The 115,343-nt window shown below is 49.2% G+C and carries 81 protein-coding genes (2 of these 81 cut by a window edge); 55 read left to right on the top strand and 26 right to left on the bottom strand.

Annotated elements, in window-relative coordinates; genetic code table 11:
* From ACAN54_RS24050 to ACAN54_RS24075, 6 genes are all read left to right on the top strand, one after another.
* A protein-coding gene (locus ACAN54_RS24050; RefSeq protein ID WP_379161407.1) for an alpha-glucuronidase family glycosyl hydrolase crosses the window boundary here: on the top strand, positions 1–64 show its end. It extends 2,009 nt beyond the left edge of the window; only the last 64 of its 2,073 coding nucleotides appear in the window; the start codon falls outside the window, past its left edge; its stop codon occupies positions 62–64.
* A 145-nt stretch (positions 65–209) separates the two neighbouring features.
* The gene (locus tag ACAN54_RS24055; RefSeq protein ID WP_379161408.1) at positions 210–1,169 is read left to right on the top strand and encodes a carbohydrate ABC transporter permease; all 960 of its coding nucleotides are present in this window, start codon (positions 210–212) and stop codon (positions 1,167–1,169) included.
* Positions 1,169–2,014 (top strand): carbohydrate ABC transporter permease, encoded by an 846-nt coding sequence (locus ACAN54_RS24060; RefSeq protein WP_379161411.1) that lies wholly within the window; start codon positions 1,169–1,171, stop codon positions 2,012–2,014. Before ACAN54_RS24055 ends, ACAN54_RS24060 begins: the two co-directional genes overlap by 1 nt.
* A gap of 104 nt (positions 2,015–2,118) precedes the next feature.
* Positions 2,119–3,855, top strand: coding sequence for a sensor histidine kinase (locus ACAN54_RS24065; RefSeq protein WP_379161413.1), 1,737 nt, complete (start codon positions 2,119–2,121; stop codon positions 3,853–3,855).
* Between the two features lie 47 nt (positions 3,856–3,902).
* The gene (locus tag ACAN54_RS24070; protein ID WP_379161415.1) at positions 3,903–5,522 is read left to right on the top strand and encodes a response regulator transcription factor; all 1,620 of its coding nucleotides are present in this window, start codon (positions 3,903–3,905) and stop codon (positions 5,520–5,522) included.
* A gap of 43 nt (positions 5,523–5,565) precedes the next feature.
* Positions 5,566–6,645: a Gfo/Idh/MocA family protein gene (locus ACAN54_RS24075; protein ID WP_379161417.1), complete on the top strand. Its 1,080-nt coding sequence runs from the start codon at positions 5,566–5,568 to the stop codon at positions 6,643–6,645.
* Between the two features lie 42 nt (positions 6,646–6,687).
* On the opposite strand, the gene ACAN54_RS24080 is transcribed toward ACAN54_RS24075, so the two are convergent.
* Positions 6,688–7,545, bottom strand: coding sequence for an AraC family transcriptional regulator (locus ACAN54_RS24080; protein ID WP_379161419.1), 858 nt, complete (start codon positions 7,543–7,545; stop codon positions 6,688–6,690).
* A 148-nt stretch (positions 7,546–7,693) separates the two neighbouring features.
* Between ACAN54_RS24080 and ACAN54_RS24085 the strand changes: the two genes are divergently transcribed.
* Positions 7,694–9,670 carry a hypothetical protein gene (locus ACAN54_RS24085; protein WP_379161421.1) on the top strand — a complete coding sequence of 659 codons (1,977 nt, stop codon included), beginning with the start codon at positions 7,694–7,696 and terminating at the stop codon, positions 9,668–9,670.
* Positions 9,671–9,742: 72 nt separating this feature from the next.
* On the opposite strand, the gene ACAN54_RS24090 is transcribed toward ACAN54_RS24085, so the two are convergent.
* Positions 9,743–10,630, bottom strand: coding sequence for an AraC family transcriptional regulator (locus tag ACAN54_RS24090; protein WP_379161423.1), 888 nt, complete (start codon positions 10,628–10,630; stop codon positions 9,743–9,745).
* 238 nt (positions 10,631–10,868) lie between these two features.
* Here ACAN54_RS24090 and xynC point away from each other — a divergent pair, with 238 nt between their 5' ends.
* From xynC to ACAN54_RS24150, 12 genes are all read left to right on the top strand, one after another.
* Positions 10,869–12,551, top strand: coding sequence for a glucuronoarabinoxylan endo-1,4-beta-xylanase XynC (gene xynC / locus ACAN54_RS24095; RefSeq protein ID WP_379161425.1), 1,683 nt, complete (start codon positions 10,869–10,871; stop codon positions 12,549–12,551).
* A 230-nt stretch (positions 12,552–12,781) separates the two neighbouring features.
* Complete coding sequence (locus ACAN54_RS24100; protein WP_379161427.1) at positions 12,782–13,750, top strand: LacI family DNA-binding transcriptional regulator; 969 nt, start codon at positions 12,782–12,784, stop codon at positions 13,748–13,750.
* A 189-nt stretch (positions 13,751–13,939) separates the two neighbouring features.
* Complete coding sequence (locus ACAN54_RS24105; protein WP_379161429.1) at positions 13,940–14,857, top strand: ABC transporter permease; 918 nt, start codon at positions 13,940–13,942, stop codon at positions 14,855–14,857.
* A gap of 13 nt (positions 14,858–14,870) precedes the next feature.
* Entirely contained in the window at positions 14,871–15,767 is an 897-nt protein-coding gene (locus ACAN54_RS24110; RefSeq protein ID WP_379161431.1) for a carbohydrate ABC transporter permease, read from the top strand.
* 115 nt (positions 15,768–15,882) lie between these two features.
* Positions 15,883–17,508, top strand: a complete 1,626-nt coding sequence (locus ACAN54_RS24115) for an ABC transporter substrate-binding protein (protein WP_379161433.1) — start codon at positions 15,883–15,885, stop codon at positions 17,506–17,508.
* Between the two features lie 28 nt (positions 17,509–17,536).
* Positions 17,537–19,981 carry a PfkB family carbohydrate kinase gene (locus ACAN54_RS24120; RefSeq protein WP_379161435.1) on the top strand — a complete coding sequence of 815 codons (2,445 nt, stop codon included), beginning with the start codon at positions 17,537–17,539 and terminating at the stop codon, positions 19,979–19,981.
* 20 nt (positions 19,982–20,001) lie between these two features.
* A complete protein-coding gene (locus ACAN54_RS24125) occupies positions 20,002–22,281 on the top strand; it encodes a GH32 C-terminal domain-containing protein (RefSeq protein ID WP_379161437.1) in 2,280 nt (759 codons plus the stop codon).
* A 197-nt stretch (positions 22,282–22,478) separates the two neighbouring features.
* The gene (locus ACAN54_RS24130; RefSeq protein WP_379161439.1) at positions 22,479–28,154 is read left to right on the top strand and encodes a GH32 C-terminal domain-containing protein; all 5,676 of its coding nucleotides are present in this window, start codon (positions 22,479–22,481) and stop codon (positions 28,152–28,154) included.
* Between the two features lie 200 nt (positions 28,155–28,354).
* Positions 28,355–30,562: an MMPL family transporter gene (locus ACAN54_RS24135; RefSeq protein ID WP_379161442.1), complete on the top strand. Its 2,208-nt coding sequence runs from the start codon at positions 28,355–28,357 to the stop codon at positions 30,560–30,562.
* A 95-nt stretch (positions 30,563–30,657) separates the two neighbouring features.
* Positions 30,658–31,509 carry a glycosyltransferase family 2 protein gene (locus ACAN54_RS24140; protein ID WP_379161444.1) on the top strand — a complete coding sequence of 284 codons (852 nt, stop codon included), beginning with the start codon at positions 30,658–30,660 and terminating at the stop codon, positions 31,507–31,509.
* A 229-nt stretch (positions 31,510–31,738) separates the two neighbouring features.
* Positions 31,739–32,671, top strand: a complete 933-nt coding sequence (locus ACAN54_RS24145; RefSeq protein WP_379161446.1) for a sensor histidine kinase — start codon at positions 31,739–31,741, stop codon at positions 32,669–32,671.
* Positions 32,671–33,321, top strand: coding sequence for a response regulator (locus tag ACAN54_RS24150; RefSeq protein ID WP_379161622.1), 651 nt, complete (start codon positions 32,671–32,673; stop codon positions 33,319–33,321). The genes ACAN54_RS24145 and ACAN54_RS24150 overlap by 1 nt, the downstream gene beginning before the upstream one ends.
* Positions 33,322–33,437: 116 nt before the next feature.
* Here the strand turns inward: ACAN54_RS24150 and ACAN54_RS24155 are convergent, their stop codons facing one another.
* From ACAN54_RS24155 to ACAN54_RS24175, 5 genes are all read right to left on the bottom strand, one after another.
* Complete coding sequence (locus ACAN54_RS24155) at positions 33,438–35,855, bottom strand: MMPL family transporter (protein ID WP_379161448.1); 2,418 nt, start codon at positions 35,853–35,855, stop codon at positions 33,438–33,440.
* A 28-nt stretch (positions 35,856–35,883) separates the two neighbouring features.
* Positions 35,884–36,501 carry a TetR/AcrR family transcriptional regulator gene (locus ACAN54_RS24160; protein WP_379161450.1) on the bottom strand — a complete coding sequence of 206 codons (618 nt, stop codon included), beginning with the start codon at positions 36,499–36,501 and terminating at the stop codon, positions 35,884–35,886.
* Positions 36,502–36,671: 170 nt separating this feature from the next.
* Positions 36,672–37,343 (bottom strand): LutC/YkgG family protein, encoded by a 672-nt coding sequence (locus ACAN54_RS24165; RefSeq protein ID WP_379161452.1) that lies wholly within the window; start codon positions 37,341–37,343, stop codon positions 36,672–36,674.
* Entirely contained in the window at positions 37,340–38,767 is a 1,428-nt protein-coding gene (locus ACAN54_RS24170) for a LutB/LldF family L-lactate oxidation iron-sulfur protein (RefSeq protein ID WP_379161454.1), read from the bottom strand. Before ACAN54_RS24170 ends, ACAN54_RS24165 begins: the two co-directional genes overlap by 4 nt.
* Positions 38,764–39,513 carry a (Fe-S)-binding protein gene (locus tag ACAN54_RS24175; RefSeq protein WP_379161456.1) on the bottom strand — a complete coding sequence of 250 codons (750 nt, stop codon included), beginning with the start codon at positions 39,511–39,513 and terminating at the stop codon, positions 38,764–38,766. The genes ACAN54_RS24170 and ACAN54_RS24175 overlap by 4 nt, the downstream gene beginning before the upstream one ends.
* A 170-nt stretch (positions 39,514–39,683) precedes the next feature.
* On the opposite strand from ACAN54_RS24175, the gene aldA reads away from it, so the two are divergent.
* Positions 39,684–41,129 (top strand): aldehyde dehydrogenase, encoded by a 1,446-nt coding sequence (gene aldA / locus ACAN54_RS24180; protein ID WP_379161458.1) that lies wholly within the window; start codon positions 39,684–39,686, stop codon positions 41,127–41,129.
* A gap of 131 nt (positions 41,130–41,260) precedes the next feature.
* Here aldA and ACAN54_RS24185 read toward each other — a convergent pair whose 3' ends face one another.
* Positions 41,261–42,229: a bile acid:sodium symporter family protein gene (locus tag ACAN54_RS24185; protein WP_379161460.1), complete on the bottom strand. Its 969-nt coding sequence runs from the start codon at positions 42,227–42,229 to the stop codon at positions 41,261–41,263.
* Between the two features lie 96 nt (positions 42,230–42,325).
* Positions 42,326–42,979: a GntR family transcriptional regulator gene (locus tag ACAN54_RS24190; protein ID WP_379161462.1), complete on the bottom strand. Its 654-nt coding sequence runs from the start codon at positions 42,977–42,979 to the stop codon at positions 42,326–42,328.
* A gap of 219 nt (positions 42,980–43,198) precedes the next feature.
* Here ACAN54_RS24190 and uxuA point away from each other — a divergent pair, with 219 nt between their 5' ends.
* The 4 genes from uxuA to ACAN54_RS24210 all read left to right on the top strand — a co-directional run bounded on the left by uxuA (position 43,199) and on the right by ACAN54_RS24210 (position 48,945).
* Positions 43,199–44,275, top strand: coding sequence for a mannonate dehydratase (gene uxuA, locus ACAN54_RS24195; RefSeq protein ID WP_379161464.1), 1,077 nt, complete (start codon positions 43,199–43,201; stop codon positions 44,273–44,275).
* Entirely contained in the window at positions 44,276–45,886 is a 1,611-nt protein-coding gene (locus tag ACAN54_RS24200; protein WP_379161466.1) for a mannitol dehydrogenase family protein, read from the top strand.
* Between the two features lie 16 nt (positions 45,887–45,902).
* Positions 45,903–47,315, top strand: coding sequence for a glucuronate isomerase (gene uxaC / locus ACAN54_RS24205; RefSeq protein ID WP_379161468.1), 1,413 nt, complete (start codon positions 45,903–45,905; stop codon positions 47,313–47,315).
* A gap of 184 nt (positions 47,316–47,499) precedes the next feature.
* The gene (locus ACAN54_RS24210; RefSeq protein ID WP_379161470.1) at positions 47,500–48,945 is read left to right on the top strand and encodes a glycoside hydrolase family 32 protein; all 1,446 of its coding nucleotides are present in this window, start codon (positions 47,500–47,502) and stop codon (positions 48,943–48,945) included.
* Between the two features lie 185 nt (positions 48,946–49,130).
* Here ACAN54_RS24210 and ACAN54_RS24215 read toward each other — a convergent pair whose 3' ends face one another.
* The 5 genes from ACAN54_RS24215 to ACAN54_RS24235 all read right to left on the bottom strand — a co-directional run bounded on the left by ACAN54_RS24215 (position 49,131) and on the right by ACAN54_RS24235 (position 56,296).
* Entirely contained in the window at positions 49,131–50,882 is a 1,752-nt protein-coding gene (locus ACAN54_RS24215; RefSeq protein WP_379161472.1) for an ABC transporter substrate-binding protein, read from the bottom strand.
* A gap of 77 nt (positions 50,883–50,959) precedes the next feature.
* Complete coding sequence (locus ACAN54_RS24220) at positions 50,960–51,862, bottom strand: carbohydrate ABC transporter permease (RefSeq protein WP_379161474.1); 903 nt, start codon at positions 51,860–51,862, stop codon at positions 50,960–50,962.
* Between the two features lie 10 nt (positions 51,863–51,872).
* Positions 51,873–52,829, bottom strand: coding sequence for an ABC transporter permease (locus ACAN54_RS24225; protein WP_379161476.1), 957 nt, complete (start codon positions 52,827–52,829; stop codon positions 51,873–51,875).
* 127 nt (positions 52,830–52,956) lie between these two features.
* Entirely contained in the window at positions 52,957–54,516 is a 1,560-nt protein-coding gene (locus ACAN54_RS24230) for a response regulator (protein WP_379161478.1), read from the bottom strand.
* The gene (locus tag ACAN54_RS24235; RefSeq protein WP_379161480.1) at positions 54,509–56,296 is read right to left on the bottom strand and encodes a sensor histidine kinase; all 1,788 of its coding nucleotides are present in this window, start codon (positions 56,294–56,296) and stop codon (positions 54,509–54,511) included. The genes ACAN54_RS24230 and ACAN54_RS24235 overlap by 8 nt, the downstream gene beginning before the upstream one ends.
* A 147-nt stretch (positions 56,297–56,443) precedes the next feature.
* Between ACAN54_RS24235 and ACAN54_RS24240 the strand changes: the two genes are divergently transcribed.
* Positions 56,444–57,172: an SDR family oxidoreductase gene (locus ACAN54_RS24240; RefSeq protein WP_379161482.1), complete on the top strand. Its 729-nt coding sequence runs from the start codon at positions 56,444–56,446 to the stop codon at positions 57,170–57,172.
* Between the two features lie 144 nt (positions 57,173–57,316).
* Here the strand turns inward: ACAN54_RS24240 and ACAN54_RS24245 are convergent, their stop codons facing one another.
* On the bottom strand, positions 57,317–58,735 hold the full coding sequence (locus tag ACAN54_RS24245) for a glycoside hydrolase family 1 protein (protein WP_379161484.1): 1,419 nt from the start codon (positions 58,733–58,735) through the stop codon (positions 57,317–57,319).
* A 139-nt stretch (positions 58,736–58,874) separates the two neighbouring features.
* Between ACAN54_RS24245 and ACAN54_RS24250 the strand changes: the two genes are divergently transcribed.
* Positions 58,875–59,846 (top strand): LacI family DNA-binding transcriptional regulator, encoded by a 972-nt coding sequence (locus ACAN54_RS24250; RefSeq protein WP_379161486.1) that lies wholly within the window; start codon positions 58,875–58,877, stop codon positions 59,844–59,846.
* A gap of 202 nt (positions 59,847–60,048) precedes the next feature.
* On the opposite strand, the gene ACAN54_RS24255 is transcribed toward ACAN54_RS24250, so the two are convergent.
* From ACAN54_RS24255 to ACAN54_RS24265, 3 genes are all read right to left on the bottom strand, one after another.
* Complete coding sequence (locus ACAN54_RS24255) at positions 60,049–60,879, bottom strand: carbohydrate ABC transporter permease (protein WP_379161488.1); 831 nt, start codon at positions 60,877–60,879, stop codon at positions 60,049–60,051.
* Positions 60,879–61,751, bottom strand: a complete 873-nt coding sequence (locus tag ACAN54_RS24260) for a carbohydrate ABC transporter permease (protein WP_379161490.1) — start codon at positions 61,749–61,751, stop codon at positions 60,879–60,881. Before ACAN54_RS24260 ends, ACAN54_RS24255 begins: the two co-directional genes overlap by 1 nt.
* Positions 61,752–61,823: 72 nt before the next feature.
* Positions 61,824–63,158 carry an ABC transporter substrate-binding protein gene (locus tag ACAN54_RS24265; RefSeq protein WP_379161492.1) on the bottom strand — a complete coding sequence of 445 codons (1,335 nt, stop codon included), beginning with the start codon at positions 63,156–63,158 and terminating at the stop codon, positions 61,824–61,826.
* Between the two features lie 194 nt (positions 63,159–63,352).
* Between ACAN54_RS24265 and ACAN54_RS24270 the strand changes: the two genes are divergently transcribed.
* Positions 63,353–65,137, top strand: a complete 1,785-nt coding sequence (locus ACAN54_RS24270; protein WP_379161494.1) for a sensor histidine kinase — start codon at positions 63,353–63,355, stop codon at positions 65,135–65,137.
* Between the two features lie 15 nt (positions 65,138–65,152).
* Complete coding sequence (locus ACAN54_RS24275) at positions 65,153–66,667, top strand: response regulator (protein WP_379161496.1); 1,515 nt, start codon at positions 65,153–65,155, stop codon at positions 66,665–66,667.
* 150 nt (positions 66,668–66,817) lie between these two features.
* Here ACAN54_RS24275 and ACAN54_RS24280 read toward each other — a convergent pair whose 3' ends face one another.
* Positions 66,818–67,735, bottom strand: a complete 918-nt coding sequence (locus ACAN54_RS24280) for a dihydrodipicolinate synthase family protein (protein WP_379161498.1) — start codon at positions 67,733–67,735, stop codon at positions 66,818–66,820.
* Between the two features lie 99 nt (positions 67,736–67,834).
* On the opposite strand from ACAN54_RS24280, the gene ACAN54_RS24285 reads away from it, so the two are divergent.
* From ACAN54_RS24285 to ACAN54_RS24295, 3 genes are read left to right on the top strand one after another with little or no spacing between them, the layout of a single operon-like run.
* Positions 67,835–68,593, top strand: a complete 759-nt coding sequence (locus ACAN54_RS24285; protein ID WP_379161500.1) for an IclR family transcriptional regulator — start codon at positions 67,835–67,837, stop codon at positions 68,591–68,593.
* A 36-nt stretch (positions 68,594–68,629) separates the two neighbouring features.
* On the top strand, positions 68,630–70,606 hold the full coding sequence (locus tag ACAN54_RS24290; RefSeq protein ID WP_379161502.1) for a YjhG/YagF family D-xylonate dehydratase: 1,977 nt from the start codon (positions 68,630–68,632) through the stop codon (positions 70,604–70,606).
* Positions 70,606–72,195: a glycoside hydrolase family 43 protein gene (locus tag ACAN54_RS24295; protein WP_379161504.1), complete on the top strand. Its 1,590-nt coding sequence runs from the start codon at positions 70,606–70,608 to the stop codon at positions 72,193–72,195. The genes ACAN54_RS24290 and ACAN54_RS24295 overlap by 1 nt, the downstream gene beginning before the upstream one ends.
* A 33-nt stretch (positions 72,196–72,228) precedes the next feature.
* Here the strand turns inward: ACAN54_RS24295 and ACAN54_RS24300 are convergent, their stop codons facing one another.
* Positions 72,229–73,131 (bottom strand): AraC family transcriptional regulator, encoded by a 903-nt coding sequence (locus tag ACAN54_RS24300; RefSeq protein WP_379161506.1) that lies wholly within the window; start codon positions 73,129–73,131, stop codon positions 72,229–72,231.
* 182 nt (positions 73,132–73,313) lie between these two features.
* Here ACAN54_RS24300 and ACAN54_RS24305 point away from each other — a divergent pair, with 182 nt between their 5' ends.
* The 12 genes from ACAN54_RS24305 (at position 73,314) to ACAN54_RS24360 (ending at position 91,172) form a co-directional block, all read left to right on the top strand.
* Positions 73,314–75,545 (top strand): glycoside hydrolase family 52 protein, encoded by a 2,232-nt coding sequence (locus ACAN54_RS24305; RefSeq protein WP_379161508.1) that lies wholly within the window; start codon positions 73,314–73,316, stop codon positions 75,543–75,545.
* Complete coding sequence (locus ACAN54_RS24310) at positions 75,542–77,629, top strand: alpha-glucuronidase family glycosyl hydrolase (RefSeq protein WP_379161510.1); 2,088 nt, start codon at positions 75,542–75,544, stop codon at positions 77,627–77,629. The genes ACAN54_RS24305 and ACAN54_RS24310 overlap by 4 nt, the downstream gene beginning before the upstream one ends.
* A 191-nt stretch (positions 77,630–77,820) precedes the next feature.
* Complete coding sequence (locus ACAN54_RS24315) at positions 77,821–78,615, top strand: Nif3-like dinuclear metal center hexameric protein (protein WP_379161512.1); 795 nt, start codon at positions 77,821–77,823, stop codon at positions 78,613–78,615.
* 195 nt (positions 78,616–78,810) lie between these two features.
* Positions 78,811–81,099 (top strand): AraC family transcriptional regulator, encoded by a 2,289-nt coding sequence (locus ACAN54_RS24320; RefSeq protein WP_379161514.1) that lies wholly within the window; start codon positions 78,811–78,813, stop codon positions 81,097–81,099.
* A gap of 174 nt (positions 81,100–81,273) precedes the next feature.
* Entirely contained in the window at positions 81,274–82,872 is a 1,599-nt protein-coding gene (locus ACAN54_RS24325) for an extracellular solute-binding protein (protein WP_379161516.1), read from the top strand.
* 83 nt (positions 82,873–82,955) lie between these two features.
* Positions 82,956–83,864: an ABC transporter permease gene (locus ACAN54_RS24330; protein WP_379161518.1), complete on the top strand. Its 909-nt coding sequence runs from the start codon at positions 82,956–82,958 to the stop codon at positions 83,862–83,864.
* Positions 83,865–83,876: 12 nt separating this feature from the next.
* Complete coding sequence (locus ACAN54_RS24335) at positions 83,877–84,755, top strand: carbohydrate ABC transporter permease (RefSeq protein ID WP_379161520.1); 879 nt, start codon at positions 83,877–83,879, stop codon at positions 84,753–84,755.
* A gap of 43 nt (positions 84,756–84,798) precedes the next feature.
* Positions 84,799–88,293: a glycoside hydrolase family 2 TIM barrel-domain containing protein gene (locus ACAN54_RS24340; RefSeq protein ID WP_379161522.1), complete on the top strand. Its 3,495-nt coding sequence runs from the start codon at positions 84,799–84,801 to the stop codon at positions 88,291–88,293.
* A 425-nt stretch (positions 88,294–88,718) separates the two neighbouring features.
* The gene (locus ACAN54_RS24345) at positions 88,719–89,189 is read left to right on the top strand and encodes an antitoxin Xre/MbcA/ParS toxin-binding domain-containing protein (RefSeq protein ID WP_379161524.1); all 471 of its coding nucleotides are present in this window, start codon (positions 88,719–88,721) and stop codon (positions 89,187–89,189) included.
* A 273-nt stretch (positions 89,190–89,462) separates the two neighbouring features.
* The gene (locus ACAN54_RS24350) at positions 89,463–89,804 is read left to right on the top strand and encodes a PadR family transcriptional regulator (RefSeq protein WP_379161526.1); all 342 of its coding nucleotides are present in this window, start codon (positions 89,463–89,465) and stop codon (positions 89,802–89,804) included.
* Entirely contained in the window at positions 89,791–90,420 is a 630-nt protein-coding gene (locus ACAN54_RS24355; protein ID WP_379161528.1) for a DUF2812 domain-containing protein, read from the top strand. The genes ACAN54_RS24350 and ACAN54_RS24355 overlap by 14 nt, the downstream gene beginning before the upstream one ends.
* A gap of 146 nt (positions 90,421–90,566) precedes the next feature.
* Positions 90,567–91,172: a pentapeptide repeat-containing protein gene (locus tag ACAN54_RS24360; RefSeq protein WP_379161530.1), complete on the top strand. Its 606-nt coding sequence runs from the start codon at positions 90,567–90,569 to the stop codon at positions 91,170–91,172.
* 71 nt (positions 91,173–91,243) lie between these two features.
* Here ACAN54_RS24360 and ACAN54_RS24365 read toward each other — a convergent pair whose 3' ends face one another.
* The 5 genes from ACAN54_RS24365 to ACAN54_RS24385 all read right to left on the bottom strand — a co-directional run bounded on the left by ACAN54_RS24365 (position 91,244) and on the right by ACAN54_RS24385 (position 95,422).
* Positions 91,244–92,035 (bottom strand): DUF2705 family protein, encoded by a 792-nt coding sequence (locus tag ACAN54_RS24365; RefSeq protein ID WP_379161532.1) that lies wholly within the window; start codon positions 92,033–92,035, stop codon positions 91,244–91,246.
* Positions 92,036–92,050: 15 nt separating this feature from the next.
* Complete coding sequence (locus tag ACAN54_RS24370; RefSeq protein WP_379161534.1) at positions 92,051–92,848, bottom strand: ABC transporter permease; 798 nt, start codon at positions 92,846–92,848, stop codon at positions 92,051–92,053.
* Positions 92,849–92,855: 7 nt separating this feature from the next.
* Positions 92,856–93,740, bottom strand: coding sequence for an ABC transporter ATP-binding protein (locus ACAN54_RS24375; protein ID WP_379161537.1), 885 nt, complete (start codon positions 93,738–93,740; stop codon positions 92,856–92,858).
* A 17-nt stretch (positions 93,741–93,757) separates the two neighbouring features.
* A complete protein-coding gene (locus ACAN54_RS24380) occupies positions 93,758–94,381 on the bottom strand; it encodes a TetR/AcrR family transcriptional regulator (protein WP_379161539.1) in 624 nt (207 codons plus the stop codon).
* Between the two features lie 150 nt (positions 94,382–94,531).
* A complete protein-coding gene (locus ACAN54_RS24385; protein WP_379161541.1) occupies positions 94,532–95,422 on the bottom strand; it encodes an AraC family transcriptional regulator in 891 nt (296 codons plus the stop codon).
* A gap of 185 nt (positions 95,423–95,607) precedes the next feature.
* Here ACAN54_RS24385 and ACAN54_RS24390 point away from each other — a divergent pair, with 185 nt between their 5' ends.
* The 9 genes from ACAN54_RS24390 to ACAN54_RS24430 all read left to right on the top strand — a co-directional run bounded on the left by ACAN54_RS24390 (position 95,608) and on the right by ACAN54_RS24430 (position 107,614).
* Positions 95,608–96,966: an ABC transporter substrate-binding protein gene (locus tag ACAN54_RS24390; protein ID WP_379161543.1), complete on the top strand. Its 1,359-nt coding sequence runs from the start codon at positions 95,608–95,610 to the stop codon at positions 96,964–96,966.
* A 112-nt stretch (positions 96,967–97,078) separates the two neighbouring features.
* Positions 97,079–98,005, top strand: a complete 927-nt coding sequence (locus ACAN54_RS24395; protein WP_379161545.1) for a carbohydrate ABC transporter permease — start codon at positions 97,079–97,081, stop codon at positions 98,003–98,005.
* 3 nt (positions 98,006–98,008) lie between these two features.
* Positions 98,009–98,866, top strand: coding sequence for a carbohydrate ABC transporter permease (locus tag ACAN54_RS24400; protein WP_379161547.1), 858 nt, complete (start codon positions 98,009–98,011; stop codon positions 98,864–98,866).
* 51 nt (positions 98,867–98,917) lie between these two features.
* A complete protein-coding gene (locus ACAN54_RS24405) occupies positions 98,918–100,879 on the top strand; it encodes a glycoside hydrolase family 127 protein (protein ID WP_379161549.1) in 1,962 nt (653 codons plus the stop codon).
* Positions 100,880–101,023: 144 nt separating this feature from the next.
* Positions 101,024–102,412, top strand: a complete 1,389-nt coding sequence (locus tag ACAN54_RS24410) for an ABC transporter substrate-binding protein (RefSeq protein ID WP_379161551.1) — start codon at positions 101,024–101,026, stop codon at positions 102,410–102,412.
* Positions 102,399–103,361 (top strand): carbohydrate ABC transporter permease, encoded by a 963-nt coding sequence (locus tag ACAN54_RS24415; protein ID WP_379161553.1) that lies wholly within the window; start codon positions 102,399–102,401, stop codon positions 103,359–103,361. Before ACAN54_RS24410 ends, ACAN54_RS24415 begins: the two co-directional genes overlap by 14 nt.
* Complete coding sequence (locus ACAN54_RS24420; protein ID WP_379161555.1) at positions 103,358–104,191, top strand: carbohydrate ABC transporter permease; 834 nt, start codon at positions 103,358–103,360, stop codon at positions 104,189–104,191. The genes ACAN54_RS24415 and ACAN54_RS24420 overlap by 4 nt, the downstream gene beginning before the upstream one ends.
* 14 nt (positions 104,192–104,205) lie before the next feature.
* Positions 104,206–105,744, top strand: a complete 1,539-nt coding sequence (locus tag ACAN54_RS24425; protein ID WP_379161557.1) for a response regulator transcription factor — start codon at positions 104,206–104,208, stop codon at positions 105,742–105,744.
* A gap of 22 nt (positions 105,745–105,766) precedes the next feature.
* The gene (locus tag ACAN54_RS24430; protein WP_379161559.1) at positions 105,767–107,614 is read left to right on the top strand and encodes a cache domain-containing sensor histidine kinase; all 1,848 of its coding nucleotides are present in this window, start codon (positions 105,767–105,769) and stop codon (positions 107,612–107,614) included.
* Here the strand turns inward: ACAN54_RS24430 and ACAN54_RS24435 are convergent.
* A complete protein-coding gene (locus tag ACAN54_RS24435; RefSeq protein WP_379161561.1) occupies positions 107,601–108,068 on the bottom strand; it encodes a hypothetical protein in 468 nt (155 codons plus the stop codon). The genes ACAN54_RS24430 and ACAN54_RS24435 overlap by 14 nt on opposite strands.
* Positions 108,069–108,503: 435 nt before the next feature.
* Between ACAN54_RS24435 and ACAN54_RS24440 the strand changes: the two genes are divergently transcribed.
* The 3 genes from ACAN54_RS24440 to ACAN54_RS24450 form a co-directional block, all read left to right on the top strand.
* Positions 108,504–111,920, top strand: coding sequence for a DUF5695 domain-containing protein (locus tag ACAN54_RS24440; protein WP_379161623.1), 3,417 nt, complete (start codon positions 108,504–108,506; stop codon positions 111,918–111,920).
* A 133-nt stretch (positions 111,921–112,053) separates the two neighbouring features.
* Positions 112,054–113,673: a sensor domain-containing diguanylate cyclase gene (locus tag ACAN54_RS24445; RefSeq protein WP_379161563.1), complete on the top strand. Its 1,620-nt coding sequence runs from the start codon at positions 112,054–112,056 to the stop codon at positions 113,671–113,673.
* A 418-nt stretch (positions 113,674–114,091) separates the two neighbouring features.
* Positions 114,092–115,343 carry the 5' portion of an MATE family efflux transporter gene (locus ACAN54_RS24450; RefSeq protein ID WP_379161565.1) on the top strand. The gene runs 137 nt beyond the window's last position, so only the first 1,252 of its 1,389 coding nucleotides appear in the window; it begins with the start codon at positions 114,092–114,094; its stop codon lies beyond the right edge, outside the window.

A 115,343-nucleotide genomic window follows, 5' to 3' on the forward strand; every position in this document is an offset into this window, starting at 1 on the left:
AATCAATACGTACTTTCTCCGGAAAAGCGGGATTGCTGATCAATGGGGGAGAACCATTTATTAATCAACGGAAGCAGGAAGCGGTGAAGGGTACCGCTTCTTTTTTTATCGTTATATTTTGAAAGAATTCGAGCATTCCCCTCCTTTAGCAGGCAATGAACGAATTATATACTTAAAGTATAAAAATTGACCACAAGAGGTGACCACAGATGAACCGTTCCACAGCCACTGTAGCCCAACCTGCTGTAACGACGAGGAAACATTCCTATTTTCGAAGCAGATGGAACGCTCCGCTTGCAGGCTATATGTTTATTTCGCCCTGGCTGATCGGGTTTCTGGCGCTTACGGCGTATCCGTTATTCTTATCCCTGTACTATTCGTTTACCGACTACACTTTAATGCAGCCGATGAAGTGGATCGGGACCCGTAATTATGAGCGCATCTTTACAGCGGACCAAAAATTTATTCAATCCGCCAAGGTAACCTTCACTTATGTGCTAGCCTCCGTGCCTCTAAAGCTTATAGCGGCTCTCATGGTCGCTATGATCCTGAGTAAGGCGGTAAAAGGAATAAGCTTCTACCGCACGGCGATTTATTTTCCTTCACTTATCGGAGGGAGTATTGGGGTCTCGCTGCTCTGGCGCAACATTTTTGGTGTTGACGGAGTCTTTAACAAACTGATTGGCGTCTTTGGCTTTGAAGGGAAGGGCTGGATTACAAGCCCCGACACGGCGCTTGGTACGCTGATTCTGCTGACGGTCTGGCAATTTGGATCCACTATGGTTATTTTTCTGGCAGGCCTGAAGCAGATTCCAAATGATCTGTACGAGGCGTCTTCTGTAGACGGGGCTAACAAGGTAACCCAGTTCTTCAAAATCACACTGCCGATGCTTTCACCGATTCTCTATTTCAACCTGATTATGGCAGTCATCGGTGCTTTTCAAATGTTCACATCCGCGTTTGTAATTACGAACGGAGGTCCGATGAACTCCACCTATGTGTATGCGATGTACTTGTACGAACGCGCATTCAGCCGCTATGAGCTGGGTTATGCTTCGGCACTGGCCTGGATTATGCTGGTCGCCATTATTGCAGCAACCGTTCTGATCTCTTACACCTCAAAGTATTGGGTATTCTATGAAACAGACACCGGAGGGAAAAAACGATAATGACAACCCTAAAATGGAAACCGGCGTTCCGTCATCTGTTCATGATTCTCTTCAGCTTCATTATGGTATACCCGGTCATCTGGTGGGTCGGCGCCTCGTTGAAACACAGCACTGAGCTTGGCTCACCGTCTATCTTTCCGGCTTCTCCGCAATGGAGCAACTTCACCAAAGGCTGGAATTCGGTTCCCGGCCATACCTTTACGGATTTCTATCTCAATACCTTCGGACTTGAATTCGCTGTAATCATCGCAACGCTGCTGTCCTGCACACTCGTTGCTTTTGGCTTCGCGAGATTGGATTTTCCGCTCAAGAACTTCTGGTTCTCCATCCTGATGCTGACCTTAATGATGCCTGGACAAGTGCTGGTCATTCCCCAATATGCGCTTTTTCATCAACTGGGCTGGGTGAATACGTATCTCCCGTTCATTATCCCCCATCTGCTTGCCGGTGGGGCAGGCGGCAGCTTCTTCGTCTTCCTGCTGATTCAGTTTATCCGCGGAGTTCCAAGAGAACTTGACGAATCGGCCAAAATTGACGGATGCTCCTGGTTTGGTATCTTTTGGAGAGTCGTTATGCCGCTTGCCTTCCCCGCAATCGTTACCGTGACGATATTCTGCTTCTTGTGGAATTGGGATGATTTCCTTGGACATCTCCTGTACATTAACACGGTAGACAAGTATACGGTCGGCTTAGCGCTACGCATGATCAATGATTCTCAGTCCGCTCAGGAGTGGGGACAGCTCCTTGCCATGTCACTGGTGTCTATTCTTCCGGCAACCATCGTCTTCATGTTCCTTCAGAAGTATTTCGTAGAAGGGATTGCGACAACGGGAATAAAAGGATAAGATGTAAAAAAAACATCCGTCCGTCAACGGTAAAGCGCCCGAATGCCCTTCGCAGCTTTACCGTTTGCTGTGTCTGAACGGAAGCCTGAAGGAAGGTAGAGCGTTTGATCAATCCTTTTAAAAAATACAGAATCGACCGTCTGTTTTTTCATAGCTTTGCCATAGTCCTTATTGCCGTTATCGTGATTACCGCATGGACGAGCTACAGCAACTCCTCCAAGGCGCTCGTACAGACCACCTCCCATTACCAGCAGCAGCTATTGGATGAGCTGAATAATGAAATTACGACCCGGCTAGATATGATTGAGCAGATTTCACTGTCGAGCTCCCGCGACAGCGAGCTGATTGATTTTCTCCTGAACAGGCAGGATGAATTTGAGAGATACCGCAGCCGTGCAGGTGTTGAAAGCGCGCTCGCGAATTTGACCTATGCGATTCCGCTGATTCAAGGGATTGACCTTTATATGGATAACCCTATCCAAAGTGAACGGCAAAGCTACATCCAGTTCCGGAGCCTGCCGGATCTTAACAAGCAGGTAGGGGCCGGATGTCTGGCGAAGAGTGATTTTTGCTGGTCCAAAGAGTATGATTTTCCCAGCACACAAGGTAAGGTTCCGGTGCTCAGCTTTTACAGGAAAATAATAACTGAGAATGACTATTTAGGTGTCCTTGTCGTCCACATCAAAGCCAACGAGATCCGAAAACTGCTAACCGGCAATTCTGACCGATCTAACCGGATCATGGCGGACAGCGAAGGACAACAAATTATGAAAATAGGTGATACGCTGGACCAGAATAACTGGTCCCAGTGGATTGATCTAAAGAGCAATAATTCGGGCTATGTTCATATCCCTGCCAAAGGCGGATCCCGCGACACACTGCTAGTCTATTCCAGGATGGATAATTCCATCTGGACCCTAATTGAATTCACCTCCTGGAAACAGATCACGGCAAGTAGTCTGAAGCTGGCGGAGTGGATTGGTCTGATCGGTATTGCTGCGGTGCTGCTGGTATTGCTCCTGACCCATTTTTTAAGCAAGCAGTTTACAAAGCCGATCAAGAATCTGGTAACAGCGATGCGAGTGTATTCCGTTGGAGGTAATAATGTCGAACTTCCAGTGGATTATGAGAATGAATTCGGTTATTTATTCTCCGGCTACCGCAAGCAGAACGAACGGATTGAAGAGCTGTATCTCTCGCTTGAACGCCGCTATGAACAGCAGCGGAAAGCTGAAATTGAGGCGCTTCAGGCTAATATTAATCCACATTTTCTTTATAATATGTTGGATCAACTCAACTGGATGGCCATTGAGGCCGGACAGAACGAGCTTAGCCGCATTCTGGAGCTGATGGGCCGAATGTTCCGGATTGGTTTGTCCAACGGAAACAGCTTCATCAAGATAGCAGACGAACTGCTCCATATCGAGTGTTACCTCGAAATTCAGCAGCTGCGCTGGGGGGATGGACTGGAATACCGGATTAAGGTAGCGTCTGAGCTGCAGGAATTGTACATTCCAAAGCTTACACTGCAGCCGTTCGTGGAGAATTCCATCGTGCATGGATTCAACAAGCAACGCAGCGGATATGTATCGATCGAGATGGGGCGGGTAGGGGATGCTCTGCACATTATTATTGAGGATAACGGAGCCGGCCTGAAACAGCCCGATCACAATCCCCACAAACGGCATACAGGCGGCTACGGTATACGCAATGTGAGAGAGAGAGTCGCCGGGTATTTCGGGGAGAGTTATGGTATAACGCTTAGTGAGCGTGAAGAGGGTGGAACAAAGGTGGAAATGATGCTGCCGCTACTGACAGAACCTCCTAGCAAGAAAGACTGATTCTTAACATTCAGATATAAATCAGTGTGTTTAAGGAGGCAGGGGTAATGTGGAAAATTGCAATCATTGATGATGAACGCCAAGTCCTGAAGGGGATGAAACGGGCGATTCCATGGGATGATCTGGGCGCTGAATGGGTGGGAGAGGCTTTGAACGGGGAGGACGGACTGGATATGATCCGCAATGCCCGTCCGGATATTGTGATCACTGATCTTTATATGCCTGTAATGAGCGGTCTGGATATGATGGAACAGCTGAGGCAGGAAGGCTTTCAAGGGAAAATCATTATCTTAAGCGGTTATTCAGATTTTGAGCATGCAAGACAGGCGCTTCGGTTTCACGTGAGTGACTACGTCTCTAAGCCAATCAGTCTGCCAACGCTAAAGTCGATTTTGACCAAAGTCATTCAGGAGCTTGAAGAAGAGGAGGAGAAGCGGGTCAGGCAGTGGGAGCTTGAGTCAAAGATGACGCTGTATGAGCCTTTTGTTGAAAAGGAATGGGTTCGTTCGGCAGCTGTCGGTACCCTGGACCATGCATACAAAGACAGCACACGTCTTCCGCCGTCATACCTTTACTGGCAGGAACGCAAGCATGTTACGGTTGGTATTGAGCTGATCCGTGATGAACGGGCCAGATGTTTATCCGTCTCGGACTGGAACCTGTTCCGGTTTGCAGTAAGCAATATCGCCTGTGAAGTAGCACGGAAGCTGTTCCCGGAGATGGAATACACAGAACTGCACAGTACCCGTTCTTTATTGATTATTCATCCTTGTCCAGAGCAGCTCGAACCGTTAGAGGGCAAACTGGTGGAACTGGGAATCAGACTGAATGACAGTATCGGCGGTTATCTTAAGCTGGTGACACGGATAGGAGTCGGGGGAGTGAAGGATACCTGGACGAAGCTCTCCGACTCGACGGAGGAAGCGTTTCAGGCCATGGACCAAAGGGCATTGCGCGTGGCTTCAGCACATGAAGTATATATGTACCGGGAGAACAGCAGCAGCGAACCGGGAGACGTCGCCCTTTTTCCGGTAAAGTTCTCGTATAAACTGGCGACAGCGATGAAGGCATCGCAGGAAGCTGAAGCCCATCAGCTTGTGCTTGAATATATAACAGATATGAAAAATCAAGAGGGTATGTCACAAGGATACGTACAAATGCTTGGAAGCGAGCTGTGGGGAATTATAACCTACTCGTTATATGAATCCGGATTTGTACTGGATGACCTATTCACCAATGATCAGATTGCCAAGGAAATCAGCAGCCTAATTGTACCAGATCAGCTGGCAAGCTGGCTTATGGACAAAATCAGCAGGATCTGCAGCAGCAGACAATGGAAAGGGAGCAGCAAGCATAGACAGGTTGTCGACTTTATGACCAGTTACATCCATGAGCACTATGCGGAGGAACTGACACTTGCCGAGCTTTCGGATAAGGTATTCATTTCGCGGAACCATTTGTCTATTATTTTCAAAAATATTACCGGTGAGACCTTCAATAATTACCTGACCCGGGTTCGGATCGAGAAGGCAAGGGAGCTGCTTATAGAGCGGAAAATGCTGGTCTATGAAGTGGCGGAACGGGTTGGATATAAGAATATCCCCTACTTTAGTACCCTGTTCAAGAAGATAACCGGCATGAACCCTACAGAACTTATTAAGAACTAGACACTGCGAATCTATGGGACCGGTTGATAAGGGGGGAACAGGCATGACAGTGAGATTTAGTATTATCGGGGGAGCGGGGTTTCGAGCACAGTATTTTCTCCGGATCGCCCGTGCTCTACCGCACCGTTTTCAGATTAGCGGAGTTGTGGTCAGAGACGAAGCCCAGGGAAGAGCTGTAGAAAGGGAGTGGGGAGTACGTTCTTACCGCTCGCTTGATACGATGCTGAAAGACGAAGCTCCGGATTTTGTAGTCGTCTCGGTCAATGGTGCGGCCGGACTGGATTATATGTACCGCTTGGCGGAGCGGGGAATTCCCGTACTGGCTGAGACACCGCCGGCTTCAGATCTGAAGGGGCTTGAGCAGCTTCACCGGGAACTTACCGTACATGGTGCCAGAATTCAAGTCGCTGAGCAGTACCCGTATCACCCAGTCCAGGAGGCGCGTCTGTCACTGATCCGCTCGGGCAGACTCGGGAGAATAACCGAAACGACAGTCTCCGTCTCCCATTTGTACCATGGGGCAGGATTGATCCGCAAAATGCTGGGAATCCGTTTTGAGGAAGCCAGCATACGGGCGATGCGTTTTGAATCCCATTGGGTTAATGGTCCTACACGCAGTGGTCCGCCGAAGGAAGATAAGCTAATTCCGCTGCAAAGGGACATGGCCTGGCTGGATTTCGGAGACCGGCTCGGGATTTATGACTTCACTAAGGACCAACACCGCTCATGGATTCGTTCGAATCATCTCTCCGTGCGCGGAGAGCGGGGAGAGATATTCGATAACCGTGTCTTGATTCAGCAGGAAAATACCGTACCGCTTCAGCTTGAGCTGAAGCGTATCAACAAAGGTGAAGAGGAGAATGCGGAGGGTTATTATCTGCAAGGAATTATATGCGGAGAACATTGGCTGTATGAGAATCCATTCATTCCGGCCAGGCTATTTGACGATGAGATTGCCATTGCTTCGTGCCTGTGCAAAATGGCCGATTATGCAGCCGGGGGACCCGGTTTTTATAGTCTTGAAGATGCCTCTCAAGATACCTATCTGGGAATGATGATCGAGCAGGCGATTCAAAGCGGAGTAACTGTAAGAGCAGAGCAACGATGCTGGGCTAATGAATAGGAGATTAACCTCAATCCCAATCTGTAAAAAAACGCAAGCCTTCTACTCTGGAAGGCTTGCGTTTTTTTTGGCGAACCTGCCGGGTGAGATTCCCACGATTTTGGTGAAACTGCGGATAAAGTTCGCATAGTCGCTGAATCCGGATTGATAGCAGGCTTCAGTGATAGTGAGTCCCTCGCAGAGATAGGATTGGGCGAGTGCGATTCGGCGGTCTACGATATACGAGCGGAGCGTTAATCCAGTGTGTTTCTTGAACTGGCGGCTAATATAAGTACTATTCAAATGGAAAATGCCGGCAAGCTGTTCAAGCGTGAACTTCTGCGCAAGATGTGCCTCGATATAGTCCATAGTTTTACGAACTAGTTCCGGCATAATATCGGTAGGAAGAAAGCTTGTATTTTGAAAAATAGCATTGGTTAGGACTAATAATTGAGCGATACAGCAGTTGGCCTTAATATCTGTTCCATACGCATCAGAAGCAAGTGCCTCCTCCAGCTCACCTGTGAATTGTAGATATTGCTTCAGCTGCGCTTCCTCTAAATGCACGATATTGCCTTTCCCCTTCGGGCGGTAGTCAAAGCACCCCGATAAATGGGTTGCCGGAGTAGAGAGCTGATGCAAATAAGATTTCTGGAGGTTAATTGTAATCCGTTCATATTCCATTTCATCCAGGCTGAAGGAACGGTGCATTTCTTCCGGGTTAATCACAAGCAAATCACCAGGCGCCAGACGGTAACAGCTGTTTTCAATATAAAAATTGACATTCCCGCGAAGAAATAAGTACAGCTCATAAGCTTCGTGCCGGTGATAAAAGGTTCCCATATTATAAGTAGTAGTCCTGTGCAGGTAGAGGAAATCCTTCTGGATGGGATCATAGCGAAGCTCATAAGAGTCGTTCATCTGAGTAACCTCCTGATCTGTTCGCGCAATAAAAATAACGGAATTTGCAATGATTATTCTCTGGAACTACTCTAAAATGTCATTATCCTAGCATGCAGGAATGAACATTGCAAGTGTTTTGTTATAGAGCAGACTGGAGGGTATTGTCATGGAGCTGATTGTAACTGCAAGAAGCAAATATCAAGAAGATATTGAATATACCGGATTAGACAGGCATGGACTAAGTTCTTCTGTAGAGATCACAGGAGGAACCGGCAGCGCGGAGCAGCCATTTCAGGCAGTGGTGCGAATAAGTAATCTAAGCCGCTCAACCTGGTCGGGAGTTATTCATGTGGAGCTGCCTTTTGTCAAAGGTAACCCCCGCTTTTTCCTGCCGGCATTTATGTATGGCCGAAACCGCGGAGAGGCTCCCCAGAATGTTCCGAACGAGTTCCCCAGACTGAGAGAAGGCAATCCTTCACGCCCTTCTTCCCCTTGGTGGATGGTGCGCAGTGACCGCCTGTCTCATCCCGCAGCTCTGGTATATGACAATGGCACTATTTACGGCCTCTGTGCCAGTCCGTATTTCATAAGCAAGGATGGAGTCAAAATCCAGTGGAGACCGGATCTGCAGGGTGAGTTCTACCAGTATGGCGGCTATACCTGCTCGCTTGCTAACGGAACGGTCGGGTATACGCTAGGTTACGAGAATGCTCCGCTTCTATTCATCAAATCCCGTCTGGTTAAAAAGCGGGCTCCCCTTGACGAGAATTGCTTTGAACTGGCGGCTGCCGAGTCGGTGGAGTTCACATTGGATTTGTATGAGTACGAAGCTGACTCTGCGCTGGACATCAATACTGCACTGGAAGACATCTATTACCGTTATCATCAGCATCCAAGACAGGGGAGTGATATCCGGACGGCTGCTGCTGACCTGTCGAAGGCTATCTATCAATATGCGTGGCTGCCCGAAGAACGGAGTTATTCCACGTTTGTCTATGAGGATAAGGAGACAGGGGGGTTCCGGTATAATAAAATTCTTTCGATCAGTTGGACAGACGGTTTGGCTGTAGCCACTCCGGTTCTGATAGCCGCACTGCGTCTTGAGGATGAGCCCATGCGCGAGCAGGCACTTTCCTGCATCGAGAACATCATTGTGAATTCTTTGAATCCTGCTTCCGGACTCCCGTATGAGGCATATCAGGACGGTAAATGGAGTATAACAGGCTGGTGGTTCGACGGGATGCGCACTCCGGGACATTCTGCTTATCTATGCGCACAGGCAATGTTCTATATTATGAAGGCTTACGAATTTGAAAAAAGGATCAAGAATTACTGTCATGAGGACTGGATGGTCTTCGTAAAAAAAGTTCTGCTCGTATTGGAGAAAAGCAAAAACTCGGATGGGGAATACCCGGCCATTCTATCTGAGCGAACCGGTGCCGGGCTTGAATATGATTCCTTCAGCGGAACCTGGTGCATGGCCGCAATGGCATACTACAGCTGGCTCTCCGGGGATAGAACGTATCTCGAGAGCCTGAAGCGCAGCGAGAAGCATTACTATGAAACCTATGTGAGACGGATGGAGTGTTACGGTGCTCCGCTAGATGCGGATAAGGCGGTAGACTCCGAAGGGATTCTGGCATACATCAAGGCTGTCAGATATCTGCACACCCTTACTGGCGATGAACGGTATCTGGATCATATGAGGGATGCGATTGACTATGAGTTCACCTTTAAATTTGCTTACAATTCGCCGATTAAGGTACCGCCGCTAAGTACCATAGGCTGGTCTAGCTGCGGGGGAAGCGTCACCTCTGTCGCCAATCCGCATATTCATCCAATGTCCAGCAATAGTGTGGATGAGCTGTACTACTTCATACAGCAGCGTGAAGATTCCTACGTTCGGCAGCGGATGCTGGATACCGTCGGCTGGGGATGTCAGACCTACAACCGCTTTGATAAGGAGTTCGACTATGGCCTAACAGGCTGGATGTCCGAGAGATTTTGTCATTCTGAGGGGCTGGTAACGGAGACCTACAGCGATGGCTCCCCTGCAAGCACATGGTTCTGTCTCATGCCCTGGGCAAGCAGTAGCATTATAGAAGGTCTGGTTGGCGACTACTGGGAAGCGAACATCGGGTAGCCGCCGGGGAATGTGAATCATACGCATAATGAGGGTGGGACAGAACCGAGCGCGATGAAAAGGTGGCTTGGTTCAGCCCCATCCAGCTTTGATGCGATTCATGTCAAGATGTCTATTGGTTTTATATTTTCCAGGGGATATTCCGGCTACTTTTTTGAAGCTTCGTATAAAATTGGCATAGTCACTGAACCCGGAAAGCTCACAGGCTTCGGCGACAGATTTGCCGGCGGACAGGAGATCCTTAGCCAGGGAAACACGCTGGTCGATAATATAGGAGCGGATCGTAAGTCCGGTATGCTCCCTGAACTGCTGGCTAATATATTTGCCGCTGTAATGAAACTCCTGCTCCAGCTGCTCGGAAGTTATGGCTTCGACCAGATGATTCTTGATATAGGTCATGGTATTGCCGACCAGTTCAGGCATGATATTGTTCGAACTATGCGTGGAAGACTGGTAAAGGGTGTTGATGAACACGAGCAGCTGGGTTACATAGGCTTCCGCCAGAAGATCCTGTCCGTATTCCTCCGAGTCGAGACAGGAGATCAATTGTATCGCGAGCCCGCTGTAATACTTAATCTGATCCGGCGTAAGACGGATCAGATTGTTCTGTCCAAAAGGATGGGATTCGAAGCAGGAAGAAAGATTAGAGCGGCGACTCGAAAGCTTATCCAGGGCTGCTCTCTTAATATTCAATCCTATCCTTTCATACTTCTGTGTATCAAGACAGACACACCGGTGCATTTCGCCGGGACTGATGATTATCAAATCGCCAGGTACCAGTTTATAACAGGATTGTTCAAGATACATATAAGTATTGCCTCTCAAGAACAAATAAATCTCATAAGCATCGTGGCGGTGATAGGGCAAGGCCGGGTTGATTAGTTCCGTATCGGTTGTTCTATGAAAGCAGATCAGCTCTTCTTTAATAGGTGAAAAAATATAGTTGGTATCCTTGTCCATAGCGTCCAATCCTTTTCTTCGTATCGTTCCGGGATTATAGGTATCCGCGCAATATAGTAGTGTCTATCTGCAAGGATTATTAGACGGATACTTATTATAATACAGGAAAAGGAAGCGCTTGCAAGTACTGCAAAAATAAAGACAAGCTTAGTCGCGTTAGAGCACTCGCTTTCGGTCAGACAGGAGGTGGCTAGACCAGGATTTTAGCGGAAAAATACTCTATGAGGAGATGAAAAAGATGATTTCAGGTGTAAAAAAATCACTTTGTACATTATTGGCATGTGTAACCGTGCTGTCGGTAATGCTAGTACCCGCACCTCCTAAAGTATCAGCTGCAAGCGATGTAACCGTTAATTTGTCAGCGGAGAAACAGGTGATTCGAGGGTTTGGGGGAATCAACCTCCCGGCTTGGGCTGGAGATTTGACTGCAGCGCAAAGAGAGACCGCTTTTGGCAATGAATCGAACCAGCTGGGATTCTCTGTCCTGCGAATCTATGTGGACGATAATAGAAATAACTGGTACCGCGAAGTAGATACTGCAAAAGCTGCCGTTGCACACGGAGCCATCGTGTTCGCTTCACCCTGGAATCCTCCAAGTGACATGACGGAGACCTTCAACCACAATGGGGACACATCAGCCAAACGGCTCAGATACGACAAGTACGCTGCGTATGCCCAGCATCTGAATGATTTCGTTACCTATATGAAGAATAATGGAGTGGACTTGTACGCGATATCCGTTCAGAATGAGCCTGATTATGCACATACCTGGACATGGTGGACTCCAGCTGAAATGCTTAAATTCATGAAAGAAAATGCCGGCTCCATTAATTGTCGGGTCATTGCTCCCGAATCCTTCTCTTACCTGAAGAATATGTCAGACCCGATTTTGAATGATTCACAGGCACTTGCCAATATGGATATTCTGGGTACGCACACTTATGGCACTTCGTTCAGCAATTTTCCTTATCCGCTTTTCCAGCAAAAAGGAGCTGGAAAAGAGCTCTGGATGACGGAAGTATACTACCCCAACAGTGACAACAACTCCGCGAACCGCTGGCCGGAGGCGCTGGAGGTTGCTTATCATATGCACAATGCTATGGTAGAGGCGGATTTCCAGGCCTATGTGTGGTGGTACATCCGCAGACAATACGGTCCAATGAATGAGGATGGTACGATCAGTAAACGCGGAGACAGTATGGCTCAATTCTCGAAGTTCATCCGTCCTGGATATGTAAGAGTGGATGCCACCAAGAATCCCAACACTAACGTCTACACCTCCGCATACAAAGGTGACAACAAGATGGTCATTGTTGCCATTAACAAAGGCACCTCATCTGTAAGCCAAAACTTTGTCCTGCAGAATGGGACCGCATCAAGCGTGTCCACATGGATAACGGATGCCAGCAGAAAGGTTGCCTCCGGAGCATCCATTAATGTGTCGAACGGTGCCTTTACAGCACAGCTTCCTGCCCAAAGTGTTACGACATTTGTAGCTGCACTCGGAAGCGGAAGCGGCAGCGGGACAGGCACAGGCACCACTTATGAAGCTGAAACGGGCACAACCTTGACTAATGCCGCAGCTGAAACCACTAATTCAGGGTATAACGGAACCGGATACGTTAACTTTAATGCCTCAACCGATGCAGCGATTCAGTGGAACAACGTCTATTGTGCAGTTGCGGGCACCAAAAATGTTAAATTACGCTATGCACTGGAAACGGGAACAAGAAGCCTGGATGTGTATGTGAACGGTGCCAAAGTGATCAGCAATACCGCCTTTGCTGCAAGCGGAAGCTGGTCGTCCTGGAGCGAAAAAACAATTCAAGTTCCCATGGTTGCAGGAACGAATACTCTAAAATTGGTCACTACCGGTACTGAAGGACCGAATGTGGACAGTATTACTGTGTCGGCCCAGTGAGCTAATTGATTCTGCTCCAAAAACGTTATTTGTAGAAGAAATATTCTGGCTTGTAGATCCGCAGCTTGGATAAGTGCGGATCACAGGCCTTTTTTTTGTCTTCTATAACATTAAATATTAGAATCCGAGTTCTTTTGAATTTTAAGTATTGAAACGTTTCCAAATTAACTATTGAAACGTTTCCACTTTGATGATATTATAATTTTCATAAGAGAGGTCGGGGGTGTTAGATGACTAGCATTAAAGATGTAGCGAGCTTAGCGGGTGTTGCAGTGGGAACCGTGTCCAGAGTCATTAACAATTCCGGCGCGGTAAAACCAAAGACACGCAGAAAAGTAGAGGAAGCCATACAAGAACTGAATTATTTTCCTAATGAAGTCGCCCGGAATTTCAAGATGCAGAGATCCAAGATGGTAGCTTTGTTGCTTCCAAGTATCTGGAATCCGTTCTTTTCTGAATTAGCCTATTACATTGAGGATGAATTGGACCGGGAAGGCTATAAGCTAATGCTATGTAACAGCGGAGGTAAGCCCGAAAAGGAACTATATTATCTGGATATGCTTCGGCAAAATAAAGTGGCTGGTATTGTGGGCATAACTTACAACGATATCGAGAATAATGTAAGCAACGACATTCCGATTGTAAGTATCGATAGACACTTTAACAAGAAAATCACTTGCGTGACCTCAGATAATTATGAGGGAGGGCGTCTGGCGTTAAGAGAACTTGTTAAAGCGGGAGCAAAGAAACCTGCTTTTATGGGGAGCATTACTTCTGTTTTCAGTGAAACCATGAACCGGAGAGAAGGTTTCGTTCATGAGGCAGAAACGCTGGGAGTAGATTATGTAATCTACGAGAAGTCGGACCCCATAGTAGACGACGATGCTTATTTTAACGAGTTTCTGAATGTATATAATGATGTAGATGGCATTTTCGCAATTACCGATATGCTGGCTGCCAATTATATTGAGAGAGCGCGTAAGCAGGGCATTCGTGTTCCAGAGGATGTGAAGGTCATCGGTTACGATGGCATTCAGGATAATCCTTATTTTCATCCTATATTATCAACGATCAGACAGCCTGTTGAAGAAATGGCACGTATGACAATCAAACTACTCTTTAACAAGATTGAAGGCATCACTTTAGATAAACAAGTATATCGCATCCCCGTTATGTTCAAACAAGGTGAGACTACATGATTCCTTTTGGATTGGAAAAACATCAGCTTATATTGAATAACTGATTGTTTTTCTTTTAGGAATTGGAAACGTTTCATAAGAAAATGGTGTTTTATCTAAATTAAATTGGAAACGTTTCAAAATGGCTGATTATTTTACAGGAGAGGGAGTTTAAGAGTGAATTCACGAACCAGCGGAGCGGATCATTCTATGATCAAACCAAATCGCAATAGATGGAGTCGATTCAAAAGGGACTATGAACTGTATCTGTTTTTGCTGCCCATCATTATTCTTTATCTCGTATTTAAGTATTATCCAATGTACGGTGTTCAAATTGCTTTTAAGGACTTTTCACCAAGTCAGGGGATCTGGGGAAGTGAGTGGGTAGGGTTTCAGCACTTTGTGGATTTTTTCAAATCCTATAACTTCTGGACAATCATCACGAACACACTCTCACTCAGTATTCTTTCGTTATTGTTTGGCTTCCCGGCCCCAATCATCATCGCCATAATGCTGAATCAAATGCTGGGTAAATCATACAAGAAATTTGTACAAACAGTGATCTATGCACCGCATTTTATCTCTACTGTTGTACTCGTCGGCATGCTTAATGTTTTTTTGTCTCCAAACAGCGGAATCGTGAATCACGTCATCACCTTGTTCGGCGGCAATCCTATTCTATTTATGGCAGACGCAGGCTGGTTTCGTCCTTTCTACATTTTGTCAGGCATTTGGCAAGAGACGGGATTTGCTACCATTATTTATTTGGCTGCTCTTGCGGGAGTCAATCCCGAACTGCATGAAGCTGCGATTATGGATGGAGCGAGCAAATGGAAACGTGTGTGGTATGTGGATATCCCAAGCATTTTGCCAACGATCGTCATACTGCTGATTCTAGCACTTGGGAACATTATGAGTATCGGTTTTGAAAAGGCATTCCTTATGCAAAGCGATTTGAACTATGCCACCTCCAATATCATCCCGACCTATGTCTATGAAATGGGGATTCAGAAGGCCCAATACAGTTTTTCTACGGCAGTGGGTCTGTTCAATTCACTTATCAATATTATTCTGATTTTTACCGTTAACCGGATCGCCAAAAAGATGACAGAAACCAGTCTGTGGTAGGGAGGAGTTCATTATGAATCAATTTATGAAAAGGAAGAGCAGAGGGGACTTCTGGTTTGACATTATCAACTACGTTCTGTTGACCATAATTATGCTGCTCGTATTATTTCCGCTCTATTTTGTACTGATTGCATCCTTCAGTGATCCCAATTATATCTACTCCGGCGAGGTATGGTTGATTCCGAAAGGCTTCACGTTGGATGGGTATGAGCGTATCTTCAGTGATTCATCCATATGGATCGGGTACGCCAATTCCATTCTATACGCGACTCTGGGAACCTTAATTGGAGTAGCTGTAACTGTATTTGCGGCCTACCCGTTAGCCCGTAAAGATCTGGCAGGGAAATCGGTAATTATGTGGTTTTTGCTGATTACTATGTTTTTTAGCGGAGGGCTGATTCCAACCTACTTGTTGATCAAGGATCTGCATCTGCTGAATACAATGTGGGCACTGGTCATCCCTGGAGCAGGCGGTGTATTCAACGTCATCATTGTAAGAACCTTCTTTCAGTCATCCATACCGGATGAAATGTGGGAAGCGGCGTCGATTGACGGATGTTCCAACACCAGATTCTTCTGGAGCATTGTCTTGCCTTTGTCCAAATCGATCCTCGCGGTAATGGTGCTGTATCATGTAGTCGGCTTCTGGAATGGGTTCTTCGATGCTCTGATCTACCTGAACGATGAGAGCAAATATCCGCTGCAATTGGTGCTGCGCAACATTCTGGTTCAGAATCAGGTCAACTCCGGCATGATGATCGATGTGGAATCCTATGCAGCGAAAATGCGCGTTACCGAACTGATTAAATACGGTGTGATTATGGTATCGAGTCTGCCACTGTTGATTTTGTATCCATTCCTTCAAAAGTATTTTGTGAAAGGCGTGATGATCGGCTCCATCAAGGGGTGATACTGGGATGGTCTTGAAAGGGGGTGGTGTGCAGGATTAGTTGAAGACCTGAGGATAAGCAAAAGAAATATATGATTTGCACTTGTGGAACGAAATAAGGGGAGGTTATGTACTAATGAAATCTTTATTTAAAGGTGCTGGAATTGCAATGCTGGCTGGAGCATTTGCGCTTAGCGGATGTTCTGGAAATGGTAACGAAGCAAATGATCAGGCCGGTAATCAGAATCAAGAAGCGAATTTCAATCAAACCGGCCTTCCGATTGTTAAAAAAGCAGTGACTTTAAGAATGGTATCTCCGAAAGCATCATTGGCACCTGAGTTCTCTGAGTTGGAGATTTTCAAACGTTTGGAAAAGGAAACTAACGTAAAAATTAACTGGGAGAACATTCCTGACACCGATTATGCAGAAAAGAAAAATCTGCTGCTCGCGAGTGGTGATCTGCCTGATGCCTTTTATACAGCCGGATTCACTGATTATGAGTTAATTAACTATGGTAAAGATGGAACCCTTATACCGCTTGAGGATTTAATTGAAAAGTATGCACCAAATTTGAAAGCGCTTCTCAACCGCCGTCCTGATATCAAATCATCGATCACAGCACCGGATGGACACATCTATGGGCTGCCATCCTTTGAAGAGAATAACCTGGGAACCAACCCTTTCTTTCACGTCATCAATAAAAGCTGGCTGGATAAGCTGGGTCTGAAAGTACCTCAAACCCTGGATGAATATACGGAAGCCCTGCTTGCTTTTAAAACAAAGGATCCGAACGGTAATGGAAAGCAGGATGAAATCCCGCTCAGCTTCAGACACATGCAGTGGTGTTCGGATATCGCCGGCCTTTTCGCAGCCTTTGGCCTTCCAGATAACCTGGAGCACAGGGTCGTCCGTGACGGAAAAGTAATTTTTACCGCGGTACAGCCTGAATATAAGGAAGCTCTTAATTATTTCCATGAGAAATGGTATAAGCAGGGTCTGATCGATCCGGAATCCTTCACTCAGGATGATGCTCAGTATCTGGCCAAAGGAAAAACAACGGATGAGACACTGGGATCTTATGTGTGGTGGGAAATCGAAGAAGTTGTCGGAACCGAACGCGCCAAGGATTATGTTCTATTGTCTCCGCTCAAAGGACCGGAAGGAGATCAAACGATTGGACGCGCCAATGGCGGCGGCCCGGGACGCGGATCTTTTGTGATTACTAAAGCGAACAGCAATCCCGAAATCACTATGCGTTGGATCGACCAGCAGTTTGAACCATACATGGCTGCTCAAATCCACTGGGGTCCGCTAGATATCGTATACAAGAAGGACGAAAACGGAAAACTGGTGAATTTGCCACTTCCTGAAGGAACCTCTGCAGGTGAATTCCGTCAACAGGTTGCTCCTGGATCAGGTGCGCCTGGTGTCATTACATTTGATGAATTCGGAAAAATTGTAGATATGGAACCTCGGGCCCAGCAGCGGGCTAAGGATTTGGAGCAATACTACAATCCGTACATGGAAAAAGAAAACTATCCAAGTATTTTCTTTGAGCCAGATGAATTGGACAAAATCAATAAGATTGAGCCGGAACTGATTAAGTATGTAAATACCCAAAGAGGTAGATTCATCGTGGATGGCGGTGCAGATGCGGAATGGGACAACTATTTGAAGACACTGGACAAAATGGGCCTGAAAGAACTAATGGAAATTTATCAAACCGGATTGGACCGTTATAACGCAAATCTGAAAAAATAAATAAATAGACGATAGGTGGGGAGAAACTGTGCTTGATGTTATCGCTATCGGAGAGGTATTAATAGACTTTACTCCAACAGGTCGTACAGCTGGGGGGAATGAGCAATTTGAATGCAATCCAGGAGGAGCTCCGGCTAACGTAGCTGCTGCACTATCCCGTTTAGGAGCCAAGTCAGCGCTCATTAGCAAGGTCGGGGATGATCAATTCGGTTCCTTGCTGCATCATACCCTGCTACACAGCGGTGTTGATGTGTCGGAAGTTTCTTTTACGAATGAAGCGAGTACAACGCTGGCCTTTGTCCATCTGGATGACAAGGGGGACCGGTCGTTCAGCTTCTTCCGGAAGCCAGGAGCAGATACCTTCTTACACTCCAAGGATATCCCGCTTGATCTTATTGCAGCCAGCCGGGTTCTTCATTTTGGCTCATTGTCTATGACTCATGAACCTGCCCGCACGGCAACAAAGACGGCTGTTCTAAAGGCCAAGGAAGCAGGCGTATTGCTCTCATTCGATCCTAACATCCGGTTTGCGTTATGGGGGAGCAAAGAGGAAGCAAAACAGAATATTCTTTGGGGTATGGAGTATGCCAATATACTGAAAGTATCGGAAGAAGAGCTCTCTTTTATTACGGGAACCAGCAATGTGGAAGAAGGCTCGTTAGAGCTTCAGCAACAATTCGGTATCGGGTTAATCGTTGTCACCTTAGCGGAAAAGGGCTGCTATTACCGTGTGGAAGGTCAGGATGGATATGTGCCGGGAGTTCAAGTCAAGGCCATTGACACTACAGGAGCAGGCGATGCTTTTCTGGGGTGCTTGTTATATAAAATCCTTGAAACCGGCAGTTCTTTGAAAGATCTGACCAGCCAGCAAATCAGTAACATGCTGACCTTTGCTAATGTCGGCGGAGCGTTAGTTACAACACGGAAAGGGGCTCTTGGGTCTATGCCGACGACAGATGAGATTAATCAGATGATAGAGTCCAATAAACCGAATCATGCCGATCTTTTCAGACCGGGGTTTCACTTCGCACCACCCTCCAACTGGGCGAATGATCCGAATGGATTAGTCTATTATGAGGGAGCCTATCATCTCTTCTATCAATATCATCCTTATAGCAATAAATGGGGCCCTATGCACTGGGGTCATGCAGTAAGCGAAGATCTGGTGCACTGGAAGCATATGCCTATCGCCTTGTTCCCCGATGAGCATGGAGCCATTTTTTCCGGTTGCTGCGTAGTAGACTGGAATAATAGCAGCGGATTATTCGAAGAATCCCCTGGACTGGTGGCAATTTTTACCCATGCCGATAATCATCCTGAGACGGGGCAGCCACGCCAGCGGCAGAGCTTAGCTTATAGCAGTGATAAGGGCGAGACATGGCATAAGTATGCCGGGAATCCTGTACTTGCTGAGGATGGCCTAATAGATTTCCGGGATCCGAAGGTATTCTGGCATCCACAAAGTGAGTACTGGATTATGGTTATTGTTGCGGGAGATCATGCCCGGTTCTACCGGTCTAAAAATCTGCTAGAGTGGTCACTGACCGGAGAATTCGGCAAGGGAGAAGGTTCGCATGACGGTGTTTGGGAATGCCCTGACCTCTTTGAATTACCAGTGGATGACACCGGCCTTTCCAAGTGGGTACTGATCATAAGTATCGGAGATCATCCAAGCTGTCCGGAAGGATCACGCACACAATATTTCATAGGGGAGTTCGACGGAAATACGTTCATTAATGACTATCCGTCTGATCATATCCTGTGGCTGGATTATGGCAGAGACAACTATGCGGGAGTTACCTGGTCGGATATACCCGAGCAAGACGGACGCCGTGTAATCATCGGGTGGATGAGCAACTGGAAGTATGCTAACGAGACACCTACCGGCTCCTGGAGAGGTGCGATGACTCTGCCTCGCGTCTTGTCACTGACGAATCGTGGCGGGAGCGTAACTTTGTCACAAATGCCTGTGCGGGAGATGGAGCAGCTGCGCAATGAATCAGTGAAGTGGAAAGGGGTTACCGTTACACCTGAGACTCCTTTTATTAAGAAGATGAGCGAAGACCTGCTGGAAATTGAAGCGGATATCGATATCCAGTCTGGTGATGAGGTTCATATTAAGCTGAGTTCCTCTGGGCAGAGTGAAATTGTTATCGGTTATGACCCTGTTCAGCAATGGCTGTTCATCAACCGTTCGAAATCGGGTGTGACTGATTTCCATACTTCATTTGCAAGCAAACACGGTGCCCGGTTGGTATCAGAGACTGGAAAGATCAAGCTGCAAATCTGGTTGGACCGCAATGCGCTTGAAGTATACGCGGATCATGGATTGGTAGTATTGACAGATCAAATCTTCCCTGACGCTCCAATTGAAATAGTTGAAGTAAGCACACCATCAGGGCAAGCGGTACTGGATTCGCTTCAGATCCATACGCTTCAATCCATTCATACTCCGGATGGTGTCCCAGAATAGATATAAGGGAGGAATGATGCATGAGCCCTATCAACGATGATCCGAGACTGATGATGCACTGGGCCTTTGATGAAGGCACTGGTGCAAGCACTCTGGAGAGCATATCCCGAATCCGGGATGATATAGAGTCCGTATTTAATCAAAAGGAGTTTGCCGGACGCTCCGGCCCGCAGTGGAGACAGGGCGTAACGGGAAGCGGACTTCTGTTCGACGGTTACTCGACTTCTATAGCCCATCGGGTAGATGAAGAAGACACGAATGGCGAGCAAAAAACCCTGTCGGCACTAAGCATCGGAGTATGGGTTGCGCCGCGTTCCTATGACTTGGGTCATGAAGGCAAGCTGACTGCCATTGTTAACCGCCACAATATGGAACGCAAGCAAGGTTATATTCTAGGAATGTTCCGGCACGGAGCTTGGTCCTTTCAGGTTGGCCTGGAAGGAGGCACCTGGAAGGAGCTTTGGTCGCCGGACGGGTCTGAACTCCCCAAGAATCAATGGTCTTATATAAATGCTGTATTTGACGGGAATCAAGGTGTAATCAAGCTGTATTTGAATGGCTGTGAAATGGCTTCTAGGCCCGTGCCCCGCGGTTCCCGCATAATTGAAGCGGCGGGCACGGATCTGCTCATTGGCAGGAATAATCACAGTAGTCAATTGGCTGAAGTATTTAGTCTTCAGATGTTCAGCGGTATTATCGATGAGCTGAAGATTTATAACCGGTCCTTAAGTGAGGAGGAAGTGGCTGCATCTTATCAGCATGTGCTGGATGGTGCACATGGAGGCTCCAAGCCTCAAGTGCAATATGACGAGATCAAGCTGGACCGGAGACCTCTGCTATCGGATCGGCACAGACCGCAGTATCATGTCAGCCCACCTGCTCATTGGATGAACGAACCACATGCGCCGGTCTATTTTGACGGGCAGTATCATTTGTTCTATCAGCATAATCCGTTGGGCCCCTTCTTCTATCATATCCATTGGGGTCATTGGGTAAGTAAGGATCTGGTACATTGGCGTGATCTTCCCGTAGCGCTGGCACCTGAAAAGGATCAGCTGGCACCGGACGGAATCTGGTCGGGAAGCGCGACTTATGATGCAGATGGCTTGCCAGTCTTGTTCTTTACGGCGGGCAATGATAGTGCTTCACCCAATCAGAGTGTTGCGCTGGCCCGGAGTACTTATTCCCAGGATGAAGACCCGGATTTAGTTCAGTGGGTCAAACATCCAGAGCCGCTCATTGTACAGAAGAAGGGAATGGGAACATTCGGAGATTTTCGTGATCCTTTTGTGTGGAAGGACGATGATGGCTGGTATGCTCTGGTAGGGTCAGGGATCGAAGGCGCAGGCGGAGCCGCATTGGCCTTTGCCTCCCGGGATATGCTGAACTGGACGTACAAAGGTTCATTCTTTGAGGCGGATATTCAGAAGTACCCTTATCTTGGACCTATCTGGGAGCTTCCAGTGCTTCTACCTCTGGGTACCGACAAACAGGGGCATCATAAACATTTGTTATTGGTCAGTCCAGTGGGAAAGGGAGCCGATGTTGAGGTATTCTATTGGATGGGTCAGCTTGATAAACACAATCTTTCATTTATTCCAGATCAGGAGGAGCCGGAACTGATCGATGTTGGTGATTTCCATTTTACCGGACCGAGCGGAATGGTGGATCCGAAGACTGGCAGAAATATTGTATTCACAATTGCTCAAGGTGACCGGACATCTGAACTTGAATACCAATCAGGGTGGGCTCATAACGGCGGTTTGCCATTAAGCGTGTTTTTAAGGGATGACGGGCGGTTGGGAATAGAACCGATACAGGAGCTTCAGTCGCTACGAGGCACCAAACTGCTATCCCTCCAGAGCAAGTCAATGGCTGAAGCTAATCTACTTCTGGGGGATGTACAAGGTGACATGCTTGAGATTCGGATGGAACTGGAGCCCCGTAATGCTGCACAACTTGGAATCAAAGTCCGCTGTACACCGGATGGAGAAGAAGAAACGCTGCTGTACTATGATTTTGATGAAGCTAAGCTCTTGGTAGACCGGACGAAAACAACACTGCATCCGGGTGAAAAGTGTAGAGGCGTTCAAGGCGGTAAGCTGGAGCTGCTAGCGGAGAATCTGAAGCTTCACATCTATTTGGACCGCTCCATGGTCGAAGCCTATGCCAATGGTTTGAAAAGCCTGACGACCCGTGTATACCCGAGCCGTAAGGATGCCTTGGGGCTAAAGATCTGGGGAGATGGAGAACCCCTTATTAAATCTATTGAAATATGGAATATGCAGTCCATTTGGTAGCAGAAGCGCTAAGGCGCTTCTTACCTTTTGGCTCCAAGAACGACCAGTGAAGATAATTTGCATTCTCCTGATTGGAAGCGCTTTACTTATTTTTTCTCCTTTCATCCTTCTTAACTATTCAGCCTTGTACAAGGAGAGCGTATCGGAAACAGGCATCACTGTTTTCATGAATAAGAAATTATGAAGGAGGCTCTTGAATGAGTATAGTCAAAGGAAGAAGGCCGTGGATCTCCAGAGTGGTTGTAGGGGTTATGGTTCTCCAGCTTGTCGCACCAGGAATCTCGGCGAATGCCAGCTCTGGTACTGAGGCTGGAGGAGTGTCTATTCCAAAGGCGGATATGGGTTTGTCAGCTACGGATGCGGTCTATCAGATTCCCAAGTATGGTGTGGGCTTGTCGGTTACAGATACCGTCTATCAGATTCAGAATCCAGGCTTCGAAACTGGGGATATGTCAGGTTGGACGGTTGTCAGGGGTCAAGCGTTCGGGCAGGACAGTGTATCGGACGAAACCACTTGGTGGGCAGAACAAATCCCTTACAATCAGGAAGGTAATTATCATCTAAACGGCTGGAAGCATGACGAGGCTGCGACCGGAGTGCTACGTTCCAGCACCTTCGAGCTGGGTGGCAGCGGCTGGGTCAGCTTCAAGCTTGGCGGTGCCAAAAATCCGAATAAATCCTATGTGAATATCGTGGAGGCCCATACGGGCCAAGTCCTTGCCCGGTATGGCAATAGTGCCTTCGCTGATGTTAGCTTCCCGAATCCCGATCAGGGCTTGCGGCTTGCCAATATGGAGCAATATAAGGCAGATCTTTCCCAATATTTGGGCAAGAAGCTGTATATAGAGATCGTTGACAATGCAACTTCAGATTGGGGGGTTATGTTTGCGGATGCCTTCTTCATGTACCATGCAGCCGAGCCTGCTGAAGGAATAGTGGCTAAGGATATCAAGCCGGATTTCAAACGCTATCAAATCGAGAATCCCAGCTTTGAAACCGGGGACTTAACAGGCTGGACCATTATAGAAGGCGGAGCGTTTGGTCCGAACAGCGTATCGGACGAAACAACCTATTGGGTTGAACAAATTCCGTATAACCAGGAAGGCACTTATCATTTAAACGGATTGAAGTATAACGAGTCTGCGACTGGCAAGCTTCGATCCAGCACCTTCGAGCTAGGCGGAACAGGCTGGATTACCTTTAGATTAGGCGGAGGCAAGCATATGGATCAAGTATACGTGAGCGTCATCGATGCGGATACAGGAAACCTGATTGCCAGGTACGGTAACACCGAATTTAATGAGTCCGGGTTCCCGGATCCGGCACAAGGATTGAGACTAGCTAATATGGAGCAATACAAAGCCGATCTCTCCAAGTATATCGGTAAGAGGCTTTATGTGGAGCTCGTCGATAATGGGTACTCGGATTGGGGCGTAATCTTTGCGGACGCCTTTCACACCTTCAATGAACTCGTGCCGGAAGAAGGAGTCATGGCAGATAATATTATGCCGAACGAAATCCGGAATCCTAGTTTTGAAACCGGGAATTTAGAGAGCTGGACCGTGGAGGGGAATACTTTTCAGGCTAGCAATGAAGCTCAGGCAGGTAAAGAAGGCAGCTATGATGCCAGGTCCTCTGTAGAGGGACAGGGCTCAATAACCTCCAGTACCTTCACGCTTCAGGGAACCGGAACGATTCATTTTACCGTTGTAGACATTGTCCATCCTGCGGACGCCTTCGTCGCATTATATGATTCCAGCACTAACACATTACTTGAGAAGACCGGGAATGTCAGTGCGAATGAGAAGATTTCATGGAACATGCAGAAGTACTACAATAAGATGCTTTATATCAAGGTTATCGATCAATCGAATCAAGCCAGTATTTCCGTTGACGCTTTTCAAGCGAATAGTACGGGGACTATTTTCTATATGAATCTTGATGAAGGTACAGGAAAAAAGGCGCTTGAGAAGGTAAGCAATCTCGCACATGATGTGAACTATGTGTTTAATAACGCCAGATACATGGCCTCAAAGGACCCTAGATGGACTCCGCGCGGCATTAAAGGCGGCGCTTTGCTGTTCGATGGATACTCGAATGATGTTGAGGTCAATGCAAAGGATACCATTCCTGTAAGTGACGCGTTAACGCTTGAAGCCTGGGTAGCCCCGCGCAGCTACGAATGGGGAGACGGAAATAAGCTGTCTACAATTGTGAGCCAGTCCAATCAGGATAAGGCGGAAGGGTTCGCACTTGGCATGTACCGGCACGGTACTTGGTCGATGCAAGTCGGGATCGGCGGCCAGTGGATTCAGGTGTGGGTAAAGGATCACCCGCTCGAAAAATACAAGTGGAATTACGTGGCTGCTACATTCGACAAAAAGGATGGAAGAATGAAGTTGTACCTGAACGGTGAGGAAGTAGCTTCTGAGGCGACTCCTGTCAACGTTCCGATTACACCATCTACCGAAAATCTGATTATCGGTAAAAATAATCAACCGGTAGAGTTAGCAGGGTTGTTCTCTTACAATATGTTTTCTGGACTCATGGATGAAATTAAGCTGCAAAATAAAGCTCTTACCGATCAGGAGATCCTTGCTGAATATGAGAGTGTGAAGACACTGCACGGCGGTTCGATTCCCGAAATTCCGAATGCTGATATTGATGAGGACCCGAGTGTATTTGACGGGGATCAGCATCGTCCGCAGTACCATGCCATGCCTCCGCAAAACTGGATGAATGAAGCGCATGCGCCGATTTATTATAACGGCAAATACCATTTATTTTATCAGCATAATCCGCAAGGTCCTTATTGGCATCAAATTCACTGGGGCCATTGGGTAAGTGACGATATGGTGCACTGGGAAAATGTAAGACCCGCTCTTGCACCCGAAGCGGGTACCCTTGACCCGGACGGCACATGGTCAGGCAGCGCAGCGTATGATCGAAACGGTAATCCCGTGCTGTTCTATACCGCTGGCAACGACTCCCTGTCACCGAACCAAAGAACAGGGCTGGCAACTCCTGCAGATCTGTCAGACCCTAACTTAGAGAAGTGGGTGAAATATCCAAATCCTGTAACCGAGCAGAATGGAAATGGCATTCATAACGAGTTCCGTGATCCATTCGTATGGTATGACAAGGAGGTGGATAAGTGGTATCAGTTAGTGACTTCGGGTCTTCCAGACTTCAGCAGCGGTACGGCATTGGTGTATGTGTCCGATGATATGTACAACTGGGAGTATAAGGGTCCTTTGTACGTGAGTGACAGAAGCCTTTATCCGGAGCTCGGTACGGTGTGGGAGCTGCCGGTATTGCTGCCGCTAGGTAAGGATAGTGCGGGCAAGCAAAAGTATATTTTTATGATTAATCCGCATGAAAAGCCGGAGCAAGTTCCTCCAGCGAACGATGTACAGAGAGATGTTGAAGTTTTTTACTGGATTGGAGTCTGGGATCGGGATAACCTCAAATTTATACCTGATCAGGCGGCACCCTCCAAAATGGATGTGGGCGATGGCTATTTAACCGCAGAGAGCGGAATGGTTACACCTGACGGAAGAACGGTCGTGTACTCGATGGTGCAGAACGTAAGAACGCCGCAGGCTGAATATCAAGCTGGGTGGGCTCATAATCTGGCATTGCCAGTTTCTCTAAGCTTGGATGAACAGGATGAATTACGCATCGAGCCGATTCAAGAATTGCAGAGCCTCCGGGGTAATAAACTGGTTGACTTCACTGTTAAAAATCTGCAGACTGCCAACCAATTGATACAGGATGTTAAAGGTGACATGCTAGAGATTGTGATGGAGATTGATCCGCAGGAGGCCCAGAAATTCGGTATCAAGGTAAGACGCTCGGATAACGGCCAGGAAGAAACGCTGATCTACTACGACAAGACGAACGGGACCTTCAATGTGGATCGGACCAAGAGCAGCATTGATCCGGATGTGCGCGTGGACGGTATTCAAGGTGGGTACGTGGATCTGGATGGTGAGAACTTGAAGCTTCATATTTTCCTCGACCGCTCGGTTGTCGAAGCCTTTGCCAATAGCAAGAAAAAGCTGACTACCCGCGTCTACGTTGGCAGGTATGATTCCTTGGGTCTCAAGGTCTGGGCCGACAACAATATTATGGTTAAGTCGATGGAAGTATGGAATATGAATGCCCTGACAGGTGAACCGGCTGCTCCGGTAGATGTGCCTGACAACTGGGACAACTCCATATATACCGATATTTCGGATCTGCCTAACCATGATTTTGCCACAGGTGATTTAACTGGATGGATTACGGAAGGTGACGCTTTTCAGAATGTACATGTGACGAATGCCCAGTTTTTCTGGGATACAATCTACTTTAATCCGTCGCATAAAATTCCTGGTGGCTATCACTTATGGGGCTTCAACGAGCAAGCTGGCGGTGACAGCTTAACGGGAACGCTAAAATCTCAGAACTTTGTCCTTGGCGGGAATGGCACAATCAACTTCCTGGTCAGCGGCGGGCGTGATATCGATAAGCTGTATGTTGCGCTGGTCCGGGCATCGGACGGCAAAGAACTATTTAAAGAGACCGCTACGAACTATGAGGAATATCAACGGAAGATCTGGGATGCATCGCAGTATATCGGACAGGAACTCTATATTAAGGTGGTTGACCAATCCACAGGCGGTTTTGGACATATTAACGTCGATGATTTCAATGTACCGGTTAAGGTACAGAGTCCAACTAACCCAACAAGTCCAACAAGTTCAACAAATCCAACCAGCCCTCCGGATATTAAAGTAATCCCTGCAAGCAAACCAAACAATCAGAACAGCCTGTCATTCGAAATGGCAAAGGGAGAACGGCAGGTTAACTTCCCGGTGATCTTGGCGGCAAACGACGGCAAAAATGCACTGAAGGTTAAAAATGCAGATGCGGAGATTGAAGTTCCTGCAGAGGTATTAAAGGAATTACAGGCGCTGGTTACGGACAGCGAACTCAAACAGTCGACCATTTCTTTTGAAATGGATGCATTCTCTTCAGAGGCAAGCAAAGAGCTGCTTGCACGAGCCGGGAACAAGAATCATGCGGTCATCTCAGCAATAGGAGAGGTCTATGACTTTAAATTGTCTATAGTGAAGGCCGACGGCACAATGCTTAAGCTTGAGAAATTCACTAAACCAGTCACCATCAAATGGAATACAAATAAGACTTCCAACCCTGATCTGACTGGTATCTATAACATCGCCGATGACGGTAATCTGGAGTATATGGGTGGAACCTTTTCAAACGGTAAATGGACAGTGAATGTGAATCATTTCAGTACCTTTGCCGTCCTTACTTATGACAGAGCGTTTGAAGATGTTAATGCATTGTATTGGGCTCATGACGTGATTAAACGGATGGCTGCGAAGCAGATTGTCTTAGGTGTAAGTGAAACGGCCTTCGCACCGAAGCAAAATGTGAGCAGAGCGGAGTTTGCTTCTTTGATCACCCGTGCACTTGGAATAAAGACTTCACAGTCAGTTGCATTTAAGGATGTTGATCCTACTAAAGGGTATGACTCTTCCATTGCCGCTACATTTGAAGCAGGAATCGTAACCGGAAGAAGCATAAATACATTTGCACCGGAGGAGAGCATAAGCCGTGAAGAAATGGCAGCCATGGTGTACAAAGCTTATTTGTTTCATACAGGACAAAAAGCTATCCCTAATCGCGTGAGTAGCTTTAAGGATGCCGATACGATCAGCGGCTGGGCTGTAGATGCGGTCGCTGCTGCACAGGAGCTTGGCTTAACCAATGGTCGAGGAAATCAATTATTCATGCCGCATGACAAAGTAAACCGCGCAGAGAGTGCACAAGTCATCGCGCTATTGCTTGATAAAGTCAATTAATAACATGTTCTACTGTAAAACAAAGGGCTATCTCAGGCAGCCATTTCATGGCTATCGGGATAGCCCCCTTTTTTTGGGGGTCTGAAGGGCTGCCCGAAAGGGCAATGACGGCTCGCCCCTTTGGACGATGGCAGAAGGTTTCCCGGTCTATAAGATAAAGACATAGAGAAGACTTATAGCAAAGAGGAGACGATACTGAGATGGCAAAATTTTTATACCGGCTTGGATTTTGGTCCGCGAAGAACAGGATTAAAGTCCTCCTAGGAAGCATTACTCTTTTGGTGGCAGCGGCTATTGTGGCATTGTCGATGGGAATCAACTTTGGTGAGGAGACCAGCATTCCCGGACTTGCCTCACAAAAAACACTGGAAGTTATGGAAAAAGAGTTTCCTAACCCGCAGGGTGACCTGGGTAAGACCCAATTGGTGCTGAAGGCTCCGGAGAATGATACGTTATCCTCTGAAGCAGCACAGCTGCTCATTGCCGCCAAGCTCAAAGAAGTGGCAGCAGATCAGGAGGTCGCTTCGGTGGTTGGTCCGTATGATAACCATTCCTTGAATGCGGACAACACGATCGGATATGCCACAATCACGTACAAAGTGCCGGGTGCAGATGTCACTGAAGATTCGAAAGATTCGATTACCGGGATTGCAGAAAGTCTGAGGGATGCGGGCTGGCAAGCTGAGCTGATTGGAGATGGCTACGTAAAAATGGCAACCAGCAGTCCGACCGAAGCGCTTGGGGTATTGGTGGCACTGGTGATCCTAGCGGTAGCTCTTGGTTCTATCCTTACCGGTGTTCTGCCGATTCTAACAGCGGCTTTGGGACTTGGCTCTGGCATTATGCTGATTATTATTGGAACGAGTCTGTTCGATATTCCTTCGTTTGCATTATCGCTGGCCGGCATGCTTGGTCTCGCCGTAGGTATTGATTATGCACTATTCATTATCGCCAGATACCGCCAGCAGCTTGCAGAAGGATATGAAAGACGGGAAGCGATTGCCATTGCGAACGGAACAGCCGGAAGTGCAGTGGTGTTTGCGGGAGTAACGGTTATTATCGCACTAGTAGGATTTTCTTTCGTCGGCGTACCCTTCCTTAGCGCCATGGGTATGGCAGGTGCGGTTACTGTATTCACCGCAATATTGATGACGATATTCGTGGTGCCGGCGATTCTGGATTTGCTGGGAGGCAAGATTAAAGCACCGGTTAAGCGTTCCATCGGCACAGGGAGCAAGCAGAAGCCTGCAAGCCGCGGGAATTTGTGGGGAAGATTTGTTACCGGCCAGCCTTTAGTGGCTGTAGTGCTTGGGGTAGCGCTGCTGGCAACCCTTGCTCTACCGTTCTTTCATATGGAGACGGGCCTTGGTAGTGATGGACACAAATCGCCGGATCAAACCGAACGCCGGGCTTACGATCTTCTGTCTGAAGCTTACGGTGAGGGGTACCACGGCCCCTTAGTTATTCTGGCTGAAACGGATGGCGGCAAATCGGCCGCGGCAAACCTCAATAAAGTGATTGAAGAAGTGCAAACTTATCCCAATGTCGTTATGGTAAACCCGGCGGTCACTGGACCTTCAGGAAAAGTGTCGCTGATCACCGTTATGCCGGCTACAGGACCTAATGATTCGGAAACTGTAGATCTTGTCCATCTCATTCGTGATAAGGCGCCGGGAATAGAGCAGCAGGACCATGTGAAGATTGGTGTAACTGGCAGTACGGCGGTCAATATCGATATTACCCAGAAATTGAACCAGGCTTTACCTAAGTTTTGTCTGATCATTGTTGGTCTGGCTTTTGTACTTCTGATGCTGGTGTTCCGCTCGATTCTGGTTCCGGTCAAAGCAGTGCTCGGATTCATCCTGTCGCTTGGCGCTACTTTAGGGTTTGTCACCTATGTTGTTCAGGATGGCCACTTCCAGAATCTGTTCCACTTTTATGCGAAGGCGCCGGTGTTTAATTTCCTGCCGATCATTGTAGTTGGTGTTCTGTTCGGACTGGCTATGGACTACGAAGTTTTCCTGGTCAGCCGGATGCGTGAAGAATTCAAGAAGAGCGGAGATGCTAAAAAGTCTGTTCTTGCCGGTATCCGCCACAGCGGCGGAGTTGTAACGGCAGCAGGACTGATCATGGTCGCTGTTTTTACCGGATTTATTCTGGCAGAGGAACCTATGGTTAAGGTCATGGGGCTGGCGCTCGCCTTCGGTGTTCTCTTTGACGCTTTTATCGTCCGGATGCTTGTTGTTCCTGGAGTGATGACCTTGCTCGGCAAATCAGCCTGGTATTTTCCAAAGTGGCTGGACCGCCTGCTGCCGAATCTTGATGTGGAAGGTGAGGGAGTGATGGAGGAAGTGGAGAAGAAGCGGCTGGCTGCAGCGGACGAAACCAGAATCAGGCTTCTTGGCTAAAACATAAAGAGAGCAGCACGCGAAAGAGTTCTTTCGCGTGCTTTAGTTGATGCCGGAAGTCCTCCTATCCTATAGGATAGAGGAGATGATAAGCGATGGTTCAATTCATTCCGGGAAGGTGGCCCACGATGATCCGTCTTTCAGTCGTCATACCTGTATATAACGAAGAGGGTAATATATATGACCTTTATTTAAGCATTACGGATGCACTGAAGGGGACAATTGAAAGTTATGAAATACTGCTGGTGAATGATGGAAGTAAGGACCGCAGTTCAATACTGCTGAATGAGATTGCCCTGATGGATCCGGTTGTAAGAGTTATTCATTTCAAAAAAAGTTACGGGCAAACGGCTGCCATTTCAGCCGGCTTAAAAAGCTCCAAAGGCGAGTTAATCGCCCTGATGGATGCAGATCTGCAGACAGATCCCCGGGATATCTTCAGGCTGATGCCGTTTATCGGAAAAGTTGATTTTATTAACGGAAGACGTATGGAACGTAAAGAAAACAGACTTAAGATCATGCCTATGCGGCTCGGGAATGGAATCCGCAATTGGATCACAGGAGAAGAGCTGTATGATACAGGCTGCCCCATGAAACTCTTCACCCGGGAAGTGGCTGACAGCTTTCATTTATACAATGGAATGCACTATTTTTTGCCGACACTGGCTAAGATGAATGGATTCTCAGTTGTTGAAGTCACGGTAACCCATCAAAAAAGAAAACATGGCGTCTCTAAATACAGGATTCTGAAGGGGATCTGCACAAGGTTCATGGATGCTGTGGTAATTGGCTGGCTCAAAAAGAGAGGGATTCTATACCATACAGATACAGCGACAGGGGTAGGCAGAGCGACAGTAGAATTGTATGCTAAGGAAGCTGCCAAGGAATTAAGTACAGATAAGGGGAAGGACATTGAACGAAAAAAACAACGCACTGCAGAGCATTAGTGAATTATTCGCTTCGAGGTTGCCGACTATCATCTGGGTGTCAATTGTATATGCGGTAACGGTCATATTGCAATTTCTGGAGGAGCCTTTGATTTTTGAGGGAGCTGTATTTACAGGTTTATTCACAGTTCATGTATTATTACACTGGAATTCTTACAGAGTCACTCACAAAAAATTTTGGCTATATTTTTCCGTTCAAGCTGCTTTAATCTATTTGTGCGCGATATTAATGAGGGATGGTTACCAGGCGGTATTAATCGGACTGCTACCTGTCCTGATCGCTCAAAGCCTTATTTTTTCTTTCCGGGTGAAGAGGATGGTGTTCGTCTCCCTTATCAGTATTGTGGTGTTTTTTGATTCCGCTTTGACTGTTGGAGATACCGACGAGCTTATCTTATTTCTTCCTATATTTATTCTGATGCTGATTATTGTGCTTGCTTATGCCATACTGTTTTTCAAGCAGGTTCAAGAGCGGCTTAGAATACAGAGCTTTCTGGAGGATCTGAGAGAAGCCCATGAGAAGGTGGAAGAGTTAACCCTTGCGAATGAACGCCAGCGTATGGCCCGGGATTTGCATGATACACTGGCACAAGGGGTTGCAGGACTCATTATGCGGCTCGAAGCCGCAGATGCCCATATGTCACAGAATCATGCGGAGCGGGCGCAGGAAATTATCAGGCAGTCGATGCAGCAGGCGCGCCAAACGTTGGCTGAAGCGCGAAGAGCGATTGACAATCTGCGGATGAAATCAGCACCAGAGATTGATTTCAAGGAGGCAATTGATGATGAAATCGAACATTTTAATGACGCCACCGGGATTCTTGTAACCACGGAATATCATCTGAACAAGCGGTTGTCCAGATTGCTGATGGAACACAGCCTGCATATCGTCAAGGAATGTCTGACCAATATTGCCCGCCATGCAAAGGCAGATAAAGTATGGGTTGCGGTTTCCGCACATAACGACAAGCTAATTATTGAGATAAGGGATAATGGTATTGGATTTAAAACCGATGATATTGGCAAGGATGCTGGACATTATGGGTTGCTGGGAATGAAAGAAAGGGTTAGGCTCATTGGTGGAGAGATTTACGTGAGCAGTAACTCAGAAGGAACTGCTATTAAGCTGGAGACACCGTTCATAAAAGGAGAACTTACATGATTTCATATAAGATTCTGATTGTAGACGATCACTTTGTTGTCCGGGAAGGATTAAAGCTGATTCTGGAGACAAGTGATCAGTTTCAAGTGATTGGTGAAGCTGAAAACGGTGCAGAGGCTCTACGATTGATAGAGGAGCTGGATCCAGATGTGATCCTGATGGATCTGAACATGCCAGTCATGGGCGGGCTGGAAACGATGAAGGAGTTAAGGAACCAAGGATGCCCGATTCCGGTGATTATACTCACGACTTATAACGAGGACGAATTAATGATTAGCGGTCTGGCTATGGGGGCAAAAGGATATCTATTAAAAGATACCAGCCGTGAGAATCTTTTCAGAAATATAGAGTCTGCAGTACATGGAGAAACCTTGCTTTCGGCAGATATTATGGAACGGGTGATTGCAGTCAAGACTCAGCCAAAAGATCCAATCATTCCTCAACATGACGCCACTGGCTTGACCAGCAAAGAAATACTCATCTTGAAATCTGTAGCCCAGGGGTTGAAAAGCAAAGGTATTGCCATGGATATGGGGATCTCCGAGCGTACAGTGAAAGCACATTTAACGACGATCTACAATAAACTTGGAGTGGATTCACGTTCTCAGGCGGTTGCCGTTGCGCTTGAGCGGGGAATTTTGGGAATGTAGTATCGGTTAGAGAATGTGGATTAGCGGCTGGTAATAAAAAAGAGCAGCGCCTGCGGATTATATGCAGGCGCTGCTCTTCAAGCATTCGTACGGGACGGCCTTCGTGCCGTCCTTTTTTATTTACTGCTTCCGCTCTCAGCGTGAAGCTTGGCGATCAGCTTATCGCCCTCGACATCAAGGTTCGGAAGCAGACGGTCCAGCCACTGTGGAAGCCACCAGGCCTTGTCGCCGAAGACCGCCATTACGGCGGGAACCAGCGTCATGCGGATGAGGAAGGCATCAATCAGGATGCCGAAGGCTAGAGCAAAGCCAATCTGCTTGATCATTGCGTCAGGCGCGAAGATAAAGCCGGCGAAGACGGATACCATGATTACGCCCGCAGCAAGCACAACGCGGCTGGCGAGGTCATAGCCGTGAACGACACTCTCATTGCCATGGCGACCATGAACGTAAGCCTCGCGCATGGAGCTGACCAGGAATACCTGATAATCCATTGCCAGACCATACAGAATACCTGTGACCAGAATCGGCATAAAGCTGAGCAGTGGTCCACCCGTGTCAAACCCGAACAGGGAATGCAGCCATCCCCACTGGTAGACGGCAGTAGTCAGGCCGAAGGTAGCGAGGACACTGAGAATAAAGCCGACCGTCGCTTTGATCGGAACGATGACCGACCGGAACACGAGCAGCAGAATGATCAGGGACAGGATCACGATGATGCCGATATACAGTGGGAAAGCATCGGATAGCTTGGAAGACATATCGATGTTGATGGCAGTAAAGCCGGTCACGCCGAGCGTTACATCATTCCCGGAGGCCAGGCTGGAAGCGGGATCACGCAGATCCTGGACCAGATCTCTTGTCTCTGTATCTGTCGGGCCGGTTTTGGGGATCAGACTGATAATGGCAATATTGCCGGTCGCGTTGACGCCCATTGGGGACACCAGCGTAACGTTATCATGCATTTGCAGCTCCTGAATCAGCTTGCCCAGCGTCTGCATTGAAATTTTATCGGTCGGGTTCTTTGGTTCAGCGACTAGGAGCAGCGGTCCGTTGAAGCCTTCGCCGAAGCCTTTGGAGATAATGTCATAGCTTTGGCGAGCCGGGGTGTCCAGGTTGGCCGAGGCGCCGGACGGAATGCCCAGCTCCATTTTGGTTACCGGAATTGCCGCCGTTCCAAGAACCAGAATCACCAGAATAATGATGACCCAGCGGTATTTCACTGTTGCATTTGCCCAGCGGTGCGAGAATCCGTGGCGGTCTTTATGGCCGGCAGCCGTGCTTTTTGCACGGGCTTTGGCAGTGCAGATCCTTTCACCAACCAGACCTAGTAATGCAGGCAGCAGGGTTAGCGCCAGCAGGACGTTGATCAGTACACTGGCAGCCGCAACGAGAGCCATGGTCGACAAGAAACCGATACCGATGACCAGCATGCCGCACAGGGCGATGATAACAGTCAGACCGGCGAAGAATACGGCACTGCCGGCGGTACCGAGTGCGCGGCTTGCCGCTTCACCCGCGCTAAGCTTCTCATCGAGAATGAGCCGCCGCTGCCGGTTAACGATGAAGAGCGAGTAGTCAATACCGACCGCCAGACCGATCATAATCGCTAGCACCGGTGTAATATCATTCATCTGGATCACACTGGAGAGGGCAAAAGCACCGCCGACACTGATTCCGACGCCGAGGAGTGCGGTAATCAGCGGCAGACCGGCTGCAACGACAGAGCCCAGCGTCATGAATAGTACAACCGCAGCGACGACTACACCAACTGCTTCAGTCGAGCCGATAGCAGGTATACTCTTCAGTGAATCGCTCGGAATGGCTGTGATACCGGAGCCTGCCTGCTCGACTTCAGTCACAGTGTTGATGATGTTATCCGGTACGGATGAGGGCAGCGAGGTCTGCTGAACGGTGAATTGGAACTGGAACAGCGCGATGCTGCCGTCAGCGGAAAGCATCACACCGGGAACCGGAGCACCGTTAGCCATTAGCGGGCCGTAAGGCGCAGCCTGAGCAGCCCCGGCGGATTGCCCTGCCGCGCCAGTCTGTCCCGCCGCGGCTGCTTGGCCAGCTGTAGCCGCCGGATCTGCCGCTGCAGACTGTCCATCTGCGGTCGATTGTCCCGCCGCGGCTGCTTGGCCAGCTGCAGCTGACGAATCCGTAGCCCCAGCCTGGGCAGCCGCAGCAGCTTGGGCAGCCAGTTCTACGGGGTTAATGATGTAGTCCATGCTGTAGACATCATGGATAGCTTTCTGGAGCAGCGCTGCCCGTTCCGGCGTGTCTAGACGTTCTCCGGCCGGAGCGGTAAAGGCGACACTTGCCTGGCCTCCGGCAGCGGCGGGAAGCTCTTTAGCCAGCATATCCAGCACTTTTTGCGATTCAGTGCCTTCAATTTTCATTTCGGAGCTGGATTGTATGCCATTAATGCCTAACAAAGTGCCAACAACACCAAGAATGACGATCCAGGCTGCGAGGAACACCCACGGCTTGGAATAAGCCGATTTACCCAATCGGTATAGAAATGTGGACATGTGATGGTTTCTCCTTTTTTTCTCTGTTTTAAAAGCCGTTGCGTAAATAAGCAAACATAGAATTCAAATACTGATCGAACGGCATGGCACCGGAGCTCTCATCTCCAGCTTCGCCCGGCAGCATCACATTCATCCGTCCGTCCAGAATCGGCACGAACGCTCCGTAGACCGCACCGGCAAGCAGATGGGTATATCCGTCGGCATAGCGCCCGTGTGAGAAACGCTCGAGCACTTCCTGGGCAGCGATCTGCAAGCGGCGGAATACGCTGAGGATATACGGCTCAAGCGACGGATATTGATTCGCAAGGGAGACGAACTGCCGGAGTTTTTGCAGGAATTCGGAGGTGAATTGCAGCTTGAGCAGACTGTATAGTGCATCCAGCGGCGTTGCATCCGGAGGCAGGCCTGCGAACAGCATGTTCTGATCCTCTTTTGAGGCGTTGCCCATAAAATACTCCGCTACGGCTTCCTCTTTACACGAGAAATAATTGGCAAAGGTCCGCCGTGAGTATCCGGCCTGCCGGACTATGTCATCGACAATGAAGCCGTCCATACCTTGCGCAAGCGCAAGTTCGAAGGCGGCTTCAGCCAAGGCATAGGCGGTGGCTTCCTTTTTTTTGTCCCGCAGTGTGGGGTTAGGGTTCAAGTTCCATGCGGCCTCCTTTTGTGAGATAGATAAACAGACTATGCTCTGTTCAATATATATTATTATTGCACAATGGGCAAAAATGCACAATGAGCAACAAAAAAGCAGCTCCATCTTTAATGAGGATGCTGCCTGGTGATATGAACTTGGTATTAAGCGTACTCATAAATCTAAATAAGCACGTAGGTCGCTCTCAAGGGGCCATGTACCCCGACAACGAGCTGCATTTCAATATCGGCGGAATTCGAAGGACCGGAGATGAAGTTGATGGATGAACCCAAAGGTTCACCTGCCTGAATTCTGCGGTTTAAATCTGCTGCAGCCTGAGTGGAGCGGAGCACGAGCCGCTTTTTTTCGATCACTGCAATATAGTGGGCGGGCAGAAAATGGAGGGAGCGCCCTTGATCCGGGCGGCTCTCTACGACAATCGTTCCGGACTCGGCCAGTGCGTAGTCTGCAAAGACAATAGCGGTATTGGCCGATTCGGAGCGCAGAATATTCTGCTCCCTTCCTGCTGATTCTTCCCAGACGAGTGCATTTGCGAATTCCAGGCCGTACTCGGTAAACCGGGTATCTCCGGAAGTTATTACTGACCCTCCTCCGTTAGCCTCGATCAGATCATTTAATGTTCTCTGTAAGATGTCCGGACTCGATTCAATGAACTGAGTATGAATGAAGAAACATTGCTCCTTAAGGATGTCTACCAACTCGTCGGTTGTAACACTGCTGGAATTACCCGGCATCAGGTCGTGCATAACAGGACGCTGAACGTCATAGATGCGTTCCCGCCCCAGCTTGGAGGCGATGGTGCGTAGAAAAGAGTCCCTGTTCGATGCTGTCATTGGCCAGAGCCCCCTTTGCGTTGTTCAAGCCAGGCCCGGAAGCTGTCCTTCTGCTTGACTGGCTGGCTTAGATCACGGGTATTGATCCAGCCGTGAATGAGTCCCGGTCCTCTCACAATGCGGCCATGTCTGCTGATCAGCCGGCTTGCCGGGTTCGCAAACCGCAGCGCTTTGCCGAATAATGCCTGGGAGGACAGCAGCCTTCCTGCCGTCTTCATCTGGAATCTTTCCGCGGCACCGGTGCGATGCTCCGTCACGATTTTTTGACGGTGCATGATCAACTGCTCATGCAGCGGGATTTTGACCGGACAAACATCCGTGCAAGCTCCACACAGGCTGGAGGCAAAAGGCAACTCTTTATAGTCATCGTATCCCCCCAGCAGGGGAGTGATTACCGCTCCAATCGGCCCCGGATAAATGGACCCGTAGGCATGCCCGCCAATATGACGGTAGACCGGACAGACGTTAAGACAGGCACCGCAGCGGATGCACTGCAGGGCTTCACCAAACTCGCTTCCAAGAATATCGGAGCGGCCATTGTCCACAACAACTAAATGGAACTCTTCCGGCCCATCCGTCTCTCCCGCCGCCGAGGGTCCCATTACGGTAATGTAGCTGGTCAATTTTTGCCCTACTGCGCTACGGCAGAGCAGATTATCCAGAACTTCCATCTCTTCAAGCGTCGGCACAATTCGTTCCATGCCCATCACCGCGATATGCGTTTTCGGTATGGCGGCTGTGAGATCACCATTGCCTTCATTCGTCACCAGATTAATGGCTCCCAGGTTAGCGATGGCAAAGTTGCAGCCTGTGATCCCGACATCCGCTTCCAGGAACTTCTGCCGCAGGATTGTCCGGGCAAAACGGGCAAGGTTCTCGGGACTTTCATCACCGGTATATCCAAGTTTCTCTGTGAACACTCTGCAGATCTGTGTCCGGTCTTTGTGCAGCGCGGGGGCTACAATATGCGAAGGCGGGTCCCAGTCATCCATCTGGAGAATATATTCACCCAGATCGGTCTCGATCAGCTCACAGCCGGCTTCCATCAGAACATGGTTCATTTCAATTTCCTCAGTGACCATCGATTTGGATTTGACAATTTTTTTAGCCTTTTTTTGTATGACGATGTCCCGGATATAGCTGCTTGCTTCCTCTTTGGTTTTGGCAAAATAGATATGCCCGCCCTTTTTCTCAATATTATCGGCCAGTTGCTCCAGGTAATAATCCAGATGTTTCAGGGTATGCTGGCGGATTTGCTGGCCGAGCGTACGCCATTGTTCCCAATTCCCGAGAGCGGTGGCGGCGGTCAGGCGCCTGGTCTTCAGGCTGTCCTGCGCTGAACCGACTGCACTTCTCATGAATGGATCACCGAGGCCATCAGTAGTCCGTGCGTTGAAATCCCGTTTATCCGTTTGCAGGCTCATGTCAGGGCTCCTCCTTTGGCAACAGCAGCATGGTGATGGTTCAGCACTTCTGCTATGTGCATAATCTTTACGGGTTCGCCTTTGCGGGAGAGGCGTCCGCCGATGTTAAGCAGACAGCCCATATCTGCACTGATCAGAATATCCGCACCGGTGTCAACTACACAACCGCATTTTTCATCGACCATTTGCCCGGAGATTTCCGGCATTTTCACCGAAAAGGTTCCGCCAAAGCCGCAGCAGTTATCGCTGTTCTTGAGTGGTTCCAGCTGCAGACCCTTTACTTGTTCAAGCAATAGGAAGGGGGTTTCACGTTCGCCCAGCAGTCTTGTCATATGGCAGGAACGGTGGTAGGTGGCAGTTCCGTCCAGCCTTGCGCCCACATCGGTGATGCCAAGCACCCGTACGATGAACTGCGTAAACTCATAAGCTTTCTTTTTCAAAGCAACCGCTTTCAACTCCCATTGTGGATCTCCCTTGAAAATTTTCGGGTATTCATGGAACATGGCGATACAAGAACCGGATGGACCCACAACATAATCCGAGTGTTCAAAGGCAAGCATCATATTTTTCATGGCAAGCTTGGAATCTTCCAGATAGCCGCTGTTGTAAGTGGGTTGACCACAGCATACCTGAGAGGCCGGAAAATCAATCTCACAGCCCAGCCTTTCGAGTACCTGAGTCATAGCTATTCCGACGTTCGGGGAAGTGAGGTCTACGAGACAAGTGGAAAAAATACTGACTTTCATTCCGATTCCTCCAATCACAACCTTTTGTGATTATAGCTTAACTCAATAAGTCAATGAAAAACAACACAAAAACAAATAAAAAATGTGAATCTTGTTGACATAAAATAATGGTAGCGTTTACACTGTGAGGAGGGCAATTGGAACAATCTACCTTATGAGGGGGAGAAACAGTGGAAAAGCATTTGATGTACATCAACGGCCAATTTACAGAATCTGAAGGCAAAGAGTGGATGGAAGTAACTAATCCGGCAACAGATGAAGTGATTTCACAGGTTCCCAAAGCTACAAGGAATGATGTCGTGCGTGCCATTGACGCAGCAGAAGCAGCCCAGACTGCATGGGAAGAAACCCCCGCAGTTGAAAGAGGAAAGTATCTTCATGCCATTGCAGACGGAATTCGGGCGGAGGCGGATAGTCTAGCCAGACTGATCTCCGAAGAAGTAGGCAAGACACTGGAATTATCTACAGTAGAGGTTAATTTTACAGCGGACTATATGGATTATATGGCAGAATGGGCACGCCGCTATGAAGGGGAAATCGTGCAGAGTGACCGTGATAATGAGAATATTTTTGTGTTTAAACGGGCGATAGGGGTAACTACAGGCATTTTGCCGTGGAATTTTCCATTCTTCTTGATTGCCAGAAAAATGGCACCGGCGCTGATTACCGGAAATACGATTGTAGTCAAACCTAGTGCCGAATCACCAAACAACGCAGTGGCCTTTGCCAAGATTGTCGACAAAGCTGCTCTTCCCCAAGGGGTATTCAATCTTGTCACGGGCAGAGGTGCAGAGGTCGGTAATGAATTGGCCAGCAATCCTAAAGTCGGAATGGTTAGTCTCACGGGCAGTGTGCCGGCAGGACAAAAAGTGATGCAGGCGGCTGCAGAGAATATCATCAAGGTCAGTCTGGAGCTGGGCGGCAAAGCTCCTGCCATTGTCATGGACGATGCCGATTTGGATATAGCGATTCGGGCGATAGTGGATTCCCGGGTAATTAATACGGGGCAGGTCTGCAACTGTGCGGAGCGGGTATATGTGCATGAGAAGATCAAAGGCGAATTCACCACCCGTCTGGTTGAAGCCATGAAGACTGTAAAGTATGGCGATCCGCTGAAAGACAAGGATATTCAAATGGGTCCGTTGATCAATAAGGCGGCACAAGAATCCGTGCAGCAAAAGGTTGACCGTGCCGTTGAAGAGGGAGCCAAAATCGCCTGCGGCGGTAAAAAGGTTCAAGGCGCCGGCAGCTTTTTCGAACCAACGGTCATTACCGATGCCACCAATGACATGGAGATCGTTCAGGATGAAATCTTCGGACCGGTCATCCCGATCATTTCTTTTGCTAACCTAGATGAAGCGATAACGCTTGCTAACGACAGTGAATTCGGCCTGACCTCATCCCTATATACGCGGAATTTGAACGTTGCCATGAAAGTTATCAAGCGTCTTAAATACGGGGAAACCTATATTAACCGTGAGAACTTTGAAGCCATGCAAGGTTTCCATGCAGGCTGGAGAAAATCCGGCATCGGCGGTGCAGACGGCAAATATGGCCTGAACGAATATTTGCAGACTCATGTCGTCTACTTGCAGTACGATAAGTCGGTCAATTGAATCAACTGATCATGAATAGGGTAAGCGATACGGTCCGGGAGGGCCGTATTTTTATGTGTACCGGTGTAACTCTTTTAATAGTGAACAGCAGATTGTAGGAGCAGGTGAAAGAGCTGTTTCAGCTCTCGGAATTACGCTGCCGAGGTCTGATCAGCCGTGTTCCGGACCTTCGTGCGGTGGCTGAGCAGAAAGCCGACGAGTGAAGCGAGCAGCTGCTGGAACACCATGCCTAGCACTACAGGAACAGCTACCGGAGCGGGAAAATAGGATACGGCCAGGACAGCGCCGGCGCTGATATTGCGCATGCCTCCATTGAAGATAAGGGCAACTTCGTCTGCTTCGTTCCAGCGCATAAGCCTCGCCGTCAGAAAGCACAGGGCATAACCCGTTGAAGCCATAAGCACAATGACGAAGGCCAGGCCCAGCAGATGCAGGTTGATATCAGCCAAGTACGGGGATATGACAGACCCGTTAATGATGATAACCGCTGCCATACAAAGTTTGGAGACCGGATTCAGCCGGGGACTCCATACGGGGGCAACTGCGCCTTTGGTCCATTCATTAAGCACCATGCCAGCCAGAGACGGGACCACAATCATCCAGAACAGGCTGCTCATCATAGCGCCCGCGTCAAGTTCTACGTTCGTTCCAATCAGCAAAGACAACACGCCCGGTACGATAAAAGGCGATAGCATGGTGTCGATCAGAATGATGGACAGGGTGAGTGCCGTATTTCCTTTGTAAATGCTGACCCAGATAAAGCTGCTTACTCCCGTTGGAATTACTGCGGCAAGTACAAGGCCTGTGATTGTAAATTCATCCGAATGATACAGCACATTCCCGATTCCTGCGGCAAATAGCGGCATGGCAATGTGCAAAATGAATAAACAGGCGAACAGAGGCAGGGGTTTTTTGAGTACGCTCACGAAATCTTTGAATCCAAGACTGATACTTCCGGCAAATGTCATAAAAGCGAACAGCCAGGGAGCCAGATAGGTATAGGAGGAGAGTGAACTTCCGCAGAGGACTCCGGTCAGAACGCTAAGGGGAGTGATTAACGGCATCATTCGGTTCAGCGTCCTGTTTATAGCAAGAAGCATAATATGACATCCTTTTTTGAATCATTTTTCACTATTATACATCTTTTAATGAACAGCAGTTTAAAGGATCCTAGACAGCCTTTCTTTGATATTGGACTATTTTTTTAAGTACTCTGAGAAGTTCTCCTGAAAGTCCAACGAATGGATATCTTCCCGCAGATGGTGGTGAATCAGAGGTCCGATGTGCTCTGTATCCTTGTGTACCAGGAGTTCGAGAAGGGTCTGGTGCTCCTTCCAGATTCCTTCCAGCTTCTCTGTCTTTAGCATGTGCAGCCTGCGGTAGCGCAGGTAGTGCACATTGGACTGCTGAATCAGATTCCACAGGAACTCACGCCCGGCGAGCCGGTACATAGCACGGTGGAACGCATCATCCAGATTGAGAAAGGAATCGATGTCGTTTTCTTTTCCGATGACTTCTTTCTGCCTCTCCAGAATGTCTTTGAGCTCATGCAGCCCGGTCAGCAGCAATTGTGATGATAGATCCTTGAGAATTTCTTTCTCTAGGGTGCTTCGCAGATAAGTGATCTGTTCAACGGATTCAAGATCTATATAGGACACGATGTTCCCTTTTTTGGGATAAATATCAGTATAGGATTCCAGTGCAAGCTGTTTCAGCACGTCACGCAGCGGCGTCCGTGAAATCTGAAATCGGTCAGAAAGGGCTGTTTCGCTCAGAATAGTGCCTGGCTTCAGGATAAGGGTGAGAATCTCGTGCTTCAGTGTATTCAAGATTTCATCTTTGATCGACATTTCTCTTCCTGCTTTCAATAGTTAATGACATGATAATACTAGTATACATGATGATAGAAGATAATAAAATTGTTTATCAAAAGGGTTGAATAAATAGAATCATATTATCCTTACATACTCTAATTTATATTGTGTTGACAACAGTAGAGTCTTATTCTATGATCAAGAAAATCTTGTATACAAGATTGATGGAGAAGACAATCATAGGAGGGGTTATCAATGAACATGACGTGGAGATGGTATGGTGAGGGCAATGACAATATCACGCTTGATCATATCCGGCAGATTCCGGGAGTGATGGGTATCGTCTGGTCTTTGCATGAGAAAGTGGCAGGAGAAGTGTGGGAAATGGAACGCATCCAGGAAGTGGCGGATCAAATTACCAGCAAAGGCTTCAGTACGGCTGTGGTCGAGAGCGTCAACGTTCATGATGATATCAAAATCGGCTTACCAACCCGTGATAAATATATCGATATTTATATTGACACCATCCGCAAACTGTCTAAAGTCGGCGTAAAGGTAATCTGCTACAATTTCATGCCGGTGTTTGACTGGACCCGTACGGAGCTCTACAAGGAATTGCCCGACGGCTCCAATGCCCTCTTTTATGAAAAGGCTGCCATTACCGACAATCCGCGGGAGATGGTGGACCGGATTCTCAAGGGAGCCGGAGAATTTACCATGCCGGGCTGGGAGCCTGAGCGCCTGGCGAAGCTGGATGAGCTGTTTGCCTCCTACGCGAATGTGACAGAAGACATCCTGTTCGAGAACCTCAAGTACTTCCTGGAGCGCATCATTCCGGTATGTGAGGAAGTGGATATCAAGATGGCGATCCATCCTGACGATCCGGCATGGCCGATCTTTGGGTTGCCGCGCATTATCCGTAACCGGGATATGATCCGCCGATTCCTGGACTTGGTGGATAGCCCGTACAACGGTCTGACCTTCTGCACAGGGTCGCTGGGCACGAATCCAGATAACGATCTGCCAGCAATGATCCGCGAGTTCCATGACCGTATTCATTTTGCCCATATCCGCAATGTGAAGGTGTTTGAGAACGGGGATTTCATTGAGGTATCGCATCGCGGGCGCGATGGAAGTGTCGATGTGGCGGAGGTCGTCAAGGCTTATCACGACAATGGATTTACCGGTTATGTCCGTCCGGATCACGGGCGCCATTTGTGGGGTGAAGAGAAAAACTGCCGTCCTGGCTATGGGCTCTACGACAGAGCTCTTGGGATCATGTATTTGCTTGGCGTCTGGGACAGCCTGGACAATGTCAAGGGGGCGAAATAAATGCTGCGCCTGAACAGAAACAGTATCCAAGGAGAAGCGGCAGCCTGGAACGCGGCGGGAGTGGAGCTACCGAAGTTCGACTACGCGCAGGTGGCGGAGAATACAGCACGGAAGCCGGAATGGATTCATTTCGGTGCAGGCAACATTTTCCGAGGATTCGTGGCGAATGCCCACCAGAAGCTGCTGGACAGCGGCAAAGCGGATACAGGTATCATCGCGGCGGAAACCTTTGACTTTGAGATGATCGATAAGGTATACAAGCCGTATGACAACTTGACGCTACTGGTGTTGATGAACGCAAACGGAGATTTTCAGGAAAAAATCATCAGCAGCATCGTAGAAGGAATCGCAGCGGACAAGAACCGTGAAGCGGATTACCGCCGCCTGATTGAAGTGTTCGAGAACCCCAGCCTGCAAATGGCCAGCTTCACCATCACGGAGAAGGGCTATTCGCTCACGGGTCCAAACGGAAAGTATCTGGGCATCGTGGACAAGGATATCGAAGGCGGGCCGGAGCAGCCGGTTCATGCCATGAGCATTGTGGCCTCTCTTGCATACAAGCGTTATTTGAAGGGTGCTTATCCAATGACCTTTGTCAGCATGGACAACTGCTCCCATAACGGCGACAAGCTGAAGAACGGTGTGGTTACGATTGCGAAGGAATGGGCGGCAAAGGGGCTGGTAGAGGAAGATTTCGTGGCCTATCTGGAGGATGAGCAACTCATTGCCTTTCCGCTATCGATGATCGACAAAATCACGCCGCGCCCTTCGGAATCGGTACAAGCGGCGCTGCTGGAGCAAGGAATTGGCGATATGAATGTAATCATTACCTCCAAGAATACCTATACGGCTCCCTTCGTCAACGCGGAGATTAGTGAATATCTGGTGATTGAGGACAAGTTCACGAACGGCCGCCCTCTGCTGGAGGAAGCGGGTATCATCTTCACCGACCGGGATACGGTCAATAATGTGGAGACGATGAAGGTTACAACCTGCCTCAATCCGCTGCATACGGCGCTTGCCGTATCCGGCTGTCTGCTTGGTTATACCCTGATTGCGGATGAGATGAAGGATGATACCTTGCGTAAGTTCGTGGAGATCATCGGCTATAAGGAAGGGCTGCCGGTTGTGGTAGACCCGGGCATTCTCAGTCCGAAGCAGTTCCTGGACGAAGTGCTGACCGAGCGCTTCGCCAATCCGTTTATCCCTGATACGCCGCAGCGGATTGCTACCGATACCTCGCAGAAGGTGGGTATCCGGTTCGGTGAGACCCTTAAATCCTATATCCGCCGCGATGATCTGGAACCAGCAGAGCTGACAGCCATTCCGCTGGCCATTGCGGTCTGGTGCCGGTATCTGCTCGGAGTGAATGATGAGGGTGAAGCTTTCACGCTAAGTCCGGATCCGCTGCTGGAAACACTGCAAGGACATCTGAAAGGGGTCAGCCTCGGAGACCTATCCGCCAATGTACGCTCGATTCTTGAAGATGAGCAGCTCTTCGGTGTTCCGCTCTATGAGATTGGCCTCGGAAGCAAAATCGAGGGCATGTTCCTGGAAATGCTGGCCGGTCCGGGAGCCGTGCGGAGAACCTTGGAGAAGGTTCTGAAGTAGGGAGAGGAGAATGACGATGAAGCCTTTTATACATGAGGATTTTCTGCTGCAGACTGAGGAAGCCCGGGTGCTCTACCATGAGTATGCCGAAGCGCTCCCGATTATCGACTACCATTGCCATCTGGACCCGGGGGCCATTGCTGAGAATAAGCGGTTTAGCAGCATAACTGAAGTGTGGCTGGGCGGAGACCACTACAAATGGCGGGCGCTTAGAACGTTCGGCGTCGACGAGAAATATATTACGGGTAATGCATCGGATGAGGACAAGTTCGCCAAGTGGAGCGAGGTGCTGCCCTTTACCGTGGGCAACCCGCTGTATCACTGGTCGGCGCTGGAGCTAAAGGCTTACTTTGGTGTGGAGGAGCAGTTAACCTCGCAGAATTGGCGGCGGATATATGATCATTGCAATTCTCTTATCGCTCAGGATGGCTTCACGGCCCAGGGGCTGATTACCCGTTCTAAGGTGAAATGGATCTGTACTACAGATGATCCGGCCGACGATCTGCACTACCACAGGCAAATCGCCGGGCAAAAAGGGTTCCAAACCGGCGTTACGCCGACGTTCCGTCCGGATAAGGCGCTGCAGATTGAATCCGATGCTTTTCTGGAATATGTGTACAGTCTGGAGCATGCTGTAGGTTATGCCATCACTTCCTATGTACTCATGGAACGTGCCTTGCTGGAGCGGATTGAGTATTTTGATAAGTATGGCTGCAAGGTCTCCGACCACGGGTTCTCGCATCTTCCCTTTGCTGAGGCAGCACCGTCCGTGCTGGAGGCCATCTTCAGCAAACGTATGAGCGGCGGAGTCTTAAGCCGCCTGGAAGCCGACCAGTATCAGACGGCGTTATTCCTTGCAATGGGCCGTAAGTATGCCGCCCACGGCTGGGCGATGCAACTTCATATCGGAGCGATCCGCAATCCGAATTCACGCATGTTCCGTGAGCTTGGCCCGGATACAGGCTTCGATACTATCGGAGACGGCAGCTATGCGGATAGCCTGTACAAGCTGCTCGACGGACTGGAACGGACCGGAGAGCTTCCGCGAACGATTCTGTACAATCTGAATGCGGTGCAGAATGATGTGCTGGCCGCGATGGCAGGTTCTTTTCAGGGAGGCGGAATCAAGGGGAAAATCCAGTTCGGCTCCGGCTGGTGGTACAACGACCAGAAGGACGGGATGCTGAAGCAACTGACGTCATTGTCCAATCTGGGTCTGTTAAGCTGTTTCGTAGGGATGCTCACGGATTCCAGGTCCTTCCTTTCCTACACGCGGCACGAGTATTTCCGGCGGATTCTCTGTAATCTGATCGGAGGCTGGGTGGCTGACGGCGAAGCGCCGGGGGATCTTGCGTTCCTGGGAGGCATCGTTCAGGACATTTGCTATCATAATGCTGAGCGTTACTTCGGGTTTCCGCTGGAAAAGTAACCTGACTTATTCATAACTGAGGGGCTGTGGGTCTGTTGGAGACCTCCGGCTCCTTTTTTTGTGGGGCGATGAGCTATCTTGTGAAATGCAATCTGGAGAGTATGATAAACTGATCTACAAGAGTTACAAGCATACAGAAGGAAGCACATGCCAATAACATATCCAATATAAAGGGTGATGAAGAGTGGGGATTCTGGAAAAAGCCAAATACAGGCCTGTAGTGCATTTTTCTCCGGAACAGAACTGGATGAATGACCCGAATGGACTGATTTATTTTGAAGGAGAGTATCATTTGTTCTACCAGTATCATCCCTTCTCCACCACATGGGGCCCTATGCACTGGGGGCATGCTGTCAGTAAGGACCTGATTCAGTGGGAAGAGCTGGATATCGCCTTATATCCGGACCATAACGGAGCGGCGTTCTCAGGAAGTGCAGTTGCCGACTGGAATAATACCTCCGGTTTGTTCCCTGAGAAGCCGGGGATTGTAGCGATTTATACCAGTCATTTGGATGGAAGTGCAGACACCCCGGCGGTCCAAAGTCAGAGTCTCGCATACAGCCACGACAACGGAAGAACCTGGATGAAGTATGAAGGGAATCCTGTGCTTACACACCCGTCCAAGCCTGATTTCCGCGATCCCAAAGTGTTCTGGTCTGAAAGCTTCAGCAAGTGGATCATGGTTCTTGCTACAGATCAGACGATCACATTGTATTCTTCTGTGAATCTGAGAGAGTGGAGACTGGAAAGTGAGTTCGGTGAGGGAGCTGGCTCCCATGAAGATGTGTGGGAATGTCCCGATTTGTTCGAACTTCCGGTAGAGGGGACGGAGGAACACCAATGGGTGCTCCTGGTCAGTATTGCCGATAACAAACGATTGAATCACGGGTCCAGGACCCAATACTTCATCGGTTCGTTTGACGGATCGGTCTTTACACCGGAGCATAATGATATCCGGTGGCTGGATTACGGCAAAGACAACTATGCCGGGGTCAGCTTCTCGGATATTCCAGAGGAAGACGGGAGAAGAATCTATATCGGCTGGATGAGCAACTGGCGCTATGCGAAGCAGACTCCGACCCTAGGTTGGAGGGGGGCGATGACGATTCCCAGATCATTGTCACTCCGCGAAGTTGAAGGTGAGATTCGGCTTTGTCAGCAGCCGGTCAGGGAGCTAACGCAATACTTGGACCAGCAAATAACCTTGCCGAACCTGCTGCTCCAGCCTGGCGGCAAGTACGAGGTCAAACTGGATGCGTCCGTGATGGAACTGAATGTGAACATCGGGGAATATCATGCGGAGGAGTTCGGAATCATTCTTAAGTATGCCGGTTCCTATCAGACGGTTCTTTCTTATTCTGCTGCCGAGGGAACTCTTATACTGAAAAGAGATCAGTCCGGAGAAACCGGATTCTCGGATATGTTCAAGGATATGCAGACTACAGAAGCACTGGGTACTCTCCGCAATCTGCGTGTGCTTGTGGATTCCTGTTCGGTTGAAATCTTCGCGAACGACGGGCTGGTATCGGTCACAAGTCTGATTTTCCCAGGCAGCCATTGCCAGAGCGTATCCCTGTATGCCGCGGCTGGAACGGTTCAGTTGCGGGATAGCTATATTATGTACCGGTAAAGTAAAGCTGCTTGCGGGATTTGGGGAACTACTGTGGAAGAACATTGGAGCTAGCTTTCGGAGTAGCGGTCCTCTAAATGTTCGCCTCCATGATCTTACCGGCGGGCGGGCATCATATACACACAACAAGAGCCGTGCGGTTTATCCGCATGGCTCTTATTGTTGCTGCATAATTCAGGTTGCTCTTATTTACTACTCCATAAGGCGACACGGTCCTGCACATATTTGGTGTAGCCCTTTTCCATTTTTGCTACGCCGGCTTTGTCGAGATCTGCCATGTAGGCATCCCAGATTTTGTCGAAGTCTGCTGGCTTAGCCAGAATGGCTTGAGGGATGCGTTTCCATGTAATGTCTCTCATTTTGTTGCCAAGAATGGAGACTTCATCTTCCCCAGGAATGGCGATGTTCCAAGCGGCTCCGTATGCTTTTTCCTTGAATTCTTCTTCTTTCGGGAAGAGATCCTTCCAAGTGGTAGCTTTGTAGGCAGCCAAAGTTTCTTTCTCAACGTCACTGTAGCCGAGCACCAGTTGTTCAGGGAAGTTCTTGGTATAGTAGTTGCCAGTCGAATCCTTAGCGCCGTCGCCGTAGTGAACCATCATATTCCAGTAGAAGCCGATGCCTGACTCCTTGGTGAATGCTGTATTGTCGTTGTTGATCCGGTCCTGAACTTCTGCAGGAACCACACGTTTGCCGTTCTCGATCTTATAATGCTTGCCTTCGATACCCCAGTTATTCAGAATTTGTCCTTCATCGGATGCCAGGTAGTCCAGGAACTTGATGGTGCGGACCGGATCGGGATTCGTGCTGGAAATGGAGATCCCGTAACCGCCCATGAATCCGGTAGGCCAGAAGCTGGTTTCCTTATATTCTTCCTTCAGCGTCACCGGATAGTGACCGTAGGTCTGCTCGAATTTGCCTGCTGTCTTGAGGGCCTGCTGAGCATCATTGTAGTCCCAGTCCTGGTCAATCAGGCCGAGCACACGTCCTGTTGCGACTTTGGCTTTATATTGGTCATACTTCTGCACAAAGCTCTCCTTGTCGAGCAGGCCGATGTCATTCATGTGGTTCAGCCAGCGGAAGTATTCCTTCTCTTCAGGACGGCGGAAGTGGTAGATAGCTTCATGTGTTTCTTGGTCTACATAATATTCCCCGTCATCCGAGCCGCCTGTGGTAGACACGGCAGGGTTGGTTACAGAAATGTACATATGCCAGTCATCCGCGTTCAGGGAGACTCCGATGTTTTTGTTGCCGTTCTCATCGGTGGGATGCTTATCTAAATAGGCTTTGATCACATTTTCGTAATCCGTAACCGTCTTGATCTCCGGATACCCGGCTTCCTTCACAACGCGGTGCTGCAGCTCGAACCCTCCGCCAGCTACGAATTTCTTCTCATCTACCGCAGCCCAGGTCGGGATGGAATAGATGGACTGGTCTTCATTGGTATACTTTGCCCGGGCCAGGTTATCGCCGAGCACACGCTTGATGTTGGGTGCATATTTGTCGATGAGTTCGGTCAGATCAATTACCGCTCCGGCATCGACCAGCTTACCGATATCGCCTTTGGCGGAGATGATGTCAGGATATTCGCCGCCGGCTGCGATCAGGGCGATTTTTTGCTGCGGATCGCCTACGGCAAATTCCGCATCGAGCGTAACGCCTGTTTTTTCAGTGATGATGGTGCTGACCTCATCCTTCATATTATTCCAGTTCGGATTCGGGTCTTCTGCGAAGAAGGAGAGTGTCAGCGGACTTAGATCTTCGGCTTCGGCCGTAGCCTCTGCAGTAGCAGTGGCAGTGCCTCCATTAGCAGCCTTAGTAGCCTCGGCATTATCTGCCGTATTCTTGGTATTGTTCGAACCGCTGCAGCCGGCCAGCACACTGAGGAGCAAGGTCAAGACCATTAGCAGCACGTACGGTTTCGCTGTCTTTCTTGTCATGAATAGAAACCCTCCCTTTTTCTCGTGAAAAATGTATTGTATACACACAGGCAAAGCCTGATGATACCGCAAGCGGCCTAGCTTTTTACCGAACCCAGTGTCATGCCCTTGACGAAGTAGCGCTGCAGGAACGGATAGACCACCAGAATAGGCACCGTGACCACGATCGTGATCGCCATTTTGACCGATTCGGGGGAAATCTGCGCCATGACCTCGACCATATTGCGGCCGCGGAAGTTATCGGCGTTGGTTGTGGTACTCTGGATGACCTTCATGAGCTCGAACTGCAGGGTGGTCAGCCCCTCCTTGGAACCGTTATAGAGATAGGTGTCGAACCATGCATTCCACTGGCCGACGGCCAGGAACAGGGCGATGGTCGCCAGCGCCGGCTTGGTCAGCGGGAGGATTACCCGCCAGTAAATCGTGAAGTCATTGGCACCATCCAGCTTGGCGGATTCCTGCAGGGCATAAGGCAGTCCGTCGATGAAGGATCGGATCACGAATACGTTGAACGCGCTAACAAGACTGGGCAGGACATATACGCCGAAGGTCCCCATCATATGCAGGTTTTTGATCAGAATATAGAAGGGGATCAGTCCGCCTGAGACGTACATCGTCAGCGCCAGAAAGGTGGAGACGAACTTGCGTCCCTGAAAGTCCACCCGGCTCAGGGTGAAGGCCAGCATGGAGGCGCTGATCAGCCCGAGGATCGTCCCTATGACCGTACGCAGAACAGAAATCTTCAGTCCGGTCATCAGCCCGGAATAGGCGAAGATCGTCTCATAGTTCTTGAACGTAAACACGCGGGGAAAGACCGTAATCCCGCCCTTGATACTGTCCGTAGAGTCGTTAAAAGAGATCGCCAATACATTCAGAAAAGGATATAACGTAGCGATGGTCACCACAGTAATCGCCACATAGACTACCAAATCGAAGATGCGGTCTGACCAGGATGCGGCGGCCAGTCTGTTATTCAGCATAAAGGGCCTCCTAAATGATGCTTTCCTTAGTTATTTTTTTGAAAATACCGTTCGCTACAAACAGCAGAATCACACTCACCACAGAGTTGAAGATGTTGATGGCTGTACCGAAGGAGAAACGCCCCATCCCAAGCCCGTAGTTCAGTGCGTACAGGTCCAGTGTCTGGGAATAATCGCGCACCAGATTGTTGCCCAGCAGGAACTGTTTCTCGAATCCGATACTGATTAAGTGGCCGATGGAAATGATCAGCAGGATCACAATTGTCGTCCGGATCCCCGGCAGTGTTATGTTCCGCACCTGCTGGAGCCGGCTTGCACCATCCACTCTTGCGGCTTCATACAGCTCCGGACCGATACCGGAAATGGCTGCGAGATAGATAATCGTGTTCCAGCCGGTTTCTTTCCAGACATCTGAAGCGGTGACAATGCCCCAGAACAGATTGCCTTTGGCCATGAATTGGATGGGTTCGCTAATCAGGTGCAGACTCATCAGCAGGTCGTTCACCGCACCGTTGTCGGTAGAGAGCATCTTGGTAATAATCCCCGCAGCAACCACCCAGGACACGAAGTGGGGCAGGTAGGAGACCGTCTGTACAAAACGTTTCAGGAACATCAGCCGCACCTCGTTCAGGAGAACGGCGAAAATAATGGGAATAATGAATCCGGCCAGCAGGCCCATAATGCTCATCGCCAGTGTGTTGCGGAGTGCATTGAAGAACTGCTCATCCTGGAACAGCTCCTTGAAGTATTTCAGCCCGACCCATTTCTGCTCGAAAAAGGATTTGCCCGGCTTGTATTTCTGAAAGGCCATCGTCCATCCCCACAAAGGCAGATAGTTGAAGACAAATGCCCACAGTACAAACGGAACAGACATCATATAGAGATATTTCTGCTGCAGGAACTTTGGCCAAAAACGTGAGGCAGGCTTCTTTGGCACCGGCTCTACTTTAGCGGTAATCGCTTTCATTTATGTCCCTCCTTCGATATGGCATTATCATAATCTATGAAGAATCCGGGAAACACCCGAACATTTGAGTTAAAAAACAGGGAGGAATCCGCCTTTTTCGTAAGCGCTTTCTGAAATTAACTGGCGGTCAAATTGTGCCTTTTCTGCGATAGTCGGAAGGAGAAATACCTTCGAGCTTCTTGAACTTTTCCCGGAAATAATCCACATCACTGAAGCCGACTTCGCTTGCGGCCTGATGGATTTTACAGCCTTGATCCAGCAGATCCTTGGCTTTTTCGATGCGGACTTTGTCCAGATAGCTGTTGAAGGGTAGGCCAGTGCTGTTCTTGAACAGCTTGCCCAGGTAGGCGCTGCTGTAAGTGAACACCTCGGCGAGCGTATCCAGCTTCAGATTCTCCTGATAATGGCGGTGGATGAGGTCCAGCATCCGTTTTATTAAGACCTCCATATCGTCATGGGCTATACCGGCAGCATATTGCTCCAGAAGATGAATGACATGCGTCTGCAGTCTGGGGAGGGAGGTGTGTCGGTAGATTTGCTCGATCTGCTCATCCATTCCGCTCTGCAGCTGTTCCAGCTCCTTGTAATGCAGCGAGAGCTTGTTGATCAGATAGGTGACCAGTCTCACATAACGTGATTTCATCGCCATCTCTGAATAACAGGCGGCAATCATCAGATCTCCGGCTTCCCGGATCAGTGGGGATAGTACCTCAATGCTCCCGATATCCATGGCAAAAAACAGCCGTTCCACCACAGAGACAAGGCCGGATTCCGATTCTTCCGCAGTGAACGGAAGCCCTTGCTTCAGCTTGAGGGAATCGGGTCCGATCATCCCCGGCTCATCGTAAAAAAAATGCTCCTTCATCCGGGCCAGTGCCGATTGGTGGGAGCGGGGAACCTCCTGCAGAGTGTCCACCATATCGCCCGCGGCAATGATACAGTCCAGCCCTTGGGACGTTACCGCTTCTTGTATATTCTGGACCATTAATTTACGCACGAGCTCCTTCTGGAAAGAAGGCTGGAGCAGAACGCCCAAATAAGAGTCCATAGAGAAAACAATACCCCATTCCTGTTCTTCAAAGCTGGCTGTAAGTCTCGCCTTCACTGCCGTTGAGGGACCATTATCTGCATTGTCCTGAAGCAGCAGCCGGATCAGGACCACCTGATAGGAATCCCAGTGTATTCCGGATTCAAGCACGGCTGCATCCAGGGAGGACGATGTCTGCAGGTTATTCTCCATCAGCAGGGACTGGATCAGCATTTCCCTGCTCCATACTTTGACAGCAGCATGCTTCTTCCGGTGCACGGTCCGTGCGGCAAGCTCTGCGGACAGAGTGGACAAATAGTGATGTAATTCATCTTCATCCACCGGCTTCAGCAAGTAATTGTCGATCCCGAAGGTCATTGCACGCTTGGCATAACTGAAATCTGCATACCCGCTGAGGATAATGATATGCATCTCCGGATCATTTTCCCGCAGCTCCTGAATAAGCTCCAGGCCGTCTCTGCCGGGCATGCGGATATCGACAATCATCAGATCCGGGGAGTACAGCTCATATTTATGTTTCGCTTCAATAGCATTCGCTGCGGTATCAACGACCTGATAGCCCAGGCTCTCCCAGTCCAGCAGTGCCGCAAGCCCTTCACGAATGGCTTGTTCATCATCCACAATCAGCACACTATACATAAGTATCACTCCTAAGGGGGATCACAAAGCTGATCTGCGTGCCAAAACCGTTCTGGCTTGCCAGACTCAGCCCATATTCCGGGCCGTAGGTCAGCTTGAGCCGCAAATGAATATTGCGCATCCCGATATTATTGGTTTCATAGTCATCCTTGTCCTCCAGCATCTCCCGGATTTCTTGCATCCGCTGTTTGGAAATGCCTGTTCCATTGTCGGAGACCTGGACTTTGAGCTGCTCGTCTTCAATGCGGATGTCCAAGCGGACCATGCCTCCGTCGATCTGATCTTCCAGCCCGTGGACTACGCAGTTCTCCACCAACGGCTGAATAATAAGCGGGGGAATCTGAATGAGATTAGCCTCGGGATCTACGTGTAGCTCATAATTGAGCCTGTCATCATAACGGAATTTCTGGATGACCAGATAACAATTAACGGTCTCCAGTTCGCTCTGCAGGCTGATCATCCCGTTGCCTACCTCCAGGTTCTTGCGCATCATTTTCCCAAGCAGCCGAACGACTTGTGATATATCGGCCTGTCCCCTGACATGGGCTTTCATCCGGATAGATTCCAGGGCATTGAAAAGAAAGTGGGGGTTGATCTGGCTGGCCATCATTTTGAATTTGATCTCATTTTGCTTCAGCAGGGTAGCATTTCGTTGCCGGTTGGATTCTTGAACTTCACTCATTAGATCATTAATGTTCCGTACCATATGATTGAACTGTCTGGCCAACTGGCCGATTTCATCTTTACCGTCAATTACGAGCGTAGCTCCCAAATTGCCGGAACCCACCTTGGAAATATGCTTGCTTAGATGCAGCATCCGTCCGGTAAGCAGCCGCGAGAAGTAGTAAATCAGCAGAATAGCCATAATTAATGCGGAGATAATGACCGAAGAAGCGAGCGAAATAATCCGGTTGGGCTCCTCCACGATACTTTCTACGGAGAAGATCGAGATGATGCGCAGGCTGTTCAGGCTTCCTCCCGGCTGCCAGTCATCAATCAGCATTTTGAAAGGCTTGCCTTCAATCGATACATCATAGGGTCCTTGTCCGGCAGACGATACAGCCTTAAAGTCTATATCGTTCAGAGTTTTGCCGAGGGTGCCCGCACGGTTGGAGGCCACAATATGGTCATTCTCATCGACAATGAGGGTTTCAAAGCTCTCCTGGTCCAGGATGTCATTCAGTTTCTCCGCATTTACGTTTACAACCAGCACCCCGGAAGTCCGCTGTTTAAAAAAATCAACCTTGCGGATCAGGCTGAGATAATATTGACCATCGCGGTTGTCGAGAATATAGTTCCAACACACCATCCCCTTCTGGGTCAATGCTGTTTGGTACCACGGCTCCTGTGTAACCTGCTCATCCGCCTGCAGAAACTCCCAATTGTCCAGAACAGTCGGATTGTCGATGTACAGGCGGATACTGGAGATTTCCCTGTACAGCCGGACAAATTCACGGAAGTCGGGGTAATTCCAGTAGGCTTGCACCACATCATATACCGACACGTAGCGGTGGTTGGCGGCCTCCTCCAGACGGCTGTCATTGGACAGACGGTAAGCGATATCGAGTGGAACATTAAGCATTTCGCCGGTCCGTTTCTTCACCCGGTCCACATTGGCCGTAATCTGTTTCAGCGCATTATCCATTGCCATATTCCGCAGCTCACTCGTCAGGAACACTCCCACAATCAATACCGGAATGAGCGTGACACAGCCAAAGGACAAGAGGAGCTTGGTCCTTAGCCGCAGATTGTTCATCATAGTGATGACATGGGTATACACGAAAAGAACACCTCCATTCCTTATATTGATAACGCTTACAAGAGATTATATCGTGAAATACAACACCAATATATGTAATCATTTGTGCATTTATTGTCCTCAGTTATGATTTATCATTGTATAATCAGCCGCAGGAGGTGTTTTAGGATGAATAATCACTGGGCGATGGTGACCGGTGCGGATCGGGGAGTAGGGTTCAGTCTGGCCAAAGGGTTGCTGGAACAGGGTTATCATGTAATTGCAGGACAGTATCTGCAGCAGAATCCTGCGCTGGAACAGCTGGTAAATACTTATGCAGACAGCCTGCATGTGCTGCCGCTTGATATCAGCGATGATACTAGTGTGAAGCTGGCGCTGCAGGAGGTGGCGGCTATTACAGACCGGCTGGATATGCTAATTAATAATGCTGCAATTCTGGGCGATATGCAGGCAACGATTCAGGATGAGCTGAACTTTGAAGAGATGGAGCTTGTATTCCGGGTGAATGCACTGGGTTCGCTCCGGATGTCTAATGGTCTGATGGGATTGCTTCTTCGGAGCGAACACAGACTGGTTGTCAATATCTCATCAGAAGCAGGAAGCATCGGGAACTGCTGGCGTACCAGCTGGTATGCCTACTGTATGTCCAAGGCAGCCCTCAATATGCAGTCACAGCTGATTCATAATCAGATCTCGGAGCAGGGTGGAAAGGTAATGGTGATTCATCCGGGCCATGTTCAGACCTATATGCAAGGTAAGCTGGATACGTCAGGCAGTCTGACACCAGATCAATCAGCAGAGCACATTCTTCAATTAATAGAGAAACGTCTGCAGCCGGATTATCAGGATCACAGTCTGGCATTTGTTGATTATGCAGGGAATACGCTGCCCTGGTAGTGTATACTCTGCATAATCAACATATTTTCTATTCAAAAGACGACAGAAACAGGACAACGGTGAACGTTCACCGTTGTCCTGTTTCTGTTGGTTTTTTTGCTGTCCACAGACCAGCGAGCGGAATCCATTCAGCCGGATATCTGGTTAACTGCGAAGCAGGCTTTGACCGTTCGTGGCGATGACCTCCTTATACCAGTAGAAGGATTTCTTACGGTATCGCGCCAGGGTGCCTGAACCGTCATCGTGACGGTCCACATATATGAATCCGTACCGCTTACTCATCTGCGCAGTAGAGGCACTGACCAGATCAATGCAGCCCCAAGAAGTATAGCCCATGACTTCAACACCATCTTGAATGGCTTCGGCTACCTGAACCAGGTGATCGTTCAAATATTCAATCCGGTAATTATCCTCGATCGTCTGCAGGCCATCTTCACCCGTAATCAGCTTGTCCACTGCGCCCAGCCCATTTTCTACAATAAACAGCGGCTTCTGGTACCGGTCATGGAACATATTCAGGACATAACGCAGACCCTGCGGATCAATCTGCCAGCCCCATTCGCTGGCCTTCAGATAAGGATTGGCCACACCGCTGAACAGATTACCTTCCGATTCCGCACGTTTGCTGCGATCCGCTGTTTCACAGAGGCTCACATAATAGCTGAAGGAGATAAAATCCACCGTGTGCTTAAGGATATCTGCATCTCCCGGCTCCATATGAATTTCGATGCCGTTCACTCTGAAGAAACGTTTCATATAGCCCGGATAAATGCCTCTCGCATGCACATCGGCAAAGAAGTAATTCTTGTGCTCGGCTTCCATGACTGCAATCACATCATCCGGATTCGGTGTGAGAGGGTAGGTGGGCATACTCAGCACCATACAGCCGATCCTGGCTCCTGGATTAATCTCGTGGCCAATCTTTACCGCCAGGGCGCTGGCAACGAATTCGTGATGAATAGCCTGGTAGAGATCCTGCTTGCTGAGTTCCTTCTTCGGAGTGTAGATTCCCCCGCTCATGAACGGCTCTTCCAGAATCGAGTTGATCTCGTTGAAGGTGAGCCAATATTTCACTTTATCCTTATAACGGGTGAAGACTGTTCTGGCATAACGCTCATAGAAACCAACCAGCTTGCGGTTGACCCAGCCGTCATATTGCTTGGACAAGTGCAGCGGTGTTTCATAATGGGAGAGGGTGACCAGCGGTTCGATGCCGTATTTGTGAAGCTCGTCGAACAGATCGTCATAGAACTGCAGACCTTTTTCATTCGGCTCGGTCTCATCGCCATTCGGAAAGATCCGTGACCAGGCAATGGAGGTGCGAAACACCTTGAAGCCCATTTCGGCAAAAAGCCGGATGTCATCCTTATACCGGTGGTAGAAATCAATGCCGGTGAGCTTCAGATTATCTTCGGTAGGAACTCCGGTAACAGGGCCTTTGATGCCTTGTGGAGCTACATCCTGGGTAGACCAGCCTTTCCCGTCTTCCTGATATGCGCCTTCACACTGGTTCGCGGCTACGGAGCCGCCCCATAGAAATCCGTCTGGAAATTGTACAGTCATTAGTAATCCCGCCTCTTATAGGTTATTGAATGATTTATGGTAAGCTAATATTGTTTCCTTCAGGGTAAATGCTAAACGTTGTAACGCGTTACATGTCAAGCGTTAAGTTAAATAGATTATGGATGTAAGGAGATAGAGCATGTCCAATCTGGATCAAATTGCGAAGCTGGCGGGCTTCTCCAAAGCAACGGTCTCCAGGGTTCTGAACGAATCCCCTCACGTCAGTGCGGAGACCAGGGACACCATTCTGGCCATTATGAAAAAGCTGGATTATGTTCCGAACGGCAATGCCGTCTCCCTCTCCAAAGGGCGTACCCTACAGATCGGCATGTGTGCGGAGGGTATCAACGAGGTGATGCTGCCTTTTCTGAACAGCTTTGTAGAGACGGCCAGCCAGAACGGTTATCAGACTATTATCTATACCTCGGGCGGGGATGCGAAGAAAGAGCTGAAAGCCTTTGAAGATCTGCGGAGAAAAAGAGTGGATGCGCTGGTCATTATCACCTGTGTTAACGATCATGCCCTGTTAGGCTCCTATTGCAAATACGGGCCAATTGTCTCCTGGCAGCGGATGAAGCTCACGGAGATTCACTCGGTCGCCATGAACCAATATGACGGGTACAAGCTGGGTGTGGAGCATGTTATTGAACAAGGGTACACCCGTGTTGCCAACGCTCTTGGCAGGCCGAACAGTATGAATACGCTCAGCCGGTTGTCAGCGTATGAGGAGATCATGAAGAAATATCATCTCGCCATGCGCCCCGAGTGGACCCTTACCGGCATTTATTCGATTAGAGATGGAGAACGGCTGGTCCAGGAATTGCTGCTGGGCGGGGGAGAACGGCCGGATGCTGTGCTGTGCGCCAACGATCTGGTGGCAGCCGGGCTTATGAACGAAGCCCGAAGGCAGAAGATAAAGGTCCCGGAGGACTTGGCAATCATCGGCTTTGACAACACGGAGCTGGCGCATACGCTGGGGATCACCTCCATTGACAATCCCATTGCCGCCCAGGCACAGAACGCCTTCCATCTGCTCCAGGGAAAGCTGAACCAATTGGAGGCGGCGCAGCAGAAGCTGCAGTTCAGTCTGGTCAAGCGGGCGACAACGTAAGCTTGATCGCGGGTGTGCATAAGGGCGTTCCATATTAGCCCTCATAATTGCAAAAACAGAGGCAGGCCATGTGAACGGCCTGCCTCTGTTTTTTGATAGGTGGGACTATTGAAAGCTACGTGTGGAATCTCCGTCACATCAACGTGCTAACCTGTTGCGGGAGACATTGCAGTTCATAAGGTTTTACTAGTCCAAGCTGGCTCTAGCCCTTAACCGCACCCGCAGTAAGTCCGCTCACAATGTATTTTTGACAGAACAGGTAGAGGATGAGCACCGGCAGCGAGGTCAACACCAGATCCGCGAAGATCAGGTTCCAATCCCGGCTGTACTTGCCGTAGAAGTTGTACACCGAGAGCGGCATCGTCCAGTCCGAGCTGTCGGTCAGAAAATAGAGCGGGATCGTAATGTCATTCCAGACGGACATGAAGACCATAATCGCTACGGTTGCATTGACCGGAACGATCAGGGGAGTCACGATTTTGAAAAAGACATCAAACGTATTGGCACCCTCCAGGAAAGCCACCTCATCCAGCGCTTTGGGTATGGAGCGGATAAACCCGCTGTAGAGAAACACGCTGAACGCGGTGTTGAGAGAGGCATAGATGAAGATTACGCTGGTAATACTGCCGTAAAAACCCATCCACTGCACGACACGGATCGTTGTAATGGTGGACATTGGAGCGATCAGTCCCATGAAAAAGAACATATACAGAAAGCCGGACCATTTGGTCTCCCTGCGTACCAGAATAAATGAAGCCGCCGAAGAGGTGAAGATATTCAGGATCGAGGATACGCCGGTAATCAGCAGTCCATTTAGAAAAGCGCGCCCCAGTCCGCCTTCGCGGAAGACCTTGGTATAGTTGGAGAACATCCATTGGTCCGGGAGACGCAGGGAGAACTTCAGCACCTCTGAGCTCGTCATAAAGCTTCCGAATATCATGATCAGCAGGGGAAGGATAATCAGCAGAGAAGCAAGGATCAGGAACCCTTCGACCAGATAATTGCGCCAAGCCATTTTACGTGTAAAACTCATTATTCTGATACCTCCTTACGCCGCATGAAGATTAGCAGTGGAATGGCGATGATGGTTACTGCGGCAAATAGCAGCGTGTTGACTGCCGTACCGAGGCCCCAGCTGCCTTCCCCGAACGAGCGCAGGATGATGGTACCCACTACTTGGGAAGCATTGCCCGGACCCCCGCCGGTGAGCACGAATACCTCTGAGAATACCTTTAGCCCGCCGATGAGGGTAAGCATCAAGTTGATATTGATTGCAGGGAGTAGGAGGGGAATGGTGATGCTGCGGAAGCTTCTCCATGAACCGGCTCCATCAATCGTGGCAGCTTCATAGTATTCTTTGGAAATGGACTGGAGTCCGGCCAAGTAGATGGCCATTTGGAATCCGGTATGCTGCCAGATGGAGACAGCCGCAACGGTCCAGATAACGATCGATGGATTAGTCAGCCAAGCCTGGCTTAAGGAATGCAGGCCCACAGCATCGAATATGCGGTTGATCGTACCATCGGAACGCAGCATCGGTGTAAATACAATACTAATGACCAGAACACTTAAGATTGACGGGGAGTAAAAGATAGCCCGCAGAAGGTTTTTGGATTTCAGCTTCATATTTAGGCCCACAGCAAGGGCAATCCCGAGCAGGTTCTTGCCGAGCACAGTGACTACTGCAAAGATAAAGGTATTCTTAATCGCGAGGAGCAGGGTTTTATCGGTAAAAATACGTTCAAAGTTGTCCCACCCGACAAATTTGATGGTGTCCCGGTCCAGCCGCCAATCGGTGAAGGAATAGTAGAGGCCGGTGAGTGCGGGAAACACGAAAAAAATGGAATAGATTAATAAGGCAGGCCAGATAAGGTAATACGAGTATAGTTTTTTTGATATTTTCATCTCTTCACACTCCTTTACAGCCAGGGCAGAATAAAGCCCGGACGGACTTTATTCTGCCTGTTGTACCGTTATTTAGAATCCCTCGACACCTTTGTCCTTCATCAGCTGGCTGAATTTTTCATCCCAGGCTTTGAGAACACCCTGAGGGTCCAGGCCGCCGGCGAACTCGTCTTGAAGCAGCCGGTACAGCTCGCTGCGGTCTACGATCATGTAAGCATCAGTGGTGAGCACAGTTTTCTTAGGAGTGATATATTGATCGACAATTTCCTGCTTGTATTCCGGAAGTTTCGGCGTAGTCACATCACTGAAGTTGGATACATAACCCTGAGCATCAACAATCTTCTGCGCCACTTCTTTGGTAGCGATGAAATCCAGGAATTTCTTGGCTTCTTCCATATGCTTAGCTTTCTTCGGAATGAATAACTGGCCGCCCAGCGGGCTTGCGCCAAGGCTTGCACCTTCGGAAGAAGGAATAGCGAACAATCCCAGATGCATATTCGGATCTTTTTCGGCCACATTTACAATCAGCCAGTCGCCCATGAACATCATGGCGGTTTCTTTATTCAGGAACTTGCCTACGGCCATATCATAGCTGTCACTGAGAATGTCGGTGTTGGTGTAGCCTTTCTTGTAGACGTCATATTGCTGTTGAAGGAAGGTGGCAAACTCGGGAACATCAGACCATTTTTTACGGCCGGCATTGATGTCATCGAAAAGAGACGGTTCGTTCTTCGCGGCCCAGTCGGCAAATGCGGCAGCCGGCCAAATATTGGCGGCCCAGTTATCCTTGAACGGCATGAAGACCGGTGTAACTCCGCTTGCTTTGATCTTCTCGCATACTGCGAGGAATTCATCGAAATTGTTCGGAATGGCAAGTCCCAGCTCTTTAAACATATCCTTGTTATATACAACTCCCTGCATTCCTGTATCCTGGCTGACATGGAAGCTGTAGACATGATCATTCGCGGAGAGTACATCCTTGTTCAGCAATCTTCCTACCCAAGGCTCATTGTCGAGAATTTCAAAGTTGCGCTCCAGGTTAAGATCCGTTGTGGCACTTGCCAGGTTGTACTGGATAAGATCCGGGACCTCATCCACGGCCAGCTTGGTCTGGAGGACGGTAGCCGTCTGTTCGGCAGGTAGCAGTTGAAGGTTCACTTTAATGTTTGTTTTTTGTTCGAACTCATCGAGCAAATCCTGTGCGACAAATGCCGAATCCTGAGAGCTTTTGGAGATGGCCAGCTCAATAGTAACTTTGCTGCTGCTTTTTCCACTGTCAGTGGCTGAAGCAGTATTGGAGTCTGATGCATTTTTGGAGCCTGAATTGCCGGACCCGCATGCAGCCAGCGATAATGTCATTACACCGGCCAATATACCTGTTGCGATTTTTTTCATTTTGTCACTCATGTTATCGCCCCCATAGATGTTGTGTTTTTTATTTTGTTGAATCCGTTTACATTTCTGATTATAGAGTGCTGCTTGTCTGAGGTACATGTTTGTGCTTGACTCTTTCTGTGTAATATTCTGAACTCCTGACCGCTTGTTCATTCAGGGGTTTGGATGTACAGTAGGAACATCAAAAGGATCAGGGAGGATTGAACTTGACGATTTTCAACAAGAAACTAGGCGGCGGCAATTACCAGGCCAGTCTGCAGACGAAGTTCTTTCTGACATTCATGTTTCTCCTGCTGATTGTGCTGGGCTGCTTTCTGGTCTATGTCAACTACCTGGTCATCCAGCCGCTGAAGGAGAAAACGGAGAATGAAATGAAGATGGCAGCCGCCAAGGTCAGCGATCAGCTTAGCCTCTATATCAATAACCAGAATCAGCTGTCCCAGCGGATTCTGTCGAATAAAGATGTCTTCATGCTGCTCTCCGGCGGCGATTACACGGGAATAACCCTGGAAGGGCTGACCAGGAGCCGCAGGCTCAAGGATATCATGTTTCAAGCGATTGGTCCCAGCCTGAACATTGAAGACATGATTATCTATGACCTTAAGGGAGAGGAGGTCGTATCTTATATCGGATATACCAGTAACCCGACATCGCTTGCTCCGTTCCTGAAGGACAACGAAAAGATTGGGACGTGGAACGCAAGCGGTTACGCTTTGTATCGCCAGCCCTCGAACCGAATATCCTTTGTGCGGGCGATTATGAATCAGAATGGTCAGGTGTTCGGCTACCTGGCGATCCAGCTGGATCAGAAATATCTGAGAAGGTCAGCAGCCGGCATAGCCGACAGTAAGGTGTATATTCTCGATCCGGAGCATCAGCTGATCTCCAGTTCGCCAGTACTTCAGGAAGGGCAGAAGGTTCCTGAATTTGCAGCCGCTAAAGCGGAGAATGGCATCTATCTGGGGAACAACCAGAACTATGTGGCCTATGATCGATCGGCTCAAACCGGTTGGACGACATACATTGTTACGTCGAAGAATGTGGTGCTTGGACCGGTCAATTCAGTCAAATATATATCCATACTGCTGATTACTGCACTGATTCTGTTCTCATTCGCTTTTATCTACTTCTCCACCAAAAATCTGCTGCTTCCCATCCGCAAGCTGCGAAGCCAGATTCTGCGGATCAACTACAGCAATATGAAGGTAAGGCCGGATACACATTCCAACAACAATGAGCTGATACAGTTGAATGAAGCTTTTCAGGAACTGCTGGAACGGCTTCAGGAGTCGATTGACCGGGAAAAGCTCGCGCTGCATGAAGAGGTAAAAGCACGGAATTCTGCGCTGCAGGCGCAGATTGCCCCCCATTTCATCCACAACGTCCTGTATCTGATCAGCATTGCTGCACAGGAAGGCAAGAACACCGTGGTATCGGAGATGTGCAAGCATTTATCGGACAGCCTGCGGTATATTGTGTCTTCCCCTTATCAGCATGTGACGTTGTCCGAGGAACTGCGGCATACCCAGCATTATTTGTCTCTGATTCAGCACAATTTCGAGGATGATCTGGAGTGGGAGATTGATGCGGATGAGATGTTTGATCTGATCGAGCTGCCCCGGCTTGTCATCCAGCCATTTGTAGAGAACTGCATTGAACATGCTTTCAAAAACACCGATCCGCCCTGGAAAATCCGTGTCAAAGTTAAGGTATACAACGGACTGTGGGCCGTAGAAATCCGGGATAACGGGGATGGCTTCGAGCTGGGCAGAATTAAAGAAATTCTGGACAATATTCATGGCTCAGACTTGGGAGCGTACGAGCTTCAGAATAATACATCGGGGATCGGGAATATGGGGATTGTGAACACGGTGAACCGGTTGAAGCTGATGTATAAGAACAGGCTATTCTTTAATATCTATCACCATTCGGAGGAGGGCAAAGGAGCTACGATCCAGATTATTGCATCCCTGAGCAAAGACTTTTACTAACCGGGAGGGACAGCTATGTACACTGCAATAATTGCAGAAGACAGCAAGCCGATTCTACGGAATATCCAAGCTCTTTTGCAGTCTACGGAACTGCCCGTGAGAATTGTGGCGACTGTCTCGAATGGGATTGAGGCACTGGAATATATACAGACACACCCCGTCGATATCCTGCTGACAGACATCCGAATGCCGAAGCTGGATGGACTTGCGCTGATCGAGAGCAGCAAGCTTGTGAATCCGAATCTGAAGGCTGTGCTGATCAGCGGATACAGCGATTTCGAATATACGCGAAAAGCGTTGAACCTTCAAGTGTTCGACTATTTGCTCAAACCTGTTGAGCGCCTTCAGCTCATTGAAGTCATGCAGCGGCTGGTTGAGCATCTGCAGGAGACACGCGGAAGCGAAAAGAATATTTTAAAGGGAATAGTGGACCCGGAGTTCTTGTTGTCACTGGAGCTTGGAACGGACTTTTATGAAGGGGATAAGATCATGCTGATCCTTCGCAAACAGCCCTTTACACCAGAACCGGGACCGGACCGCTGGACGAATCATGTGATTCAGTCTTGCTGTGTCGAGGCTTGCGTGCCACATGCCAGCTGGGTCTTTCCCGCATTGGCGCCTGAACAGTTTCTTGTAATCGTGAATAGTCCGGTTACGGACACCGGTCTATCCGTTAACGACTGCATGGAGAGAATCTCCGCTGCACTGCATGATCAAGGTATTCAGGTCTCCATCGCAGCAGAGGCACAGCGGGCAGGAATCAGGACACTTGCTGCGGGTTATGAGAAGCTGAATAAGCTGATGAATGAGGAGTTGTCTGTATCGGGCCGGCGAATGGAAACGGGCCATTCCCTGTCAAAGGGCGTGCTGGCCGGCGGTGAGATGGAGAAGCTGATGAAACATTTTGCGGAGATGATTCAGCAGCGTCAAAGGGAACGATTTACGCTGCTGCTCAAACAGCAGTTGCTGAATTTCCATAACACCAATATCCGGATTACCGAGCTGGAAAGATTCATCTGGACCCTGGCAGAAGCATTTCTTAACATGGAATCAGCCCCGCATACCGGGGAACGGCTGAAGGTGGAGGAGGGCGTGCAGCGGCTGCTGGCGAGTGAGAGCTATGAGATTTTCGAAGAGACTGCGCTCTCATGGGCTGAGCAGAACTTTGAATGGCTGCAGCACCAGAACAAGAAGAGCGGTGAAGAACTGTTCCGGCAGCTAGATGAATATGTGCAGCAGAATATCTACGCCCAGCTGTCCATTTCGGATGTCGCGCGTAAATTTCATGTGAGTCCATCGTATATCAGCAGAATTATTAAAAAACATACGCAGGACACCTTTGTGCATTACTATATGCAGCTAAAAATCGATGAGGCTTGCCGGCTGATTGCAGCCAAACCGGAGTTGAAGGTGAAGGAATTATCGGAGGTATTATCATTCGGGGATCAGCACTATTTCTCCAAAGTGTTCAAGGAATACACGGGCTGCAGTCCTACAGAGTACAGGGAGGGTCGAAGCAATAGTGACTAGGCGGTGGTCTCCAGTACACGGCTTTATATGATCTGACTTATGTTGATGATGACCATGACTAAAAGGCGCCTCAGTTTCCCTGGAGACTGGCGCCTTTTAGTCTGATCTGATCTTCAGGAAGAAGCTGCCGGGTGAAGGGTAAGCGGTATATTAATCCGTCAAGGATATTCCTGCTTTGTCGAATATATCTCGTAACTGCAGCTCTTTCTCATCGTTCCATAGGGTTGCCGGGGAATGGCTGAAGACAGGAACCGGAACACCCGAGAGACGCACCGCTTGTTTGATTGAGGGGATAAAGGGATCGTCCAGCGCGTACAGCGGTGGAATCTGAATGACCCTCCGGTGGTATTCAAGCACCTCTGACAATTCATTATTCTGAAAACTCTGATATAAGCCCAGCATTAGCTGCGGAGCAAAATTCGCACTGGCTGCAATTGCCCCGGCTCCGCCTGCCGCAAGGGTGGGCAGCAAATATTCATCAAAGCCGCAGAACACAGCAAAAGCCGGGTTCACTTCCTTAACCTGCAGAATCATCTGCCGGATATGGCTTAGCTGGTCCACCGTTTCCTTGATACCGACCACCTGCGAGTATCGGGCTGCAAGGCGGCTGACAAAGGCAGGACTCAAATCCTGGCCGGTAAGAGCCGGGAAGTTATACAGCATCAGCGGCAGCTCGGAAGCTTCGGCAATAGAGGCATAATGCGTAAACAGACTTTGCTCGCTTAGCTTGCAGTAGTAAGGATTAATAACGACAACTCCGGTAGCCCCGCTATAGTCAGCATGCCGGGTAAGGCGGATGGCTTCGGAAGTCGTATTGCTGCCTGTTCCAATCCAGACCGGGAGGCGGCCAGCCGTATAATCAATGCAAAACTCCGCAATTTCCTCCCGTTCCCCCGCATCAAATTGGTTGAACTCCCCGGCGGTTCCCAGGAAGAATAAGCCATGAACACCTTTGTCTATCAAGCTGTCGATCAAAAGCTGCATTCCAGCAGGGTCAAATTTCTGTTGTTCATTCAATATGGTGGGAACAGGGGGGATGATGCCTGCATTTTCATGAATAATATTCATTTTATTCCGCCTCCAAGTTTGATACTATAAACACAAGGTTATTATATTGAACCTGATGGAGTTAATCAAATGTTGTTTTATAGAGAGGGGATTAAAGGGTTGGAGCGTAAATATTGGGTTCCTGCTTTGGAGCGGGCCGATTTGATTCTGAATGCGATTTCCCTGAAGCCGGGGGAATGTAAAATGACTGATCTGTGCGATGCAACGGGCATCAATAAAAGCTCGATGTTTTCCTTGCTGCGGACGATGGAAGTTTTGAAATGGGTGAAAAGGGATGAGAAGGAAGCCTATGCGCTCGGGGAAGGGATCGCGTATCTCAATACAGTATTTAATGAGTCGCATAAGCAGAACTACAACCTGGTGGAGCATTTTTTGAAGGCTTCCTCAGAGAGTGTTAAGGCCGTTGGCGAAACCTTTCAGCTGTCGGTACTCGACCGGAGTGAAATTATCTATCTGGCCAAGCAGGAAGGGTCATCACTGGTGAAGCTGGAGTCAAGCCCGGGGATGAGGTTCCCCGCTCACGCGACAGCGATGGGGAAGATGATGCTTGCGCTGCTCCCTCCGGATGAGTTAGACAAGCGGTACCCCGACAAGAGCTTATCTCAGGTAACTCCACAGACCCTGACAGACTGGAATGAATTTACGGGAGAATTGGCTGAAATCCGCAGCAGTGGGTATTCCATAGACCAGGAAGAGATTATTCAAGGGATCTGCTGTGTGGCTGCACCTGTTCTTGATGCTTCCGGAAATGCGGTAGCAGCAGTAAGCGCCTCTATGCTGCGACATGCTTATGCCGATAACCTGGAAGCTGTCACTGAAGCGGTTATCCTTTTGGCGAAGAAACTGTCTTTATCTTAATGCCGGAATCCAAACAAGAAGAAAGAAGGGTTCAGAATGGAAATAAGCCTGCAAGAGATTATGCGTGAGGCACCGGAACAGTCAGCACCTATACATACAGCTGCGGCAGGGCCGGCAGGCAGACTCCCTATAACGGGTGAAATGTTGCGAAGTGCCCCAAGCGGTGAAATATTCGGAATGACCCAGAATTCGGGGATGGGCTGGAATCCGCTCCACTTGAATCGGCCTCAATATCTTATCCTGGGCACGATGGGGGGGATACGGCGCGAGGACGGCAGTCCGCTAGCTCTTGGCTACCATACCGGGCACTGGGAGATTGGCCTGATGATGGAGGAAGTCGCACATGAGATTACTGCACAACAGGGGATTCCGTTTGCGGGCTATGTCAGCGATCCCTGCGACGGCCGTTCCCAGGGAACATCGGGCATGTTCGATTCCTTGCCGTACCGGAACGATGCGGCGATGGTGCTGCGCCGGTTAATCCGTTCTTTGCCTACACGAAAAGGGGTACTGGGGGTAGCTACCTGCGATAAAGGGCTGCCTGCGATGATGGTTGCTCTGGCAGGCATGCGTGATCTTCCCGGAATCATTGTACCCGGGGGAGTCTCTTTGCCACCTGTTCAGGGGGAGGATGCCGGTAAAGTGCAAAGCATCGGAGCCAGATTCAGCAATGGTGAATTGTCCCTGGAAGAGGCGGCGGACCTCGGATGCCGGGCTTGTGCAACTCCCGGCGGCGGATGCCAGTTCCTGGGGACTGCCGCTACGGCCCAGGTTATTGCCGAGGCGCTCGGCATGTCGGTTCCCCATTCCGCGCTGGCTCCCTCGGGGCAGCCTGTGTGGAAGAATATGGGGCGCCAGTCTGCTCGCGCGCTTATGCAGATGGAGCATAGCGGTATGGTCATGAAGGATATTCTGACAGACCAGGCGATCAGCAATGCCATGGTGGTTCATGCGGCGTTCGGAGGGTCCACCAATCTGCTGCTCCATTTGCCTGCCATCGCCCATGCCGCCGGGCTGCGTGTTCCAAGCGTTGAAGATTGGAATGAAGTTAACCGCAAGACCCCGCGCCTGGTCAGTGTGCTGCCGAACGGACCTGTTCCGCATCCGACGATCCGCGTGTTTCTCGCGGGCGGTGTTCCTGAAGTGATGCTCCATCTGCGCCGGCTGGGACTGATTGACGATTCGGTACGGACGGTGACAGGAAGGACGCTTGGAGAAAATCTGGACTGGTGGGAAACCTCGCAGAGACGGCTGGATATGCGAAGCCGTTTGAGAGAGGCGGATGGCATTGATCCGGATACTGTCATTATGAGTCCCCAAGAGGCTGCACGTCAGGGACTTGCCTCCACAATGACTTTTCCGACAGGCAATCTGGCTCCTGAAGGCTCGGTCATCAAATCGGCAGCCATTGATCCTTTGGTCCTGGACAGTGAAGGCGTATACAGGCATGTGGGGAGAGTTAAGGTCTTTACTGCGGAAAAGGACGCGATCCGGAGCATCAAGGACGGACGGATCCAGGCGGGGGATATTCTTGCCGTCGTGGGCCGCGGACCCAGTGGAACCGGAATGGAAGAGACCTACCAATTAACATCCGCACTAAAGCACTTGCCCTTTGGCAAGTACGTTACACTCATCACCGACGCCCGTTTTTCCGGTGTGTCCACGGGGGCCTGCATCGGGCATATCGGTCCGGAAGCGCTGGCGGGAGGACCGCTTGGCAGACTCCGGGATGGCGACTGGGTAGAGGTTATAATCGATACCGTCAAACTTGAAGGAAGTGTGAATCTCGTAGGGGATGGCGAACAGCCGGGCTTACCGGAAGAAGGAGTAGAGATACTGGCTTCCCGGACCGCCCATCCGTCCCTTGCTGTCGATCCGGGGTTGCCGGACGATACCAGACTGTGGGCAGCGCTGCAAGCCGCCAGTGGCGGAACCTGGCAAGGCTGTGTGTATGATACCGATAAAATTATTGCCGCCCTCGAAGCAGGCCGGCAGGCATTGGGGTGGAAATAATGAGTAGAAATCTGATTCAGAATCCGATTCTCCGCGGGTTTCATCCGGACCCGTCCATCTGCAGAGCCGGGGAGGATTATTATATTGCTACATCTACATTTGAATGGTTTCCCGGTGTACGGATCCACCATTCCCGTGATCTGGTGAACTGGCGGGTGCTCACGCATGCGCTGACCCGCAGATCGCAGCTGGATATGGAAGGAGACCTGGACTCTGGCGGAGTATGGGCACCGTGCCTTAGCTACGGCAATGGGATTTTTTATCTGATTTATACCGACGTAAAGAGCAGGCAGGGAGCATTCAAGGACACTCCCAATTATCTGGTTACCGCTCGGAATATCGAAGGTCCCTGGTCTGAGCCGGTCTATCTGAACAGCAGCGGCTTTGATCCGTCCCTGTTCCATGATACGGACGGGCGTAAATGGCTGGTCAATATGCTGTGGGATCACCGGACGCACAAGAACAGCTTTGCCGGAATTGTTCTGCAGGAGTATTCGGTTGCGCTAAAACGGCTCATCGGTCCGGTACTTCCTATCTACAAGGGTACAGAGCTCGGATTGACAGAAGGCCCGCATTTGTACCGGAAAGATGGCTGGTATTACCTGATTACAGCTGAAGGGGGCACCCAGTATAACCATGCTGTCACAGTTGCCCGGTCACGGACTATTGAAGGACCCTATGAAACTGATCCCCGCAATCCGGTGCTGACTTCAGCAGGGAACCGGGAACTGGTGCTTCAAAAAGCAGGGCATGCCTGTCTGGTCCATACGCATACCGAGGAGTGGTACATGGTTCACTTGTGCGGCCGTCCAGTGAAGGAGAAGTACTGCAATCTGGGCCGGGAGACAGCGATTCAGCGTTGTATCTTCACAGAAGAGGAATGGTTATCTCTTGCGGATGGAACGAATCAGCCTTCCGTTACAGTGGAAGGCCCGGATATTCCGGCTCAACCCTTTCCGTCACCTGCGGAGAGAGATGATTTTGACAATCCGGTGCTGGATGTACGCTGGAGTACCTTGCGTGTTCCTGCGGATGAATCATGGCTCTCGCTCCGGGAACGTCCGGGGTTTCTGCGCTTGATGGGAAGAGAGTCCATGAGCTCGCTGCACCGCCAGAGTCTGGTTGCCATGCGCCAGCAGGATTTTTGCTGCAGTGCTGAAACCGGCGTGGAATTTGAACCGGAGCATTTCCAGCAGATGGCCGGCCTGATCATCTATTATGACACGAAGGATTACGTGTATTTGCGGATTACCCATGATGAGGAACTGGGCAAGTGTCTGGGAATCGTCCGGTCCGTGGACGGCGTATACGACGATTCTGTGAGTGCGCAGATACCATTGCAGCCTGGTACAATCTGCCTGTTGAAGGTAATTATTATTAGGGAGTCGGCTCAATTTTATTATAGTGTGGGCGATACAAGCTGGGAGAAGATCGGTCCAAGTCTGGATATATGTCATTTGTCCGATGATTTCCCCGCGTATATCAGGTTTACAGGAACGTTTATCGGCATGTGCGTTCAGGACCTCAGCGGAACATTTCAAGCTGCGGATTTTGATTATTTTGAGTACAAGGAGCTTTCGGGGGAATAAGCATTCGTCATGCCAGCCATTATTCTTCTGGCGTCATTGATCCTCATCCCTGTATTCCCGCGGAGATTTGCCGTACCAGCGTTTGAACTGACGGCTGAAATGGGCAATATCGCGGTAGCCCAACAGGTTCGAAATCTGGCTCACGGATAAACTCGAATCATCGAGCAGTACCTTGGCCTCATGAAGCATCTGTTCAGACAGAAATTCCCTAGGTGACATCCCGAACACCTGCCGGAAGACACGATAGCAATGGGAGGCGCTGATGCCCAGCTCTGCGGCGATATCATCTATGCCATAATGGCTGTCGGGCAGCTCGACTTGAAACTGCTGAAAGACCAGTCCCTGCAGCCTGCTGCGGATCTGATGGGCTAGCTCTACCTTCTCGTAGGTGCCCGAAGCGGGTAAGTTGGCTTCGATGGAAAAAGCCTCCCATAGCTGGCCGAACAGATCAAACACCGCAGATTGCAGCCTCATCCGCTGCGACATTGTGATGTCCCCAGAGATGGTGCTTGAAATCTCCACCAGCCTGGTAAAGACCGGGCCCAGCTTATGGGCAATGGTGCTCCCGGATTCAAAAAGAACATGGTCGAGCCGGCTTAACAGGGAGATTAGAATTTTGTCGTCGATATCAAAATGAATGCAAAAATAGGTAAAGGGTTTGCCATTGCCGCTTCTGCTGGAGTGGGAATCGCCCGGTCTTAACAAGACCAGATCTCCAGCCTTCTGCGTGTAGCTGTCATTGTTGACGACAAGCAGCTGTTCTCCTTCGAGCACATAATTAAATTCGTATTGCGGATGGGAATGGACGGGGTAAGCCCACTCGCCGGGCACCTTCCGCAGGTGCATGCCAAATAAATTCAGGGTTGTTTTGACATCGGGTATGATCGTTTCGCTGATGCTGTGTCCGAGTACAGGCGGTATAAATGCTGATACCATGGGACCTCTCCTTTCTTGACCATCTGTGTAACCTCAAATTTATTATCAGTATAGCAGGGCTTAGCTTGATTTGGGTAAATATTTGCTTGATTTGACAATGTTCTCGCCCGGGAGAGCCGTGATAGGATGATCATAAACAATGCAAGTAATTTAATCAGCTTAAGTTACAGAGAGGAGTCTTTATGACAAAAACCAATTTGTTCTATAATGTTCAGCACTCTCCTATCGGTGCCTTCGCGAGCTTTACTTTGGGATTTAAGGGGAAGAATGGAGGACTTGGACTGGAGCTGGGCAAACCGGCGGATGAGAATGTTTACGTTGGATTTCAGTCTGAAGATGGCGAAACCTATGAAGTGTTGCCCTTTTTCGAGCATGTGGAAGATGCGGGCGCAAGATATGATATAGAAAAGGCGGACGAAACCGCCAAGGAACTGCAGGAGGTATTCCCTGCTTCGCCGGGTGGAAATGACAGAGATAAGCCAAGCGGCTGGTATCAGCCTTCCCGGGTAGTCATGAAAGCGTTTGAGGATGAGAAAATAACCAGAACCCTGCGTCCGGCAACGGATACCTGGAAGGCGGGCGATCTGACTTTTACCATTTATTCACCTGTCCGTTCTGTTCCTGATCCGGCCTCTGCTGATGAGGAGGAGCTGAAAGCCGCCATTCTGCCGGCCGTATTTGCTGAACTGACACTGGATAATACCCAAGGGACCTTTGCAAGAAAAGGATTCTTCGGTTACGAAGGCAGCGATCGCTACAGCTCCATGCGCAGGCTGAGTGATACCAGCGGAGGGGAGTTTGAGGGGATCGGACAAGGCCGGCTGACGGCTATTGCCTGTAAGGATACAGGGGTGCAGTCCGCTCTCGGGTTCACCATGGAGAAGATCCTTGAAGCGAAGCTTGAGCATAATCTTGCCTTTGGTCTCGGTGGAACAGGGGCTATTATGATGGAGGTTCCTGCAGGTGAGAAGCGGACGTACCGCTTCGCCATATGCTTTTACCGGGGCGGGCTGGTGACTTCAGGAATAGATGCCAGCTATGCGTACACCCGTTACTTTAAGAATATTGAATCCGTAGCAGGTTATGCGCTGGAGCATTTTGACGGGCTGATTCAGTCCTGTGAATCCGCCAATGCCTGGATCGATTCTGCCAGTCTGACAGAAGATCAGACCTTTATGCTCGCGCATGCCATTCACAGCTATTATGGCAGCACCCAACTGCTGGAAGCGGAAGGGAAGCCCATTTGGATCGTAAACGAAGGTGAATACCGGATGATGAACACGCTTGATCTGACAGCGGATCAGTTGTTTTTTGAATTGGTTATGAACCCTTGGACGGTGCGCAACGAGCTGGAACTATTCGTCCGGCGCTACAGTTATGTAGACAAGGTTGTTTTTCCTGGTGGGACCGAGGAATATCCGGGGGGGATCACCTTCACCCATGATGTTGGGGTAGCCAATGTATTTTCACGGCCGCAGTATTCGGCTTATGAGCTGGCAGGGCTGGATGACTGCTTCTCTTATATGAGTCATGAAGAGCTGATCAACTGGCTGTGCTCGGCACTGGTCTATATTGAACAGACCCAGGACCGCGAATTCATAGACAGCATGCTGCCGACACTGCGCGCCTGCTTCGACAGCATGCTGAACCGTGATCATCCGGAGAGCCATCTACGCAATGGACTGATGGGTCTGGACAGCAACCGCACCCAGGGCGGTGCTGAAATTACTACGTATGACAGTCTGGATACCTCGCTGGGACAATCGCGCAATAATATTTACATGGCGGGGAAATGCTGGGCAGCCTATGTGGCACTGGAGAAATTTTTCGGACAAGAGGGATTGGCTGATCTCGCTGCCAATGCGGGACAGCAGGCAGACAAATGCGCTGCATCCATAGCCGCTAAGCTGAACAGTGATGGATATATTCCGGCTATCATCAATGAAGACAACGAGTCCTGTATTATTCCGGCGATCGAAGGGCTGGTATTCCCGCTCTTCACAGGCTGTGAAGAAGCGCTTGACCGGAATGGCAGATTTGCCGGCTATCTGGATGCGCTGAACATTCACTTGAACAACGTGCTGGTTCCAGGAGTATGTCTGTTCGACGATAACGGCTGGAAGCTGTCATCCACCAGCAATAATTCCTGGCTCAGCAAAATCTACCTGTCCCAGTTCATCGCCCGAGAGATTCTGGATCTGCCTTGGGATGCGCGCGGACTTGCGGCAGATGCGGCACATGTGAGCTGGCTGCTCCATCCGGAGCTGTCCTACTGGTGCTGGAGTGATCAGATTCTCTCCGGCCTCATCGGCGGAAGCAAATATTATCCACGGGGGGTAACCGCTATTCTGTGGCTGCTAGAAGGTTCAGGCAACCGGTCGCTGACCGGGGTCAGGGAGGAAACCTTTGCATGAACAATCCTCTGGATATCAGCAGTATGAACCCTGACGGTGGTTACCATGCCTGGCTCAGCTATCCGGCTCTGCCGTCCGGGCCCATGCAGGAACAATATGTGAAATGGTGCGGAGCTGTACAGGTTACTGAAGAGCACGGCACGTTCCAGGCTGCCCTTCAGGAATGGCAAAAAGGTATTGAATCCATGCTTGGCATACAGGCAGTAAAAGTGGGCGAATCGGCTCCAAAGGGTCTATCTATGGCATTCGGCACCTTTCAGGGCGGGAATCCGCTGATCGGTAGCGTATTTGGGGAAGAAACGATCCGGACTGTAGGCCCGGAGGGTTTTGCGATCCGCACCAGCCAAGAACAAGGTTGTATCGCTGTTGGAGCCGCATCACCGGCAGGTGTGCTCTACGGAGTGTTCCACCTGCTGCGGCGGATCGGCAGCCTGAAGGAAATCGAGGGATTGGACGAAGTCGTTAACCCTGTGAACGGGCTGCGAATGATCAATCACTGGGATAATTTTGACGGAAGCGTTGAGCGGGGATATGCGGGAAGATCCTTTTTCTATGAAAATAACCGGTTTACAGACGATGCAGAGCGAATCCGTGATTATGCGAGGCTCATGTCTTCCACAGGAATCAATGCTATTGCCATCAATAATGTGAATGTTCATGAGCTGGAAACGCTGTTTATCTCCAAGCATCTGCCTGAGGTGGCCAGAATTGCCGATCAGTTCAGGTTATACGGCATCAAGCTGTTCCTGAGCGTGAACTTTGCCGGTCCGATGCATGAAGGGGAAGTGGGAACCGCAGATCCGCTGGACCCTGGCGTACGTAAGTGGTGGCAGGACAAGGCGGCCGGTGTATATGCTGCGATTCCCGATTTTGGCGGGTTTGTGGTGAAGGCCGATTCCGAGAATCGTCCGGGACCCTTCACCTATGGCCGGGACCATGCCGATGGCGCCAACATGCTGGCTGAAGCACTGGAACCGTTCGGCGGAATTGTAATCTGGCGCTGCTTCGTGTACAACTGCAAGCAGGATTGGCGTGACCGGAAGACAGACCGGGCCAGAGCGGCCTATGACCATTTCAAGCCGCTCGACGGCAAATTTAAGGATAACGTCATCCTGCAGATCAAGAACGGTCCGATGGATTTCCAGGTTAGAGAGCCGGTATCTCCGCTGTTCGGAGCACTTGAGCGGACGAATCAGGTTATCGAATTCCAGATTGCCCAGGAATATACCGGACAGCAGCGCCATGTCTGCTATCTGGTACCGCAGTGGAAAGAGGTTCTGGAATTTAATACCTGTGCCCAAGGAGAGAAATCTCCGGTGAAGCATATCGTGGATGGATCCTTGTGGGGGAACCGTTACAGCGGAATTGCGGCGGTGTCCAATGTGGGCAATAACCGGAATTGGACCGGCCATCTGCTGGCCCAGGCGAATCTGTTTGGATTCGGCCGCCTGACCTGGAATCCGGAGCTGACGGCAGAAGAAATCGCCAATGAATGGATCTCCCTGACCTTCGGTACAGATCCGGCCGTTTCAAGTGTAGTCAGCCGGATATTGCTGGATTCGTGGGAGATCTATGAATCCTATACGGCACCGCTTGGCGTAGGCTGGATGATCAATCCCGAGCATCATTACGGGCCGAATGTGGACGGCTATGAATATTCGCAGTGGGGCACCTATCATTATGCCGACCACCAAGGGATCGGTGTAGACCGTACAGTGGAGACCGGAACCGGCTACAGCGCCCAATATATAGGTATAAATCGTGAACGTTATGATTCTCTCGAGCAATGTCCTGACGAATTGCTGCTGTTCTTCCATCATGTTCCGTATACCCATGTGCTGCATTCCGGCAAGACTGTGATTCAGCATATCTATGATACCCACTTCGAAGGGGCGGAACGTGCAGCAGAGCTGCTGGCTTCCTGGACCGGCCTGAAGGGAAACCTCAGAGCGGATTTGTATACGCAAGTGGAGCAGCGTCTCCAGGAACAGGCCAATCATGCCAAGGAATGGCGTGACCAGATCAATACGTATTTCTACCGCAAAAGCGGTATTGCGGATAACGGCAAACGCATTATCTACTAATAGGTTCAGCGGACATGAGCGGATGATCTGCTGCAGAAAGTGCATTAGAATGCATTCAGGCCTTAACGAATTAATTCCGTAATCAGAATCGATATCTATATTTGCATTAGCCTATGAGTTCGCTTCGGCCTATTCATAGGCTAGCTTGCTTCCACTCATGACTTTCAAGTTCAAAGTATACAGGAGGGCATATGACACTCTCGTTCGGATGCATTATCGATCATTTAACCGAAGGAATCGCCAAGCTTGAACAGACGGTAGACAAGTTGGAATCTGGGGAACTGGAGACAGAGGTAAGAGGAATTGTGACTGCTTTTGCCGCTTCGCAATATGTCATTGAGCAGGCAATCGCGCTGGGAGCGAACTTGATCATCTCGCACGAAGGTGTATTTTACAGCCACAAGGAGCATGCGGCCGGGTTGGAACAGGACCCTGTTTATCAACAAAAGGCCGGACTGATCGACCGTTCAAAGCTCGGGATATACCGTTTCCATGATTATCTTCACCGTTATGCACCGGATGGAATTACGAACGGGCTTCTACGGGAGCTTGGTTGGCAGGCCTATGTTACTGAGCACCGGCCGTCTGTTTCTATACTGACCATCCCGGCTACGAAGGCTGAAGAAGTAGCGGAATATTTGAAAAAACAGCTGCAAATCCCCTATGTGCGCATTGCTGGCGATCTGTCTGCTTCATGCGTAAGAGTGGGCGTACTGGTCGGGTACCGGGGGGGCGGTTCCACGGCAATCCCTTTATATGAGCAAGATTCTCTGGACTTGATCATCGCCGGGGAAGGGCCGGAATGGGAGACACCGGAGTATATAAGAGACGCTGTCCAACAGGGACGGAGTAAGGCACTGATTATGCTGGGTCACGCAGAGAGTGAGGCGCCCGGTATGAAATATCTGGCGGAGCAGCTGTCAGCAGCGTTTCCGGATGTGCCGGTACATTTCGTGCAAGATCAGCCGGTATTCCGGGTAGTGTAATAGATTGTCCCGAACCTCTTTGGAAGCAAAAGGGCGGGGAGTGCTTGATTACTCCCAGTTCCACCTTGCGGATAAAGAGGTTTTTTACAAATGATCAATCCGGTTCATATTGTAGATTGCCCTCGAGGTGATATATATCTTATAGTTGTATTCTAGTAAAGGTAGGGGCGAAGTCACCTTAAGGGAGTGCAGAATATGAAGCGGGAAAAGTTAATGTTCAGCAAAAGTGTTGCCTATAGATGGATTGTCTCCTATGCCGTGATTATGCTAATTCCGCTTATTGTGAGCGCTATCATTTATCTGCAGACCAAACAAATTGTCGAATACGAGATTATGCGGGCAGGTCATGCGATGCTGAAGCAAATGCAGAACACCATCGACAGTGAAATTAACCAGGCTGAGAAAATGGCCATGCAACTGTCCATCCATAATGATGTGAACAAATTCCTGAATCTGACCCTCCCGGATGAGGATACGCAGTCTTTTCAAATCTATAAAACCCGCCAGGAGCTCAGCAAATATAAATCGACCAATGACTTTGTGAGCGGGATTTATCTATACTCAAGCGGCTTGGATAAAGTGCTGACGGATGAGACTTATACGGACAGCATTACTTTTTATGAGATCAACCGCCAGATGATCGGGATGCCTTATGCGGATTGGCTGTCTACACTCAAGGGGGAGGTTGCCGGGGAGAAGAACTTGCTTCCGCAAATTGAATTTAAACGCTGGGGTACGCAGGTGGTCTTAATGAAGCCATTCTCTAATGCCGGAAGGGCTAATGTCCTCAAAGGTACGCTCGTCCTTCCACTGAACGGTAGTGCGATTCAGAATATGCTTAAAAACGTGGATTGGGTTAACAATGGGGATGTATATATCATCGATAAAACTCATCAGATTTTGTTCCAGAATAACAGTCTGGCAAATCTTCAAAGTGTGTCTTTCGCCGAAGAAGCCAATAAGGGTGCAGGGACTTCTTTTATGGATATCGCTGGTACGGAGAACATGGTATCTGTCATCGATTCGGACACAACAGACTGGAAGTATATAAGCGTATTTCCATCAAGTATATTTTGGGAAAAAGCGCAGGAGATCCGCAACCTGAATCTATTAGGATTGCTGCTCTGCTTTTTTGTGGGAGGCGGCGTGATTTATTATTTTTCACGCAAGAACTACAATCCTGTCCGTGAATTGGTGAATTTGTTCGCAGGGACCAAGGATGACCAATCCCAACGGGTACTGGATGAGTTTGCCTTTATTAGAGAGAGCGCACTCGCTACGATCCGGGAAAGAGATGATATTAACAGCAGACAATTCAGACAGCTGCGTGTACTGCAAGCCTACTATTTATCACGCCTGCTCAAAGGGCAGATTGAAGATGGATTAACCGTGGAAGAAGCGGCTAGGCTGCATCATTTTGAATGGGCATCGGAGGAATTCGCTGTACTGCTGTTCTACATTCAGGGCTGGGGAGAAGGCAGACCATCGCTCAGCCTTGCCAATTTTATCGTATCTAATATTATCAAGGACTTCACCGGTGAGCATCATGGCTTAAGCTTTACGGAAATGGATGGCATGCTGGCCGCTGTGATGAATATCAGTGCCGAGCGTAAAACTTGCTGGAAAGAGGATATTGAGGAGGCACTCGCTCAGACGCTAGAGTTCATTGAACGTAAATACCATCTGCAGATTGTAATGGCCGGAAGCGAGCTGCACACCGGACTGAATAGTCTGCACCAGGGGTATCTTCAAGCGCTGGAGGCTCAGGAGTACCGGCTGGTGCTGGAAGAGAATGTGTCGGTATGGTATGGCGATATTGAACCACAGCAGACGGACTACTACCTCTCCCTCAATGATGAGGTGGTCTTCATCAATCTGATTAAAAGCGGCGAGCTGGAAAAAGCTTCAGGGCTGGTGGATGAGGTTCTGGACCAGTTTTTCGGTTCCCAGGTTTCTGTAGAGCTGGTGAGGTATGCCATGATCGATTTGAGCAGCTCGATTATGAAGGCTGTCCCGCAAGAGACTCAACGCTCCAAGCTGTGGGAGGAATGGCGGCCTTTGAAACGTCTGCTGGTCTGCACCACACGCGGGGAATTCCGGCAGGAGCTGATGGAACTGACAGCCATAGCCTGCGGCATGGCGAATGAGAAGTTGACGCTTATGTCCAATGCCGGAATAGGGGAAGAGGTCGCGGCGTACGTTAAGGACAATTATGCGGATATTAATCTTAGTGTATCCATGATTGGTGCCCATTTTGGCATTACTCCCCAATATGTATCCAAGTTATTCAAGGAACAGACGGGACAGGGGTTACATGACTATATCAGCCAGATCCGCACGGCGGAGGCGAAAGCGTTGCTGCAGGATGGAGTGACCATAGAGGAGATTTCCATGCGTGTCGGCTTTTCCAGCAGCAGTGCGTTCATTCGGGTGTTCAAAAAATATGAAGGCATCACCCCGGGCCGTTTTAAAAGCCTGCAATAAATTATCTGGATATTCCATTTACCAGAAAAGAGGATAGGAGCTCAAATAGCCGATCCTCTTTTTGCGTTTTGATCAATGGATTTTGCATATTGAACATTGTTTGTGTACAAGAATCAGCTTACATTGTAAGGGCATCAAGTCATCAAATAACACTAATTGGAGGTCGTCATCTTGATGAAATCATTCACAAAGAAAAAAGTCCACAAATCGCTTCTCCTTCTGTTTGGATTCACACTGCTTGCAGCAGGCTGCAGCAATTCTAGCAATAATACTAATGAAAAAAACGCTTCTGTTAGGAATGCGAATGAAACCTCTGTTGCCGATTTCTCTTATCCAATGCCGGGAGGTACCGAATTAACCTTTATGAACGAACAACTGGGAGGTACTCCCGAACGATTACCTATTGATGACGAATACGAAAAGCGCACAGGGATTAAAATCAAGCAGCTGGGCGGAACGCCAATGACGGACCAGAAATTCAGTTTGCTGCTGGCTTCCGGTGAACTGCCAGATATCTTCCTGAATACCTGGCTGCAGTATCCGGGCGGCCCGGACAAAGCGGTGGAACAAGGCTACATCCTGAAGCTGAATGATCTGATCGGACAATATGCCCCCAACTTGAAGAAGGCACTCGCGGAGCATCCTGAGATTGACAAAATGATCAAAACCGATGATGGAACCTATTATGCCTTCCCATTCATCCGCTCCGAAGCTGGACGGGTCTATGGCGGGCCGATTATCCGCAAGGATTGGCTGGATGAGCTGAAGCTGGGTGTCCCGGAAACGATTGATGAATGGCACACGGTGCTGACCGCTTTTAAAGAAAAGAAAAATGCCGCTGCACCTGTAACGTTCCGCACGATGTTCCTGGGCGAGCGGACCGGCGGATTTGCGGGCGCCTTCGGTGTGATGGGGAACTTCTATGTAAATGACGGAAAGGTAGTCTACGGTTACCTGGAGCCCGGATATAAGGATTATCTGAAGACGATGGCCCAATGGTATAAAGAAGGACTGATCGATAAGGATTTTGCTTCGATTGATTCGGCAACGGTAGACAAGAAGATGACCTCCAATGTGAGCGGTGCAACAATCGGCTGGCAGTTCTATATTGAAAAATACAACGCAGCCGCGCAGGAGACAGAACCGGATGCCAACTTTGTGGCGGCACCTTATCCTGCAGCAGCCAAAGGAGTGCTCCCGGAGTTCGGACAGCTGGATAATGCTTACGCCGGTACCAGCTCAGCAGCGATTTCAGCCACAACGAAGAATGTTGAAGCAGCCATGCGCTGGCTGGATTATGCCTACACCCAAGAGGGCAGCATGCTGAATACGTATGGTATTGAAGGCACCACGTATACTTTGGAGAACGGAAAACCTGTATACACCGATCTGGTAGTCAAAAATCCGGAAGGTCTCGGCAGTGACCAGGTAATGATGAAATATTCGCACGGAACCAATTTTCCAATGATTCAGCAAGATAACAATCTTCCGGCCAAATATAATCAAACCAAGGAGTCAATCGGCATCTGGAAAAAGACCAAGCATGAAAGCCATCTGCTGCCTCCAATTACGCCAACCGCTGAAGAAGCCGACGAAATGAGCAGTATTATGAATGACATCAACGCCCTTGTGAAGGAAGCGGAGCTCAAAATTATTCTGGGTACTGAATCCGTTGATAACTACGATAAATATGTTCAACAAATGAAAGACATGGGAATTGAAAGAGCGCTGGAAATTCAACAGGCAGCCTATGAGCGGTACATGAAACGCTAAAACTCCGTTTCCGCAAGGGCCGCTGCACAAAGAGTATATCAGGCGGCCCTTGATATTTGCATTGCAGTAAAGGAGAGAAAGATATGCTGAAAACCAGATTGGGCAAGGATTTGCTCCGCAATAAATGGCTGTATCTGATGATTCTTCCTGTACTTATCTATTATGTGTTGTTTCATTATGTACCTTTATATGGCACGATCATTGCGTTCAAGCAATTTGTTCCGTCCAAAGGCATTCTGGGCAGTGATTGGGTGGGATTGAAGCATTTCGAGGAATTTTTCTCCAGTATTTACTTTTTCCGCGTCATCAAGAATACGGTTTTACTAAGTTTTTTCAACCTGCTGTTTGGATTTCCCGCACCGATCCTTCTGGCTTTGCTGCTGAATGAACTGAAAAGTCCGCTTTTTCGGCGGATTACCCAGACGATTACCTATATGCCGCATTTTATCACGCTGGTGGTTGTGGCAGGAATCATCCGCTATTTTACCTTATCTGATGGTTTGATTAACGATGTCATTGCCTTCTTTGGCGGCGCCCGGATCTCCTTTCTGCAGCAGCCGGAATCCTTCCGCCCCATTTATATAATCAGTGAAATCTGGCAGCAGATCGGCTGGGGGACCATCATCTATCTGGCAGCCATTACCGGAATTGATCAGCAGCAATATGAAGCTGCCAAGATTGACGGCGCCACGAAGCTGCAGCAGATCCGCCACGTGACACTGCCGGGGATTCTTCCGACGATTATGATCATGCTGATTCTGGCACTTGGAAATATTATGAATGTCGGCTTCGAGAAAATCATTCTCTTGTATAGTGCCAGCATCTATGAGACAGCCGATGTTATCTCAACTTATGTGTACCGTAAAGGGATATTGGAATTCAGCTACAGCTACAGTGCGGCAGTGGGGCTCTTCAACTCGGTCATCAACTTCACTATATTGCTGCTCGCCAACTCATTCAGTAAACGCGCCAGTAAAAACAGTCTTTGGTAAGGAGGGACAAGCATGATTAAAACGTCACCTGGTGAACGTATTTTTGATATATGTAATACCATTATTATGGTGCTGATGATTATTCTTACGTTGTATCCCATGCTGTATATCCTGTTCTCCTCTCTTAGCGAGGGCAACCGTCTGATCTCGTTCAATGGCATTCTGCTTTGGCCGCAGGGATTTTCTCTTGAAGGCTACAAGGCTGTGCTTAACAATCCAGTGATTCTCACAGGCTTTAAGAATACCTTGTTTATTCTGGTGGTTGGGCTTGTTATTAATATGACGCTAACCTCGCTTGGGGCCTATTTTCTGTCCAGAGAAGGGGTTCTGCTGCAAAAGCCGATTATGTTCTTCATCGTATTCACGATGTTCTTTCAAGGAGGACTGGTTCCGTTCTACCTGATTGTGAAGTCTTACGGGTTACTGGACTCTTTATGGGCACTGATTCTGCCTACTGCAGTCAGTACCTTCAATCTGATTATTATGAGGACCTACTTCATGGCTATTCCCAAGGAGCTGGAGGAGTCGGCTTTCTTGGACGGAGCAGGGCATTTTACTATTTTATTCCGCATCTTCATCCCGCTCTCCATGCCGGTTGTCGCCGTGCTGATTCTCTATTATGGTGTAGGCCACTGGAACAGCTGGTTCAATGCAATGATCTTTTTGCGGGACCAGGACCTTTTTCCGATCCAGCTTGTGGTCCGCAACATTATTCTTGAAAATGACAATGCCAGCATGCTGGGCACCACTACGCTCATCCAGAGCCGCGATGTAGCCGAAACTCTGAAGTATGCGGCTATTATTGTGACGACGGCACCAATTCTGCTGCTGTATCCATTTTTGCAGAAATATTTTGTGAAGGGTGTTATGGTAGGAGCATTGAAGGGCTGATTGCTGTCACTTCCACAAACCATACACGGGAGGAACTTTGTCCATGAGTATCAAAAGAAGGCTGAACGGAGGCTGGCAGTTTACCAAACAGCCGCTGGGTTCAGAGCTGGCTAACGTAATTGTGGCCGAAGACTGGATGCCGGTAACCCTGCCTCACGACTGGCTGATCTACAATACGGATGCGCTTTATGAAGACGGGGAGGGCTGGTACCGAACTACCCTCAGCTTGGCCGAAGTGTCTGCTCATCAGCTGTGCTCCCTGCGTTTTGAAGGCGTATACATGAATTCAACTTTGTACGTCAACGGACATGCGGCTGGTGAATGGAAGTATGGGTACTCCACCTTCGAATTCGATATTACGCCCTACCTGACTGAGGGAGACAATACGATTGTAATGCGTGTGATTCATGAATCTCCGAATTCCCGCTGGTACTCGGGTGCCGGGATTTACCGCTCTGTGTGGATTAAAATAACCCCAAAGACGCATATTGCGCCGGATGGCATTTATATTGCGGCCCGGCAGGCGGATAGCGGGTCCTGGACTGTGGATGTGGATTGTGAGCTGCAAGTAGAGGAAGGCCGGGATACGTCGGGACTAAAGCTCCTTCATATGGTTCTGGATGCAGGTGGAACAGTGATCGGACAGGTGGAATCTGCCGTTCCTGCCTTGGAGAGAGATCTGACGGTACATGCCCTCAGCCGCCTGACTATTGAACAGCCCTTGCTCTGGGATATTGGAAGTCCCCACCTCTATACCCTCCGAACAAAGCTGTGGGATCAGGATGTGATTACGGAAGAGGAAGAACAGACCTTCGGTTTCCGTACGGTGGAATTAGACAGCCAAAAGGGATTTTTCCTGAACGGACGTTACGTCAAAATGTACGGCGTGTGCCAGCATCATGATCTAGGCTGTCTGGGGGCAGCTGTCAATAAGGCGGCCCTGCGGCGGCAGTTCGTGCTGCTGCAGGAGATGGGGGTGAACGCAATCCGGACGGCACATAACATGCCTGCCGTAGAATTGATGGAACTGGCAGATGAGATGGGAGTGTTAATCGTCTCGGAGGCTTTTGATATGTGGGAGCGAAGCAAGACTGCTTATGACTATGCCCGTTTCTTCCCCGACTGGTGGAAGAAGGACATCGCCAGCTGGGTACGGCGGGACCGCAACCATCCGAGCCTGATCATGTGGAGCATCGGGAATGAAATCTACGATACTCACGCAGATACCCGCGGCCAGGAGCTGACACGTATGCTGCAGGATGAAGTGCTGGCCCATGATCCCCGGGCCAATGCCTTCGTTACGATTGGCTCGAATTACATGCCATGGGACAACGCTCAGAAATGCGCCGATATCGTCAAGGTGGCGGGTTACAACTATGGCGAGAAGTATTATGACAGGCACCATGAAGAACACCCGGACTGGTTCATCTACGGAAGTGAGACCTGCTCTACAGTGCAAAGCCGGGGCGTCTATCATTTCCCGCTGGCTCAGCCGGTATTGGCAGATGACGATCTACAGTGCTCCTCCTTGGGTAACAGCTCTACCAGCTGGGGAGCCAAAAGCACAGAGGCATGTATTACTTCAGACCGGGATGCGGCGTATTCCCTGGGACAATTTCTATGGACCGGCTTTGACTATATAGGCGAGCCGACACCCTACTTCACCAAGAATTCTTACTTTGGCCAATTGGACACGGCTGGATTTCCGAAGGACTCTTACTACATTTATCAGGCGGAATGGACCGATTACAGAACGCATCCGATGATTCATATCTTCCCCTACTGGGACTTCTCGGAGGGACAGCTCATTGATGTGCGGGTATGCTCCAATGCCCCGCGGATCGAATTGTTCTTCAATGATGTATCACAGGGTACCTATGACATTGACCATATCCAGGGCCATAAGCTGCTTGGAGAATGGCAACTGCCCTATACGGAGGGTGTGCTCTGTGCTGTTGGCTATGATGAACAGGGAAATGTGATTGCTTCGGAGCAAATTTCATCCTTCGGCAATGCTGCCTCTTTGGTGCTTACCCCGGATAAGCATGTGCTGACGGCAGACGGCCAGGATCTGATCTTCGTAACCATCACGGCGAAGGATTCGCAAGGTCTCCAGGTGGAGAATGCCAACAACTGGGTTCACTTGAGCATAAAAGGGCCTGGACGGGTGATCGGACTGGATAATGGCGACAGCACCGACTATGATCCCTACAAAGGCATGAGCCGCAGGCTGTTCAGCGGCAAGCTGCTCGCTGTTATTGCCGGCACGCTGGAGCCTGGTACAATCACCCTGCGGGCGTATTCTCCGGCCATTACTTCCGCCGAGCTTGTACTAGAGTCCAGCGCTCCGGCAACAGGTATATCGGATGACGGTGAGCTGTTCCTGTATGCCGACTGCCCTTTGGAGGGCAAAGGAGAATCCGCGGAGGCGCAGCGCAGGAAGGCTGCGGAAATTCCTGTGCGCAAGCTGGAAATATTCTGCCCCGAAGGCAATATTCTGACGCCGGAGCATCCTTCGCTCCCGGTGTATGTGAAGCTCCATCCGGAGAATGCCACCTTCCAGGATGTGGAGTGGCGGATCACAAATGCTGCGGGGATTGATGCGAACATCGCTTCGATGGAGGTGAAGGGACAGGAAGCTGTCATTACCGGTCTGGGGGATGGAGAAGTCTATATCCGTTGCGGGACAACGAACGGTGCCGACGGTATCCGTCAGTACTCCTCCATGAAATTCAAGCTCGAAGGGCTCGGGCAGGCCTGCCTGGACCCTTATGAATTTGTCTCCTCCGGTTATCACAGCAGCGCCAGTACGAACCTGACCAACGGGAATGAACGCGGAGTAGCAACCGCCCGGGAAGGGGAGAGCCGGATCTGTTTCGAACGGATTGATTTCGGAGAGTATGGAGCCGATGAGATCATCCTGCCGATCTTCACGTTAGACGATGACGAGTACCCGATTGAAATATGGGAGGGCATCCCCGATGAGTCGGGTGCCGAGCTGCTGTCTACAGTGATCTACCAGAAGCCTTCCCGGTGGAACGTATACCAGGAGGAGACCTACAAGCTGCCGAAACGTCTGACCGGCATCACCACACTCACTTTCGTCCTGCGGCAGAAGATCCATCTGAAAGGCTTCCAGTTTATCCAGAAGCGCAAAGCATACGAACAACTTAGCGCACTTGAGAACAGCCGGATTTACGGCGATACCTTCACCGTGACAGAGACCGCCGTTGAAGGCATCGGCAACAATGTCTCCCTAACCTTTGAGGGGATGGACTTTGGCGCACAGGGAAGCTCCCGGATCATCATCTGCGGGCGTTCTCCTCTAGAGAACAGTACACTGCACTTGCTGTTCCTCGGAGCCGGCGGCGATTCCAAGCAGCTTGTGGAATTTGGCGGCAGCGACAGCTATACAGAGCGCGAATTTGATCTGGAACCGGTCAGCGGGCAAAGGACCTTTACCTTCTTATTCCTGCCAGGCAGCCAGTTCGACCTGAAATGGTTTCGATTTCTGCCGTCTGCAGAAGTGGAGAGTTGATCCGGTTGTTTGATCGTTTGCAGGCAGACGGATTGCAATCCAGGCAGCTATCCCCTTAAAAGGGATGGCTGCTTTTTTTGCGTTGATCAGGGATTAGGCAATCGCAATAGGGTATTTGCCGGAATTGAATCTAAGGACAAAAAAACCTCCAAGGACTATTACTACTTGTATAATGATCATGGTGATGTGGTGCAGATGGTCGATACCAGTGGAGAGATAGTCAATAACTATACTTATTATGAGTGGGGTAACATCTCCAACAGGTAGAGAAAACCTGGTTCAAGTACACCGAAGATATATGATGCCGAAACCGGATTGTGTTATCACCGTGCACGTTATGATCCAAGTATGGGGTTGTTTTTAAATGAGGATACGGTTGAAGGTTACACAACCTATTAGATTTATCCAATCCGAAGGTTAGAGAAGTGCTAGGCGTAACGCTAGATAGTATTATAATTAATGAATATACAATTACTCAACAACTTGGAAAGACTGCTAAAAGTATGAACTTTAACGGTAAAATTCCACCTTCAGCAAGGGCTGATGGTGGGTTGAATGTAATTCAATTTGACGCAATATCAATAAAACAACTAGAAATAATTGGAGGGCTAATAGTGGAAATAGACGTATTTCTGAAAGCTTATAAAGAAGAGGATTGGAAAGATTACTTGGAGTTTTGTAGGAGAGCGAACGTCGATTATAAAACTCAATTGGGTGAAATCACCTTGCCAGAGGATATTGCAGTAGTACTATGTTATAGATTTGGTGAAAACGAAGCTACAAAATGGCTTCATAAACAGGTTCCAGCATTAGGAAATATTCAGCCTAAAGAATTATTAAGTAACGAACAAGGCCAGAATATTTTAAGGGAAGTTCTAATGCGTCTACCACATTAATACTACTACCACATGCAATATTAACTATTTAAAAATATGTAAAGAGTTAATTGAAGTGATTGTACCAAATCAATATGAAATCGGTATTTTTACTCTACGTAATTTTCTAACTACATGGGTGCATGCCATGTGGTTTTTTTCTGCTTAATATCGCATATCGCCCTATTGATTATATACAGTTGCAATATACAGTCCGAATGTATATAGTATAACTATACAGTTAGACTATATAATAAATTTGCCAAGAGTACAGAACTCCAAAGGAGAAGAGATATGGGGAGAGACAAATATCTGCCGCTTACGGAAACGGTCTATTATATCCTGCTCGCCCTGCATGAGCCTGCGCACGGATATTTGATCCTGCAAAAGGTTGAAGAGCTTAGTGGAGGGCAGGTGAGAATGGCTGCGGGCACACTATATGGTGCGATTGAGAACCTGATTAAGCTTAAGTTCATTGAACCTGTAGGCACTGTAGATAACCGGCGCAAGGTCTATGTGATAACAGAAATTGGTCGGTCGGTAATGTGCCAGGACTTTGAACGGATGAATCACATGATGGAGACCACGCGAAGAATCTGGGCCTCTGACGGGAGGGAACGTAATGCGGAAATTTAAGTGGTTTACGAATATAGACCATGAAGAGAAATGGCTGAATGATATGGCCGGTAAGGGCTGGCAATTTGTCGGAAAATCCTTGTTCAGCTACGAATTTCACGAAGCTGAACCGGAGGCTGGCCGAATAAAGATTGATTACCGTGCCTTTGTCAAGAAAGACGATTTCGAGGATTATCGTGCCCTCTTCGAGGATAGCGGCTGGAAGCACATCCAGGGTTCGAAAAGTTCAGGATATCAGTATTTTAAGATGGTGAATGATCAGGGGAGCGGGGATATTTTTTCGGATGCCGATTCCAAAGCCGGGCGGTATAAACGTTTGTCAGAGGTGTGGCTCTCGATTTCCTTGTCTTTTTTTCCTATTGCTGTAGCGCTGATGTCTACAGGTACTCTCAAGCCGGCGGCTCTGCTGAATCCCGAAGCCCTCTATTTGACCCCTGGATTATGGGAGAAGACTGGAGGTACATTTTGGCGGGCCTTTCTATTCGAGACGCCGTTTGCACTTCTTCGGGGATTGAGCGCATGGCTCCTGCCCCTGGTGATTATTCTGTATCTAATCTTCGCCTTCAAGGCGAACCGGCAATATAAGCGATCACAGGGGGGGAACCTATCCGATTAACGAGTGGTGTTATGCTGCATTCCCGCTAAAAATATATTTCATTGAATTTACAGTTTATAGAAAAAACACTTGACACAGATATGATAAAATTAGTGAAATAGCGTTTTTTTGCTCATAGCATAGCTAACTGTTATCGGAGGAAAGACATGTACCAATACATTGACCGGGAATTTGTGGATGTGCGTTTTGACGGGCATGATCTGCGTTATGGCGAACTGATCCGCTGCACGTTTACCAACTGCACATTCATGAACACCTCTTTGGAAGAAATTGATACGACCCATTGCCGTTTTATCGAATGCGATTTTAAAGGCGCAGCCCTGAATGCTTCGATCCACACCGAATCTGCGTTTGAAAATTGTAAATTCAGCGGTGCGAATCTCTTTGTAAGCAAGTTCATCTCCTGCAAAATGACAGGTTCCGACTTCGCAGGCGCTCAGATGGATGGAATTACGCTAAGCGGAGGGGACTGGTCTTACGTGAATCTGCGGTATGCCAAGCTTGGCAAGCAGGATTTGCGGGGCATCCGTTTTTTTGAAGCGGATCTGTCGGAGAGTGATTTGGCGAAGGCTGATCTCAGAGACTGTGATCTGACAAGGGCCATGCTAGGCAGAGTCAACCTGACCGGGGCTGATCTGCGGGGAGCCAAGCTGGAGGGCGTGGATATGAAAGCGCTGATGGTGAAAGGAGTGCGGATGGACAGGGAGCAAGCTGTTGTGTTCCTGCGCTCCTATGGTGCGAAGGTGGATTGAGTTCAGGAGAAGAGCGGAGGCCAAGGCGGTCTCCGCTTTTCCATTACCGGGATACGGGCATGCCAGCAAAACTACAAATCCCGTTTATTGAAAAAGGTATAAGTCACTGTGACAAGCACCGCAATGAGCGCTGCCGACAGAAGGACAAAGACGGTATCCAACCCTCCGCCGTACATCACATTTTTGGCTTCAAAATATTTAAACGGTGTGATGTATTTCAGGCTTGCAAGCCTGTCATTCAAGTCGATCGCAATCGATAATACAAAGGTGAGCAAAAGAATTCCTGTGGCAAGTGATGCGGCGGTCTTAGATTTCTTGAGCACTGCTGCTGTTGCCGTCCCGATGAACAAGAACAGGAGCTGCAGGATGAACATGGCAAGCATGGTGATAGCTATATCCCCTGCAATGGACTCGCCCTTGCTGTACTTCCCTACCATAAGGACAGAAGCCATACATGTAACCAGATTAAATAGGATGATATTGACCAAGGCCGCCAGTAATTTCGAGGTGATGATCTGATTCCGGGTCAACGGCTTTACAAATAAAAATTCTGAGGTCTTATCCCGTTCTTCCTTAGCGATGATATTCGCTCCGAGCATGGCGGCATGGATCGTAGCCATCAGTAACAAATAGACGAATAAGATCCCGTAATACCCGCTGGCTGTATTCAGATCCAGGTTACCAATCCCTAATATCGCCTGCAGGGATTTGGGCATATCGGACATCATTTGACTCATGGACTGGCCTGAGGCGGATAACCCCGCATATTTGCCCATGCCAGAGGCAACCATCAGGAACACACCAATGCTCCAGAATAGTAAGGATTTTCGATACGCTCTTATTTCCCTCCAAAATACATTCACGAATGTTCCCCCCCTCTAAACCGCATGAATATCTTTATGGGCATATATGAAATAGCTGGCTGAGACTGCAATCACAATAATCACTGCCCCGGTGATCACATAGGAGATGTCATATCCTGCATGCTTCATGATCTCGGCCGGATCGAAATATTTAAAGGGGGAAAGGTAGCGCAGTTTTGCATCTCCGGTTGTGGCTCCGATCATTCCAATAAAATAAAACGAAAACACAGTGGCCAGTGAAACCGTCAGCACGGATTTGATCTTTCGTACCATGACCGACATCACGATTCCAATAGCAAGAAAGATTAGCTGAATCCAAAAGATGCTTAGGCTGAGCAGGAGAAACATCTTCAGGCTATAATCTTCGGTTTTCACCTGCGAAGCCATCCCATAGGTCGCCACTCCATAAATAACATTGGTAATGACTAAGGATACGAATGCGGCCATTAGCTTCGCGGTGATAACGGTTGTACGTGTAACCGGCTTCGTTAACAGGAAATCTGCTGTTTTCTCCCGGACTTCCTTGGAGACGATTGAAGTGCCAAGATTCATAGCCTGAATCGCCCCGATCAGAATGATAAATGTCAAAGCGTACGTATAGAAACCCATAATCGTAAACAGATTCCCTAAATCGAGTCCGATTGCTTTTCTTAACGATTCCGGATAACCTTCCAGCAGCTTTGTGAATTCTTCGGCATCTTTATGGAAAGAAGGGAATAAGGACATGAACAGCATCATGATTGCGATCAAAGAAAGTAACCAGATGATTGTAGATTTCCGGTAAGCCTTCAGTTCATGCAGGAAAATATTCATCAGGACGCTAAGCCTCCTTTACATAATAGTGCATAAAGATCTCCTCAAGATCCGGCTCTTCAATCCAGACGTTGGTGACTTCGATGTCAGCTAGCTTGTGGAGTACATTATTGAGGTTGCCCCGGAACAGAAAGTGGACCTGGTTATCCTTAACTTCTAATTGGCTGACGCCGGGCAGACTGAAGTAATCCTTATCCAGCGAAGCTTTCGTGTGGATTTTAAATTTCTTATAATTATTTTCCTGCAGGGTGCTGATCTTTTCTACCGTAACAAGGGACCCTTCCTTGATGATCGCCACACGGCTGCAGAGCCTTTGAACTTCACTGAGAATATGGGATGAAAATAATACCGTTGCCCCTTTTTGATTCTCCGTTTCAAGCAATTCGAAGAATTTCTGCTGCATAAGCGGGTCCAGGCCGCTGGTGGGTTCATCGAGGATAATCAGCTTGGGCTCGTGGAGCAGCCCTTGGACAATCCCCACTTTCTTTTTGTTGCCGAGCGATAAATCATCAATTTTCTTCGTTAAGTCAAGATCCATGATTTCTGCCAATTCCTTGATTCGTTTCGTACAGTCCTTTTTGTAAAAGCTGGCCGAATACTTCAAGAGATCGTATACCTTCATATTGTCGTAATAAAAAACTTCCGAGGGCAGATATCCGATTTCCTTCTTGATCTCAGGAGCGAATTCAAAACAATCTTTGCCGAAAATCCTGGCGCTGCCGCTAGTCGGGTGAATCAGGGACAGTAAGGTTCGAATCGTAGTGGATTTCCCTGCACCGTTAGGCCCGATGAATCCGAAGATCTCTCCCTCTTCCACATTGAAACTGATATCCGTAATCCCTCTGGACTTGCCATATGTCTTGGTCAGATGACTAATCTCAATAACATTCATAATAGAACCTCCCGGAACTATGGATAAAAAGAATTTCTGAGCATTTCACTGTACACGTCCAGCTCTGCAATAATTTCATCTAACTTCATTTGATCCACGGGAATCGATGCATACCGCTCCTGTAATCTGTAGGCGAGGCCTTCCATAGTCCAATAAATAATGTTAACTGCCTTTTCGATATCGATGCCCTCTTTGAATTTGGTGAGGTCGACATTCCCGAACAAATCTTGATAGCCCTTGCTTAAAAACTCTTTTTTCCGGTTCTCCAAATCAGGCTTCACTTCACTTGCATCCTCTGGATTTACTTTCTTGATGAATTCAAAGGCATTGGGGTATTTCTGATATAACTCAAATTTGAGAATCGCAATCTGCCTGTATCTGATGAATATATCCCGCTGCTCCCAATCAATGTGTGCGTGTGCATTTTCTATAAGCATTTCTATAAAATAGTCGTACAAAAATAAGTACAGATCCTTCTTGTTATTAAAATAATGGAACAACAGGCCCTTGGATATTTCCGCTTCCTTAACAATCTCATTGGTGGAGGCATTCTGATACCCTTTTAGCGCGAACTCCTTGAGGGCTGCATTGATGATGCGGTCCTTCTTATCCTGGCTTAGATTGTGAAATTTCGAGAACAACGTTTCCACCTCCTCATTGACCACGTTGGTCAATTTGATTTTACACCTGTTGACCAATGTGGTCAATGACGAAAAAAAGTTAGCAATGGAGCAATGGGTGTAACGTTAAGCCGTGAGTTAAGCCGTGAGTTAAGCCGTGATCCGGGAGGGCTAGCGCTGCTGAATGAATTTGTTCCGGAAGCCAGAGGGAGACAACCCCTCTTTTTTGGAGAAGCAGGAGGAGAAATGGGACACGTGATGGAACCCTACTTCCTCGGCGATTCGGGTAACGGACCAGGAGGTCTGAAGAAGAAGCCGTTTGGACTGTTCCACACGATAGTTTTGCAGATAAGCCATAGGGGTCATGCCATAGGCTTTCAGCATGCTTTTGGCCAGATAATTCGGGTGATAGTTGAGTTCCTTCTGCAGCATGGGATTGTTGATGTCCCGCGTGTAGTTATGGCGGATGAACAGCTCCACCTTCTCGGCAAGCTGAATGGCGGTAGCATCGGAGGGGGAAGCCAGGTCTCGGTCCAGGTGCTGTAGAAAGGATTGGAAGGAAGCCTGGCGTTTCCAGTTGCGTAAGGATTGCGGTTCATGCTCCTGCTCAAAAAACAGATCCAGGACCTCCATCGCCTTCCCGGAGATTTTCATATGCTTGGGAATATAAATCGAGCAAACATCTGCATGATTGAGGTAGGCTTTTTGCTTGTGGCTTTCGATCAGTGTGACCTGAGAATCCAGACATTCGTCCATACTTACACATTCCTTCCAGCTGCCGAAGGTCTGAAAGTGGATCCAGATAATCTTTGTATCCCGGGTGCAGGGCGCAGAGCCGTAATGATGCCCGTCCGGACGCAGAATGAGGATTTCACCTTCATGCAGCTCCCACTCCTTGCCGTCCTCACCGATAGGAAGGGTACCCTTCAGCACAACGATCAGATCAAATACGCCGATACAGTTGCGGTTGATGTGAACATCCCCTGCGGCATACTTGGCATGTCCGCAATCGACGAAGTAGGGAATGGGGGGAGAGATAAAATGGAGAATGGGCGAGTTCATGATCAATTTCCTCCAAGCAGGTTGAAATGATTAAAAATGAGGTTGGAATTCTGCGTTTTTTTTCATATTACAACATGTATTATTATTATTAAAGCGCTTTCTAAAAAGTTGAAAAGCTGATAGGAATCGATAGTTGGCTTATTCCCGTAAAGGGCTAAGTATATATCATTCAAGGAGGAAGCTGAATGAAAAAAGCATTTCTGTGCACGACGGTATTATTGTTAATTCTGGTAATGGGGCTCAGCGGCTGCGGCAGCAACGGGAATAAAGAGACATCCGGGGCGAATCAGCCAGCAGCAAGCAATAGCGGCAATAAGGCAACTGAAGGCAGTGAAACGGCAAAACCTCCTGCTGAAGCGGAGAAGGTAGTATTCTGGACCTTTGTTGACGCCCATCAGAAGTTTTATGAGAGCATGGCGGCAAGCTGGAATGAGAGTCACCCGGATAAAGCCATTGCGCTGGAAGCAACAACTATCCCTTATGACGACATGCACACCAAGCTGCTCGTAGCCCTGCAATCGGGCGTAGGCGCACCGGATCTGGTGGATATTGAGCAGAGCAAATTTCCGAACTTCATGAAGGGGACACCTCAGCTGGTATCCCTGAATGATATTGTGGAGCCGGAGCTCGGCAACATTGTGAAGTCCAGAGTAGAAATCTACAGCAAAGACAAAACGTACTATGGTATTGATTACCATGTGGGTGCGACCGTCATGTATTACAACAAAGAAATGCTTGACCAGGCAGGAATAAATCCTGACACCATCAAGACTTGGGCTGATTTCGAGACGGCAGGCAAGCAGATGCTCGCCAAAACAGGCAAGCCGATGATCACATTCGAAGGCAACGGCAACTGGTCCTGGTGGCCGGCGATCAGCCAGCAGGGCTCCGATCAGGTGGATGAGAATGGCAATGTTACTGTGGATACACCGGTCAATGTGAAGACAATGGAATTCTTCCAGAAGATGGTGAAGGAAGGCGTGGCCGCTGTCGCTCCTGGCGCCGGCCATGATACAGAAGAATACTTCGGCTATATGGATTCGGGCAGCGCGGCTTCCGTCTTCATGCCATTTTGGTTCATGAACCGTTTCACTGATCATATTCCAGATCTCAAGGGAAAAGTCATCATCCGGCCTATGCCGGCCTGGGAAGAAGGCGGCAACCGTTCGGCAGGAATGGGCGGGACCGCAACTTCGATTACCAATCAGGCGAAGAATCCCGACTTGATCAAGGAATTCCTGGCTTACGCCAAGCTGTCCAAAGAAGGCAACCTGCAGGTGTGGAAGCAGCTTGGCTTCGACCCGATCCGCACGGATGTCTGGAGTGATCCGGCCATGAAGGAGTCGAACAAATTCACTGATTATTTCGGTACGGATATCTTTGATACGCTGCTCAGCGTCAAGGATGAAATCGCTCCGGTCCATATCCGCGAGAAATCACCGGAAGTGTTCGATGCCATCCGCAACAAAGCCATGCCACAAATCTTCATCGACATGAAGGACCCGGCGAAGGTTCTGAAGGAAGTGCAGGACAGTCTGAAATAGATTTTCCCATATATTAGAGCGCACTCAAGCTGTGAAGGGGACTAGAACATTCCCCTTCACAGCCATACATTTTCCGGAAATAATCGCTGCAGAAAAGAGTGGAGGTTGGGTTATGCAGATAGAAAGGCAGTTGACCAAAAACCCAAGAAGAAGGAGCTACCCGCTGCGAAATTCGCAAAAATTGGCACCCTATGTGTTCGTATTCCCGTTTCTGTTGTCATTCGCGGTCTTCTTTGCGTACCCGTTGATTAACGCAGGGGTCATGAGCTTTCAGGAAGTGCTCCCGGGAGAGGTGTCGTTCACCGGGCTCGTTAACTACAGAGCACTGTGGAATGAGGATTTCGGAGCGGCACTCTACAACAGCAGCCGATACACTGTCTGGACACTTCTGCTGCTGATCCCTGTGCCGATGATCCTGGCTGTCCTGCTTCATTCCAAAAAGATGTGGTGGAGTAATTTCTTCAGATCCACCCTGTTTATTCCGGCGCTTACGTCAGTAGTGGTCGCAGGTGTAGTATTCCGACTCATTTTTGGTGAGCTTGACGGCGCGTTAATGAACACAGTTCTTCATCTATTCGGGATCTCCAGCCAGCGCTGGCTCTACAGCTCCAGTCTGGGAATGTTCGCCCTGCTTGTACTGGCCGGTTGGAGGTGGATCGGCATCAATATTCTGTATTTCCTGTCTGCCCTGCAGAGCATTCCCGCCGAGCTGTACGAAGCGGCTGAAATCGATGGGGCCAGCGCCTTCCGCAAATTAATCAGAATTACGATTCCCTTGCTGAAGCCGATCACGATTTATGTCGTGACGATCACTATATATGGCGGATATGCCATGTTCACCGAGAGCTATATGCTATGGGCAGGCAAGCCTTCTCCGCAGAACATTGGACTGACTATTGTCGGCTATATCTATCAGCAGGGATTCCAATACTTCAATCTTGGGTTTGGTTCGGCTATCGGAATCACCTTGCTGGGAATTACCTTGCTGGTCAGCCTGGTTCAATTAACACTCACCGGCATGTTCAAGAGGGAGGAATAGAACATGCAGACTAAAGGGAGAACCAAATTCAATTTATCCTCGCTGCTGCTCATTCTTTTATTTGTGATTCTGGCGGCGCTCATGTTATTTCCGCTTTATGCCTTGTTCCTCGCTTCCCTGAAGCCTGCGACAGAGTTGTTCCGCTATGGCCTGAATGTCCGGCTGGATTTCAATTTGATGAGTCTGGACAATTACAAAAGCATCTTTTCGGGGCAGGGGGCGGCCGGCAATTATTTTGGCTGGTATAAGAACAGCCTGCTCATTACCACGCTGTTCACTCTGCTGAGCCTGTTGTTCTCTTCAATGGTAGGGTACGGGCTGGGAATGTATCGTTTTCGCGGCCGGAATTTTATTTTTACCCTGGTGCTTGTGGTGATGATGATCCCTGTGGAGATTATTCTGCTGCCGCTCTATAAGCTAATGATTTCGCTGAAGCTGATCAACACAATCTGGGGTGTCATTCTGCCCTTTGTCGTCTCTCCCCTGCCGATTTTCTTCTTCCGCCAATTCGCGCTTGGCTTGCCCAAGGACTTCATGGATGCAGGCCGGATGGACGGGTGCACAGAGTATGGAATCTTCTTCAAAATCATGGTGCCGCTGATGGCCCCGGCCTTTGGTGCGATTACGATCCTGCAGGCGATGAACAGCTGGAATAACTTCCTGTGGCCGCTGATTGTGCTGCGGACAACGGAGCAATTTACATTACCGATCGGGCTCGCTTCCTTTGTCTCTCCTTTGGGCAATAACTATGAAGCGCTGATCGCGGGAGCGGTCCTGGCCATTTTGCCTATTCTGGTTCTGTTCTTGTTTTTTCAGCGCTTCTTCATGGAAGGGTTAACCGTTGGCGGAGTCAAGGGGTAAGGCTTGCACGGGCAGGTGATCTGTAACAGAGATGAGAGGAGAGTTCTATGAATGAATGATAATACCACACCGGCTCCAGGCAAGGTTCAGATTCATGATCCGTTCTGGTCGGAATATGTCCGTCTGGTCCGCGAGGTCATGGTTCCTTATCAGTGGGAGGCGCTGAATGACCGTGTTGAAGGGGCTGAGCCCAGCCATGCGATCCGTAATTTCAAGATTGCTGCAGGCCGTGAGGCAGGCGAGTTTTACGGAATGGTTTTTCAGGACAGTGACGTAGGCAAATGGCTGGAGGCTGTGGCGTACTTACTCGAGACTAAGCGGGATTCTGCGCTTGAGGAGATTGCGGATGGCGTTATTGAACTGCTTGCTGAGGCTCAGAGGGATGACGGCTATCTGAACACCTACTTTATGTTGAAAGAACCGGGGAGGGAATGGACCAATCTGGCGGAATGCCACGAGCTCTATTGTGCCGGACATTTAATAGAAGCGGCAACAGCCTATTACAGAGCCACCGGTAAAAGAAAACTGCTGGATGCGGTGAGACGGTATGCGGATTACATTGCTGCTGTATTCGGAACGGAACCCGACAAGCTGCGGGGCTACGACGGTCATCAGGAGATTGAACTGGCACTGGTGAAGCTGTTTCATGCCACAGGCGAAGAGAAGTATCTGGAGTTAAGCCGTTACTTTCTGGAACAGCGGGGACAGCAGCCGTATTACTTTGAACAGGAATGGGAAGAACGCGGACGCACCTTGCATTTCCCGCAGCTCTCCATGGTTCATGATCATCTGTACAGCCAATCGCATCTGCCTGTCAGAGAGCAGACCACAGCGGAGGGGCATGCGGTACGCCTGGTCTATATGTGTACGGCTATGGCCGACATTGCCATTGAGACCAGGGATGCCGGCCTGCTGGAAGCCTGCCGGAAGCTGTGGGACAACATTGTGAACAAACGGATGTATATTACGGGTGGCATCGGATCCATGGAGCAGGGGGAGTCCTTTACCGCAGACTATGATTTGCCGCCGGACCTGGCCTATGCCGAAACCTGTGCTTCTGTAGGGCTGATCTTTTTTGCCCGGCGCATGCTGGAGCTGGAGCACAACAGTAAATATGCAGACGTCATGGAGCGGGCGCTCTACAATACCGTTATCAGCGGAATGTCCCTGGATGGCACCAAATTTTTCTATGTGAATCCGCTTGAGGTGTACCCGGAAGTACTGGGCAAGAACAAGAATTACAATCATGTAAAAGCTGTGCGTCAAGGCTGGTTTACGTGCGCTTGCTGTCCTCCGAATGTGGCCCGACTTATAGCCTCTCTCGGAGACTACATTTATTCAACCGCAGGCGATACCTTATACGTTGAGCTCTATATCGGAGGCCGCACCACAAGAATAATAAATGGCATGTCAGCCGTGATTGAACAATTCTCCAGCTATACTTCGGACGGCAAAGTCCGCTTAATCGTATCCCCTGAACAGGACAGGGAATTTACGGTTGCGCTGCGCATACCGGATTGGTGTAATGAGGTCCACGTAGCTTTGAACGGCCAATCCCGGACCCATCATACAGGGAATGCGGACGGTTATATTCACCTGACCCGCCGTTGGGCATCTGGGGATACCCTTGAGCTGTGTTTTGCGATGCCGGTCACGCCGATGAAAGGTCATCCGCATATCCGTCAGACGTTTTCTAAAGTGGCTTTGCAGCGCGGACCTTTCGTCTATTGCCTGGAGGAGGCCGATAACGGCACAAGACTCTATCAGCTAAGGCTGCCGCTGGGTGGTGAGTATATCCTTACGGAGGAACCTGGTTTCCCTGAGGGCATCCGGACGATTTCGGTATCGGGTAAACGAATGGAGCCCGAAGCAGGCTGGGGGGAGGAGCTGTATGGCAGTGGCCCATCCTTGCAAAGCCGGGAGGTGCAGCTGAAGTTCATTCCGTATTTTGCCTGGGCCAATCGCGGGGAAGGTGAAATGTCAGTCTGGATTGGGGAAGAACAGCAGAGTTAAGTGCATATAACAACGTTAATATATGTAATTGATAATAAAAGTGAAAAAATCCACCATTCATAAAAATTTAGAATTTCATACTGAAAACGCATTCTCTATGATGGATACAGGAAGCAAATCATCCATAGCAAGGGGAGTGTAAGGATGGAACAGAAGGTAAGAGGGCGTGGAAAAGTACGATATTGGTTTTTGACAGGGATTCTGCTGCTGGCGGCAATCTTATCAGGATGTTCAAACAATGGGAAAGGAAACACAGAAGTCTCCCAGGAGCCCGTAACGCTAAAATTCACCTTCTGGGGCAGTCCGCAGGAGAAGGCGGCTATTGAGAAGGCAACCCAGGCCTTCACGAACAAGTATCCGAACATCAAAGTGGATGCCATTCATATTCCGGAAGCGGATTATGATGCCAAGATTACAGCCATGGTAGCCGGGAATGAAGCGCCGGATCTGGGCTATATGCATGGTGAGCTGGCAGACCCCTGGCAAAAGGACGGGAAGTTCGTCAATATGTTTGAACTGCTGGATGCGGATAAGGACTTGAAGCGCAGCGACTTTTTGGACTATATCTGGTTCAAGTCCTCCGAGGATTTCGCATATGGAATCAGCACGGCCGGAGAAACCTTCGGACTGTTCTACAACAAGGATCTCTTTGATGAAGCCAAGGTGGATTATCCTCCCGCCAAGCCGGAGATGGCCTGGAGCTGGGATGAATTCGTGAAAGTTGCCCAGCAATTGACCCTCGACAAAAATGGTAAGAATGCTGCCGACCCAGAGTTTGATCCCGATAATATCAAGCAGTTCGGTGTCTCCTTTGAGACTTGGCATGGCCCTGTTCATGCAGCTGTGATTAACAATGAAGGAGAATGGGTGACCAAAGACGGGAAGTTCGGGTTCAGCCAGCCGGAAGCGGCGGAAGCGATCCAGCGTCTGGCGGATTTAATTAATGTGTATCATGTGGCGCCTTCTCCGGTGCAAATGAAATCGATTCCTTCCCAGGCGGTTGCCCTGCAATCGAAGCTGGCAGCAATGTCCATGCACGGTCAATGGATCAATCTGGATCTCGGTGCCGCCAAAGTGAATTATGATATTGGTGTGCTTCCGAAGATGAAACGCAGCGTTCCCATGGGAATCAGCGGAGCTTCTGTCATCTATACCTCAAGCAAGCATCAGGAAGAAGCCTGGCTGCTGACGAAATTTCTGGAGAATCCGGAAGGGGCTATCGATCTGTATAAAGGCGGATTGTGGATGCCTACGATGACCAAATGGTATACCGATCCCGGGCTGGTAGCCAAGTGGGCGGATAATAATCCGGCTCATCCATCCGGCTTCAAGGATGCGATGATGAATAATCTGCTGAACAACGGGGTACCGAACGGTTCCTATTATATTAAAAATTTCTCCAAAGTGAATGCGATTACCTTCTCCGGCATGGATGAGGTATGGCTCGGCAAGAAAACCGCTCTGGAGGCGATGAAGGAGCTGGAGCCAAAGATTCAGCCGGAGATCAGAGGGCGTTATGATGTCTCCCCTTGATGATGCACCGATCGGGGTACAGGAGCTGAGGCCTGCCCGGCGTTCACGCAGAAGACAGCATGCTGCCAAAGAACTGCGTTACGGACTTTTATTTGCTTCGCCTGTACTGGCGGGATACCTGCTGTTCGTGCTTGTTCCGATTGCCGCAAGCATATATCTCAGCTTTACCAATTATAGTGTAGGTATGGTGCCGGAGTGGATTGGCATCGCCAATTACAAGACGCTTTTCACCGGTGCCGACCCTTTCTTTTATCCTGCGGTCAAAGCAACCTTCTATTATGTTTTTGTCAGTGTACCGCTGGGTATTATCATTTCTTTTTTTGCTGCGGTACTGCTGAACCAGAAAATTGCGGGCAGAGCTTTTTTTCGCGGAATATTCTATTTGCCGGTCATCATTCCATTAGCCGCTTCTTCCATGGTATGGATGTGGCTGCTGCAGCCGGATTTTGGCATTGTGAATTACATGCTGGAGCAGCTTCACCTTCCGACTTCACAATGGCTGGGAGATACAGGGTCGGTAGTTCCGACCTTGATCCTCTTCAGCTTCTGGACACTGGGCAATACCATTGTGATTTTTCTGGCAGGGCTGCAGGGCATCCCCTCCCAGTTGTATGAAGCGATTGAGATTGATGGGGGAAACAGGCTCCATAAGCTGTTTTATATTACCATCCCGATGACGTCGTCCATTATCTTTTTTAACACAGTTATTGCCTTTATCAACGGCTTTCAGGCTTTTGTCCAGCCTTCGGTAATGACGCAGGGCGGACCGAACAACAAGAGTCTCTTTTATGTGCTGTACCTGTTCAACGAAGGGTTCAAATCCTCCCGGATGGGTAGCGCCAGTGCGATTTCTGTGCTGCTGTTTCTGGTGATCGCCCTGTTCACCGCTTTGATATTCTTCTTCTCCAAATCTTTGGTGTATTACGAAGGGAAGGGGGAGCAGCGGTGAAACAGCAATCGTGGATTAGTAAAGCGGTCATATACTTGTTACTTGGCATGGGAAGTTTGTTTTGCCTGTTTCCTATCTTTTGGATGGTCCGCACATCCCTGATTGATATGGGGGAGCTGTATCAGATTCCGCCGGGATTTATTCCGAAGGTTTTCAAATGGGATAATTTCCGTACGGCACTCGATGCGTATCCGTTTGGCCGTTTCTTTCTGAACAGCGTCATCATTACTTCACTTTCTATCCTGGGAGTTCTGTTCTCTGGCTCAATGTGTGCCTATAGCTTCTCTCGTATCGACTGGAAAGGGCGGGACCAAGTATTTGCGGTGATATTAACCGGACTTATGATTCCATTCTTTGTTGTCATGATTCCGCAGTATGTGTTCTGGAACGCGCTCCATTTGACGGACACTTTCGTTCCGCTGGTGGCACCTGCCTGGTTCGGCGGAGGGGTGTTTAATATTTTTCTGCTGCGGCAGTTCTTTCTGGGTATCCCGCGCGAGCTGGATGAAGCAGCCAAGGTGGACGGTGCGGGGCATATGCGGATCTATGCGGTGATTATCGTTCCTCTTGCCAAACAGGCCATGATTGTGATCGGCTTGCTGACTTTTTTGGCGAATTGGAATGATTACCTGGGACCGCTGGCGTTCATTACCTCAGAGAAAAACTATACGTTGATGCAGGGACTGACTTTATTTCAGGGTTCCTACTCTGCACAGTGGAATCTGATGATGGCTGCGACGACGGTCATTGTCATCCCTTCACTGGTGATTTTTCTGATTGCACAGCGCCATTTTATTGAAGGGATTGCGATGACCGGAATCAAGGGCTGATAAGGGGGAATGGCATGTACGATATTCTGCTGGTGGATGATGAACCTGCACACCTCTCCGGGCTCTCAGGCATGCTGCGACGCTTGCGTCCTGAATATGGTATTGTTACCGCGAGGAATGGCCGGGAGGCGCTTGAAATCTGCGGAGCCCGCTGCTTCCAGATTATTATCACCGACATTAGGATGCCGCTCATGGACGGACTGCATTTCCTGGAACAGCTTGCCCCTCAGCCTGCTCCGCGGCGGGTCATTTATTTAAGCGGATACAGCCGTTTCGAATATGCCCAAAAGGCGATGAGCCTTGGATCATCCGAATATATGCTGAAGCCGCTTGACCCGCAGAAGTTTATTGCTGTCCTGGAGAAGACAGAAAAAAGTCTGGAGGAAGAATACGCGGCCCTGCAGGAATACGATCGTCTTGCAGTCAGACTGGATGCTGCTGAACCAGCTTACCGTCAACGACTTCTGAATCATTGGCTCGAAGGGAAGCCACTAACCTCAGCAGAACAGGAAGAAGTGCTGACTATTCTCGGATTCAGCGGCACAGGCAGCTTGCTGGTGATCCATATCAACGAGGAAAGGGCTGCGGAAGAGGTGATGGCATCCTTGCAGCCCCTTGGTTTCCATACGGGTTTTACTTCCCGGCAGGATCCCGGTCTGCTGGTGGTGGCAAGCAGCGTAGAGCTTGACTCCGGCATGCTTCAGATGCTTGCTCGGCTGGAAATGCCTGTGGGCATAAGCGCTCCTTCGGAGCATTTATTGGATGATGTTGCCCGTACGTATGCTGAAGCCCGTTGTGCGGCGGCGCGATGCTTTTACGCAGAGTCCGGGGAGCCGCAAGTATATTTGGCGGCAGATGGGGGGCTGGACGCCGGTCGGATGACTGCTCTCGATTCACGGATTGCTGGCAGACTAAAGGAATGGATTGAAACCTGGGATGGTCTTTCAGGTTTCGAGCCTGCAGCAGAGGAATCGGTCCGACGGATGCTAGGAGACGGGGATCTGCCTTTGCCGGAAGAACTGGTGCGGGAAGTCAAACAGCTGTTGTCCAGGTTAATCTATGACCTCGAAGGGATCAGAGAGGATGTGCAAGGAGTTCTGCTGCAGCGCATCTCAGGCTTGGGAGATGGCATTCAATACTGTCATGAATTGATTGCGTCCATGTCCACGCTTTTGAAGGACATTGCCCAAAGAGTGGCCGAAGCGAAGCGGGAACGGAAGGATGGGGTGATGTCACGGTGCCTTGATTACATTGACAGCCACTACAGGGAAGACCTTTCACAGGATACGGTCGCTGCTATGTTTCACTTTAGCTCCAGCTATTTCTGCCAGTTTTTCAAGAGCCGGCTCCAGCTAACCTTCAATCAATATGTAACCCGGCTCCGGTTGAATGAGGCCAAAGCAATGCTGAAGGGTTCAAATGTGAAAGTGTACCGGATCGCTGAGCAGCTAGGCTATCATGATGTCAAGTATTTCAACCGTGTATTCAAGAAGGAAACGGGGCTCACACCAGAAGAATACCGCGCCTTGACGCGCAGGCTGACGGAAGTCTAGATGCCTTTTTTGTGGAGGGAATATGGCTGGATACCGGTATATCTACCGTAACAAATGGGATCTGTGGAGAAACATGAAGCTGAGAACTAAGCTAATCCTTTGTTTTGTGCTGCTGATCTCGATCCCTTCGGTGACTAACGCTGTTATCAACTATAAGACGAGCTCGAACATCATTGTCAGCAATGCCGAAGACAGTATCCTGGAGATTGTGAAAAAGAAAACAGAGATCAGTGATTTGATGCTGAATCATATCGAATCCAGAACCATTGACCTTATCTCAGACCCGGACCTATTCACTCTGTTTGACCGGCAGCAGCCACGCACCGATGAAGAATTGCTGCGAATGGACCGCCAAGCAACGAAGATTCTGAACAAGTATTTCCGTAATGAAGAGGATTTCTATACAGTGCAGCTGGTTACCAGCTACTACAGCTTCGGAGGAGGGGCGCCGGCCTATACCACCAATTCTCCGTTTGTATCTGTCCCGCCGTCCGGGTTCGTACATTCTTATATTTATCAAAAGATAGTCGAGGGGAACGGGAGCCTGCTCTGGTTCCCCACCTACGATTGGACAAGAATCTACGGGCAGCCTCAATTAGGCGGAATGGATGCCAGATTCCGCATGGTTTTCTCTGCAGGGCGACTGCTTAACATTTCACCCGTCATAGACGGCATGAGCCGCAGCTGGCCTCAGAGTGTGGAACGGCCGGTGCTGCTGATTAATTTTAATGAAGAGTATTACCGTCAGTACATGGCTCAGACGCCTGCAGTGCAGGGGTCTTATTTCTATGTGGTATCCAGGGAGGGGCAGATTGTAACGTATCCCGATAGTTCACTTCTGGGAATGACGGATGCAAACACATGGTACAAGGATCACTTCGTATCCGCTTCAGGGACTACTCTCGTCAAGCAGGGGAAGGAGGACGTGTTGGTCGGCTATGCCGCTTCCGCCATAACCGGTTGGGTTACCGTATACGTCTTGCCTTACCGCCAGTTAATCCGCAACCTTCCTACCGTCAGCTACACGGATATGGGCATAACTCTGGTACTGCTTCTATTGTCGGCGGGCATTGCCTATATGATTTCCAGCCATTTGACGAAGCCGATTAAGAAAATGATGGCTGCGATGCAATTAACCGGGACCGGTGACTTTTCCACCAAGATTCCGGACCAGCCGCAATTAGAATTTCGCATTCTCGTGAAGCGATACAATCAGATGAACGAAAGGATTCTCGAGCTAATTGAGGAAAATTACAAAAGCACCAGACGCGAGAAAGAAGCCGAGATGCTGGCGCTCAACCTCCAGCTCAATCCCCACTTTCTGTACAACACGCTCAATATCATCAACTGGATGGCGCTGGAGCGGGAGGAAAGCGAGATTAGTCAAATGATTGTCAGCCTCTCCACCATGCTCCAGTATACCGTGAACAACGGGCAGGAGGAGGTTCTGCTGGAGGATGATCTGAACTGGCTAAGGAGCTACACACATATTATGGGCAAACGGTATGCGGGAGTCTTTGAGGTGGAATACGAGGTGGAGGATCTGCCGCCAGGGACGGTAGTACCTAAGCTGTTCCTCCAGCCTATTGTCGAGAACGCCATTATCCATAGTATGGAGGCGGTTGTGAGCGGGGGGCGTATTAAGATAACAGGCCGGAGATCCGGGGAACGGCTGTATTTTACCGTCTCGGATAATGGGGTAGGGATGTCTACAGCGCATATCGAAGACATGCTGATTCACGACGCCGGAGGCATTGGACTGCGAAATGTCAAAAAACGGCTGAATTTGATGTACGGAGGTCTGGCGCAGCTTCAGATTCAATCAGAGCCTGGGGTGGGAACAGTTGTGACCATAGTCATTCCTTATTAATTGTTGCTTTCATCATCATTATTTTTTTGAAAAGTAATCCATCACTAAGATGTTCCTTTCCATCTTGGGTAAAGGTTCTTGGGTACAAATTATATACTATGGTGTATAGATTCATAATCATAAATAGTAGGGGGAGAAAGTAATTATCTTCACTACCCACTCCCATTAAAAGGTAGACAATACCAATAATGAAAATCTGAAAGATTACCCCTCCGAGAACAAAAGCAGACAGGCGCAGCTTGCTGATCTTAACAATGCTTCCTGGGACAGTTGAGCCGCCAAATCCATAGCAGAATATAAATATTGTCCCAAAGAATACTACACTAAAAATTTGTTTCCGATCTCCTATTGCTACACTTTCTATTTCATACCCAACCAGCTTCCCTGCTAAATAATGCCCCAGTTCATGCAAGAAGGTGTCTATATACTTGAATGATGTGATCATGATAGCCATGAACAATCCCATCTTAACGGATGGTTCGATAATGGATAACACGATAAGTAATATTATGAAAAAAATTATGTATAAGGATGTTCGGTTCAGCATCTATGTCCTTCCTTCATGATACGGCGTGTGTTAGTAGATTATTCGCGGAATCAATTGGACTATCCTGCCCAATTATTGACGCACTGACAGTTTATAAGCTGTTCAACCTATATTAGGTTGAAATGATTAAAAATAAGGTTGGAAATCTCGATTTTCTTTTACAGCACAGACTGTAATATGGTAGATGAATTACAACAATTTTGAAGTTTTAGAAGGGAGGGATAGTTGAAGAGAGGGATCAAGCGTAGTGGAGGAGTAGACAAATACTGTACATTCCGCTTTAACCAGGAGGTTAAATCTATGCTGGAGAAGATTCAGGTACGTTCTGTAAAAAGGACAGTAATGAGTGTAGTCTTCACTGCCGCCGCCGCAGGATTTCTGTGGTTTGCCCAGCCCGCTTTTGCCTATGATTTGTCGAACAGCAACTTCCAGGTCAGTACCGGTTCAAATGGCGATATCTCCAGCCTGAAGCTGACCGGAGATAATTTCCCTACCAACTACGTCATCAATGCTACCAATGCCCCTAACCAGAATACAGCAGACCATCAATGGCTGGGCGAGCTGATGTTCACTTACCGGCTGAATAACGGTGCCTGGACCAAAGCCTGGACCAATAAGTCAGCCGATGCCCGCGCACAAAGCCAATCCGGCAATACTGTCAACATCACCTATCAAAACTCAACGAATGCCGAAGGAATCCGCAATTTCCGCGTGAATGAAAGCTATAGTCTTGTAAGCGATTACTTGCTCTGGCAGATTCAAGTGACCAACACCAGCACGCAGACTTTGGAGATCGGAGACTTTGGCCTGCCGCTTCCCTTCAATGAATTCTGGACCGGTGGAAGCAATGAGCAGATTTATGAAACACGGGTGGTCACCCAGTCCTTCATCGGCAATAACAGCTCCTATGTTACGGCCCAGCGGCCCAGCGGCATAGGCCCCTCGCTCCTGCTTGTCCCGGACAGCACAACCGGTGCAGGCTTTGAGTATATGGACAACTGGCGCATCCAGCAGCATCCAGGTAGTAAATGGGCTGGCGATCAAGGCGGCTGGGTCGAAGGCCTCTCGGTCTACTACATCCACTCCAATGTGATCAAAAGCACCGGCAGCGGATATCTGCCTAACAGCAGCCTGACTCTGGCACCTGGAGCGAGCAAGACTTATGCCTTCAAATTTTTCAAAGCCGCCAGTGAGCAGGCCGTCAAAGACCGGCTGTATTCCGAAGGGATGATTGATACCACCGTAGTCCCTGGGATGATCGTGCCGGTCAATCAGACCGCCAAATTCGATCTCCGCACCTCCAAGACCATTACTTCCGTGGCTGCACAATATCCGTCTGAAACTACCGTGACCTCACTTGGCACTGCATCGGGAGACCATAAGCTGTATTCACTCCAAATGAATCATCTGGGTCCCAATAATATTACAGTGAATTATGGCAGCGGTGAAAAGACAACCCTGCAGTTCTACGCCATTGAAGCCGTGGATGCCGCACTTCAGCGTCATGCGACCTTTATGGTGAACAACCAGCAGTGGAATGTGCCTGGAGATATCCGGGACAAGGCATTCGACGACTGGATGATGCAGACGAACACCAAACGCAATAACTTTGCAGGGTACTGGGGCTGGGGAGATGACTGGGGGTACACACACGCTCAATTCCTTGCCGAGAAAAATGTCCAGAAACCCGTCACATCAGAGATCACAGCACTGGATCAGTATTTGGATACCACGATCTGGAACAACCTGATGGCTGGCCATCATAATGATTATCTGATACCGGACTTCCTCATGGCGCCGCCGAATGATACTCCAACGTACCGGGGGTATGCCTACCCGCATATTTACAACACGTATTTCAGCATGTATAAGATTTCCAAGCTTTACCCAGGATTGATCAGCTACAAAGAGCCAAGCAGCACGTATCTGCTCCGGGCCTACAACATTATAAAGGCGCTCTATGACGGGCCAGTAGCCTATAATTGGAACACAGGTCTCATGGGGGAAGTAACCACTCCGGAGATTATCAAAGCTCTGCAAGATGAGGGATATACCTCCCAGGCGAATGATATCATCGCGAAAATGAACACCAAATACAACAATTTCGCAAGTACGGCTTACCCGTATGGTTCGGAATACAACTATGACAACACAGGTGAAGAAGCCGTTTATATGCTGGCCAAAATGAAGAACAACAATACGATTAAAGGCAAAATCAACACCAAAACCCGGGCTGTCCGCGGGAAAATGCCTGTCTGGTATTTCTATACCGATCCGGTGACTATCAACGGTGAACCCTGGTGGCAATTCCAATACACGGCATCGCTTGCCGGAACCGCTATGGACGATTGGGTACGCAGCAATTCCACTGCACCGGAAGTTGAGCAGCGGCTCAGCTATGCTGCCAAGCTTGCGAATATCAACGCGATCAACTCGGGTCAGATCAGCTCCGACCCGGCGGATATTGGGGCTGTGTCCTGGACGTATCAAGCGATGAAAGGCAACAATGGTGCGCTTGGTCTGGACGGCGGCCCGTTGTTCAACGGCTGGCGCGGCATGTCCGGCGAAGCCGACCTCGGATTGTTTGGCGCAATCAAGATCCTAAGCTCCGATGTGGCGGTCGATCCGATCTTCGGCCTCTATGGATACGGCTGTGAAGTAACGGAGAGCGGTGGCAATTATATAATTGTGCCGAAGGACGGCGTATTTCAGCGCCTAAATCTGATCACGGAAAAATGGGGCATGACCCTGGGACGGGACAGATACAGCCTGGCAACAGTCTCTAAGGCAAAGAACAGCGTCAGCTTCACGCTCAGCAATGTAACACCCGGCACAGCACACACCACGAAAGTGGCCTTTAGCGGGCTTGCCGCCGGAACCTATAACGTAACGGTCAATAATGCAGCTTCCGGCAGTTTCACAGCAGTGAATGGACAAACGGCAACAGCCAGTCTAAATATCGGTACAGCAGCATCCTACGAAGTGAAGATTGAGCAGGGGACGGCCACGCCGGTTACGGATATCATCGTCAACTATACAATGAACCAGTCCTCGGGCACTACAGTTACCGATTCCTCATACAGTGGCAATAATGCAGTTCTGACTGGAACTGCATCCTGGATTACCGGCCGTACTGGAGCAGGGAATGCGCTGGGCTTAAGCGGAACGAGTGCTTATGCTTCTCTGCCAGCCGGAGTACTCAGCCAGCTGAACGATTTTACGATCTCAGCCTGGGTACGCATTACCACGAATAATGACTGGGCGAGAATCTTTGATTTTGGCACCGACACAACTACGAATATGTTCCTGGCTCCCCAGACAGGTGGAGGCGGCGGCATGCGGTTTGCGATTACAAACGGCGGGAACAGTTCAGAACAGCAGCTCACGGCTTCTGCTCCGCTTGCAACCGGGCAATGGAAGCATGTCGCAGTGACGCTGTCAGGTACGACGGGCCGCCTCTATGTTGATGGCGTACAGGTTGCTGTGAATAACGCCATGACCTTGAAGCCTTCAAGTCTTGGCGTTACATCTCAGAACTATATCGGCAAATCCCAATATGGCGATCCCAATTTGAACGGTGCCATTGATGATTTTCTGATCTATAGCCGGGCACTGACTGCAGCAGAAATCACGTCATTGTTCAATGGAACGATGATTCAGGGGGCCGCCGCTGAGGAATCGGATGGGCTACTGCAAGAACTCCCGCAGTCAGAAGTACCAGTTAATGAACCCGATGGGCAGCACCCGGCAGACCAATAGCAGACAGTATAGGATGGCAATTCCGAGCAGAATCTGATACCAAATTGGCGTGTCAAATGGGGGGACCCTTTGCACGCCTTTTTGTTGTATGATGGATCTATGTAATTTTCAGAATTCAAGGAGGGTTTATCGTTTGTTTATTCAGAGAAAGGCCGGGCTGCGTCAACGAAAAAAGCTCAGTCTGACATCGCTACTTACAGGCCTTGTGACACTGGTGGTTCTGCTAACCTCAACCATTATACTGGTTGGCTCTTATGACTCCAAAAAACAATCTTTGATGGAGACGACGCTCCATCTGAATTACACCAATGCGGACCGTATGTCCAGGACGATGGATTCTTTATTTCAATCCATCAGCGGCAGTCTGGCCTATAATGCGCGGATCCTTTCCAATATGGACGCTATGACACCGGAACAAGTGGATCATCAATTGGAATTAATGCGCAACAGCAGCAATTATTTTAATTCTATTGTAGTAATAGGAGTAGACGGGGTTGTCCACAACGTAGAACCGGCCACATTAGGAGGAACCGTGGGCAAACATATTAATTCACAATCTTCTAAGGATGCTTTAGCACTCCAACGGCCTTACATATCCGCTCCTTACATGACTGCAACCACCAACAGACTGATTGTGTTCTTGAGTCAACCAATCTTCAGCAGTGACGGTACATATCTGGGTATTCTGGGCGGCACGATTTATCTGCAGGAGAATAATGTACTCTCCAGGATTTTCGGGAATAACAGCGTGGACGATCTGGGCTCCTATTATAATATTGTCGATTCCGGCGGTCATTTGCTGTATCATCCGGACAAGGAACTATCTGGGAAGGATGTCAGCAGCAACAAGGTTGTGCAGAAGCTGATGAAGGGGGAGAGCGGGGAACAGGAGGTTCGTAACCTTCATAGTATCGATCTGCTCGCCGGATACTCCAGTGTGCCGGCGAACGGCTGGGGAATTGTGGTCGTCTCGCCGATGAGCCTGATCCATCAGCAGCTAATTGGACACATACAGACGATTATTGGCTATTCGCTGGTTCCGTTTATTGCACTGCTGATTGTTGTGATCCTTGTGGCACGCAGAATAGCCCGGCCTTTTGCCTATCTGGCAAAACTGGTAAGTCAGATGGGAAAGAAGACTGTATTTCCGGAAGACAAGCCGCGCTCGTACTGGAGCCGTGAAGCTGATTTGTTGACCGAGGCCGTCTTTTCGGCTGTGGCGGACATTAGGGAACAGACCGATCAGTTGACCCAGGAAGCTGCGACAGATGCGCTGACTGGTCTTAAGAATCGGAGATTCATGGAGTATACGCTGGGTCAGTGGATCGCTTCAGAAATTCCTTTTTCACTGATTGTACTGGATGTGGACCGTTTCAAGTTCGTGAACGATACCTATGGTCATGTTACCGGTGACGAAGTGCTGAAGCATGTAGCTGGAGTAATTGTCTCCTCACTTCGGCCTGATGATATGTGTCATCGCTACGGGGGCGAGGAATTTATTATCCTGCTGGCCCGCACCCGCCCGGCGGAAGCCTTCATTGTTGCAGAAAGAGTCCGGCGGGCGCTGGAGCAGAGCAAAGGTCCCATTCCGTCTCAGGTCACAGTTTCTCAGGGCATAGCCCATTACCCGCTGCATGCTTCAGAGCAGGAGAAACTGCTGGAGAAGGCGGATCAGGCGCTATACCTGGCGAAGAGCAATGGCAGGAACCGGACGGTGATTGCTGAAGACACTCCGGCAGCCCCATCAGCATAATGGCCTGTTGGAAACAAACAGCATGGAAGATAAGTGGAATTTGTCCACTTAAATAGCCTCAAAAGCTTGCTGTTCAAAGAATAGTTGGAAAAAGGATACCTAACTTAGGCGAATTCACCTGTAAAGGTGTGAACCGGTCAGATTAGTGATCCTTTTTCCCACTAATGCTTGCGGAGTTGCGGGATGGGGAAGCATTAAGTTCACTTTTTCCACTTGGGCTTGCCGCTGAGCAAACCTAAATCTATAATTCAAAACGGCTACGCGATCCAGTGAAGGACGGTGCGGCCTTTTTTTTGTGTTGAATTTCAATTAGAAGATTGACAGTTAGATTTCTATCTATTATGATAACCTTGTTACTTAGGTTTCTAACTAATTAATCGTTTTATGACTTTATTCAATAAGAACGGGAGGACTTCAAATGAAAAAAGAAACATCGAATCAATATGTTCTGGAATCCGCACCGATGAAGAAGGCAATTGCTCATTTATCGGTTCCAATGATGATCGGGATGTCAGTGGGTACGATCTACAATGTCATTAATGCCTATTTCATCGGCTTGCTGCATAATACAGGCATGCTGACAGCCATTACACTGGGATTGCCAATATTTACGGTGCTAATGGCCTTTGGAAATGTGCTCGGGGTTGGCGGAGGAACCTTTGCCACACGGCTTGCGGGTCAGAAGGAAACAGAAAAAGGCAAGCGTATTGCCGGGTACACCTTTTACGCGAGTATAATCTCGGGGCTTGTAATTGCGCTGATAGCGTTTCTAGCGATTCATCCGATCACTCAGATGCTGGGTGCAGATTCGGCAACGGCTCATTTTACCAAAACTTATACGCTGACTCTATTTGCAGGCGGCTTTGCTATCATCCTGAATTTTGCGCTGGAACAGATGGTGCGCTCTGAAGGAGCCTCCAAGGAATCCATGTACGGTATCTTTGTCAGTACGGCATTAAGTCTGATCCTGGATCCGCTGTTTATCCTGATTCTGAATTGGCATGTGGCTGGGGCGGCGCTAGCGATGTGTCTGGCTAATTTGGGCTCTGCGATCTATTATGTCTACTACCTGGACCAAAAAAGTGAGAATTTAAGAGGATTCCTGAAATATTACAGAATATCGCTGAAGGATAAGCTGGAAATCTACAAAATTGGCATCTCTGAGCTGCTGCTGGCCGCCTTTATGATTGTGACTACACTGCTGCTGAATAATTACTCTATTCAGTATGGAGAAAGTGTGGTGGCGGGATTCGGGGTGGCGCTTAGAATTGTGCAGGTCCCTGAGTTTCTGTCCATGGGCTTGTTCCTGGGACTGATTCCGCTTTTTGCCTATAACTACTCCAGCAAAAATCTGCCCAGACTTCAGTCAGGCATCCGTCATGCCTTTATGTATATCGGGAGTATCTCTGTAATATTTGTAGGGCTGGTATATCTGTTTAAAGATCCGGTGATTAGCTGGTTCTCACAAGATCCTGCTGTACTGGAGATGGGTGCCTATATTATCGGGGCTATGCTGGTGTCGGCACTGTTCAATGGGTTCACAGGATTATTCACAAGTATCTTCCAGGCTACCGGGCAGGGCATTCCGACGGCGGTTATGTCGATTACCCAGGGCGTATTGTTTATCCCTGTGATAATTCTTTTGCATCAGTTCTTCGGACTGCATGGTG

It is taken from the genome of Paenibacillus diazotrophicus (assembly GCF_042610465.1).

Excerpts from the sequence above, each read along its gene's own strand:
- ACAN54_RS24055 (WP_379161408.1), top strand. The coding sequence starts at position 210 with ATGAACCGTTCCACAGCCACTGTAGCCCAACCTGCTGTAACGACGAGG.
- ACAN54_RS24060 (WP_379161411.1), top strand. The coding sequence starts at position 1,169 with ATGACAACCCTAAAATGGAAACCGGCGTTCCGTCATCTGTTCATGATT.
- ACAN54_RS24070 (WP_379161415.1), top strand. The coding sequence starts at position 3,903 with ATGTGGAAAATTGCAATCATTGATGATGAACGCCAAGTCCTGAAGGGG.
- ACAN54_RS24075 (WP_379161417.1), top strand. The coding sequence starts at position 5,566 with ATGACAGTGAGATTTAGTATTATCGGGGGAGCGGGGTTTCGAGCACAG.
- ACAN54_RS24080 (WP_379161419.1), bottom strand. The coding sequence starts at position 7,545 with ATGAACGACTCTTATGAGCTTCGCTATGATCCCATCCAGAAGGATTTC.
- ACAN54_RS24085 (WP_379161421.1), top strand. The coding sequence starts at position 7,694 with ATGGAGCTGATTGTAACTGCAAGAAGCAAATATCAAGAAGATATTGAA.
- ACAN54_RS24090 (WP_379161423.1), bottom strand. The coding sequence starts at position 10,630 with ATGGACAAGGATACCAACTATATTTTTTCACCTATTAAAGAAGAGCTG.
- xynC (WP_379161425.1), top strand. The coding sequence starts at position 10,869 with ATGATTTCAGGTGTAAAAAAATCACTTTGTACATTATTGGCATGTGTA.
- ACAN54_RS24100 (WP_379161427.1), top strand. The coding sequence starts at position 12,782 with ATGACTAGCATTAAAGATGTAGCGAGCTTAGCGGGTGTTGCAGTGGGA.
- ACAN54_RS24105 (WP_379161429.1), top strand. The coding sequence starts at position 13,940 with ATGATCAAACCAAATCGCAATAGATGGAGTCGATTCAAAAGGGACTAT.
- ACAN54_RS24110 (WP_379161431.1), top strand. The coding sequence starts at position 14,871 with ATGAATCAATTTATGAAAAGGAAGAGCAGAGGGGACTTCTGGTTTGAC.
- ACAN54_RS24115 (WP_379161433.1), top strand. The coding sequence starts at position 15,883 with ATGAAATCTTTATTTAAAGGTGCTGGAATTGCAATGCTGGCTGGAGCA.
- ACAN54_RS24125 (WP_379161437.1), top strand. The coding sequence starts at position 20,002 with ATGAGCCCTATCAACGATGATCCGAGACTGATGATGCACTGGGCCTTT.
- ACAN54_RS24130 (WP_379161439.1), top strand. The coding sequence starts at position 22,479 with ATGAGTATAGTCAAAGGAAGAAGGCCGTGGATCTCCAGAGTGGTTGTA.
- ACAN54_RS24135 (WP_379161442.1), top strand. The coding sequence starts at position 28,355 with ATGGCAAAATTTTTATACCGGCTTGGATTTTGGTCCGCGAAGAACAGG.
- ACAN54_RS24140 (WP_379161444.1), top strand. The coding sequence starts at position 30,658 with ATGGTTCAATTCATTCCGGGAAGGTGGCCCACGATGATCCGTCTTTCA.
- ACAN54_RS24145 (WP_379161446.1), top strand. The coding sequence starts at position 31,739 with ATGAGGGATGGTTACCAGGCGGTATTAATCGGACTGCTACCTGTCCTG.
- ACAN54_RS24155 (WP_379161448.1), bottom strand. The coding sequence starts at position 35,855 with ATGTCCACATTTCTATACCGATTGGGTAAATCGGCTTATTCCAAGCCG.
- ACAN54_RS24165 (WP_379161452.1), bottom strand. The coding sequence starts at position 37,343 with ATGACAGCATCGAACAGGGACTCTTTTCTACGCACCATCGCCTCCAAG.
- ACAN54_RS24170 (WP_379161454.1), bottom strand. The coding sequence starts at position 38,767 with ATGAGCCTGCAAACGGATAAACGGGATTTCAACGCACGGACTACTGAT.
- ACAN54_RS24175 (WP_379161456.1), bottom strand. The coding sequence starts at position 39,513 with ATGAAAGTCAGTATTTTTTCCACTTGTCTCGTAGACCTCACTTCCCCG.
- ACAN54_RS24185 (WP_379161460.1), bottom strand. The coding sequence starts at position 42,229 with ATGCTTCTTGCTATAAACAGGACGCTGAACCGAATGATGCCGTTAATC.
- ACAN54_RS24190 (WP_379161462.1), bottom strand. The coding sequence starts at position 42,979 with ATGTCGATCAAAGATGAAATCTTGAATACACTGAAGCACGAGATTCTC.
- uxuA (WP_379161464.1), top strand. The coding sequence starts at position 43,199 with ATGAACATGACGTGGAGATGGTATGGTGAGGGCAATGACAATATCACG.
- ACAN54_RS24200 (WP_379161466.1), top strand. The coding sequence starts at position 44,276 with ATGCTGCGCCTGAACAGAAACAGTATCCAAGGAGAAGCGGCAGCCTGG.
- uxaC (WP_379161468.1), top strand. The coding sequence starts at position 45,903 with ATGAAGCCTTTTATACATGAGGATTTTCTGCTGCAGACTGAGGAAGCC.
- ACAN54_RS24215 (WP_379161472.1), bottom strand. The coding sequence starts at position 50,882 with ATGACAAGAAAGACAGCGAAACCGTACGTGCTGCTAATGGTCTTGACC.
- ACAN54_RS24220 (WP_379161474.1), bottom strand. The coding sequence starts at position 51,862 with ATGCTGAATAACAGACTGGCCGCCGCATCCTGGTCAGACCGCATCTTC.
- ACAN54_RS24225 (WP_379161476.1), bottom strand. The coding sequence starts at position 52,829 with ATGAAAGCGATTACCGCTAAAGTAGAGCCGGTGCCAAAGAAGCCTGCC.
- ACAN54_RS24230 (WP_379161478.1), bottom strand. The coding sequence starts at position 54,516 with ATGTATAGTGTGCTGATTGTGGATGATGAACAAGCCATTCGTGAAGGG.
- ACAN54_RS24240 (WP_379161482.1), top strand. The coding sequence starts at position 56,444 with ATGAATAATCACTGGGCGATGGTGACCGGTGCGGATCGGGGAGTAGGG.
- ACAN54_RS24245 (WP_379161484.1), bottom strand. The coding sequence starts at position 58,735 with ATGACTGTACAATTTCCAGACGGATTTCTATGGGGCGGCTCCGTAGCC.
- ACAN54_RS24250 (WP_379161486.1), top strand. The coding sequence starts at position 58,875 with ATGTCCAATCTGGATCAAATTGCGAAGCTGGCGGGCTTCTCCAAAGCA.
- ACAN54_RS24255 (WP_379161488.1), bottom strand. The coding sequence starts at position 60,879 with ATGAGTTTTACACGTAAAATGGCTTGGCGCAATTATCTGGTCGAAGGG.
- ACAN54_RS24260 (WP_379161490.1), bottom strand. The coding sequence starts at position 61,751 with ATGAAAATATCAAAAAAACTATACTCGTATTACCTTATCTGGCCTGCC.
- ACAN54_RS24265 (WP_379161492.1), bottom strand. The coding sequence starts at position 63,158 with ATGAGTGACAAAATGAAAAAAATCGCAACAGGTATATTGGCCGGTGTA.
- ACAN54_RS24275 (WP_379161496.1), top strand. The coding sequence starts at position 65,153 with ATGTACACTGCAATAATTGCAGAAGACAGCAAGCCGATTCTACGGAAT.
- ACAN54_RS24280 (WP_379161498.1), bottom strand. The coding sequence starts at position 67,735 with ATGAATATTATTCATGAAAATGCAGGCATCATCCCCCCTGTTCCCACC.
- ACAN54_RS24290 (WP_379161502.1), top strand. The coding sequence starts at position 68,630 with ATGGAAATAAGCCTGCAAGAGATTATGCGTGAGGCACCGGAACAGTCA.
- ACAN54_RS24295 (WP_379161504.1), top strand. The coding sequence starts at position 70,606 with ATGAGTAGAAATCTGATTCAGAATCCGATTCTCCGCGGGTTTCATCCG.
- ACAN54_RS24300 (WP_379161506.1), bottom strand. The coding sequence starts at position 73,131 with ATGGTATCAGCATTTATACCGCCTGTACTCGGACACAGCATCAGCGAA.
- ACAN54_RS24305 (WP_379161508.1), top strand. The coding sequence starts at position 73,314 with ATGACAAAAACCAATTTGTTCTATAATGTTCAGCACTCTCCTATCGGT.
- ACAN54_RS24310 (WP_379161510.1), top strand. The coding sequence starts at position 75,542 with ATGAACAATCCTCTGGATATCAGCAGTATGAACCCTGACGGTGGTTAC.
- ACAN54_RS24315 (WP_379161512.1), top strand. The coding sequence starts at position 77,821 with ATGACACTCTCGTTCGGATGCATTATCGATCATTTAACCGAAGGAATC.
- ACAN54_RS24320 (WP_379161514.1), top strand. The coding sequence starts at position 78,811 with ATGAAGCGGGAAAAGTTAATGTTCAGCAAAAGTGTTGCCTATAGATGG.
- ACAN54_RS24325 (WP_379161516.1), top strand. The coding sequence starts at position 81,274 with ATGAAATCATTCACAAAGAAAAAAGTCCACAAATCGCTTCTCCTTCTG.
- ACAN54_RS24330 (WP_379161518.1), top strand. The coding sequence starts at position 82,956 with ATGCTGAAAACCAGATTGGGCAAGGATTTGCTCCGCAATAAATGGCTG.
- ACAN54_RS24335 (WP_379161520.1), top strand. The coding sequence starts at position 83,877 with ATGATTAAAACGTCACCTGGTGAACGTATTTTTGATATATGTAATACC.
- ACAN54_RS24340 (WP_379161522.1), top strand. The coding sequence starts at position 84,799 with ATGAGTATCAAAAGAAGGCTGAACGGAGGCTGGCAGTTTACCAAACAG.
- ACAN54_RS24350 (WP_379161526.1), top strand. The coding sequence starts at position 89,463 with ATGGGGAGAGACAAATATCTGCCGCTTACGGAAACGGTCTATTATATC.
- ACAN54_RS24355 (WP_379161528.1), top strand. The coding sequence starts at position 89,791 with ATGCGGAAATTTAAGTGGTTTACGAATATAGACCATGAAGAGAAATGG.
- ACAN54_RS24360 (WP_379161530.1), top strand. The coding sequence starts at position 90,567 with ATGTACCAATACATTGACCGGGAATTTGTGGATGTGCGTTTTGACGGG.
- ACAN54_RS24370 (WP_379161534.1), bottom strand. The coding sequence starts at position 92,848 with ATGAATATTTTCCTGCATGAACTGAAGGCTTACCGGAAATCTACAATC.
- ACAN54_RS24375 (WP_379161537.1), bottom strand. The coding sequence starts at position 93,740 with ATGAATGTTATTGAGATTAGTCATCTGACCAAGACATATGGCAAGTCC.
- ACAN54_RS24385 (WP_379161541.1), bottom strand. The coding sequence starts at position 95,422 with ATGAACTCGCCCATTCTCCATTTTATCTCTCCCCCCATTCCCTACTTC.
- ACAN54_RS24390 (WP_379161543.1), top strand. The coding sequence starts at position 95,608 with ATGAAAAAAGCATTTCTGTGCACGACGGTATTATTGTTAATTCTGGTA.
- ACAN54_RS24395 (WP_379161545.1), top strand. The coding sequence starts at position 97,079 with ATGCAGATAGAAAGGCAGTTGACCAAAAACCCAAGAAGAAGGAGCTAC.
- ACAN54_RS24400 (WP_379161547.1), top strand. The coding sequence starts at position 98,009 with ATGCAGACTAAAGGGAGAACCAAATTCAATTTATCCTCGCTGCTGCTC.
- ACAN54_RS24405 (WP_379161549.1), top strand. The coding sequence starts at position 98,918 with ATGAATGATAATACCACACCGGCTCCAGGCAAGGTTCAGATTCATGAT.
- ACAN54_RS24410 (WP_379161551.1), top strand. The coding sequence starts at position 101,024 with ATGGAACAGAAGGTAAGAGGGCGTGGAAAAGTACGATATTGGTTTTTG.
- ACAN54_RS24415 (WP_379161553.1), top strand. The coding sequence starts at position 102,399 with ATGTCTCCCCTTGATGATGCACCGATCGGGGTACAGGAGCTGAGGCCT.
- ACAN54_RS24425 (WP_379161557.1), top strand. The coding sequence starts at position 104,206 with ATGTACGATATTCTGCTGGTGGATGATGAACCTGCACACCTCTCCGGG.
- ACAN54_RS24430 (WP_379161559.1), top strand. The coding sequence starts at position 105,767 with ATGGCTGGATACCGGTATATCTACCGTAACAAATGGGATCTGTGGAGA.
- ACAN54_RS24435 (WP_379161561.1), bottom strand. The coding sequence starts at position 108,068 with ATGGCTATCATGATCACATCATTCAAGTATATAGACACCTTCTTGCAT.
- ACAN54_RS24440 (WP_379161623.1), top strand. The coding sequence starts at position 108,504 with ATGAGTGTAGTCTTCACTGCCGCCGCCGCAGGATTTCTGTGGTTTGCC.